Raw genomic sequence first — 113575 nt, 5'->3', positions numbered from 1 at the left:
TTGATGCAGGCCGACGCCGTGGTCTATGACCGGCTGATCAGCCCCGAGCTGCTGACGTTGATCCCCCTCACCTGCGCCCGGCATTACGTCGGCAAGGCCAGCGGCTGCCACAGCCTGCCCCAGCAACAGATCAACGAACTGCTTGCCGACCTCGCCGATCAAGGGCAGCGCGTGGTCCGGCTCAAGGGCGGCGACCCGTTTATCTTTGGCCGTGGCGCCGAGGAACTGGAGTACCTGCTACAACGCGGTGTTGACTGCCAGGTCGTGCCGGGCATTACCGCCGCTTCCGGCTGCAGCGCTTACGCGGGCATACCGTTGACCCACCGCGACCTGGTCAATTCCTGCCGATTCATTACCGGCCATTTGCAACGTGATGGTGAGTTATCACTGCCCTGGAGCAGCCTCGCCGACAGTAGCCAGACGTTGGTGTTTTACATGGGGTTGTCGAACCTGGGAATCATCGCTCAACGCTTGATCGAAGCCGGGATGTCGGCTGATACACCGGCGGCGCTGATCAGCAACGGCACGCGTCCCGACCAGCACGTCGCCCGTGGCAAGCTGCACCAATTGCCGACCCTTGCGCTGGATTGTCCACCGGGCATTCCGACACTGACGGTGATCGGCACAGTGGTCGATCTGTTTGCCGCAGAACAACTGGAATACCCGGCGCGGCTTTACCCGGCTCAAGCACTGCAACGCCACGCCAAGGTGGCGATATGAGGCGCAGGGTCCTTGCCCAGGTGTTATGGGTCAGTGTGGCCCATGCTGGCGCAGCGGTTCCACTCTCGGGCGCGGCACTTGAACAGGCCGCGCAAAACTATCAGCAGCATTGTCAGAGCTGTCACGGCATTAACCGTCTCGGCGGTGCGGGGCCGGCGTTGTTGCCGGAGAGTCTCAGCCGAATCAAACCGGATGAAATTCGCCGCGTGATTCAGAACGGCCGCCCCGCGAGCCAGATGGCCGGCTATGCCAACGTGTTCAGCCCCGCGCAGATCGACGCGCTGGTGGACTACCTTCAACAACCGCCCGCCACCCCGCCCACCTGGAGCAATGACGACATTCTCGGCAGTCACTCGATACTCGCGGATCTCAGCAAACTACCCGCCACGCCCCAGCATGGCGCCGACCCGCTGAACCTGTTCGTGGTGGTGGAAGCCGGCGACCATCACATCGACATCCTCGACGGTGACCGCTTTGAGGTGCTGGCGCGGTTTGCGTCGCACTTTGCCGTGCATGGCGGGCCAAAATTCTCGCCGGACGGGCGCTTCGTCTACTTCGCCTCCCGTGACGGCTGGATCAGCCTGTATGACTTGCACAACCTGAAACTGATCGCCGAGGTCCGCGCTGGGCTCAATACCCGCAACCTAGCGGTAAGCAAGGATGGACGCTGGGTGCTGGTGGGCAACTATTTGCCCGGCAACCTGGTGGTGCTCGATGCCCGCGATCTGTCGCTGGTCAAAACCATTCCCACGATCGGTCAGGACGGCACCGCGTCACGGGTCAGCGCGGTCTACTCCGCCCCGCCGCGCGAAAGCTTTATCGTGGCGCTCAAGGACGTGAAGGAAGTCTGGGAACTGTCCTGGGCCGGCACACCGGATTTCCAACCACGACGGATCCCTGCCGGGGATGTTCTCGACGATTTCTCCTTTTCACCGGACTACAGACAGCTGTTGGCCACCTCGCGCAAGGCCCAGGGCGGTCAGGTGATCGACCTCGACAGCGGCAAGGTAGTCACCGACATCCCGCTGCCGGGGATGCCGCATTTGGGGTCGGGGACCTATTGGAAACGTAACGGTGAGTGGGTGTTCGCCACGCCGAACATCAGCAAGGGGTTAATCTCGGTCATCGACTTCAAGACCTGGAAACTGATCAAGGAAATTCCGACCCTGGGGCCGGGTTTCTTCATGCGCAGTCACGTCAACTCACGGTATGCCTGGACCGACGTGTTCTTCGGGCCCGACAACGATGCGATCCACCTGATCGACAAACAGACCCTGGAGATCGCCCATACCTTGCGCCCGATGCCTGGCAAGACCGCCGCTCACGTCGAGTTCACTCGCGACGGTCGTTACCTGCTGCTGAGCATCTGGGCCACCGACGGTGCACTGATCGTTTACGACAGCAACACCCTCAAGGAGATCAAACGCATCCCGATGAACAAACCTTCTGGCAAGTACAACGTTGGCAACAAGATCGAGTTTGCCGAAGGTACTTCGCATTAGGCGTTGTGCCCTAGCGCTTGGGTCGACAGCGGGATATCGCGAGCAAGCTCGCTCTCACAGGAATCCAAGTGCCCCCTGTGAGAGCGAAACCAAACTCAGGCCAGGCTTTTGCTGACCACTTCAAACACATCGCTCGACAGCTGACCCGAAGCACGAATCCGCTCCAGCTCACCTTTCATCAACGCCTGACGCGCATCGTCATACTTGCGCCAGCGAGTCAGCGGCGCCAATTGGCGAGAGGCAATCTGCGGATTAAACCCGTTCAACTCGATCACCAGATCCGCCAGGAACCGATACCCGGACCCGTCAGCCGCATGGAAGTTGATCAGGTTCTGCCCGGCAAACGCACCGACCAGTGCCCGCACCTTATTCGGGTTCTTGATGTTGAACGCCGGATGCTGCATCAACGCCTTGACCCGCTCCAGACCACCGGGCAACACACTGCCCGCCTGAACACTGAACCACTGATCCATGACCAGCGGGTTGTCCTTGAAGTGCTCGGCAAAACTCGCCAGTGCAGTAGCCTTCTCTTCGTCGAACGACGAATTCACCAGCACCGCCAACGCCGTCAGGCGCTCGGTCATGTTGTCGCTCGTTTCGAATTGCTCCAGCGTCGCCGCCAACACTTCCGGTTTACCGCTGAGCATCAGGTACGACAGCGCGATATTCTGCAACGCGCGACGAGCGAAGTGTTCGGCCTCGGCCACATACGGGGTTTTCTTCGAGAGATCGCGATTGGCTTGATAACGCAGCCACAGCGCTTCGAACAATCCCTCAGCCAATTGTTTACGAGCAAACTCGCGAGCGATGTGGATGGCGTCAACGTCAGCCACGTCGCTAATCTCGGTCAGATACGCCTCGCCCGGCAGCGAGAGCATTTCCGCGACCATGGCCTGGTCCAGCGTCTGGTCAGACAGCACGGTGCGCAAGGCAGAAATCAAGCGCTGATCGAGCACCAGTTTTTCGCCCTTCTGCTGTTGGGCGATCAACTCTTGCAGGACCTGCACCGACAGTTGCTGGCCAGCATCCCAACGGTTGAAGCCGTCGCTGTCGTGCTGCATCAGGAACATCAGCTGATCGCGGTTGTAGGGGAAGCTCAGTTTCACCGGCGCCGAGAAGCCACGCAGCAACGAAGGCAATGGTGGTTCAGCGATGTCGATGAAGGTGAACGTCTGCTCGGCTTCAGTCACCGAAATAACCCGTGAGGTGCCCTGAGCGTTGGCTTCACCGGAAAGACGCAACGCAATGGGCGCGCCTTTCGAGTCAAGCAGGCCCAACTCAACCGGAATCACGAATGGCAGCTTTTCAACCTTGTCCGGGGTGGCCGGGCAGCTTTGACGGAAGGTCAGGCTGTAGGTTTTCGCCGCTGCGTCGTAGGACTCGCTGACCGCCAAGCGCGGTGTGCCGGCCTGGCTGTACCAGCGTTTAAACTGGGTCAAGTCGACACCGTTGGCCTCTTCCATGGCCTTGATGAAGTCGTCACAGGTCACGGCTTGGCCGTCATGGCGCTCGAAGTACAGGTCGCTGCCTTTACGGAAGCCTTCGGCGCCGAGCAAGGTGTGGATCATGCCGACCACTTCCGAACCCTTTTCGTACACGGTCAGGGTGTAGAAGTTGGAAATCTCGATGAAGCTGTCCGGGCGCACAGCGTGGGCCATGGGACCTGCGTCTTCGGCGAACTGGTGGGTCCGCAGGTACGCCACGTCCTGGATGCGTTTGACGGTGGCCGAGTTCATGTCGGCGGAGAAACCGGAATCGCGGAACACGGTGAAGCCTTCCTTGAGCGACAACTGAAACCAGTCGCGGCAGGTCACGCGGTTGCCCGACCAGTTATGGAAGTACTCGTGCGCAACGATCGCCTCGACCCGCTGGTGCGCGGCGTCGGTGGCGGTTTCGGCGCGGGCCAGCACGGCGCTGGAGTTGAAGATGTTGAGGCCCTTGTTCTCCATGGCGCCCATGTTGAAGTCGTTGACCGCGACAATCATAAAGATGTCCAGGTCGTACTCGCGACCGTAGACCTCTTCGTCCCAGCGCATGGACTTCTTCAGACTGTTCATGGCGTGCTGGCACTTGTCGATGTTTTCCGGCTCAACATAAATGCGCAGCGCCACGGAGCGATCAGTCATGGTGGTGAAGGTGTCTTCGACGCACCACAAATCACCGGCCACCAGCGCGAACAGGTAGGCAGGTTTCTTGAACGGATCTTCCCAGGTCGCCCAGTGCCGGCCGTCTTCGCCGGGACCTGAGGCAATCGGGTTGCCGTTGGACAGCAGCACTGGATAGCTGTGCTGCTCGGCGACGACCGTGGTGGTGAACGTGCTCATCACGTCCGGACGGTCGAGGTAATAGGTGATCTTGCGGAAGCCTTCAGCCTCGCACTGGGTGCAGAACATCGTGCCGGATTTGTACAGGCCTTCCAGCGCGGTGTTGGTTTCCGGGTGGATCTTGACGCTGGTGTCGACCGTGAAGGTGGTGCTGGTCGGGTGCAGGGTCAGATGGTTGTCCGTCAACTGATAGTCGGTGGCGGTCAACTCGCTGTCGGCCAGGGTGACCGACAGCAATTCAAGCTGCTGGCCATCCAGCACCAGTGGCGGCAGGCCCGGGCCACGTTCAGGATTGCGGCGCATCACCAGTTGCGCATGGACCAGGCTGTGGTCCTCGAACAACTCGAAGGTCAGGTGCGTCTCGTCGATCAGGTACTCAGGCGCCTGATAGTCTTTCAGGTAGATCATCTTCGGTTGTTCGGTGCGCATGCTGGAGTCCTTACTGATGCACGGCGAGCTGATAGGCCGTGTATTTACGAATGTTGATCACGCCGGTGTCGAAGATCAGGTATTGACCCTTGATCCCTAGCAGCGTGCCTTCGGCAATCGGGTTCTTGTCCAGGTTGAAGCTGACTATCTTCGCCGGGTATTGCTCGATCGGATAGCGGATCTCGAGCGTTTCTACATCGGCAATAGTCTGGATTGCCTGTAGGCCAAATCGTTCCTGCAAACCTTGCAGACCTTCGGCGCAGCTGTCGAACAGCTGATCGCGAACCTCGGCCAGATTCACCGACACCGCGTCGCCCTTGAGTAAAGCACGCCAGTTGGTTTTGTCTGCCACCTGACTGCGGAACAGATCTTCGACGAAGCCCGATTGCTGACGGGTCGAAACGCGCATGATCGGCAACGCCTGACGGGCGCCCTGATCGATCCAACGGGTAGGCAGTTGAGTGGCGCGGGTAATCCCGACCTTCACCCCCGAAGAGTTGGACAAATACACGATGTGATCGGTCATGCAGAACTTCTCGCCCCACTCCGGCTCTCGGCAGGTGCCAGCCTCATAGTGGCAGCGCTCCGGACTCATGATGCAGAGGTCGCACTGGGCCAGTTTGGTCATGCACGGGTAGCAATAACCCTGGCTGAAACTGGTTTTAGTCTTGCGTCCGCAATGGGAGCAGTGAATCGCCCCCAGGTATTCCAGACGCACCGTGGTGCCGATCAATGGATTGACCGGGACCTCGACGTCATCCAGACGAAACGCGTACTGCACGTTCGACCCGTCAAGGCGCGCCGACATTTTGCTGATTGCACCGCGGCCAATCTCGATCAATGGACGGCATCCGACTTGAACAGGATGTTCGGCACGGTGATCGACTTGGAACCGCACTCCTGCACGCCCATGTAACCGGTGCGCTGGTCTTCGGGCAGGTTCTGGATTTCCCAGGCGATCATCGCTTGCAGCGACAGTTCGCGTTGTTCGGCGGTGAGTTTGCCACCGTCGGACCATTTACCGATTTCCACCGCCAGTTTCAGGCTCTGGTAGATATCGGGTGTAATGTTTTGGATCATTTCGTTAAAAGAGGACATCAAGGGCTCCGCGCTTACATCACTAATTTAGGCGGCCAGTTTACGGCGGTTGTACAAACCGCCCAACAAACCGGTCAAGCATCCGACGAGCAACCCACCGACGTGGGCCGCATTGGCAATTTCACCAAAGCCGATCATCGAGACCAGCCCGGACAAGCACAGCAGCAGCCACACCAGCATCATCACCAGCACGCCGCGCGGCAGGCGATAAGCCAGGTTCGGCGACAACAGCTGGAAAATCCAGCAATGCCCGAGCAAGCCATACAGCACGCCGGACAACCCGCCGAACAAGGTCGGACCGCTGAAATAATACTGGGCGTAGTTGGAAACCAGGCTGAAGAGCAAGGTCAGGCCGATCAGGTTGATGCTGCCCTGACGCGACTCGATGCGTCGTCCCAGTTCCCAGTACCACATGCCGTTCATGGCCAGGTGCAGGATGCCGAAGTGAATCAGCATCGGCGTCACCAGACGCCACCACTGCCCCGACGCCAGGCTGTCGGCCAATGGCACAAAGTGGATGTATTCGCCGACAATGCGGAAATCGAGGAAGGTCAGCCAACGCATCGTGTCGAGGTTTTCGCCCAGCAGCGTCACCGCGCCGACGAGCAGGCTCAGCAGCAACATGAGCGCTGTCGCCTTGGCGTGGCGCAGTTGCTCGACGAAACTTGGGCGCTTCACGGTTTTCGCCACCGGAATGTCCAGCTGTTGATCGGGATCACCGGCCGGGAAGCGTTCGTACAACGAGCGCACGTCTTCGCTGATGTTGGCCGGCACCCACAGCACCTGCTCACCCGCCTCTTCGCTGACCCGATGCGGCACCTGCATGCGCTGCAACAGTTTGACGAACCCGCTCAAGTCCGCCGCCAGCGGCAGACGTAAAACGGCAACGGCACTCATCGCAGCACCTCCGGCCGCTCGACATCGACCCAGACAAATTTGTGCGGGTCGAGACGGGTTTCCTGGTCCAGACGGTAGGCGACCAGTTTGCCGTAGAGCACGGCGCTGTAATCCAGACAGGCCAGGTTCGGCCGGATCGGCACCGGTTTGCCACTGCGCCAGTAGTGGCCGACGAACAACAAAGGCTCATCGATGCCATAGCGCAGCAAGGTGTTTTTTTCGATAGACGAGAGCGGGGTCAGGGCCACGGGTTCGGGCAAGGCGTCAGGCTGGAACACAATGTCTCCGTAGGTTTGCGGGTCGTCTTCCCAGAACTTGGTGCGGAAAAAAGAACGCGTCAGGCCATCGCCGCTGGTCATGGTCTGACCATGAGGCAAGCGCATGTCGGTGCCGCGCAGCAAGCGATCGAACACGGTACAGGCGAAACTGCCCGGCACCGCGGAGGTCTGGAGGAAGTGCTCGTCGACGCAACCGTTGGGGAACAGTGCCCGTAGCGGTTCGATCAGTCCCGAGTCCCAGCAGGCATGCACCACCCGGAAACGCCCGGCATCGACGAACAATGGCATCTCATAGAACCATTGCAGGAAGTCATGCCAGTCAGCCGGATGGTCTTCGAACTGGGTCAGGGTTTCGTTCAGCAAGCGGGCATGGCGCGGGGTGTGTTCACGCACGAACTGCTTGCCGCTGCCCGGAGGCGCCGGTGTGCTCCAGCCGAGGGCGTTGAATTCATGGTTACCCATGATGCACAGCGCCTGGCCGGCTTCGACCATGTCGTGAACGATGTGCAGCGCTTCGCGAATCCGCGGTCCGCGGTCGATGATGTCACCGACGAACACCGCCATGCGCGACGGATGCCGCCAGACGCCACCGTGTTGGTGATAACCGAGCCGGTCGAGCAAGTGCTCAAGGGTCAGAGCGCAACCGTGCACGTCACCGATCAGGTCGTAGCTACGCGCGGGATCGAGCATCAATCGCCTCCACCACCCAACCGACTGCCCCAGCCGAGCTTGGTCCGGCAGACTTCATAATAGTTGTGGTCGAGGGGGTGAATCAGCCGCAGCTTCTGGGCCTTCTTGCTGATAGTGATGGTGTCACCCGGCGCGCAGGTGAAGTGGTTCTGCCCGTCACAGGAGACTTGCGGGTAGATCTGCATATCTTTGGACACGACGATTTTCAGCTCACTGTTGCCATCGACCACGATCGGCCTACCCGACAAGGTATGGGGGTACATCGGCACAATCACAATAGCGTCGAGTTTGGGATGCATGATCGGCCCGCCCGCCGACAGCGCGTAGGCCGTCGAACCGGTGGGCGTGGCGACGATCAGGCCGTCGGCCTTCTGGCTGCAGACGAACTGGCCGTCGATGTACAGCTCGAACTCGATCATCCGCGTCGATTTGCCGGGGTGCAGCACCACATCGTTCAGCGCATCGCCCTGGCCAATGGCCTCGGCGTGGCGGCGGACTTCGGCTTGCAGCAGAAAGCGGTTCTCGACCAGATAGTGGCCGTCGAGCACTTCGGCGACTTTGACTTCCAGCTCATCGGGGCGAATATCGGTCAGGAAGCCCAGGCTGCCACGGTTGATGCCAAGCACCGGAATATTGTGGCGGGCCAGCGCGCGGGCGGCGCCCAACAGACTGCCGTCACCACCGACCACAATCACCATGTCACACACTTCGCCGAGCATCTTGCGCGACGAGGTTTGCAAGCCATGACCCGGCAGCACTTCGGCGATGGTGTCTTCGAGGATCACGTGCAGGTGACGATCGAGCAGAAACCGTTTCAGTCGGCGGACGGTATCCAGCACCTGAGAACTGCCCAGGCGACCGATGATGCCGATATTGCGAAATTGCTCCATGGGGTTCCTGCGCGGCGGCGAAAAACACGATTATGGGCGAAAGCGCGGGATAGACAAAATCCTTTCAGCCACAAGGATGTACTCATGTTTAGGGCTATGCTCGCAATATGATCCTATTTCCAGATTTGCTGCAGTTGCCCCACCAGTTGCGCCACCCGGAAGTGCGCGATCTGGCGTGGGTCATCCTCGCTCCGCCGATGCTCGGGGAAACCTCGTGGCCGCAACGTCATCCACTGGCCGGAAGCGACTGGGTGCAGGCGCCGGAGCGACTGGAGCAATGGCTCAGGCAACTCGATCGCGACAGTTATGACTTGTTGCACTGGATGGCGCAGGCCAGAACCCGGCGATTGGGCTTGTACTACGAACGCCTCTGGCAATACGCCGTGCGGCACGCGCCGGGTATCGACCTGATTGCTGCCAACATGCCGATCCGCCGCGAAGGCCACACGCTGGGCGAGCTGGACATGCTGCTGCGCGATCGCGACGGCGTGCATCATCTGGAACTGGCGATCAAACTTTACCTTGGCCCGCAAAATGGCGACGGACACGACACCGCCCAGTGGCTCGGCCCCGGCTGCCACGATCGGCTGGACCGCAAACTGGCCCACCTGACTCAGCATCAGTTGCCGATTTCAGCGCGCCCGGAGAGTCGCGAAGTGTTGGCGGCGCTGGATATCCAGCAGTTCAGCGCGCATTTGTGGCTGGGGGGCTATTTGCTGTATCCGTGGCCGGGACCGGCCGAGCCACCGAACGGCGCACATCCACAGCATTTGCGCGGTAGCTGGTTGCATCAGAAGGACTGGACAGACTTTGTCGTGCAGCGTCCATTCGGTCGCTGGCAACCCCTGCCCCGCCACGCCTGGCTGGCACCCGCGCACTATCCGGTGGAGCAGACTTGGAACACTGAGCAGCTGAATGCCTGGCTCAGCGATCTGGAGCCACTGGCGCCTGCGCAGTTGCTGGTACGACTCACAGAAAACGCCAAGGGCGATTGGGAAGAAGCCGAGCGGCTGTTTCTGGTGGCGGATCTTTGGCCTAACGTTCCTGGCAGTGGCTGAGTTTTGTAGCGTCTGGGCTGGCCTCTTCGCGAGCAAGCCCGCTCTCACACTGGATCTCCTTTTGGCGAAGATCCCTGTGGGAGCGAGCTTGCTCGCGATAGGGATCTGTGGCCGGCTCCATGGCTAAATGAGCGTCATAGCTTCTTATGTTGCTCGACCCACTTACCATAAGCATCGATGAATTTTTGCAAAAACGGTCTGACCGTCTCGGACAGCTTGCCCGCTTCGTCGAACGCCGAGCCGGCACCGTTCAAGTAAGCTTCCGGCTGCTGCATGCACGGCACATCCAGAAACACCATGGACTGGCGCAGGTGATGGTTGGCACCAAAACCGCCGACAGCGCCCGGCGAAGCACTGATTACCGCTCCAGGCTTACCGCTCCAGGCACTCTTGCCATAGGGACGCGAACCCACATCGATCGCATTCTTCATCGGCGCTGGCACCGAACGGTTGTATTCGGGGGTCACGAACAGCACTGCGTCGGATGAACTGACTTGTTGCCGGAAAGTGCTGTAGGCTGCCGGCGGTGAAGCACCATCGATGTCTTCGTTGTAGAGCGGCAGATCGCCGATTTCGACGATAGTAAGCTTGAGATTGGCAGGCGCCAGGTCAGCCAGGGCCAGCGCCACCTTGCGATTGATCGATTCCTTTCTCAAGCTGCCGACCAGTACGGCGATCGTATAGACGTTGCTCATGGAAGATTCTCGACTGTCCGATGGAAAGAGCTTGTAGTTATAGATGACGATTCAACCAGTGGGCGACTGAAAACGCCGCCCCTGACTATTTTTTTTCCTGTAGGAAAACTTACCTCGCCCAACCACGGTCTACAGAGCCGCATATTAAGTGATTTATCTTCAGAGGTTCTAAGCAGATGGCAGCAGTACTTGTCGGTCAGTTCCATGCAAGAGACGCGGAAGGCCGTGTCTATTCCGTGCATGAGTTCCAGGAATCCACCCCGTCGGCAGACGGCCTTGCTGGCTCGGTGCCTGTCACCACCTACAAACTGGCCATTGGCGATCGCGTCAAAAAGCTCGATGACAACCAGTTTTTGTTGGTGCAATCGGACGTCACGATCGTTCGCGAACCCGATACCTATGTCGGAAGCTTGCCGGAAACCACCGTCGCCTCATAACCCCGTGTTATGAGCAGAAGTCATATGCGCGCACTTGGGTTAGGATTCAGCCACTGACTCCCTCACCTGCTGAACATGGACTTCACGCATGCGTTTACGTCATATCGAAGTGATCCAGGCGCTCTTGCAGACCGGTCACCTGGGCACCGCGGCCGAGTGGCTGCAGCTGCCTGTGGCCGAAGTAGAAGGCATTCTTCGCGACGCCGAGGATCAGTTGGGTTTCATGCTGTTTTCCAGCGTGCGAGGACGCCTGCAGGCCACGCGCGAGGCGCGGGAGTTGCAAGTTCAGATCGCCCACGTCTATGAAGCGCTTGAGCCGGTCCAGCGCCTTGCCAACAGCCTCAAGCAATATCAGGCTCCGCCCTTGCGGATCATCTGCACGCCGCCCCTGGCACAGCAGTTATTGCCCCAGAGCATTGCCGCCCTGCGCCGACGTCTCCCTGACGCGCCTTGCACGCTCCTGAGTCAACCCACCCGCGAAATCGTCAGAAGCCTGCTGCTGCGCGAAAGCGATCTGGGCCTGAGCTTGCATGATCCCGATCACGCCGACATTCATTGCCAGGTGATTGCCCAAGGCAAACTTCAGCTGCTGGCACCTCACGGCTGGTTGCAACCCAAACAAAAGTACATCTCGCTGCAGGACCTGGCCGGCCAATCAATGGTTGGCCTGGAGGGTCATGATCCGCTGAGTCCGACACTTGAAAACAAACTGCATGCCCTGCGCCCTGCCCCGGTCATTCAGACCCGCGTACAGACTCACCAGATGATGCGCAGCATGGTCGAGGCCGGTGAAGGCCTGGCCATCGTCGACCCTTTCACCGCCCTCGGCGCCAAATCGGCAGGGCTGGATGCCTGCCCGCTGGCGCCTGCTGTTCCGATCAGCCTTTACGCCTTGACCCTCAAGAACGGTGAGCCTTCACCGACGGTTCAGGCCTTACTGGGCATCATCACGGAACAAGCCGTGGCGATGTTGGCGATCTAGGTAGGGTTTCCAGCGGGTTATCGAACAATCGATACCAGAACAGCGCCACTTCGGCGGTGTTCGGATCGATTCCTCGATAGCGCAGATGATCGATTCCGCCCATGACGTAACCAATCCGCTCATAAAGCCGGCAGGCCCCCAGGTTGTTGTTCTGGGTTTCTAGCATGATGCCCGGCAGTTTCTTTTTGCGGCTCCAGAACTGCGCTACATCCAGCAACGCCTTGGCCACGCCATGGCGCCGCGCTGGCGCATGCACCGCCAACTCGTCGATATGGGCAAAGCCGTTCCAGTTGGTGCTGACCACCAGGTGACCCACGGGCTCATCATCGAGATAAGCCATGAAAATCGCGCTGTCCACGGCATCGCGGAAGCTGCTGAACTCTTCAGGGTCGATGCCGTAGCACTTGCGATAGGGTGTGATCGGTGTCACCGGCCACTGCTCCACCGTTTTGCCGATTTCGGCTGCGCCGTAGGCCGCGACTTCAAAACTGAAATCACTGCCCCAGATGTAAGCGGCGAAGCCGTCGTCGGCAACGCGCACCGACAGCCCTGGATATTTCGGATTCATGAGTGGTTGCATACTGGGAAAGGTCCTCATTCCTTGATGCAATCGACGGTGTAATGCCGTCCATTGCCCTCGTCTTCGTGTTGCAAGCCGTGCACATCAGCGACAAACCCCGGGAAACTGCTATCGAACGTGCGGGCGAATGCCAGGTAATCGATTATCGAGCGTGTCGACTCGGTAAAACGCTCGCCGGGCATGATCAACGGGATCCCCGGCGGGTACGGCACCAGCATCACCGCGGCGATCCGCCCATCCAGCGCATCGATCGACACCGCTTCAACTTCGCCACGCACCAATTGATCATAGGCGTCAGAGGGCTTCATGGCGATTTCCGGCAGCACCGTGTACATGCGTTTGAGGTGTTTGGCCGTGGCATTGCTGCGGTAGCAGGCGTGCAATTGATCGCACAGATCACGCAAACCCATGCCCCGATAGCGCGCGACATTCTCTTGTGCCACGCACGGCAGGCACGTCGCGAGGCTGACGTTGGCGTCGTAGCTGCGCTTGAATTCCAGCAACTCGGTCAGCAGCGTGCTCCATTTACCCTTGGTGATGCCCATGGAGAACAGCACCAGGAATGAATACAGCCCGGTCTTTTCAACAACCAGCCCACGCTCCCAAAGGAATTTGCTGACCACCGCTGCCGGAATCCCGCGCTCGCTGAGAGCGCCGCCAGCCGTCAGGCCCGGCATCACCAAAGTGACCTTGATCGGATCGAGCAGCACATAGTCGTCGGTCACGCCGCCAAAGCCGTGCCAGTCGGCGTCGGGTTGCAGCAGCCAGTCTTGCGTGACAACCCGGTCGATGCCTTCCACCGACGGCGGCTGCCAGATGGAAAACCACCAGTCGTCAGCGGCGATGTGTTGGCGCAGATTGGCCAGCGCCCGGCGGAAACTCAGCGCTTCGTCGAACATTTCCTGCAACAGCGAACGCCCGGCCGGCCCTTCCATCATGGCCGAAGCCACGTCCAGCGAAGCGATGATGCTGTACTGCGGCGAAGTGGAGATGTGCATCATGAACGCTTCATTGAAGCGATCCCGATCCAGTTGCCGCGCGCCGCCGTCCTGGACGTGAATCATCGACGCCTGGCTGAACGCCGCCAGCAGTTTGTGGGTGGAATGGGTGCTGAACACCAACGGGCCGTCTTCACTGCGGGAAGTGCCCATGCCATAACGCCCGGCGAAGAATTCGTGAAACGCCGCGTAGGCGTACCAGGCTTCATCGAAGTGCAAGACCTCGACGCTGTTGCCCAGTTGCTGCTTGATCAGCTCAGCGTTGTAGCAGAGGCCGTCGTACGTCGAATTGGTCACCACCGCCAGCTTGACCTTGGGCGCACGGCCCTTGGTCAGCGGGCTGGCGTCGATTTTGGCCTGAATCGATTCGCGGCTGAATTCGCTCAACGGAATCGGGCCGATGATCCCCAGTTCATTGCGCTCCGGGCATAGGTACAGCGGGATGGCGCCAGTCATGATGATCGAATGCAGCACCGACTTGTGGCAGTTGCGGTCCACCAGCACCAAGTCATCGCGAGCGACCATCGAATGCCAGACGATTTTGTTGGCGGTCGAGGTGCCATTGATCACGAAAAACGTGTGATCGGCACCGAAGTTGCGAGCAGCGCGGGCCTCCGCTTCTGCCAGCGGACCAGTGTGATCGAGCAAGGATCCGAGTTCCGGCACCGACACCGACAAATCCGAACGCAGCGTATTTTCCCCGAAGAACTGGTGAAACGCCTGACCCACTGGGCTCTTGTGGTACGCCACGCCGCCGCCATGACCGGGTGTGTGCCAGGAATAATTGGAGTCGGCAGTGTGCTGCACCAGCGCTTTGAAAAACGGCGGCAGCAGACCATCCAGGTATTTGCGCGCGGCTCGGGCCACCTGGCGGGCCAGGAATGGCACGGTGTCTTCGAACAGATAAAGAATGCCGCGCAGTTGATTGAGTTCAGCCATGGCGTCGGCGGGAGCATTCTCCAGGGTCACCTGCTCACCCAGAGCGAAGATCGGCAAGTCAGGCGCACGAACTCGCGCCAGGCCGATCAGCTCGGCCATGTTGTGTAACAGATGAGAGTGTGTGCTGGCGTCTTCGGCCGCAATCAACATGCAGGAAAGACCGTGATGGGTCGAGGCGACCAGGCGCCCTTCGGTGTAATCCACCGCCGAGACAATGCTGAAGCCTTCCTGCTCCAGTTCCCGGGCGATGCCACGCACGCGGTCACCGGCGACGGTGTCGGCCTTGATGTCGCGATGGACGATCAGGACCGGGAATTTCAGATCTTTATACATGGGGCTCAGTGTCCTGAGGCGGCAGACCGCGGTCCGCCAATCACCTCAGGGTAGAGGGTTCAAGCGCTTGTGGCGAGCGCGATGCCCTGATGTGGGTCAACGGATGCACCATCATGTGGCCAGCAAATCAAGCCTGAGCCTTGGCCTCGGCCAGTTGCTGCCAGAGCGACGGGGCGCCGGCGGATTTGGCAATGGCTTCCAGGCGTGCCACATGTTGGGCCAGGTCATCTTCGCTGGCGCGAACAATTCGCGTCGGTTGACGATCGACCGGCAGACGGCGGATTTCGGTGGCCGAGTTATCTGCCCCTTCACCGGAACCATTGCCATCGGAGGCATTACCGGCCAGGGACAGGCTGGTCTGGCCGCCCGTCATGGTCAGGTAAACGTCGGCGAGGATCTCGGAGTCGAGCAAGGCGCCGTGCAGTTCACGACCGGAGTTGTCGACGCCATAACGTTTGCACAAAGCGTCGAGACTGTTGCGCTGCCCAGGGTGACGTCCCCGGGCCATCATCAGGGTGTCGAGGATCGAGCAGTGCTGCGTGATGTCCGCACGATCGTGCTGGCCCATCAAGGCGAATTCGTTGTTGATAAAGCCAACGTCGAACGCCGCGTTATGAATGATCAGCTGCGCACCCTTGATGAATTCAAAGAACTCATCGGCCACTTCAGTAAAGTGCGGCTTGCCCACCAAAAATTCGTTGGTGATGCCGTGGACGCCGATGGCGCCTTCATCACTCTCGCGGTCTGGTTGCAGGTAAACGTGGAAATGCCGGCCCGTCAGGCGCCGACCGATCAACTCGACACAACCGATTTCGATAATCCGGTGGCCGTCGGTCACCGGCATGCCGGTGGTTTCGGTATCGAGTACAACGGATCTGGTGGCCATCAGTGCTCAGCTCTCAACGGGTCAATCGTGCAAAAGCGGCGATGTTAACACGCTCGCCGGGGTCTTTCAGGTGCACCGCGCCATCGTTCCTCGCGAGCAAGCTCGGCTCCCACAGGGGTCAAGCCTGCTTGTAACCGCGCACTTCATCCACGCCGCGGTTGGCCAATTGGTCGGCCCGTTCATTGCCGTGGTGACCGATGTGACCACGCACCCATTTCCAGGTGACGTTGTGGCGATTGACCTGCTCATCAAGCAGCTTCCACAAATCAGCATTTTTTACCGGCTCTTTCGCCGCCGTTTTCCAGCCGCGCTTCTTCCAGTTGTCCATCCACTCGTTGATGCCTTTCATCACATATTGCGAATCAGTCACGAGCAGTACGTCGCATGAGCGCTTGAGTTCTTCCAGGCCGCGGATCGCGCCCATCAGTTCCATGCGGTTGTTGGTGGTGTTGGCTTCGCCGCCCCACAGTTCTTTTTCAATGCCCTTGCACACCAGCAAAGCGCCCCAGCCGCCTGGGCCAGGATTGCCTTTACAGGCGCCGTCGGTGAAGAGTTCTACGCTATCGCTCATGCCAATCTATCCAGAAAATGCGGCGGCTCGCCGATCAGTGATCGACGATGCCCGAGGCCGGGGCGAACCCGGCCGGGAAAGTAAAAAATGTATTACGGATCGAGGCGGCGACGATTGACCTTGGCCATCGGCAATGGAATCAGCTTGCCCATCGGTTCGCGCCGCTCCTGACGGACGGGCCGCAGGCCCACCACGATCTTGCGCGCCACCAACAAATAGAAGCCGCCACCCGACAGTTGCCAGTCACCGGCCTTGCGCTCCCAACCGGCCAGACGAGCCTGCCAGGCGGGTGACGCAAGCGGCGGACGATAGCACCCGAAGCGGCGTTTCTCCAGCGCGAAACCCAGCAGATTGAGCCAGTCTCCAACCCGCGACGGGGAGATGCAGCGAGCCTTGCGCAAGGCGTCGTGGGCGAAAACATGGCGCAAGCCCCAGCTGCTCCAGGGATTGATCCCGACGATCAGCAGATGCCCACCCGGCCGCACGCTGCTCGCCGCTTCACGCAGCAAACCGTGGGGCGACAGGCAGAAATCCAGCCCGTGCTGCAACACCACCACGTCGGCGGCATGCTCGCTCAAAGGCCACGCCTGTTCTTCGCAGACGATCTCGACACCTGGCAACGGCGCGCCGAGCCGTACATTGCGCTGCACTTGCGGTGCCGACGGCGGTGTCTGGGCCGACGGGCCGTAATGCACCAGGTAGCCACCAAAGAAGCGCCCCAATTCGTCTTCGAGCATGCGACGTTCTTCGTCCAGCAGAAATTGCCCAATGGGGCCGGACAGCCATTCACGGGCCGCGCTGATCAATGTCAGCCACTCAGGATCAGCCTGAGCGAACGCTTTATCGGTCATTGCATTCTCCAACGCGCCAGGAAGCTCTAAGATGCACCATTGTTTTCCGCTTGGCGAATCCGACGATGATACAGATCAGTGCCCTGCCCGCCTTCACCGACAACTACATCTGGTTGTTACAAGACCAACGCACCCAGCGCTGCGCAGTGGTCGATCCGGGTGATGCCGCGCCCGTGCAGGCCTGGCTCGCAGCGCATCCGGGTTGGGTGTTGAGTGACATTCTGATCACCCACCATCATCATGACCACGTCGGCGGCGTCCAACAGCTTAAAAAAACGACAGACGCGAAAGTCTACGGTCCGGCGAGCGAAACCATCCCGGGCCGGGACGTGGCGCTCAAAGACAACGACCGCGTCAGCGTGCTGGGCTGTGACTTCGATATCTTTGCCGTTCCCGGCCACACCCTGGGGCATATTGCCTATTACCATCACCGCCTGCTGTTCTGCGGCGACACCCTCTTTGCCGCCGGCTGCGGGCGGCTGTTTGAAGGTACGCCGGAGCAAATGCACGCCTCGCTTACCCGCCTCGCCGCCCTGCCTGAAGATACGCTGATCTACTGCACCCATGAATACACCCTGAGCAACCTGAAATTTGCCGCAGCGGTCGAACCGGGCAATCCGGACACCGCCGCGCGTCTGGAAAAAGTCACCGCGCAACGTGAAGCCGGAATCATGACGCTGCCCTCTACTCTGGCGCTTGAAAAGCTTACTAACCCGTTTTTGCGTGTCGACGAAACATCCGTTAAAGAAAAAGTGGACGAACGGAACGGAACCGATAACCGGGCTTCGAGTGCGGTTTTTGCTGCTCTTCGTGCTTGGAAAGATAAGTTCTAAGTGGCCTGCCTCATGGTACAAAAATTCTGAATGGTTGACCGCAGGGGGTACGCTTTCTAGAATCGCCCGACATTTTTGCCCGGAACTTACTTCCAGCCAATGTCGTCATCTATTCGTAAAGCCATCAATTCAGACGCATTGACCCGCCTGGCTCAAGCCATTGCGGTGGCTGTGTCCGCCATATTGGCGGGCTGCTCAAGCCATGTGCCGCAGACCGAAGCGACACACACTCCGAATATCGCCGCCCGAGCCAAGCAGAAGCCTATCTGGCTCAGCGAAAAACCGACTCCACAAGTTCCACAAGATGTCTGGGAGCGCATGCGCCAGGGCTTCCAGTTGCAGGACAGCCTGGGCGTCAACCCGCGCATCGAGCAACAGCGCCTGTGGTTCGCCAGCAACCCGTCCTTCCTTGAAAATGCCGGCGAACGCGGCAGCCTCTACATTCATTACATCGTCGAACGCCTTGAAGAGCGCAACATGCCGCTGGAACTGGCGCTGTTGCCGGTGATTGAAAGCGCCTACAACCCAATGGCCTATTCTCGGGCCAACGCGGTTGGCTTGTGGCAATTCATCCCCTCCACCGGGCGTTACTTCAACCTGCGTCAAACCCGTTTCTATGATGGCCGTCGCGACATCACCGCCTCGACCACCGCGGCCATGGATTACCTGACCCGCCTGCACGACATGTTCAACGGCGACTGGCTGCTGGCCCTGGCGGCCTACAACGCTGGCGAAGGCACGGTCAGCCGGGCCATCGAGCGTAACGAAAAGCTCGGCTTGCCGACCGATTACTGGAACCTGCCTCTGCCGGCCGAAACCCAGGCCTACGTGCCGAAGCTTCTGGCCTTATCGCAAGTGGTGCTGGCACCCGAAGCCTACGGCGTGAACCTGAACCCGATCGCCAACGAACCGTACTTCCAGGTCGTTGAAATCAACCAGCGCATGGATCTGTCCAAGGTCGCCGCGGTGGCCAACATCGACGAAGACGAACTGTTTCAGCTCAACCCGGCCTTCAAGCAACGCACCACCATCGATGGCCCTCAGCATTTGTTGGTGCCAACGTCCAAGGCGCAACTGCTGACGGCCAGTCTCTCGACGATGCGTCCTGAGGAGCTGATCAGCAAGAAGCCGCTCAAGCCAGTATTCGAAGGCGCAGACGACTCCGAAATTGCCAGCCTCAAACGCGCTTACCGCGTTAAACGCGGCGACAACCTCGGCACCATCGCCAAGGCCAACAAAGTCGATATCAAGGACCTGCAGCGTTGGAACAAACTGACCGGCAAGAACCTCAAGGTCGGCCAGACGCTGGTCATGCAGGACACCACCAAGCGCAGCAGCGGTCGCGTCAACACCGTCGTGGCGGCGAACAGCAAGTCAGACAGCAAGAAGCAGCAACAGCAGACCCAATACAAGGTCAAGCAAGGCGACTCGCTGTACATGGTAGCCAAGCGCTTCAACGTTGAAATGCAGCACCTCAAGCGCTGGAACCCGCGGGTCGGTCAGGCGCTGAAGCCTGGGCAGATGCTGACGGTGGCTTCCCCACGCTGATTGATGTGAAACCAAAAAAGATCGCAGCCTTCGGCAGCTCCTACGAATGTAAGCACGTGTAGGAGCTGCCGCAGGCTGCGATCTTTTTTATGCCCCGACACCGCTTTCAGCACCCGTCTTTTTCCTGTCGATACAAGCTGTTACTGTACGGGCCACAAAGCCCAAGCCGCCTGGATCGGATCTCTGACTTGAAGCGTCCCCTCCTCCTGCTCCTGATCAACCTGGCCTTGAGCTGCCCCGCAAGCGCGACGATCAGCGAAAGCCATGGTTATGCGCAGTTCGGCACGCTCAAGTACCCGGCCAGATTTACCCACTTTGACTGGGTCAACCCGCAAGCGCCCAAGGGCGGTACGTTGCGGGTGATGGCGTTTGGCACCTTCGATACGCTCAATCCCTACACCTTCAAGGGTTCAAGCCCGGTTTCCACGCCGAATTTCCTGCAATACGGCATCAACGAGCTCAACGAACCCCTGATGGTCGGCACCGGGCAATACGCGCCGTCCGGCGATGAACCGACCTCCAGCTATGGCCTGATCGCTCAATCCGTGGAATACAGCGAGGACCGCAGCTGGGTAGTGTTCAACCTGCGCCCCGAAGCACGTTTCCACGATGGCACGCCGATTACCGCCTATGACGTGGCGTTCTCCTACCGTTTGCTGCTCAAGGAAGGCCATCCGCAATACCGCACCAACCTTCAGGAAGTGTCGCGGGTCGACATCCTCAACCCGCAGCGCATTCGTTTCGTCTTCAAGCGCGCCGGTAATCCGTTGCTGATCCTGCGCCTGGGCGAATTGCCGGTGCTGCCCCAGCATTACTGGAAAGGTCGTGACTTCAAGGCCACCACCTTCGAACCGCCACTGGGCAGTGGACCGTATCGCATCACGTCGGTAGAGCCTGGGCGCCAGATCGTTTTCCAACGGGTCAAGGATTACTGGGGCAAAGACCTGCCGGTCAATCGCGGCAAATATAACGTCGACCGCATGGAAGTCGAGTTCTACCGCGACAGCGACGTCGCCTTCGAAGCCTTCAAGGCGGGCGAATTTGACATCTATATCGAGCACCAGGCGAAGAACTGGAACAACGGTTACCACTTCCCGGCGGTACGACGCGGCGACGTCATCAAGGCGCAAATAGCACATCAGATCCCGACCCAGAGCCAGGGCCTGTTCATGAACACCCGGCGCTCGGCCTTCTCCGAAACCAAGGTTCGTGAAGCGCTGGGCCTGATGTTCGACTTCGAGTGGACCAATCGCACCCTGTTCAGCGGCGCTTACAAACGCGCCATGAGCTACTACCCCAACAGCGAGTTCTCCGCCACCGGCCTCCCGATCGGCCATGAATGGCTGATGCTCAAGCCGTATCGCGAGCAGTTGCCCGCCAAGCTGTTCACCGAGCCGTTCAGCCTGCCGCAGACCCAAGGGCGCGGCATCCCCCGGGAAACCATGCGCAAGGCCCTGGGCCTGCTCGCTGAGGCCGGTTGGAAGCTGAGTGGCCAACGCGTACAGAACGCTGCCGGCCAACCGTTGCGATTGGAGATTCTGCTGGTCAATCCGAACCTGGAACGCATCCTCCAGCCTTACGTCGAGAACCTCGCCAGCATCGGCATCGATGCCCGGTTGCGCACGGTTGATCGCGCCCAGTACAAGCAACGCCTCGATCAGTTCGATTTCGACATGATCCTGATGACCCTCAACCAGACGCTCAGTCCGGGCCTGGAACAATGGCAGTACTTCCATTCCAGCCAGGTCGGGGTCAAGGGCAGCAAAAACTACGCCGGTATTGCCAATCCGGTGGTCGACCATTTACTCGACCAATTGCTCGCCGCCCAGACCCGCGATGAACAGGTCGCCGCCGGCAAGGCCCTGGACCGGGTGTTGCTGTGGCAGCACTACATCATTCCCAACTGGTACCTCAATTATCACCGCCTGGCCTACCGCAACCGGTTCGCCTTCGTCACCACGCCGCCCTACACGTTGGGCCTGAGCGCGTGGTGGCTGAAATCTTCGGAGAAAGATCGATGAAACCCGTACGCGCCCTGCTCTTGCAGGCCAGCGGCTTGTTGTTCGCCGGGCTGGCCTGCGCCGCGCCGCAACATGCCCTGACCCTGTACAACGAGCCGCCGAAATACCCGGCCGACTTCAAACATTTCGATTACGTGAACCCCGATGCGCCCAAGGGCGGGGTCTTCCGTCAGGCCGGTTTCGGCGGCTTTGACAGCCTCAATCCCTTCATCAGCAAAGGGGTCGCGGCCGACGACATCAGCATGATCTACGACACTCTGGCCAAACAGGGCCTGGACGAACCTTTCACCGAATACGGTCTGGTCGCCGGCAAGATCGAAAAAGCCCCGGACAATAGCTGGGTGCGTTTCTACCTGCGCCCCGAAGCACGCTTCCACGACGGGCATCCGATGCGCGCCGAGGACGTGGTGTTCAGCTTCCAGACCCTGATCAAGGACGGCGCGCCGCTGTACCGCGGTTACTACAGCGATGTCGAGGAAGTGGTCGCTGAAAATCCGCTGACGGTGCTGTTCAAGTTCAAACACACCAACAACCGAGAGCTGCCGCTGATCCTCGGCCAGTTGCCGGTGTTGCCCAAGCATTGGTGGGCAACTCGCGATTTCAACAAGGGCAACCTGGAAATGCCGTTGGGCAGCGGCCCGTACAAGGTCAGCGAAGTGAAGGCCGGGCGTTCGGTGCGCTATGAGCGGGTCAAGGATTACTGGGGCAAGGACCTGCCGGCCAACCGCGGCTTCTACAACTTCGACGTCATGACCACCGACTACTACCGCGACAACACCGTGGCCCTGGAAGCGCTCAAGGCCGGGCAGTTCGATTACTGGCTGGAAATGGCCGCGAAGAACTGGGCGAATGCCTACAACATTCCGGCTGTCACCGAGGGCCGGCTGATCAAGGAACAGATCCCGAACAGCAACCCGACCGGCATGCAAGGCTTCGTATTCAACCTGCGCCGCCCGGTGTTCCACGACGTGCGCGTGCGTCAGGCCCTGACCCTGTTGCTAGACTTCGAATGGACTAACAAGCAACTGTTCAATGGCGCCTATGCGCGCACCCGCAGTTATTTCGAGAATTCGGAAATGGCTGCCAGCGGTCTGCCGGACGCCGATCAACTGGCGATCCTAGACCCGTTCCTCGGCAAGATTCCCGAGCAGGTGTTCAGCGAGGCGTTCCAGAACCCGATGACCGACGCCAGCGGCATGATCCGCACTCAGCAGCGTACAGCCTATCAACTGCTGCAGGAGGCGGGCTGGCGGATCGTCGATGACAAGATGGTCGACGCCAATGGCAAACCGGTGACCATCGAATTCCTGCTGGCCCAAACCGAATTCGAGCGGGTGCTGCTGCCATTCAAGCGCAACCTCAGCGACCTGGGCATCGACCTGGTGATCCGCCGGGTCGACGTCTCGCAGTACATCAACCGCGTACGCTCCCGGGACTTCGACATGATCGTCGGCAGCTTCCCGCAGTCCAATTCACCGGGCAACGAACAGCGTGAATTCTGGATGTCCGCTGCCGCCGACAAACCCGGCAGCCGCAACTCCATGGGCCTGAAAGACCCGGTGGTGGACCAATTGGTCGAGCAACTGATCAACGCCGATTCGCGTAAAAGCCTGGTGGCCCACGCCCGCGCGCTGGACCGCGTGCTGCAATGGGGCTATTACGTGATCCCCAACTGGCACATCAAGACCTGGCGCGTAGCTTATTGGAACCACATCGGTCACCCGAAAATCTCACCCAAGTACGACATCGGCATTAACACCTGGTGGGTCAAGCCTGACGCGAAACCTGCGGTAGAAGTCGAAACCAAACTGCAAGCCGACCCTGCGGGCACGGAGTAATCAGATGCTGGCGTATATTTTTCGGCGACTGTTGCTGATCATCCCGACCTTGCTCGGCATTTTGCTGATCAACTTTGTGATCATCCAGGCCGCTCCCGGCGGGCCGGTGGAGCAGATGATCGCCAAGCTCGAGGGCTTCGAAGGCGCCACCAGCCGCATCGCCGGCGGCGGTGCCGAAGTCTCGGTGGCCGGCTCCGCCTATCGCGGCGCCCAAGGCCTGGACCCGATGCTGGTCAAGGAAATCGAACACATGTACGGCTTTGATAAATCGGCGCCGGAACGTTTGTGGATCATGATCAAGAACTACGCGACCCTGGATTTCGGCGACAGCTTCTTCCGCGATGCCAAGGTCATCGACCTGATCAAGGAAAAGATGCCGGTGTCGATCTCCCTAGGGCTGTGGAGCACGCTGATCATGTACCTGGTGTCGATCCCGCTGGGGATCGCCAAGGCGACACGACACGGCAGCCACTTCGATGTCTGGACCAGCTCATTGATCATCGTCGGCTACGCGATCCCGGCATTTCTGTTTGCCATCCTGCTGATCGTGGTGTTCGCCGGTGGCAGCTATTTCGACTGGTTCCCGCTCAGAGGGCTGACCTCCAACAACTTCGACGAGTTGAGCATGGGCGGCAAGATTCTCGATTACTTCTGGCACCTCGCATTGCCAGTCACCGCACTGGTGATCGGCAACTTCGCGACCATGACGCTGCTGACCAAAAACAGCTTCCTCGATGAAATCAACAAACAGTACGTGATCACCGCCAAGGCCAAGGGCCTGACCAATCACCGCGTGCTCTACGGCCATGTGTTCCGCAACGCCATGCTGCTGGTGATCGCCGGGTTCCCGTCAGCGTTTATCGGCATCTTCTTCACCGGCTCGTTGCTGGTGGAAGTGATCTTCTCCCTCGACGGCCTGGGGCTGATGAGTTTTGAGGCCGCGATCAACCGCGATTACCCAGTGGTCTTTGGCACGCTGTTCATTTTTACCCTGCTGGGGCTGGTGGTGAAGCTTATCGGCGACCTCACGTACACCTTTGTCGATCCGCGCATCGACTTTGAAAGCCGGGAGCATTGAGATGAATCTCTCCCCTCTCAATCGCCGACGTTTCGAACTGTTCAAGGCCAACAAGCGTGGCTGGTGGTCGCTGTGGCTGTTTCTGCTGCTGTTTGGGCTGAGCCTCGGTGCCGAACTGATCGCCAACGACAAACCGCTGGTGGTGCACTACGACAATGGCTGGTACTTCCCTGCGCTCAAGCGTTACCCAGAAACCACCTTCGGCGGTGAATTCCCGCTGGAAGCCAACTACAAGAGCCCGTACATCCGCGAATTGCTCAAGGCCAAAGACGCCTGGGTGCTGTGGGCGCCGATCCCCTACAGTTACCAAAGCATTAACTACGACCTGAAAGTCCCGGCTCCGGCGCCCCCCTCCACCGACAACCTGCTAGGCACTGATGATCAGGGCCGCGATGTGTTGGCCCGGGTGATTTACGGCTTCCGGATTTCGGTGTTGTTTGCGCTGACGCTGACCATTCTCAGCTCGATCATCGGCGTCATTGCTGGGGCTTTGCAGGGGTTCTACGGCGGGTGGGTGGATCTGGCTGGGCAGCGTTTTCTGGAGATCTGGTCCGGGTTGCCAGTGCTGTACCTGCTGATCATTCTCGCCAGCTTCGTCCAGCCGAACTTCTGGTGGCTGCTGGGGATCATGCTGCTGTTCTCGTGGATGAGCCTGGTGGACGTGGTCCGTGCCGAGTTCCTGCGCGGGCGCAACCTCGAATACGTGCGCGCGGCCCGGGCGCTGGGGATGCAGAATGGCGCGATCATGTTCCGCCACATCTTGCCCAACGCTATGGTCTCGACCATGACCTTCATGCCGTTCATCCTGACCGGCGCCATCGGCACCCTGACCGCTCTCGACTTTCTGGGCTTCGGTCTGCCGCCTGGCGCGCCGTCACTCGGTGAACTGGTGGCTCAGGGTAAATCCAACTTGCAAGCGCCGTGGCTCGGTATGAGCGCGTTTGCGGTGCTGGCGTTGATGTTGAGTTTGCTGGTGTTCATCGGCGAGTCCGCTCGCGATGCCTTCGACCCGAGGAAGTGAAATGAATCAGGACAATCTGATCGAAGTGCGCGACCTGGCCGTCGAATTTGTCGTCGGTGATCGCGTCCAGCGGGTGGTCGAAGGCGTGAGCTTCGATATCAAGCGCGGGGAAACCCTGGCGCTGGTGGGCGAAAGTGGCTCCGGCAAATCGGTCACTGCTCACTCGATCCTGCGGTTGCTGCCCTACCCGCTCGCCCGGCATCCGTCCGGGACCATCGAGTACTCCGGGCAGAACCTGCTGAGCCTGAAAGAGAAAACCATCCGCCACATCCGTGGCAACCGGATCGCGATGATCTTCCAGGAACCGATGACCTCGCTCAATCCGCTGCACTCGATCGAGAAACAAATCAACGAGGTGTTGAGCACCCACAAGGGCCTGATCGGCAAAGTCGCGACCAAGCGCACGCTGGAGTTGCTGGAAATGGTCGGCATCCCGGAGCCCGAGAAGCGCCTCAAGGCCCTGCCCCACGAATTGTCTGGCGGCCAGCGTCAGCGGGTGATGATTGCCATGGCCCTGGCCAACGAGCCGGAACTGCTGATCGCCGACGAGCCGACCACCGCGCTGGACGTGACCGTCCAGCTGAAAATCCTCGAATTGCTCAAGGAATTACAAGCCCGATTGGGCATGGCACTGCTACTGATCAGTCACGATTTGAACCTTGTGCGAAGAATTGCGCATCGCGTATGTGTCATGCAGCGCGGTTGCATCGTCGAACAGGCATCGTGCGAAGAGTTGTTCCGCGCGCCACAGCATCCGTACACTCGGGAACTGCTGGCAGCGGAGCCCAGCGGAACGCCAGCAACCAACGTTATTGGCCCGCCATTGCTGCAAGTCGAGGACCTGAAAGTCTGGTTCCCGATCAAGAAAGGCTTTTTGAAAAAAACCGTCGACCACATCAAAGCGGTGGACGGAATCAATTTCAGCCTGCCTCAAGGCCAGACCTTGGGGATTGTGGGAGAAAGCGGTTCCGGCAAGTCGACACTGGGTTTGGCGATTTTACGGCTGATCGGCAGCAAAGGCGCCATCCGTTTTGAAGGCAAACAGCTAGACTGCCTGACGCAGCAACAGGTTCGGCCGCTGCGTCGAGAGATGCAGGTGGTGTTTCAAGACCCGTTCGGCAGCCTGAGCCCACGGATGTGCGTGAGCCAGATCGTCGGCGAAGGTCTGCGGATCCACAAGATGGGCACCGAGGCGGAACAGGAACAAGCGATTATTGCGGCACTCAAGGAGGTAGGTCTGGACCCGGAAACCCGGCACCGCTACCCCCACGAATTTTCCGGTGGGCAACGGCAAAGAATCGCCATTGCCCGGGCATTAGTGCTAAAACCGGCGTTGATTCTGCTGGACGAGCCGACTTCGGCCCTCGACCGGACCGTACAACGCCAGGTGGTGGAGCTACTGCGCTCACTGCAAACCAAGTACAACCTGACGTATCTGTTTATCAGCCATGACCTGGCTGTCGTCAAGGCGCTGAGCCACCAGCTGATGGTGGTCAAGCAAGGTCAAGTGGTCGAACAGGGAGACGCGCAAAGTATTTTTGCGGCCCCCAAACATCCGTATACACAGCAGTTGCTGGAAGCCGCTTTCCTGGTTCCAGCCACTGCGTAATAACCTGAAAGAGAGGAGCAACACATGGGTTTTCTCGCCGGTAAGCGCGTACTGATCGTCGGTGTCGCCAGCAAGCTGTCCATCGCATCCGGCATCGCTGCCGCCATGCATCGCGAGGGCGCTGAGCTTGCCTTCACTTATCAGAACGACAAACTCAAGGGTCGTGTCGAAGAGTTCGCACAAAGCTGGGGTTCCAACCCGGACCTGTGCTTCCCGTGCGACGTGGCCAGCGATGAAGAAATCGCCAAGGTCTTCGTTGAGCTGGGCAAGAAGTGGGACGGCCTGGATTGCATCGTGCACTCCGTCGGCTTCGCCCCGGGCGACCAACTGGACGGCGACTTCACCGAAGCCACCACCCGTGAAGGTTTCCGCATCGCTCACGACATCAGCGCCTACAGCTTCGTGGCTCTGGCCAAAGCTGGCCGCGAAATGATGAAAGGCCGCAACGGCAGCCTGCTGACCCTGTCGTACCTGGGCGCCGAGCGCACCATGCCGAACTACAACGTCATGGGCATGGCCAAGGCTTCCCTGGAAGCTGGCGTTCGTTACCTGGCCGGTTCCCTGGGCCCTGACGGCACCCGCGTCAACTGCGTATCGGCTGGCCCGATCCGCACCCTCGCCGCTTCCGGCATCAAGAACTTCCGCAAGATGCTGGCCGCCAACGAAGCGCAAACCCCGCTGCGTCGCAACGTCACCATCGACGAAGTCGGCAACGCCGGCGCCTTCCTGTGCTCGGACCTGGCGTCCGGCATCAGCGGTGAAATCATGTACGTAGACGGTGGTTTCAACACAACGGCCATGGGCAGCCTCGAAGAGTAATCTTCGGTCAGCCAACTAAAAAACCCGCCTCTTCAGGCGGGTTTTTTGTGCGTGCGATTTCAAGGCTGATTTGTGTTTAGTCATCGATCTGGGTCAGACACCGGGCAAACAACTGCTGGATCGGCTGTGTGCGCTGGCTATAACGCTGCAACACGACGATATCGCGGTAGAACGTCAACGCCCCCAAAGGGATGATCCGAACCTTCGACCCATGCTCAAGCCAAGGAATTGTCGGCGCAGGTCATTCGCCGGGAGCCGTTCGTGCTGATTGCGAATCTGCGCGCTGACGGGGTAAGGCCGATGTGCATCCCGGCTGCGGCAAAAGTGCCGTAGCGCGTCACGGCAATGAAGGTTTTCAGTTCCCGCAGCATAGCCTTCTCGATTAATCGAAATAATTTGAGCTCGATGTGAAAATTATCGTCTTTTAATCAAAAAGCACAGGGCTAAACTCAGTCTGAATCCAGACAGTCGAGGCACTTGCGATGCAACTCTCCCCTTTTCACTTGGCCATCCCGGTTTCCGACCTGACCGCCGCGCGGAATTTTTATGGCGAAGTCTTCGGCCTGGAAGAAGGTCGCTCAAGCGATCATTGGGTCGATTTCAATTTTTTCGGCCATCAGTTGGTCATTCACCTCGCGCCGAAAAACGCGTCTCAAGAAGCCGCGCACACCAATGCTGTCGACGGTCATGACGTGCCCGTGCCGCATTTCGGTGTGGTGTTGGGTATGGCGCAATGGGAAGCACTGGCCGAGCGGTTAAAATCCCTCGACACCCGATTCGTGATCGAACCGGGCATTCGCTTTCAGGGATTGGTGGGTGAGCAAGCGACGATGTTTCTCTTCGATCCGTGCGGCAACGCGCTTGAGTTCAAGGCATTCAAAGATGTGAGTCAGTTGTTTGCCAAGTGAACGCATCGGCCTGTGCCAGCAGTTCCTCGATCGACCCGGGATGCTGCGGGCTGCACTCGATTTGCCCGATGCTGAAGCGGATGTCATAACCGCGATGCACCGTGGCATTGCGCTCTTCGAGTATTTCTTCGAGTCGCGCCTTGATGGCGGGTATCTCCACAATGCTTGAGCCGGTCAGTAACGCGACAAATTTGTCGTTACCTAGTCGGCCGATCACATCGCTCTCGCGAAAGGCAATTCGAAGTACATCAGCGAATGTTTTCAGGGCTCTGTCGCCCTTGTCTCGACCATAGAGATAGTTGATGTGTTTGAAGTCATCAATATTGAAGAGCAGTAGCGTCGCTGGCTTTTCCAGCTGCTGGCAGGCATCCAGCCCTTGTTGGGCCAACGCTGTAAAACCGTGTCGATTGGAGAGCAGCGTCAATTCGTCCATGCTCGCCATCTGCACGCCCATCAGCTCCTCCTCGGCCTTGCGGGCCAGGTCACGCAGCAGTTCGCGCTCCTGTAGTGGAGTACGCAACGGGTCAGCGCACGCGCCTGGTTTTACCGGTTTCCCTGGGATCAGCATTACTCACTCCATTGGCGGGTATGTTTCTTAGAGTCGTCCATACCCGGTTTGACTCCCTGTAAACGGACCGCCGGTCAACTACCCAGTACCGGACACGGCCCTCCAGCGTCTGCCCAGATCTTGAACTGGGTGACGAAAATCTCGTGCGGCACCGGTACCGGCGCCCTTCCCTGACCCGGATTCCAGCCCCAAAGCACCAATTTGTCGTCGCTCACGTGCTTGATCAGCGCGGCGAAATCGCGGTCGCCGTTGCTGGAGCGATCCTTGATCATTGCGCACAACTTATCAGCCGGCAGACCGATCCAAGCCATTTTGTGCGCAGCGGGTGGCAGGCTCCAGTGCGGTGCTCCCGGTGGGGTGTTAGCGCCATAACTGGCCGGCGGATTACTGTCGGCGTGGCAAGTAGCGCAGGGCAAACCCGCCGCGCCCTTGCCGTCCATGCCCCGCACGACGTTCATTGCGTGGGGAATCCCGGCGTCGAATTGCAGTGGCGAATCGCCGGGAATATGGCAGTTCTGGCAACGCGGGCTCTGAAAGACCTTTTGCACCGTATCGAACGCCTTGATGGCTTCCTTATCGTCAGCGAACAGATCCTCGGCGTAACCGATCAGGCCGATCAACACCACCGCACCAAGAATCAGATGTCGTTTCATCTCACACCCCCGACAGTTGCAGCGGCAGTTCGCGCAAGCGCTGCCCGGTCAGGGCGAACACCGCGTTGGCCACTGCCGGCGCCGTGGGCGGCACACCGGCCTCGCCGATGCCGCCGGGTTTGTCGCTGCTGGGCACGATATGCACTTCGACCACCGGCATTTCGTTCAGCCGCAGCACCTGATAATCGTGGTAATTGGACTGCACCACTTGCCCGTTCTTGAAGGTCAGTTTGCTGTGCAAAGTAAATCCGAGGCCGAACGTGATGGCCGACTCCATTTGCGCCGCGATGCTCATCGGGTTGACCGCAATGCCGCAATCCACCGCACACACCACCCGATGCACGCGGATCGCCAGGTTGTCCTCGGACACCTCGGCTACCTGGGCAACGTAACTGCCGAAGGACTCATGCACCGCGACACCCAGCGCATGGCCATCCGGCAGCGACGCCTTCCAATCGGCTTTTTCGACGGCCAGGTTCAGCACGCCAAGGTGCCGTGGATGGTCCTTGAGCAAGATTCGGCGGTAGTCGACCGGATCCTTGCCGGCAGCCGTGGCCAGTTCGTCGATCAGCGACTCCATCACGAACGCGGTGTGGGTGTGCCCTACCGAACGTAGCCAGAGCACGCGGATGCCGGTTTGCGGAGAATGCAGTTCAACCTGGTGATTCGCCAACCCCTCAAGGTAAGGACTGTCGGCGACCCCTTCGACAGAGGTCTTGTCGATGCCATTCTTGACCATGGTCGCCTCAAATGACGTGCCCGCCATGATCGACTGCCCGACCATGACATGCTTCCAGGCGATCGGCATGCCGCCGGCATCGAGGCCAATGCGTGCCTGATGGAGGAACGCCGAGCGGTAGTACCCGCCGCGGATGTCGTCCTCCCGCGACCAGACGGTTTTCACCGGTGCGCCCGCAGCCTTGGCGACTTCCACGGCTTCAGCGACAAAGTCCGAGGTCGGATTGGCCCGGCGACCGAAACCGCCGCCCAGAAACTCGGTATGAATCTCCACCTGCTCGGGTTTGAGCCCGGTGATTTTCCCCGCGATCATTTGATCCAGCGTCTGGAATTGAGTGCCGGTCCAGATTTCGCATTTGTCCTGGGTGATTTTCACCGTGCAATTGAGCGGCTCCATCGGCGCGTGGGCCAGGTACGGCACGCTGTACTCGACATCGATGGTCTTCGCCGCTTTACCCAGACCAGCCGCGACATCACCGGCCTGACTGGCCGACATGCCAGGGGTAGCGGCGAGTTTGCGGAAGCTTTCCAGTAGCGTCTCACTGTCGAGTCCGGTGTTGGGCCCCAGATCCCAATCGACCTTCAACGCATCGCGCCCCAGCTTCGCCGCCCAGTAATGATCGGCAATCACCGCCACCCCGGTGGGCACCTGCACGACTTTGTGCACGCCCGGTATCGCCAGCGCTTCGGCGCCTTCGAAGGATTTGACGCTGCCGCCGAACACCGGTGAACGCGCGACCATGGCGGTCATCAGCCCGTCGAACTGCACGTCCATGCCGAACTTGGCGCGGCCGGTGATTTTCTCCGGCGTGTCCAGGCGCTTGGTCGGTTTGCCGATGAGTTTCCAGTCCTTGGACTCCTTGAGCTTGATCGACGCCGGATCCGGCACCGGTAGCTTGCCGGCGTCATCGGCCAGTTCGCCATAGGTGGCGCGTTTGTCGCCAGCGATGACTACACCCGATTCGGTGCGAATCTCGGAGGGTGCGACGTTGAAGCGTTTAGCGGCCGCGTCGATCAACATCAAACGCGCTGCTGCCCCGGCCTGACGGTAGCGGTCGAATTCCATCCGGGTCGAGGTCGAACCGCCGGTAATCTGCATTCCGCCAAAACCGGCCAGGCCATAATCGGCTGCCGAAGCAGGGGCATGTTCGACACGGATCTTCGACCAGTCGGCGTCCAGTTCTTCGGCGATCAGCATGGTCAGGCCGGTCCAGATGCCTTGGCCCATTTCTGAATGGCCGAGCAGTACGGTGACGCTGTTGTCATTGCCTATCCGTAAAAACGCATTGGGCGCGAAAACATTGCCTTGGTTCTCGGCGCTGATGGCAAAGCGATGGGCACCAGGGATAACAAATGCCACCACCAGACCACCGCCCAGCAACGCGCTGCCCTTGAGAAAACCACGGCGCGACAGAGGATTGAGGCTGTTCATTGCTCAGACTCCCTTCAACCAACGTGGCATCAACCGATCTCGGCGGCGCGTTTGACCGCTGCACGGATCCTTGGGTAGGTGCCGCAGCGGCAGATGTTGCCGGACAGCGCCTGATCAATGTCGCTGTCGGTGGGTTTGGGAATCTTCGCCAGCAAGGCCGCCGCCGACATGATCTGCCCGGACTGGCAGTAACCGCACTGGACCACATCGAGTTCGGCCCAGGCTTGTTGCACCGGGTGCGAACCGTCGGTGGACAAGCCCTCGATCGTGAGGATTTTTTGCCCATGGGCCACGGCCGTGGCGGGGGTGATACAGGAGCGCAGCGGCGCACCATCGACGTGCACGGTGCAGGCCCCGCATTGGGCCATGCCGCAACCGAATTTGGTGCCGGTCAGGTGCGCGACATCGCGCAGCACCCACAGTAGCGGCATGTCTGCGGGGACATCCAGCGCCTGGTCCTTGCCATTGATGTTGAGGGTCAGCATTGCGAATGTCCTCAGATTCACGGTGACGCCTTATTTTTTTGAGTCGGCGTTATCCTTTCAGCTAAGCGCAATTTGCCCCGCCGGACAGGTTCATCGACCACCGGTCACACAAAAGGGAGCGTTGGGCCGTCACTGATACCCGCCACAAGGTCATGTCGACATCGTTGATTCCGTCGACAACGGAACTCTTTTAACTTGTCGATCTACGGTACGGCTAGACGACCCGAGGCTGACTACGCTGAACAGTCCAACCTGAGTATCCGTAGAGGAGCTACGCCATGCACCGCGTTCAAAAACTGACCCCCTGCCTCTGGTTCGACGATCAGGCCGAAGAGGCGGCGAAGTTTTACTGTTCGGTCTTCGATCACTCGAAAATCACCGCCATCACTCATTACGGCAAAGCCGGTCAGGAGGTGCATGGCCAGCCTGAAGGCTCGGTGTTGACGGTCAGTTTCGAACTCGACGGACTGCCTTTCACGGGCCTCAATGGCGGCCCCGATTTCAAGTTCAGCGAAGCGATTTCATTCCAGGTCAACTGCCAGATCCAAGACGAAGTCGACCATTTCTGGGGGGCGCTGTCCGCCCATCCCCAGAACGAGCAGTGCGGTTGGCTCAAGGACAAATTCGGCTTATCCTGGCAGATCGTGCCTGTCGCAATGATGGACATGTTGAAAGACCCTGACACGACAAAATCCCAACGCGCCATGCAAGCCATGATGCAGATGAAAAAACTCGACATCGCCACCTTGCAGCGGGCCTTCAACGGCGAGAGCTAATACACTCCGGTTCTGATCTGCCGAGGACGCTGATAATGAAGCCCGCCGTTGCCAAAGACGCTGACAAAGCCCCGCGCTTCTGGCGCGACGACGCACTGCCCTTCATCGAGGCGCGGGCCATCGCCGACGGCCGCGAGGTCTGCTATTCACGGCATTCCCACGCGCACTTTTCCATCGGCGCGATCACGGCCGGTCGCAGCACCTATCTCCACGAGCAATCGCAATTGCAGGTCAGTGCCGGCACCGTGGTGCTGATGAATCCCGGTGATGTCCACGCCTGCAATCCCATCGATGACCAACCATGGTCGTACCTGATGCTGTACGTCGAGACACCTTGGTTGACCGATTTGCAGCATCAGCTCGGCATCAGCCAGGACTTGGCGTTTCGCCGTTTTTCCATCACCCACACTCACGACCGCGACCTGTTTGCCGACCTCAAAGGTTTGTACGAAGTGCTGGTCGATGCGCAGCAAGACGTGCTGCGCAAGCAAAGCGCGGCCGTGGAGTTTTTCACCGACCTACAGCAGCGGCTCAATCCGATCGATCAACCGCTGCGAGAGCCCAATTTCAAACTGGAACGGGCGGCCGATTACATCCGCGACAACTGCACGCAAATGCTCAAGCTCGAAGACATTTGCGAGGCTGCTCAGCTATCGCCGTCCTACCTGATCCGCGCGTTCAAGCAGCATTACGGCATGACGCCCCACGCGTTTCTGGTCAACCGGCGCATCCAGTTCGCCCGCGATCAACTGCGCAGCGGCAAGCTGATCGCCGATGTGGCGCTCGAAGCCGGGTTTGCCGATCAGGCGCATTTTCAGCGTGCGTTCAAACAGCATCTGGCGGCGACGCCGGGGCAGTACCGCGGGTGACTCAAGTACTCTAGGGCAACAACAGGTAAACCGCGCTCGCCGCCAGCAGCAACGCCATGCTTCGATTGAACAGGCGCATGCCCGCCGGGTTGTTCAAATAGCCACGCAAAAAGGTCCCGGCATACGCCCAGCAACCGACGGACAGGTAGCAGATCACCAGATACACCGCCGCAAACTGCCAGACCAGCCGCGCCTCGCCATCCGCTACAAAAGCGCCCATGCCTGCCACACAGGCCAACCAGGCTTTCGGGTTGAGCCACTGCATGACGGCGCCGTACAACATCGACGGCGCCCGGCCTGATTCCTTCGCATCGAGATGTCCCTTGTCGGTGGCCAACTTGAAGGCCATGTACAACAGGAACGCCACACCCGCCCATTGCACCACCTGCGTCAGCGCGGGCCATAACCGCAACAACTCATGCAGCCCTAACCCCATCAGCACCAACAACACAACAAAGCCCAGCGTCGCACCGGCCACATGCCGTTGACTGGCACGGAAACCAAACCGTGCCCCTGAACTCAGCGCGACAATATTCACCGGTCCCGGCGTTATCGAAGCAACCAATGCAAACGCCGCCATGGAGATAATCAGACTCATAACAGACCTTCTTCAATTCAGTTGAACGAGGCCTCACGCTAAAGAGCGGCGTGATAGCTGTATTGAAGAAAACACCCCTCACCTGTACCGCGACCGCCCAAGAAGCTCGCCTGACCAGCCTTCTGATGTAACGAAATAATTCACGGATATTTACCTATAGAGCAGATCCTTATACGATGAAGCCGCATCTAGTGCTCTCCATCAGGTCTGAGTAGGCTATCGTCACGCAAAGTTTTGCGCGGACAAATAAACGGAAGCTGTATACAGGTTCAATTATTTATAATTACAAACAACACAAATGAGCACCTGAACAATGAACAGCACTGGTTTTCCGGCTGAAAACGCTAAAGCCTTTAGCATAGTGATAGTAAATTACAAGACACCAGAAATTACCAAGATATGCTTAGACTTATTGCACCAGCATCTGGGCAGCCACAGCATACCCATATGGGTAGTTGACAACTATTCCGCCGATGAAAGCACTGAATATTTGCGCACACTTAACTGGATCAATTTAATCGAGCGTTCTGTTTCCGAGCCAGAACCAGGCCACATCGCACATGGCAAAGCACTTGACCTGGTGTTGGAGCGAGTTGAAACTGACTATTTATTCCTATTGCACACTGACACATTTATTTTCGACAAAAATGTTTTTCCAATGATGATGAATAAATGCATCAACAACCAAAAAATCGTAGCCGTCGGTTGTGTAGAGCAACTAAATCGTGGCGCCACGAGAACGCTTTGGCGCTTTAGCTCACGACTATTCAAACACCATTTCAGACGCCTGAAAATCTCCATGGGATTACGTTCCAGAGAACCAAAACCGTACAGAGAAGTCTATTTGAAGAGTTTCTGTACTTTGTGGAACTGCAAACTTATTAAACAGCACAACCTGCATTTCTCGATGGATGATCGTGTGCCTGGCTATACCCTCCAAGACCGCATGACCGAACTGGGGTACATCGTTGAATTGTTATCACCGCGTAAAATTTTCAGCTATCTGGATCATATTCAGTCCGGCACTGTCGCAGCGGCTGGCGGCTATGAAAAGACTCATAGGAGAACCAAAATGTACAACAACATTTTGAAGCGCCTGAACAATGACGACAGCAAAGTTTAAGCGACGAAGACACGCAACGAGCAGTGCGTTCGACGCTGTTTGAAGCCACCCATAAGTCTTTATATTAAGTTGTTGGAGCGGTAATGACACCCATCACTCAAGCACTGCCTATCACCCTCTCCCCGGAGCTTGATTTCGACCAGAACGCCGCCAGCGCCTTTGGTGACTCATTGGCCAATCACTATATTCAAGCTACGCCATTTCCGCACATAGTCATCGATAATTTCTTACACGAAGACCTGATTGCAAGTATCTGCTCGCACTTCCCAGTCGAACCGACTCACAACGAAATGCTGTACGAGCGCGGCTATAAAGGTCAACGAAAGCGTCAAATTAGTCCCAACGAATGCGCCCCTTATTTGAAGACTGTTTTCAACGCCTTTAACTCGGCCCCCATGCTGCAGTTTCTTGAAAAGCTCACAGGCATCGAAGGTTTGATACCCGACCCCTACTTTACCGGTGGCGGGCTGCATGAAACGAAAAGTGGTGGTTTCCTGGGGGTGCACTCGGACTTCAGGCTCAACAAAAAACTCAATGTTGAGCGCAGACTGAATGTCATCATTTATCTGAATGAAGGCTGGCAAGAGGAATTCGGCGGCAACCTGGAACTTTGGGATGTCGACATGAAAACCTGCCTTAAAAAAGTCCTGCCCATTTACAATCGCTGTGTCATTTTCAACACAGACAAAGACAGCAATCATGGGCACCCAGAGCCTTTAACGACTCCAGAAGACATCACGCGCAAATCTATAGCCCTTTATTACTACACCGCGGGAACCATGGTGATCGACCCCGCACAACGAAACAAAACCCACTACAAACCTAGGCCTAAAGATCGTTTCAGCCTCAAATACTACATGAGTAAACTAATCAAGAAGAAAAACTAAACTGTATAGCCAGACGAGGCGCGGCAAGCCCGTAGTTTATGCCGCCGTCTACATGGCCTACGAATTCTCTGTCGATTTTCCGGTGGAGGCGATAGCCGACGCGTCTTATGCTCATTCCATGAACCTACACAACGCTTTGCTTCCGCCCCACGCCGAGATGGTTCGCGCCATGCTCGAACGAGACACCGCCTACGAGGGGGTGTTTTTCACCGCGGTCAAAACCACCGGCATCTTTTGTCGCCCCAGCTGCACTGCGCGCAAGCCGAAGCCGGAGAACGTCGAATTCTTCGCCCATGCCGATGAGTGCATGTCGGCCGGCTACCGCGCCTGTCTGCGCTGCAAGCCGCTGGACGCGGCGGCCATCGCGCCGGACTGGGTGCAGCGGCTGCTCAAATCGGTAGACGCCGATCCCGACCAGCGCTGGACCGATGCCCAGTTGCGGGCCGGAGGCATCGAGCCGCTGAAGTTGCGACGCTGGTTCAAGCAGCATTTCGGCATGACCTTTCACGCTTGGCTGCGCACTCGACGCCTCGGCATGGCGTTGGGCGGGATCAAACAGGGCGACTCCATCGACAACGCGGCGTTTGACTCGGGCTACGAGTCCCTGAGCGGCTTTCGCGATGCGTTCCAAAAGTCCTTCCACACCACACCCGGCCGTGCCGCCAACAGTGAGCCACTGCTGTTCACTCGCCTGACCACACCGCTGGGGCCGATGATCGCCATGGCCGAACGACGCGGGCTGGTGCTGCTGGAGTTTCTTGATCGGCCAGCGCTGACCAAGGAAGTTGAAGAATTGCAAAATCGATACGGTTATGCGGTTGCGCCGGGACATAACGCGCATTTGCAGCAGATTGAAGCCGAGCTGACCCAGTACTTCGCCGGCAAACTGACTGACTTCACCGTTCCCCTGCACTTCCCCGGCAGCGATTTCGCCCGGCAGGTCTGGGCCGAATTGTCCAAGATCCCGTACGGCCAGACCAGCACCTATGGCGCTATCGCGGCGCTATTGGGCAAACCCGGCGCCAGTCGGGCCGTGGGACTGGCCAACGGCTATAACCGCCTTTCGATTGTCTTGCCCTGTCACCGGGTGATCGGTGCGGACGGCTCACTGACCGGCTATGGTGGAGGACAACAGCGCAAGGCGTTCTTGTTAAGGCTGGAAAAAGCGGCGGTGCAGATGACGCAACAAATCGCATTCTGATCACTCGCAGGTTTCTCAAAAAGTCATAAGGAAGGACATTCGATGGACACGCTCGACAAACAGTTTCACCAGTTGCACCAGGACGGCCTGCTGATTCTCACCAACGTCGCCGATGCCGCCGGCGCACGAATCGTAGAGCAACTGGGCAGCAAAGCCGTTGCCACCAGCAGTGCGGCGGTGGCCTGGGCTCACGGTTATCAGGATGGCAATGCCCTGCCCCTTGAGCGCCTGATATCAACGGTCGAGTCCATCGTTCGGGTGATCTCGGTGCCGTTGACGGTGGACATCGAGGCCGGTTATTCCGATGACCTGACACGGGTTGCCGAGATCATTGACGCGGTGATTGCCGCCGGGGCTGTCGGGATCAACATCGAGGACGGCGCTTCCCCGCCTGAGCTGCTGGCACGCAAGATTGAAATCGCTCGGCAGGTTGCCAGTCGCCGTAATGTGAAGCTGTTCATCAACGCCCGCACCGATGTGTACCTTAAAAGTCTGGTGCCTGCCGAAGATCGGGTTGCAGAGACGCTCAAGCGCGCCGCGTTGTATCAGGCGGCCGGTGCCGATGGCTTGTTCGCGGCAGGCGTCACGGCAGAGTACGAGATCGCTGCGTTGTGCCAAGGCACCTCGCTGCCGGTGAACGTGCTCGGGCTCCCCGACCTGCCGTCGCCTGAAGAGCTGAAAGCGCTCGGCGTACGCCGTTTGAGCGCAGGTTCGGGAATCGCCGAGTTTCTTTATGGTGCCATGGCATCCCTGGCCAAGCGCTTTCTGGAAACCGGCAAGCTCGACAGTAGCCACCTCAAGGCCTTCACCTACGGGGAAGTTAACGCCTTGTTGGCGCCGACCGGGAAAGCTTGACCTCCATGCCCGATACCTACCTGGCCGCCACTGAGTTCCTGGCGGCCATCGACGAAGATTGGCGTCGCCACATCGCCACCGTCGGCCCTTGCCTGCATCAGCCCCATGCGGCCCGCGATCCTTATGAGTCGCTGGTGCGGGCGATTGCCTACCAGCAACTGCATGCCAAGGCTGGGGATGCGATTGTCGGTCGGCTACTGGCGCTGTTTGGGGCGGGCGTGTTCCCGCGGCCTGAACAGATTGTCGCGACTGCGTTCGATCAACTGCGCGGTTGCGGCTTTTCCGCCAGCAAGATCGCGACCATTCAGGGCATTGCTCAAGCGGCGCTGGATGGCGTAGTGCCGGACTACGCTATGGCGCTGGCGATGGATGATGAGGCGCTGATTGAGCGGTTGATTACCTTGCGAGGGGTTGGGCGCTGGACGGTTGAGATGCTGCTGATTTACAGCCTGGAGCGGCCGGATATCTTGCCGGCCGATGATTTTGGCGTGCGTGAGGGGTACCGGCGGCTGAAGGGGTTGGAGGTGCAGCCGACGCGTAAGCAGATGGTTGAGATTGGGTTGGGGTGGAGTCCGTTTCGGACGGTGGCGGCGTGGTATTTGTGGCGTGTTCCAAAGCCGCCCGTCCCAGTCACAACCCCGACTTCAACCGACTGAACGCCCGAATCAAAGCCCGGTTAAACGCCTTCCCATTGTCATTCTTGCTGTACAACGAAGCCCTCACCTCAGCCGACGGATACGTCCCCGGATCATTGCGAATCGCCGGATCGATCAAGTCATCCGCCGCCGTGATCGCGTTGGCGTAATGGATGGTGTCGGTGATCGGCGCAATCACCTCCGGTGTCATCAGATAATCCATCAACGCCAGCCCGGCTTCGGGATGCGGCGCGTCCTTGGGAATGACCATGGCGTCGAACCAGATCAGAGTGCCCTCCTTCGGTATGCGGTAGGTCAAGGTGAACGGTTTTTTCGCGGCTTCTGCCTGGCCGGCGGCGATGGCCACGTTGCCGTTCCACGACATCGCCACACAGGTGTTGCCGTTGGCCAGGTCGCTGATATTCAGGTCATTGTCGAAGTAGCGGATGAACGGCCGGATTTTCGCCAATTGCTGCTCGGCGAGTTTCAGGTCATCGAGATTCTGGAGGTTGATGTCCAGCCCCATGTACTTCATGACCGCGGCGAAAACCTCATTGGGGTCGTTGAGCAGACTGACCCCGCAATCGGCAAATTTCGACACCACCGCCGGATCGAACAGCATCGCCCAGCTGTCCGTTGGCGCGTCGGGCAAACGCTTGATGATCGCCTCTTGCTGATAGCCGACGCCGGTGGTACCCCAAGCGTAAATCCCGGCGTACCGGTTGCCCGGATCGAATACGGCCATGTGCTGGCGAAACTCGTCACCAACACCGGCAAAATGTGGCAGCTGTTGCGGGTTTAGCGTTTGAATCGCACCGCTCTGGATCGCCCGGGACAAATGCTGACCCGCGGTCAGCACCAGGTCATAGCCGCTGCGACCCGTTAGCAGTTTGGTCTCGGCGGTTTCAAGGGAGTCGAAGTGATCAGCCACCACATGAATGCCGGTTTTCTTTTCGAAATTGGTCAGGGTGTCCGGGGCCAGGTACTCGCCCCAGATGTACAGATTGACCACCGGTTTCGCGGTGTCGGCGGCCTGCACACACAGGGGTGCGAGCACCAGCAGCAATGCTTGAGTCAGTTTGTGCAGGCCCATGATCAGACTCCCTTTTCGTTGCAGGCACTGCCAGCGTACTGCGGCATGGTGATGCATGCGACGTTACCGCCGCCGAGGAGGATTTCCCGAGAGTTTTCGATGCCGACGATTTTGTGCTGCGGGAACAATTCGGCTAGGGTCGCCTGTGCCGCCTGATCATGGCGGTCGCCAAACAGCGGCACGACAATCGAGGTGTTGCCGGCGTAGTAGTTGATGTACGACGCGCAGATTTTGGTCCCGGCCTGACGGACGTGAGTGCTGTCGAGTTGATCGAGGCCTTCGGCTTCTTCAGCGGTCCATTCCAGCACGTCCGGTTGCGGCAGCTTGTGCACGATCAACTCGCGGCCACGGCTGTCGCGGGTGCTGCGCAGAATGTCGTACGCCTCCTGGTAGATTTCCCATTGCGGGTCATCGCGATTGTCGGTCCATTGCAGCACCACTTCACCGGGACGCACGAAGCACGCGAGGTCGTCGACGTGGCCATCGGTTTCGTCGAACTTGCAGCCACGTGGCAGCCAGATGATTTGCTCGGCGCCGAGGTAATCGGTCAATCGCCGGGTGACTTCGTCCTTGCCCAGGTGCTGGTTACGGTTGCGGTTGAGCAAGCATTGTTCGGTGGTGAGAATGCTGCCCTGGCCGTCGCTCTGGATACCGCCCAGTTCGGCAATCAGCGGCGCGCGGTAGCGGTCGAAACGTTCGATTTCGAGGATTTTGCTGGCGATCTGGTCGTCCTTGTCCCACGGGTAGTAGAGGCCGCCATCGAGGCCGCCGTAAGCGTTGAACTCAAAGTCCACGCCGCGCACCTCACCGCTGTCCTCGTTGACCACAAAGCAGGGGCCACTGTCGCGGAACCAGGTGTCGTTGCAGGTCATTTCCACCACGCGCACTTGAGGCGGCAATTGGCGGCGAGCGGTGGCGAACTGCGCGGCGGAGGCGCACACGGTGACCGGTTCGCTCCGGGAGATGGCGGTGACGATCTGCACCCAGACTTTCTGCGCCGGCTTGGCGCCGTTGCGCCAGACGTCGGTGCGCTCCGGCCAGCCAAGCCAGCAACCAGACTTGGTTTCGAATTCGCCAGGCAAGCGGAAACCGTCGAGTTTGGGGGTGGAGTCGAGCAAACGTGCCATGGTCAAACCTCATCAACAGGGATTGGAATGACCACAGGCTAAGGTCGCCGGCGCCCTCCCCGCCAACGATGATTATTTCGGAATACTTGAATTCAACTCATCAATCGACCAGTTGATCGTTGAACCACTCCAGCATCTGCGCCACCGCCGGTCGCTCCAGCCTTACCCGCTCGCACACCAGTGCATATTGGCCGAGCGCAGTCATGCTTGAGGTGAAGGGCCTGACCAAGCGTCCGCTGAGCAAATCCTCCTGCGCAGTCAAGTTATCGCCCATGGCCACACCTTGGCCTTGAGCCGCTGCTTCCAGCGCCAAACCCGCGTGGGCGAAATACAGCTGCCGTTCGGGGCGCTGATCACCGGCATGGCTGGTGAGCCAGGCGGTCCAGGTCTTGCCGTCCTGATCGTCGTGCAGCAGGCAGTGACGTGCCAAATCCTTCGGGGTTTTCAACGTGCCCTGGTTGAACAGACCGGGGCTGCACACCGGGAAGAACTGCAACGCCGGCAAGGGCCGGACGAAGTACGCGCTGCTGTCCACCGGGCCGGTGCCGTAAGTGATCGCCAGGTCGATGTCTTCGCCCGGCGCCGTGGCGTCGATCGGTTGTTCGTAGAGGTGCAAGGTGATGTGCGGATAACGCGCGTAAAAATCAGTGAGGCGACTCATCAACCACTTTTGCGCCAACTCGGCAGTCACCGCCAGGCGCAACACCGCCAGCGATGACGGGTCACGCAGCTCATCGCAGGCCTCGCCGATCAGTTCGAAGGCCTGCTGCAAGCTTTGCATCAGGCGCCCGGCGGCCATCGTCGGGCGAATCTGCCGGCCTTCGCGGACGAACAGCGACACCCCCAATTGCTCTTCGAGCTGCCGAATCTGATGACTGACCGCGCTGTCGGTGACACACAACTCCGCCGCTGCCCGGCCGAAATGGGCGTGGCGGGCGGCGCATTCGAAGGTTCTGAGTGCGGCCAGAGAAGGCAGTCGTCGCATGAATTCAGCCTCAGTTATGAAGGCGCCCATGCTGCCTTGGCCATAGGTGGACGTCCAGCGGGACCGCGTTATCGTTCATCGCGAGCTTGCTCGCGATGAGGCCAGCACATTCACCACAAACCCAACTTCCCATCTCCATGCGACCGGCGATGCGATTCTGGTACCGGTCGAGGGGCGCTGAAGGTCTAGGCTGTCTTGGGTAAGTTCCAGACCTGTCGGAGGTTCCCATGCAGCTCGAAGGCTCCTGCCATTGCGGCGCGGTGTCGTTCAGTTTGACCAGCGCCCACCCCTACCCGTATCAACGTTGCTACTGCTCGATCTGTCGCAAGACCCAGGGCGGTGGCGGGTATGCGATCAACCTGGGCGGCGATGGTGTGAGCCTGAAGGTTCGCGGCCGCAAGCACATTACGATTTACCATGCGCGACTCAAGGACGAAGGCGATAAGCGTGCCCACAGCAGCACCGCCGAGCGGCATTTCTGTTCTCTCTGTGGTTCAGGTTTGTGGCTGTTCAGCCCGCAATGGCCGGAGCTGATTCACCCGTTTGCATCAGCCATCGACACTCCGCTGCCGGTGCCGCCGGAACACACGCATTTGCTGCTCGGTTCCAAAGCGCCGTGGGTGGAAGTCGAGGCTCATCCTCGGGATCAGCAGTTCGACGTTTATCCCGAAGAATCCATCGCCGAGTGGCATGAACGCCTGGGCTTGAGCCGCTAAGCCCGTTCACAGTCTTTGACAGTTTCCCGACAAAGCTGTCAAAGATTGCGGGGCGGCAACCCCCTAGCATAGGCGCATCCAAATTCCCTAGGGTGCTCCCATGTTACGTTCACTGTGTCTGTCGTTGACTTCGCTTTGCCTGCTCATTCCCGCCGACTCTTTACGCGCTGAAGAGTGGCAATACACCTTACGCGCCGGTGCCGCCAGCGTGCCGCGTTACAGCGGCAGTGACGAGCGCGTGGTCGCGCCGCTGCTGGGCGGCAAGGTTGTCAGCCCGTATGGAATCTTTCTGGACACTGAAAAGGGATTGGGCTGGGCGTTTGATGAAGACGACTTCGGTCTGAGCGTGTACATCGGCGCGAGCGATGTGCGCAAGGATCGCAAGACCGGCTTCAAAGGCTCGGATGAGCTGGACGGCATGGGCTCGATCAAGTCGCGGCCTGTGCTGGGTCTGGACGGGACCTACCACATGGGCCCGATCATTCTCGGTGCCAGTTTTGAGCATGCACTGGAAAAGGATGAAGACGATCACGACACCGGCTCAGCCTGGAATCGCTTGAAATTAAGCATCAGCGCGCCGTTTTATGAGGGTGACTACGGCAAGGCCGTGGGCAGTCTGAACAGTCAGTTTGGTGACAGCAATTACGTGCGCACCTGGTATGGCGTGAGTGCCACCCAGGCTTCGCGCAGTCAGTTCAGGACGCATGACACTCGCGGAGGGCTGGTGAGCCGTGGGGCGGATTTGACCTGGTCGTTGCCGATCAATGATCGATGGAGTGTTTCTACGGTGCTCGCCGTTCAATACCTGGCGAATGATGCGGCGGACAGTCCGATTGTCGAGCGGCGGATGCAGACTTCGGTGGGTGGACAGGTGGAGTACACCTTCTGACAATGCTTTGTTGCTGATGGCCTCTTCGCGGGCAAGCCTCGCTCCGACGAGATTTCAGTACGACTTCGGACCTGTGGAGCGAGCGGTGCGGCGATCCGACTTGCCCGTGAAGGCGTCCTCAAGAACAACACAAATCTAATCCAGATGTGCCCAAGTCATGCGAAACGACGCCCCGCCCCACGGCGAATCCGCCACTTCCACTTGCCCGCCATGGGATTGCGACACCCGCCGCACCAACGCCAGGCCCAGGCCGAAGCCCCCAGTGCGGCGGTCGCGGCTGGCGTCCAGGCGCGAGAACGGTTCGAAGATTTTCTCCCGCCCGTCCACCGGCACGCCGGGGCCGTCATCGTTGACCCGCACTTCGTAGTGATCACCGGTGCGCACCAACGACACTTCCACCCGCCCGTCGGCATAACGAATGGCATTGCGCAGCAGGTTGATTACCGCCCGGGCCATGAAACGCGGCTCGATACGGACCTCATCGACCTGACACTCGACAATCAGCAATTGCACACTGGCGGCTTCGGCTTCCAGCGCAACACTGCCGACCACGCTATCGAGCCAACTGCTGGCTTGAATGTTTTCCCGAGTGATCACCGTGGCACCGCGTTCGAGGCTGGCATAGGTGAGCAGTTCGGACACCATCTCTTCCAGCTCGCCGAGGTCGGCGTACATGTCGGCGATCAGTTCACGGTTCTGGGCCGGATCGGGTTGCTGCTTGAGCTGGTCGAGCTCGAACGACAGCCGGGCAATCGGCGTGCGCAACTCATGGGACACCGCGTTGGTCAGCTCGCGCTGATTGGCAATCAGGCCTTCGATGCGCGCCGCCATCAGGTTGAAGTGTTCGGACAGGTCGCGAATGTTCGAGCGCTTGGACAGCTGGATCCGCGACGACAGATCGTTATCACCAAAACGCTCGGCCGCCAGGCGCAGTTTTTCCAGATCGCGCCAGTGCGGCCGGACCCAGAAAAACAGCACGATGCCGATCAGCCCGGCCAGCATCAGGTACGCGGCGCAGATGTAGAACGGCATCAGGCTCGGCTCGGCCGGCAATTTGATGCTCAGCAGTTGAGAACCGCTGTCGATCGACGAAATGAACTGGGTGTACTTATCCCTGATCACCAGTTTCCCTTCGGCCAACAGGGCTTTCTCATGATCATTGAGGGCCAACTGATCGGACTCCGGCAGGCTCAGCCCCAAGCCATAATGCGGGCGCAGCGCTTCCAGTTGTTGCGCGCGCGCGGGGCCTTCGAGCCCGCGCAATTGCGCCACCAGCGACCAGGCCTGCCCCCGCACCGCTTCACGGTTATAGGCCTGCATCTGGCCGTCGAGCAGTGCATTAAACGTGTGCTCAACCGTCTGTAATGCCAGCACCAACCCCACAGCCAGCATCAGGTACAACCCAAAAAATAACCGCAGCATTTACAGCTCCCACGCAAACGGATTGAACAGGTAACCCTTGCCCCAGATGGTCTTGATGCACACCGGCTCGCGCGGGTTGTCCTTCAACTTGCCCCGCAGCTTGCTGATGTAGACGTCGACGCTGCGATTGAGGCCGTCGAAGGCAATACCGCGCATGCGGTTGAGGATGTCGTCACGGGACAGAATCTTGCCGGCGGCGCTGGCCAGCAACCACAGCAGTTCGAACTCCATGGTGGTGAGTTCGATGCCCTCACCCGCCAGCCGCACCTCGCGACAACTGCGGTCGATGTTTAGATGGCCGAACTCCAGAGCGCTGCACACGCCGCTGTCCGGCGTCTGGCGGCGTTGCAAGGCGCGTAGCCGGGCCAACAGCACCGGCGGCTTGATCGGTTTGATCACGTAGTCATCGGCGCCGGACTCCAGCCCGAGGATGTGATCAAGGTCGTCTTCCTTGGCGGTAAGAATGACGATCGGCGTGTCGGACACGCTGCGGATCTCGCGGCACACGTGCAGGCCGCTCTGGCCCGGCAGCATCAGGTCAAGCACGACGACTTTCGGTTTGAATTCGAGGAACGCGGCCAATGCAAGGTCGCCGCGGTGCACCTGCCGGACTTCAAAACCGTGTTGGGACAGGAAATGCGCGATCAGCCCGGCGAGCTTTTCGTCGTCTTCCACCAACAGTACTTTGCCAAAACCCAGATTATCCATAATGACCGTCTGCCAACCCTTGCGTGAAGTGGCCGGCATTATGGCGCCAATCGGTGAGCCGACGGATATCGCAGGCAGCCAAAACCGGCCTCGGGGGCCGGCTTTCAGTGATCTTTCATACTCTTAAGAGTTTTTAACAATTCAGACGCAGAAGATCGCAATTTGCGGGTGGTATTTATGCGGCGACCGGCACGCCACTGTGAAAGCGGAACTCCACATCCGGCGACTCGATCAGTTCCTGCTCGGCGGCGCGGACCCTGTCGATTACCTGAGCGATGTCTTTGGCGTCACCGTATTGGTAGGCCAGTTTCAGGTAACCCTGGAAATGCCGGGCCTCGCTTTTAAGCAGGCCGAAGTAGAATTTACCCAGTTCTTCGTCCAGATGCGGCACCAGCGCCTCGAAACGCTCACAGCTGCGCGCCTCGATAAACGCGCCGACCACCAGGGTGTCCACCAACTTGACCGGTTCATGGTTGCGCACCACTTTGCGCAAGCCCGAGGCGTAACGCCCGGCGGACAGCTGACGCAGCTCGATCTTGCGCTTTTTCATCAGGCGCATGACCTGTTCGTGGTGCACCAGTTCTTCCCGGGCCAGGCGCGACATCAGGTTGATCAGATCGACGTGGGAGTGATACTTGGCAATCAGGCTCAACGCCGTGCTGGCTGCCTTGAATTCGCAGTTTTTATGATCGATCAGCAGGGTTTCCTGATCGGCCAACGCGGCCTGAACCCAACCATCGGGGGTACGGCAGCCGAGGAACTCGTGAATTTCGGGAAGGATCATGGGGCTCACGGATAAGAGGTTCAAATCGAAGGGCGCCGATTATACCGGCCTGCCGGCAGACCACCAGTCGCGACCGTTGATATGCATCAAGTCCCGAAAGCGCGACCAGCAACTATAGTTGTCCAACGCAGTATTTTTTACTTCCTGGAGATCCCGATCATGCAAGCCATTCGCAGCATCCTGGTGGTCATCGAACCCGAGCACTCGGAAAGCCTGGCGCTTAAACGGGCCAAATTGATTGCTGGCGTGACCCAGGCGCATCTGCATCTGCTGGTCTGCGACCGCAAGCATGACCACAGCAGCATGTTGGGCGTGCTCAAGGCGGCCTTGGTCGAGGACGGCTACTGCGTCACCACCGAGCAGGCCTGGAACGAAAGCCTGCACGAAACCATCGTCAATGTGCAGCAAGCCGAAGGCTGTGGGCTGGTGGTCAAACAGCATTACCCCGACAGCCCACTGAAGAAAGCCCTTCTGACCCCGGCGGACTGGAAACTGCTGCGTTATTGCCCGACGCCTGTGCTGCTGGTCAAAACCTCGAAACCCTGGACTGGTGGGGTCATTCTAGCGGCGATCGATGTCGGTAATACCGAAGCCGAACACCGTACGCTGCACGCCGCCATCATCGATCACGGCTATGACATCGCCAGCCTGGCCAGGGCTCACCTGCACGTGATCAGCGCCCATCCATCACCGATGCTGTCGTCAGCCGACCCGACGTTGCAGCTCAGCGAAACCATCGAGGCCCGCTATCGCGAGCAGTGCAAGGCGTTTCAGGCAGAGTTCGACATCGACAACGACCACCTGCATATCGCAGAAGGCCCGGCGGATGTGTTGATTCCGTTCATGGTCCACAAGCTGCAGGCGTCGGTGATCGTGATCGGTACGGTCGCGCGGTCCGGGTTGTCGGGGGCGCTGATCGGCAATACGGCGGAAGTGGTGCTGGATTCGGTGGAGAGCGATGTGCTGGTGCTGAAACCGGATACGATCATGGATCATCTGGAGGAGATCGTGACTCAGCATTGAGATGTGCGGTGTCGGATAGATAGCCTTCGCGAGCAAGCCCGCTCCCACATAGGATCTGTGGCGCTCACAAATCCCCTGTGGGAGCGGGCCTGCTCGCGAAGCTTTTGAAATTAACCGCCGAACGCATCCTTGAGGAAGCCCGGGGCGATGTAGCGCTGGTAATGCGCCTCTGACAGCAAAAAGAACTCCCGATCAATGGCGTCCCGTAATTCCGGCAGGTTCCAGTCGCGAAACTCCGGCATCAGCACCATTCCGTAGGCTTCCAGATTGTTGATCACCCGCGCCCCCCGGGCGATCAACTGATACGCCCAGCAATATTCCGACTGATGCGGCACAAAGCGGATCTTGCGCTGCTCCAGCTGCAATCGCAGGCGCGGGGGATCGAAAACTTCTAGCTTGCTGGCCATCACCTGGGACAGCAATTGCTCAAGACGCAGCCACACCGCGCGCTTTTCTTCCTCGTTGTAACCATTCCAGTTGATCACTTCATGGTGGAAACGCTTGCAGCCACGGCACACCAAATCACCGTAAACAGTGGAGCAGAGGCCGACGCAGGGGGTCTTGATGGTCTGATTGGGCATAGTCAGGGAGAACACGGGAAAGCAGAACAGATCGGCATGTTAGCCCTTTGTCTAACATTCATCACCCCTCAAAGTTCAGGGTCTAACTTACCTTTAATTTTTTTTTGCCGTAGAATCAGCCAGCCTTTTAAGGCGCCAATGTCCGTTAGAAGCTGTTTTCAAAGCGTCACGAGCACAGTCGTTCCTTCAGAGCGGAGTTGGCGAAGGGTTTTTCCAGCGGGGAAAAGCTCTACGCCAACCCTCATCAGCTCCCCGTTCTGCAGGCGTAAAACTTTGAAAGCAGCTTCTGTAAGGAATTGTCGGTAATTCTGGCTAAGTGGCCCACAACGCCACGCAGCGCATGAGTACGGCAATTTCGGGATGAGCGTCCCGGACACCCATTTGGGACCACTGATGAGGGTAATAACTGTGCTTGAAGCCTACCGCAAACATATCGAAGAGCGTGCAGCACTGGGTATCGTTCCCCAGCCGCTTAGCGCCGAACAAACTGCAGGCCTGGTCGAGCTGCTGAAGAATCCCCCGGCTGGCGAAGAAGCTTTCCTCGTTGACCTGATCACCAATCGCGTTCCGCCAGGCGTGGACGAAGCGGCTTATGTAAAGGCCGGCTTCCTCTCTGCTATCGCCAAAGGCGAAGTCACCTCCCCTCTGATCGACAAGAAACGCGCGGTTGAACTGCTCGGCACCATGCTGGGCGGCTACAACATAGTCACGCTGGTCAACCTGCTGGACGACGCCGAACTGGCACCTGTCGCTGCCGAAGAGCTCAAGCACACCCTGCTAATGTTCGATGCCTTCCACGACGTCGCTGAAAAAGCCAAGAACGGTAACGTTCACGCCAAAGGCGTGCTGCAATCCTGGGCTGACGGCGAGTGGTTCAAGAACCGCCCGACCCTGGCCGACAAGATCAGCCTGCGCGTGTTCAAGGTCACCGGCGAAACCAACACCGACGACCTGTCCCCTGCTCCTGATGCCTGGTCCCGCCCGGACATCCCGATGCACGCCCTGGCCATGCTGAAAATGGCCCGTGAAGGCATCGTGCCTGACGTCCAAGGCGTCACCGGTCCGATGAAGCAGATCGAAGAAATGCGCGGTCAAGGCTTCCCTATCGCCTACGTCGGTGACGTGGTCGGTACTGGTTCTTCGCGTAAATCGGCGACCAACTCGGTGCTGTGGTTCTTCGGCGACGACGTCCCTTACGTGCCGAACAAGCGCGCCGGCGGCTTCTGCTTCGGCAACAAGATTGCTCCGATCTTCTACAACACCATGGAAGATGCCGGCGCACTGCCGATCGAATTCGACGTCAGCAACATGAACATGGGCGACGTGATCGACCTGTACCCGCATGCTGGCAAAGTCTGCAAGCACGGCACCGACGAAGTCCTGACCACCTTCGAAATGAAGACACCGGTCCTGTTGGACGAAGTCCGTGCCGGCGGTCGTATTCCGCTGATCATCGGCCGTGGTCTGACCGAGAAGGCGCGTGCCGAACTGGGTCTGCCAGCGTTCGACCTGTTCAAAAAACCGGATGCCCCGATTGAAAGCACCAAGGGTTTCACCCTGGCGCAGAAAATGGTCGGCAAGGCATGCGGCGTAGTCGGTGTGCGTCCAGGCACCTACTGCGAACCGAAGATGACCACTGTCGGTTCCCAGGACACCACCGGTCCGATGACCCGCGACGAATTGAAAGACCTGGCGTGCCTGGGCTTCTCGGCCGATCTGGTCATGCAGTCGTTCTGCCACACCGCGGCGTATCCAAAGCCGATCGACGTGACCACCCACCACACCCTGCCTGACTTCATCATGACCCGCGGCGGCGTTTCCCTGCGCCCGGGCGACGGCATCATCCACAGCTGGCTGAACCGCATGCTGCTGCCGGACACCGTCGGTACCGGTGGTGACTCCCACACCCGTTTCCCGATGGGCATTTCGTTCCCGGCCGGTTCCGGTCTGGTAGCGTTCGCTGCAGCCACCGGCGTCATGCCGCTGGACATGCCGGAATCGATCCTGGTGCGCTTCAAAGGCAAAATGCAACCGGGCGTTACCCTGCGTGACCTGGTTCACGCCATTCCTTACTTCGCGATTCAGGCTGGCCTGCTGACCGTCGAGAAGAAAGGCAAGAAGAACGCCTTCTCCGGCCGCATCCTGGAAATCGAAGGCCTGGACAACCTGAGCATCGAGCAAGCGTTCGAGCTGTCCGACGCTTCGGCCGAACGTTCGGCTGCCGGTTGCACCATCAAGCTGTCGAAAGAATCGATCACCGAGTACCTGAGCTCCAACATCACCCTGCTGCGCTGGATGATCGGCGAAGGCTACGGCGATGCGCGTACGCTGGAACGTCGTGCTCAAGCGATGGAAGCCTGGATTGCCAACCCTGAGTTGATGGTTGCCGATGCTGACGCCGAATACGCTGAAGTCATCGAAATCGACCTGGCCGACATCAAAGAGCCTGTGCTCTGTGCGCCAAACGATCCGGACGACGCCCGTCTGCTCTCCAGCGTTGCTGGCGAGAAGATCGACGAAGTGTTCATCGGTTCGTGCATGACCAACATTGGTCACTTCCGCGCTGCCGGTAAGTTGCTGGATCAGGTCAAAGGTCAGCTTCCAACCCGTCTGTGGCTGTCGCCACCGACCAAAATGGACGCTCACCAGCTAACCGAGGAAGGCTACTACGGCATCTACGGCAAGGCCGGCGCTCGCATGGAAATGCCAGGCTGCTCGCTGTGCATGGGTAACCAGGCACGTGTAGAGCCGAACGCCACTGTGGTGTCGACGTCGACCCGTAACTTCCCGAACCGTCTGGGTGACGGCGCGAACGTCTACCTGGCTTCGGCCGAGCTGGCGTCTGTGGCTTCCATCCTGGGTCGCTTGCCGACCGTCGAGGAATACATGGAATACGCTGGCAAGATCGACAGCATGGCGGCCGATGTTTACCGCTACCTGTCCTTCGACCAGATCGCCGAGTTCCGTGAAGCTGCTGCGAACGCCAACATCCCGGTCGTTCAAGCCTAACGTTACAACGCCATAAAAAGCGCCGCCCATCGTGAGATGTGCGGCGTTTTTTTATGCCTGCGAAAGGTGCCCGTTTGGCTGAAGCGCTTGTTGCACAGCGCCGTCGACGCTCAAGCCGCTGAGTATCAACTGCGCGAGTTCCTGCGGCGGCAACAGTGAGAGCACAGTTGGGAGACTCCTCCAGACTGAGAATAATCGTATGAATCGGTGGCTTTGCCTGTCGGGCCAGACGCAGTGCACCGCCCAGAATGCGCTCCAGAGCAACACCACCCCCGCCGCTACCGCACCGTCAGGTGCCGAGCTTTACGCCAGGCAAAAAAAAACGGCCGCACTGTGCGGTATGCACAGTGCGGCCGTTGTTTTGCCCACTCAGGCAGTCAGCGAATAGATCAACGCCGAAATCGCCACCAAACCAACCGCCGTCACGAAGACGTTGGAAGCCTGACCGCGATAACGCGCCATGGCCGGCACTTTGCGGATCGCGTACATCGGCATCAGGAACAGGATCGCGGCGATGATCGGGCCACCCAGGGTTTCGATCATCCCGAGAATGCTCGGGTTCAGCGTGGCGACGATCCAGCAGACCACCAGCATGAAGGCGGCAGTCATGCGGTCCAGGGTCTTCGGCGCCGGGCGCTTGCCTGTCTTCACGATCAGACCTTTAAGCCCTTCGCTGGCGCCGATGTAGTGGCCCAGGAACGACTTGGAAATGGCCACGAACGCAATCAACGGCGCCGCGAAGGCGATGGTCGGGTTGTCGAAGTGGTTGGCCAGGTACGACAGGATCGACAGGTTCTGCGCCTTGGCTTCCGCCAGTTGCGCCGGCGACAGGGTCAGCACGCAGCTAAAGACGAAGAACAGCACCATCACCACCATCAACGCATGAGCGCGGGACAGGATCTGCGAGCTGCGTTCTTCGGCGTGCTCGCCGTAACGGCGCTTCTGGTCGACCGCGAATGCCGAGATGATTGGCGAATGGTTGAACGAGAACACCATTACCGGAATCGCCAGCCACAGCGTGTGCAGCAGTGCCGATGGTTCTGGCAGCGTCGAAGCGGTGGCGAGGATGCCGCCGTTCCAGTGTGGAATCAGGAACACCGCGAGGAACAGCAGCGCAACAATGAACGGATAGACCATCAAACTCATGGCCTTGACGATCGCTTGCTCGCCGCAACGTACCACCGCCAACAGACCGAGGATCAGCACGAACGACAGCACGGCGCGCGGTGGCGGCATAATGTGCAGTTGATGCTCAAGGAAACTGCCCACGGTGTTGGTCAAGGCCACGCTGTAGATCAGCAGGATCGGGAAGATCGCGAAGAAGTACAGCAAGGTGATCAGCGCGCCGGCCTTGATCCCGAAGTGCTCTTCCACCACTTCTGTGATGTCCGCGCCTTCGCGTCCAGACAACACAAAGCGTGTCAGGCCACGGTGTGCGTAAAAAGTCATGGGGAACGCCAACACCGCCAGGACCAGCAACGGCCAGAAGCCGCCCAGACCCGCGTTGATCGGCAAAAACAGCGTGCCGGCCCCGATGGCCGTGCCAAACAGGCCCAGCATCCAGGTGGTGTCATGGCGATTCCAGCTCTCAAGCGTCGCTGGTGTTGCCGCTACATAGCGTTCGTCGACGCTATTGGCCTGATCATTCATCCGGTGGGATCTCCGCATTCCGGTCAGTTGCTACCCGGTCAGGACGAGTCGGAAAAACCCGACAGGCAGAGCCCTGGCCGAAACAGGGGCGCGATTGTCCGGGATTAATGAGCAGAAGCAAAGGCTTAGCTGAGGAGTGGTTGTGTGGAATAGATTCACTGACAGCCTTTATCAAATAGATGAACTCGCCTCGGACACGGCCGTTGACACGCCCGCGACGCCGACCGCATGATCGGCCTCATGAACATTCCTGCGCTCAACCTCACCCGCACCACGACGACCGCTTCCGGCGGGTCGTGCGGTGGCTGGCTGAGATGAACACAGCGCAGTGAACCCGAGGCCCCGCCAGCAATGGACGGGGCCTTGTTGTTTCTCCCGTCCGTTCGGCACTTTTCGTACGGCACCCAAGGAGAAACACCCATGTCATCAGCGCTGTTGATCATCGATATGCAGGTCGGTCTGTTCCACGGCCCGGAAAAACCCTACGACGGTGAACGGGTACTGGCGAACATCCAGCGACTTATTCGTCAGGCCAGGGAACGCAACATGCCGATCTTCGCGGTGCGCCATACCGGCCCCCAAGGTTCGCCCATTGAAGTCGGCAGCCCTTTCTGGCAGTTATTGCCCGCATTGGATCTGGATGCCAGCACCGACATTCTGTTCGACAAATCCACCCCCAACGCCTTTTACGCCACCGCGCTGGCGGAGCAATTGCGGGCTAGCGGGGTCAATGACCTGTTCATCGCCGGTATGAAAACCCAATATTGCATTGACAGCACGTGCCGAGCGGCGGCCGACCTGGGGTTTAAACCCATACTCGTGGCCGATGCGCATACCTGCATGGACACACCGGCGCTGCCAGCCCGGTCGATCATCGAACACCACAACGCGACGTTGAACGGTGCATTCGCAAAAGTGTTGAACACTGTTGATGTGTAAGAGCGGCCGAACGCTCCTACACTGAGGTCGCAGGCCACGAGCCTGTGACCTTTGGTGATTGCCAAACCGTTGCGCAATCAGCAATCTGAAGCGACGTTCGAGCCCCGATTTTCCGATGCCCACAGGAGCCCAGCATGCCCGCAACCGTTCTGGTACTGGTTGAAACCATCAATGATTACCTGCCGATCCTCGAACATCAGGGCTTTCACCTGATTCTGGCGCCCACGCCTGCCGAGCGCACCGAGGCCATCACACGGCATGGCGCCCAGATCGATGCAGTGCTGACTCGCGGTCCATTGGGCCTGTATGCCGATGAAATCGCTGCCCTGCCGAATCTGAAGATCATCTGCGTGATCGGCGCCGGCTATGAACACGTCGACTTGCAAGCCGCCGCCGACCGGGGCATCACGGTCACCAATGGCGCCGGGGTCAATGCCTCTTCGGTCGCCGACCATGCCATGGCGATGCTGTTCTCGTTGGTGCGTGACATTGCGCGTTGCGACGCCGCCGTGCGCCGAGGTGAGTGGCCAAAAATCATGCGCCCTTCCCTGGCCGGCAAGCGTCTGGGCATCCTGGGGCTCGGGGCGGTCGGCATGGCCATCGCCAAACGCGCCGCCAACGGCTTCGACATGACAGTCAGTTACCACAACCGCCAACATCGCAGCGACGTGCCGTACAGTTTCTGCTCGACGCCCACCGAACTGGCACGGGCCTCGGACTTTTTGATCATCGCCACCCCCGGTGGCCTGGGCACCAAACACCTGATCAACCGACAAGTACTCGACGCCCTTGGGCCCAACGGGTTCATCGTCAACATCGCCAGAGCCAGCGTGATCGTCACTGCAGACCTGATCAGCGCGCTTGAGCAGCGCAGGATTGCCGGCGCTGCGCTGGATGTCTTCGATGCCGAACCTCAGGTTCCGAATGCCCTCAAGGCGTTGGCCAATGTGATCCTCACCCCGCATGTCGCCGGTCTGTCCCCGGAAGCCACTCAAGGCACTGTGGAACTGGTAGGTCGCAACCTGGTGGCGTTTTTCTCCGGAGATCCGGTATTGACCCCGATTGCCCTGCCATCGTCGATGAGCGTGATTTGACGGCCATTCAAACAGATGTATCAAAAACAATGATTGCCCGGCAACACGCTCACCTATAAGGGCTGTTCGTGGTTGTGGGTGCCGGGTATGCGCATTAGATTAGCCAATAGTTTCTGGCCTCCAGAATAAGTAGAAGGGATAAGCATGGCGCTTACTGACCAGTCCACCCATATCCGCACCGGCGAAGAACTCGATGCCAGCCTGATCGATCCGTACCTCAAGGCCCACATTCCGGGACTGAGTGGCTTGCCGCAAATCAGCCAGTTCCCTGGCGGGGCCTCGAACCTCACCTACTTGCTGGAATACCCCGAACAGGAGTTCGTCCTGCGGCGGCCGCCGTTCGGGCACAAGGCCAAGTCCGCTCATGACATGGGCCGCGAATTTCGCATTCTCAATCAGCTCCGCGACGGTTTTCCGTACTGCCCCAAAGCCTACGTGCACTGCACCGATGAATCGGTGATCGGCGCCGAGTTCTATGTGATGGAACGGGTCAACGGGATCATCCTGCGCTCCGAACTTCCACCGGAACTGGGTCTTGATTCGGCGCAAACCGAAGCGCTGTGCAAAAGCTTCATCGACAAATTCGTTGAACTGCACCGGGTCGACTACAACGCCTATGGCCTGGGCGACCTTGGCAAACCCGAAGGCTATGTCGCGCGGCAAATAAAAGGCTGGAGCGATCGCTACGAAAACGCCCTGACCCCAGACGCGCCGAAGTGGGAGGCAGTCAAAGCCTGGCTCAACGACAAGATGCCGGCCGATCACCCGACGTCCAGCATCGTTCACAACGACTACCGCTTCGACAATGTGATCCTCGACCCGGACAACCCGATGCAGATCATCGGCGTGCTCGACTGGGAGCTGACAACCCTCGGCGACCCGCTGATGGACCTGGGAAACACCCTCGCCTACTGGATCGAGGCCGATGATCCGGCGCCGGTGCAACTGATGCGCCGCCAGCCGAGCCACGCGCCGGGCATGCTAACCCGCCGTGAATTCGTCGATTACTACGCCGAGCGCTCAGGCATCCAGATCGACAACTACGACTTCTACTACACCTACGGCCTGTTCCGCCTGGCGGGCATCGTGCAGCAGATCTACTACCGCTTCTTCCATGGTCAGACCCAGGACAAACGCTTCGCGCAGTTCATTCACATGAACAAACTGCTGGAGCAGATGAGCCTGCAAGTCATGTCGAAATCCAGCCTCTGATCGCGGCTCTGATCGCACCCCTGGCCTCCATAACAAGGAAAAACCATGTCCAAGACTCAGTTGTTCGACCTCGACGGCAAGATCGCTTTCGTCTCCGGCGCCAGCCGCGGCATCGGTGAAGCCATCGCCAAACTGCTGGCCCAGCAAGGCGCTCACGTGATCGTCTCGAGCCGCAAACTCGACGGCTGCCAGCACGTGGCCGACGCGATCATCGCTGCCGGCGGCAAAGCCACCGCCGTCGCATGCCACATCGGTGAAATGGAGCAGATCAGCCAGGTCTTCGCCGGCATCCGCGAACAGTTCGGGCGCCTGGACATCCTGGTCAATAACGCCGCGACCAACCCGCAGTTCTGCAACGTGCTGGACACCGACCTCGGCGCCTTCCAGAAAACCGTCGACGTGAACATCCGTGGTTACTTCTTCATGTCGGTGGAAGCCGGCAAGCTGATGCGCGAAAACGGCGGCGGCAGCATCATCAACGTTGCTTCGATCAACGGCATCTCGCCGGGGATTTTCCAGGGCATCTACTCGGTGACCAAGGCTGCCGTCATTAACATGACCAAAGTCTTCGCCAAGGAATGCGCGCAGTTCGGCATTCGCTGCAACGCCCTGCTGCCGGGCCTGACCGACACCAAGTTTGCTTCGGCGCTGGTAAAAAACGAGGCTATTTTGAACACCGCATTGCAGCAGATTCCGCTCAAGCGCGTGGCGGACCCGAGTGAAATGGCGGGAGCGGTGTTGTATCTGGCAAGTGATGCGTCGAGCTATACCACTGGGGTTTCGTTGAATGTGGATGGTGGTTTTCTGTCCTGATCTGTTTTCCGAATGAAAGAAAGGTAGCCCCTGGGCTGCCTTTTTTGTTTTCAGTACAGACCAGAGAATATTTATTCTACATATTGCGCATTAGGAATATTTATTCCATTAATAGCCCCTCCTGAAAATAAAATCCAAAAGGACCCCGGCTATGCGCGAACTCGGTATCGGACTCATCGGCACAGGTTTCATGGGCCGCGCCCATGCCATGGCGTTTCGCAACGTCAGCGCGGTTTTCGAATTGCCTCTCAAGCTTAAACTCGCGGCCCTGGCCGACGCCGATCCGCAGCGTGCCCGCCATTGCGCCGATGCCTGGGGTTTCGACACCGCTCATAGCGACTGGCAGCAACTGATCGATGACCCCAAGGTCAATCTCATCGCTATCACCACGCCCAATCACCTGCACTACCCCATGGCCATGGCCGCCCTCGCCGCCGGAAAACCGGTGTATTGCGAAAAGCCGTTGGCGGTGAATCTGGAACAGGCCGACGCCATGCGCCTGGCGGCCAAAGCGGCGGGTGTGGTGACGCGGGTGGGTTACAACTATCAACACAACCCGATGATCGGGCTCGCCCGGGAGCTGATTGAAAACGGCGACTTGGGCCAGATCATCAGTTTCCAGGGTGAATTCAGCGAAGACTTCATGGCCGATCTAGCATCACCCTGGTCCTGGCGTTGCGATGCCGATCATGCCGGCGGCGCACTGGCCGATCTGGGCAGTCACTTGTTGGCCATGGCCCGTTATCTGGTGGGCGATGTCGAGGCAGTGAGCGCCGACTCCCAGACCGTGCACCGACAACGTCCCGCCTCGGCTGGCAGCCCGGAACAACGCAGCATTGCTGTCGACGATCAGGTTCACGCCTTGTTGCGGTTTGCTAACGGCGCCCGCGGGACGTTCAGCAGCAGTTGGCTCAAGCACGGCTACAAAAATCACCTGAGTTTTGAAATCAGCGGCACCCGAGGGACGTTAGCGTTCGATCAGGAACGTCTGAATGAACTGCGTCTTTATCGCGCCGGGCAGGATGGCTTCCAACGCTTGCTGGCAGGGCCGAACCTGCCGGGGTATGCGGCATTCAGCCCGGCGGCTGGGCATCAGCTCGGCTACAACGAACTCAAGACACTGGAGGTCCATGATCTGGTGATGGCGTTGGCCGGGGTCGGCCAGGGTGGAACGGACTTCGAGCAGGCGTGGGAGGTCGAACGTCTGGCGACGGCGATTCGGTTGGCAGCGCGGGAGTCGCGGTGGGTCAGGATCGAGGAAGTCTGAGCCAAACGCGGGTGATAACCGCCAGCAGCACAGCGCCGCTGGCGGTACGACATGAGCAGATGGATGCTTACTGAGTGACGCAACGAGTCAGCGTCGTTTCCCGGGTCACCTGCCCCTCAGCCCTCATATCGCCTTGCACATCGGTGTCTTCGGTAGTCTGGCAAGTGCGTACAGGAGGTGGAGGCGGCGCGGCGGGAGGTGGCGGCGGAGGACTGGCACACCCCCCCAGAATCGCGACGCAGAGTGCAAACGACAGTGGAGCAAAAACGCGTTTCCCAAGACTGTTCATAGGTTAGCCCGCGGTAAGTGATCGAGATATTTCCGCGACCCAACACCCTCACCGCGAACACGCGGACCGGTCCCAGAAAAAATACTTTTGTATCTTTTAATACGACCGCCAGCAAAACCCGTCAGTTCCTAGGAAGTCCCGGTACGATGCAACGTGTTGCTCTCAAGCTCGTACCTCAGCTCTTCGATCAACGACGCCACCGCCTCCGGCGTTCTAAGGTTGCTTACGCTCAACCCACTGACCACCAGATCCACCTGCCCCGACACCGGATGATAGAGCTTCACCGTCAGTGAATTATCACCCGTAACACTGCAGTCACAGGCCAGCGGCGAAAAACTCCGCTCCAGCTGCATACGCAATTGCGCCACGTAATTCATCCTGCGGTTCCTGTAGCTGTTTTCGAAAGGGACGCGATACCCGAAGACCTGTATCGCACCCTTACAGCCTAAGAACTGCCGCACACGTCCAGAACATCCATTTGCACCCCTTCGAGTAGTGCATTTGCACCTAACGCTGGGCCTTGGGCCTCCACTCGCTGGAGAACAAACCGCGCTCGCGGGCCCAGACAATTGCCTCGCTGCGACTGTGAACATCGAGCTTGGAATACACCGTCGACACATGGTTGCGCACGGTGTTGGGCGCGAGCTTCAACCGCGCGGCGATTTCCTTGTCGGCCAGGCCTTCGCAGATCAGCCCCAGCACATCGCGTTCACGGGCCGTCAGGTCGGTGAAAGACGCGCTAGGCAACTGCGGCGAGTTGACGTTCTTGACGTTGGCGAGCTTCTCGATGAGCGTGCGGCTGAACCAGGAGGCGTCTTTCATCACCTCTTCGATCGCCGACACCAACTCAAGCTCCGTACGTTTACGCTCGCTGATGTCCATAAACACCAGCAGGTAGCAGGGGTTGTCCTGAATGTTCACAGTGTCGGCCGAGACCGCGCAATCGATCAGCTGGGCGCCTTTTTTGCGTACCCGAACATCGACACGATCCACACTTCCGGTTTTTTCCAGGGCCGCAAAAAGTCGCGTGCGGGCGCCTGTATCATCGATAAATTCGATCTGCGCCACAGTCTTGCCGAGCACTTCTTCACGGGGATACGCAAGCGTATCGAGGAAGGCTTCATTGACGTCCATCACCACCTGATCGCTGGCGTTGCATACCAGGATCGGCACCGGGGTCAGACGAAAAGCCTTGGCGAACCGTTCCTCGCTCTGGCGCAGGGCGACTTCGGCCTTATACCGGGGCTCGATGTCCACGAAGGAAAACAGCATGCAGGCCTCGTCGTTCAGCTCAAGGGGCTGGCCGGCGACGATCACCTGTTTGCTGCCACCTTCTGACAACTGCAGTTGGGCCTGCATTTGCGGAATAGTCGCTCCTTCGCGCAAACGTTGCTTGGCCAGGTCTTTGTTTGCGGCCCCTTCCAGTATGTCCAGTTCATAGGTTGAACTGCCGATCACCTGATCACGGGCATAGCCGGTCATCTCCAAGAAGCCCGGGTTGACCTTGATGTAGCGCAAATCGCTGAGGCGACAGATCACAGCCGGGGCCGGGTTGGCATTGAAGGTTTTTTCGAAACGCTGCTCGGCGCTGGCCCACTCTGTGACATCGTTCATGATCAGCACCAGCGACTCCGGCTTTCCGGAGCTGTCAGCCAACACCATGCTGCGCACGCTATGGACCCAGGTGCGCTCTTCATTGTCCGCGGGCGTCACCTCAACCAAGACATCACTGAAGGTCTCGCCTCGGGCGATTCGGCTGATCGGATAATTGTCGACCTGAACCGGATGATTATTGCGATAACGCAACGCGAAGCGCTTGGCGTATTCCTTGGCATTCGCCCCCAGCTCGCTGAGCTGCCCGACGCCGTGCATGGCCAGCGCGGCGTCATTGGCCCAGAGGAGGGTCTGGTCGAGCTCCACCAAAATCACCCCATCGGACAGGCCGGCGATAATCTGCTGCAACTGACGACGATTGGTTTCAGTGATCAGGACGTCTTGGCTCATTGGATCTCCACGCGTGCGGCGACGCATTCAGGCGCCGCCCTGTGAAGAGTACGACCGCAGGGGGGTGGGATAGTGCAGCAAACATCCCCGATCCGGCAGCGTGCACCTGTGGTAACAAAAAACGACCGGCAGGCCGTTTCTTGTGTTGAAGCACTGACACACTTAGCTGGTTAGTCCGCTGCGTTCTGCGGGTCAATATTGTCCAGTGCCCGATTCACTGCCAGCTCGCCCAGCATGATGATCTGCGCAATACCCAACAGGGAACTGCGACTCGGCCCTTCCATATGATCCGCCAGGTCCATGGTCATGACATTGGCCGATGCCAGCGACTCGCAAGCGTGGGCCAGTAGGGTTTCGGTATCGAGTTCCGGGTTGACGATGAACATGGTGCCGGGTGTGCGCCGGGTGGCTTTGATGTGGGCGGCCAGATTGAGGTAGTGATCGAGGGCGCGGTCGGCGGCTTCGTGGAGTTTTTTGGAGTCGAGGGAATCGTAGGGGGAAACGTTGTCGGTTTCCGGGGGATTGGGTGTGGCTTTGAACATGGTGAATCTCCTACATAAAGTGGAGCCACCATGACCTGTCGCTAAACAAGTAAGGGTGGCGGCTGAACGCAGGTTAGCGAACCGGTTGTAGGCACCCGGCAGACCCTAAGGTCTCCCGCGCACAGCCGCCATAACGCAAATTGCAGACATAAAAAGCATGCAATGCAGCTTGGAGCGTTTGTGCGTCTACATAGTCGAGTCGCTAAACCCGGTCACTGAACATTCAGCGACCCGGAGACGATATAGTCCAGGCACGTGGCGCACAAGCCGGCGGATTCTGGCGTAGTTGTAGGCAATGGCGCAAGGCGACGTAGCCTCACAGGGCGCGTGTAGGAACGGTCAATAGCAACAAGATTTTTCGATAATTGCGGCCCGAATTGTCAGGAGAACTGACCAAAACAATCCTTGGAAAGTGAGGCATGCCATTAGATCAAAAGATCGCAGCCTTCGGCAGCTCCTACAGGGATTGCGTAGACCCGTAAATTCCAAGGTCGTACGCGATCCCTGTAGGAGCTGCCGAAGGCTGCGATCTTATCGGCGTACTGGAAATATTACGAAAACGTTTTGGCCAACGACAGAAACACCATCAGCTAACGTTCGTTTGCCAACAAATTTCAAGGAGGGCAAGGAATGCCTGTCGCTGCAAACGGATGCCGCCTGCGCAAAGCTCGTTTTTCAGAATCCGGACGTATTTATTTGCTCACCGCTGTGGTTCATCAGCGGGAGCCGGTGTTCAACAATTGGCGGTTGGGACGGCTTCTGGTCGATCAGCTGCGCAGCACCGATGAAACGTGCACGGTGACATCAATGGCCTGGGTCGTGATGCCGGATCATCTGCATTGGTTGGTGGAGTTGCATCACGGCACCTTGGCCGAGCTTATGTGCCGCATCAAATCAAGAAGCAGCCGGTCGATCAATATTGCAAGGCAGAATCAGGGTCGATTATGGCAGCGAGGGTATTACGATCGCGCTTTGCGTCGTGATGAAGACATCAAGGATGCAGCACGTTACATCGTCATGAATCCGTTGCGTGCAGGATTGGTAAAACGGGTGGGCGATTATCCTTTGTGGGATGCCATTTGGATTTAATGGCGCAAGATCAAAAGATCGTCCGAACACGGCCCGAGCCTTCGGCAGCTCCTACAGGGTATTCCGCAATCGTTGTAGGAGCTGGCGAAGCTTTCGATCTTTTGATATTCAAGCCGTCAATTGACCACTGGCAATCGCCGCCGACGCCGCCAGCATTGCCCGCAACAACACCGCACACCCGGCCGCCAGATCATCCGGCGCAGCGTTTTCGATTTCGTTGTGGCTGATGCCGCCTTCGCACGGCACGAAGATCATCCCGGCCGGGCCGAGTTCGGCGAGGAAGATTGCGTCGTGCCCTGCTCCGCTGACGATGTCCATGTGCGACAAACCCAGCCCTTGGGCGGCGTCGCGTACCGCGTCCACACAGCCTTTATCGAAGTACAGCGGCGGGAAGTCGGCGGTGGGTGTGAGTTCGAAGGTCAGGCCGTGTTCCTCGCAGGTGGTTTCGATGACTTCGCGGACTTCGGCGATCATCGAATCCAGGCGCGCCGGTTCCAGATGACGGAAGTCCAGAGTCATGCGCACTTCGCCGGGGATGACGTTGCGTGAGCCGGGATAGGCTTGCAGGCAACCGACGGTGCCGCAGGCGTGCGGTTGATGACCGAGGGCCGCGCGATTGACCGCACCGACGATCACCGAAGCGCCGACCAGGGCGTCCTTGCGCAGGTGCATCGGCGTCGGGCCGGCGTGGGCTTCGACGCCGCGCAGTTTAAGGTCGAACCATTTCTGGCCAAGGGCGCCCATCACCACGCCGATGGTTTTGTGCTCGTCTTCGAGGATCGGGCCTTGTTCGATATGCGCCTCGAAATAGGCGCCGACGGCATGGCCACTGACGTTGCGCTCGCCGGCATAGCCGATGGCGTTCAAGGCTTCACCGACAGTGACGCCCTCGGCATCGACCTTGGCCAGGGTTTCTTCGAGGGTGAATTTTTCCGCGAACACACCGGAGCCCATCATGCAGGGGGCGAAGCGTGAGCCTTCCTCGTTGGTCCAGACCACCACTTCCAGTGGCGCTTCGGTTTCCACGCCCAGGTCATTGAGGGTGCGCAGCACTTCAACGCCGGCCAGCACACCGAAGCAGCCGTCGAACTTGCCGCCGGTGGGTTGGGTGTCGATGTGGCTGCCGGTCATCACCGGTGGCAGGTTCGGGTTGCGGCCCGGACGACGGGCGAAGATGTTGCCCACGGCGTCGATGCTGACGGTGCAACCGGCCTCCTCGCACCAGGTGACGAATATGTCCCGGGCCTGGCGGTCGAGGTCGGTCAGGGCCAGGCGACAGACGCCGCCCTTGACCGTGGCGCCGAGCTTGGCCAGGTCCATGAGCGACTGCCACAATCGGTCGCGGTTGATGTGCTGATGGGTGGACTGCAGAACGTCTACGGCAGCGTTCATGATGATCTCCTCTGTTCTTCTAGTTCCCACGGAGCGTGGGGACGATCAAACCGCGGACTTCGCGATTGACGGGCTGGGGCGCATCGAGCACAACCCGTAATAAATCAGTCCGCCAAGCGCTGAGCCGGTAAACCAGCCATAGCTGTAGAACCAGCTGAATGCGTCACTGCCGAGCGACAGCAGCGTCAGCGCCACCGGCACACCGAACGCGATAAAACCGAACCAGTTCCACGCTGGATAAACATCATCGCGATAGAGTCCAGCCAAATCCAGTTGCTGTTTCTTGATCAGGAAATAGTCCACCACCATGATCCCGGCGATCGGCCCCAGCAAACTGGAATAGCCCAGCAGCCAGTTGGAATACACCGTCTCCAGGCTTAAATCCGAGACGATCAACCCGAGCTTCTTCAACAGCTCATGGGCCATCAGCGCCAAGCCGACCAGGCCGGTGAGCAACACCGCTTTGGTGCGGTTGATGAACTTGGGCGCGACGTTCTGGAAATCGTTGGTCGGCGAAACAATGTTGGCCGCGGTGTTGGTCGACAGCGTGGCGATGATGATCAGCGCCATGGCCAACGCGACCCAGACCGGGCTCTGGATATGGCCGATCAGGGTGACCGGATCGGATACGGTGACGCCCACCAGTTTTACCGAGGCCGCCGTCATCACCACGCCAAGGGAAGCAAACAGGAACATGGTCAGCGGCAAGCCGATAATCTGCCCGACGATCTGATCCTTCTGGCTTTTCGCATAGCGGCTGAAATCCGGAATGTTCAAGGACAAGGTGGCCCAGAACCCGACCATGGCGGTCAGCCCGGCGGCAAAGTAACTGACCACGCTGGCGCCTTCCGGACGTTTGGCCGGGATCGCCAGCAACTCGGTCATCGACACGTTCGGCATGGCCCACACCAACAGCCCCACGCCCACCAGCACCAACAACGGCGCCGAGAGGGTTTCGAGCCATTTGATCGAGTCCGCACCGCGAATCACCACCCACAGGTTCAAGGCCCAGAACACCATGAAGCCGATCACTTCACCGATACCGCCAAGGGCTTTCCAATCCTCGAACACCGAGCCGAGAAACAGGTGAATGGCCAGTCCGCCGAACATCGTCTGAATGCCGAACCAGCCACACGCCACCAGCGCACGGATCAGGCACGGAATGTTTGAGCCGAGAATGCCGAAGGAAGAACGCAGTAACACCGGAAACGGAATGCCGTACTTGGTGCCGGGAAAAGCGTTCAGAGTCAGAGGGATCAGTACGATGATGTTAGCGAACAGAATCGCCAGCAGCGCTTCGCCGACGCTCAGGCCGAAATAGGCGGTGAGCACGCCTCCGAGGGTGTAGGTCGGCACGCAGATCGCCATGCCAACCCATAACGCGGTGATGTGCCATTTGTTCCAGGTTCGTTCGTGCACCTTGGTCGGTGCCATGTCGTGGTTGTAACGGGGGCTGTCGAGGACGTCACTGCCGGCTTCGAGCTCAAACAAGCCGTCGCGCTCGGTCACTTGCGATCTGATCTGTTGCATGGCCGCTCCACTGTTCTTTTGATTATTTTTGCTCATCAAGGGCTGGCGGCATCAATAAACGTGCCGGTTACCCCGTTTGCGCATCGGGCAGTTCCATAGAAACTTTGTAACCAACTGATGTTTATCAGTTTTATTTACAGACTCGATGAGCCAGCGGTGACTTGCTTGTTCACTCAGGCCGAATGCCAGGCAAGTTGTCCGAACAGTCAGGACTCAATCTGGTGCATACCACTTTTTTTCAACGTCGCGCATCAACCATAGACCATCCTCAACCGGCTGATTTCACATAAGAAATCTCGTCTATTTTTAGAACCTGTCAAGTGCGTCAAAATGGTGAGAGGCCTCACCATTTTGGTGATTTCACGATTTAAACTTTAAATATCAATACGTTAAAACAGATATAAGCTTATAAAAAATATTCTTGCTCAATCCTTAAACTCAGACTAGCTTTTATTCCTGACAGCGCTGACAGGAATACACCTGTTTGCGTCGGCTACATATAAAACATTTAGAACCGGCACAAGTCGGTCATTGCCTGCGAGGAACTCGGAATGTCTCTGTTGATCCGTGGCGCCACCGTTATTACCCACGATGAAAGTTATCGCGCCGACGTCTATTGCGCCGACGGCGTGATCAAAGCCATCGGTGAAAATCTTGATGTTCCAGCGGGTGCCGAAGTGCTCGACGGCAGCGGCCAATACCTGATGCCCGGCGGCATCGACCCGCACACGCACATGCAGCTGCCCTTCATGGGCACGGTGGCCAGTGAGGATTTTTTCAGTGGCACGGCGGCAGGTCTGGCCGGCGGTACCACGTCGATCATCGATTTTGTGATTCCCAATCCGCAGCAATCCTTGATGGAAGCTTTTCATCAGTGGCGCGGCTGGGCCGAGAAGTCAGCGTCGGATTACGGTTTCCATGTCGCGATCACCTGGTGGAGCGAACAGGTACGTGAGGACATGGCCGAGCTGGTCAATCATCACGGGGTCAACAGCTTCAAGCACTTCATGGCCTACAAGAACGCGATCATGGCCGCCGACGACACTTTGGTGGCGAGTTTCGAGCGCTGTCTGGAATTGGGCGCAGTGCCGACTGTGCATGCGGAGAACGGTGAGCTGGTCTATCACCTGCAACGCAAGTTGATGGCCCAGGGCATGACCGGCCCTGAAGCGCATCCGTTGTCCCGCCCTTCGCAGGTTGAAGGTGAAGCGGCCAGCCGGGCGATCCGCATCGCCGAAACGCTAGGCACGCCGTTGTACCTGGTGCATGTCTCGACCAAGGAAGCCCTCGACGAAATCACCTACGCCCGCAGCAAGGGTCAACAAGTCTACGGAGAAGTCCTGGCCGGGCATTTGCTGCTGGACGACAGCGTCTATCAACACCCGGACTGGCAGACCGCTGCCGGTTACGTGATGAGCCCGCCCTTCCGTCCTCGCGGCCATCAAGAGGCGCTTTGGCACGGCCTGCAATCGGGCAACCTGCACACCACCGCCACCGACCATTGCTGCTTCTGCGCCGAACAAAAAGCCGCCGGCCGTGACGATTTCAGCAAGATCCCGAATGGCACGGCAGGTATCGAAGACCGCATGGCGGTGCTGTGGGATGAAGGCGTGAACACCGGGCGTTTGTCGATGCAGCACTTCGTGGCGCTCACCTCCACCAACACCGCAAAGATCTTCAACCTCTACCCGCGCAAAGGGGCGATTCGCGTCGGTGCGGATGCGGACCTGGTGCTGTGGGATCCGGAAGGTACGCGCACGATCTCGGCGAAGACTCATCACCAGCAGGTCGATTTCAACATCTTTGAAGGCAAAACCGTGCGCGGTGTTCCGAGCCACACCGTCAGCCAGGGTCGGGTAGTTTGGGCGGATGGTGATTTGCGGGCTGAGCGTGGTGCGGGGCGGTACGTCGAACGGCCGGCGTATCCGGCGGTGTTTGATTTGCTGAGTAAGCGGGCTGAGATGAACAGGCCGACAGCTGTGAAACGCTGAAATCGAGGCCTGCTCGCGAAAGGGCCAGCCCAGGCAACACAAAAACCAATGCCCATCAGAGGCAGTACCTCAATAACCGTGAGGCCAACACCGTGATCAAGACCCTGAACCACCTCCCGCATCCCTATGAGAATGCGGCCGCCCTCGCCGGCCATTTCACCGATCTGGCACCGCCACTCAACGACCGCCAGGCCCATCTGGAAGCCTCGCGTTGCCTGTACTGCTACGACGCGCCGTGCGTGAACGCCTGCCCGAGCGAGATCGATATTCCGTCGTTCATTCGCAATATCCATCAGGAAAACGTTCAGGGCGCTGCGCAGAAAATCCTCTCGGCGAACATCCTCGGCGGCAGTTGCGCCCGTGTGTGCCCGACGGAAGTTCTATGCCAGCAAGCCTGCGTGCGCAACAACGACCATGAGTGCGCACCGGTGCTGATCGGCTTGTTGCAGCGTTACGCCGTAGACAACGCACACTTCAGCGAACACCCCTTCCCACGTGCGGCATCTACTGGCAAGCGCATCGCCGTGGTCGGTGCCGGACCGGCCGGTTTGTCCTGCGCTCACCGCAGTGCCATGCACGGTCATGAGGTGGTGATTTTCGAGGCTCGTGAAAAGGCTGGCGGCCTCAACGAGTACGGGATCGCCAAGTACAAACTGGTCGACGATTACGCGCAGAAGGAGCTTGAATTCCTATTGGAAATCGGCGGGATCGAAATCCGCCACGGGCAGAAACTCGGCGAAAACCTCACCCTTAGCGAACTGCATCAGCAGTTCGACGCGGTGTTCCTCGGCCTCGGTCTGGCCGCCAGCAAACAGCTGGGGCTTGCTCATGAAGATGCACCCGGCCTGCTGGCCGCCACCGATTACATCCGCGAACTGCGTCAGGCCGATGACCTGACCCAACTCCCCCTCGCTAACCGTTGTATCGTTTTGGGCGCCGGCAACACCGCCATCGACATGGCCGTGCAAATGGCACGTCTAGGGGCTCATGACGTCAACCTGGTGTACCGCCGCGGTGTCGAGGAAATGGGCGCCACCGGCCACGAACAGGACATCGCCAAAGCCAATCAAGTGCGTTTGCTGACTTGGGCACAACCCGAAGAAGTCCTGCTCGATGCTCAAGGCCAAGTACGCGGCATGCGCTTCGCCCGCACGCGGTCGGTAGACGGTCGCCTGCGAACCACCGGTGAAACTTTCGAACTGGCCGCCGACGCGATCTTCAAAGCCATCGGCCAAGCCTTCGACGCCAGCGCCCTCGCCGACCCGCTGGCCCGTGAACTCAAGCGTCAGGGTGAGCGGATTCAAGTGGACGAAAACCTGCGCACCAGCATCCCCGGCGTGTATTCCGGCGGCGACTGTACCAGTCTCGATCAGGACCTCACCGTGCAGGCCGTGCAGCACGGCAAACGGGCCGCCGAGGCCATCAACGCCCAACTCATGCTCAACGTGGAGGCTGCGTAAATGGCCGATCTTTCGATTGTCTTCGCTGGCATCAAAGCCCCCAATCCGTTCTGGCTGGCCTCCGCGCCACCGACCGACAAAGCCTACAACGTGGTCCGCGCCTTCGAGGCCGGCTGGGGTGGCGTGGTCTGGAAAACCCTGGGTGAAGACCCGGCGGCGGTCAACGTGTCGTCGCGCTACTCCGCGCTCTTCGGCGCTAACCGTGAAGTCATGGGTTTCAATAACATCGAACTGATCACCGATCGCTCGCTGGAAATCAATCTGCGGGAAATCACTCAGGTCAAAAGGGACTGGCCGGACCGCGCGCTGATCGTGTCGCTGATGGTGCCCTGCGTCGAGGAATCGTGGAAATTCATCCTGCCGCTGGTGGAAGCCACCGGTGCCGACGGTATCGAACTGAACTTCGGCTGCCCCCACGGCATGCCAGAGCGCGGCATGGGCGCGGCGGTCGGCCAGGTTCCGGAGTATGTCGAGCAGGTCACCCGTTGGTGCAAAACGTATTGCTCGCTGCCAGTGATCGTCAAGCTCACACCGAACATCACCGACATTCGCGTCGCCGCCCGCGCGGCCCATCGTGGTGGCGCGGATGCGGTGTCGTTGATCAACACGATCAACTCGATCACCAGCGTCAACCTGGAGCGCATGGTCGCCAATCCCGCCGTGGGCAGCCAAAGCACCCACGGTGGTTATTGCGGCTCTGCGGTGAAGCCGATTGCGCTGAACATGGTCGCCGAAATCGCCCGCGACCCACAGACGCAAGGCCTGCCGATTTCCGGCATTGGCGGCATCGGCAGTTGGCGCGACGCGGCGGAGTTCATTGCGCTGGGCAGCGGCTCGGTGCAGGTATGCACGGCGGCGATGCTGCATGGTTTCCGGATTGTCGAGGAGATGAAGGACGGGTTGTCACGCTGGATGGACAGTCAGGGTTACGCCAGCGTGTCGCAGTTTACCGGGCGTGCGGTGGGCAATACCACAGACTGGAAGTACCTGGACATTAACTATCAGGTGATAGCGAAGATCAATCAGGAAGCGTGCATTGGTTGCGGTCGCTGCCACATTGCTTGCGAAGACACTTCGCACCAAGCGGTTGCCAGCCTGAAGCAGGCGGACGGGACGCATAAATATGAAGTGATCGATGATGAGTGTGTGGGATGCAATCTGTGTCAGATCACCTGTCCGGTGCAGGATTGTATTGAGATGGTGCCGATGGATACGGGCAAGCCGTTTTTGGATTGGAATCATGATCCGAGGAATCCGTATCACGTCGCTGTTTGATCGTTGAATATCAAGGATCGCAGCCTCGTTTCACTCGACAGCTCCTACAAGGGATTGCGTAACCCTGTAGGAGCTGTCGAGTGAAACGAGGCTGCGATCTTTTGATTCACGGCTCCAACCCAATCCCGCGCAAGATCACACTCGTCACCGTCTGCACCGCCCGCTCAAACTGCATGTCCGACAGCGGCTGGTGGTCATTCAGAATATTCACCTGATGATCGAAGTCTGCGTAATGCTGAGTCGAGGCCCAGATCATGTACAGCAGGCTTGAAGGCTCTACCGGCAGGATGCGTTTGTCGTCCACCCACTGACGAATTTTCGCCTCTTTCATCTTCGCCCAGTCGTAGAGGCTGACGTCCAGTTTCTCCCCCAGCGTCGGCGCACCGTGGATGATTTCGTTGGCCCAGACTTTGGAGCCGTAAGGCCGGCTGCGGGAGTGGTTCATTTTGGCGCGGATGTAGCTGCTGAGCACCACGCGCGGATCGTCGAACATCTCGAAGCACAGGGCGTCCTGTTTCCACACTTCCAGCAAATCGAACAGCACAGCGCTGTACAGCTCACTCTTGGTGCTGAAGTAGTAATGCAGGTTGGAGCGCGGCAGTTGCACCTCGGCGGCGATGTCCGCCATGGCGGTGCTGCCGAAACCTTTTTCGGCGAAAACCTTTTCGGCCCCCAGAAGAATTTTCTCGACGTTACTGCGACGAATCTCGATCTTGTGCTTGCCCATGAGGGCTCCCTGACCACAGCGTTGGCCAAGACTAGCATCCGCTCTACACCGCGGCGACAAGGGAAAACGAAACTTCGTACACCCAGCTTCTCGCAGGTAAACTGGCGCCTCCTTGAACCTGCCTCAGAGGAATTCACGATGCTGCTCTGAAAAGCCTCGTCACCGAAGGCAGCGACATGAAAACCCTGATCGTCACCCCGGCTGCACCGCTGGCAGCGGGTGCCTACAATGTCGAATGGCACGCGGTGTCGGTCGATACGCACAAAAGCGAAGGCGCATACAGCTTCAAGGTTGACCAGTAGTTCATGACGAGCGCGATGGTGCTGTGCCGCTTTCTGCATTTCACCGTGGTGCTGATGCGCGGCTTGCTGCTGTTGGTGATGATCCTGCGGCAACCGGCAGAGCATCTGCGTTAAAGCGATATTGCAACGACTACTACCTGCTGTACTGCCAGGATTACGTCTATTGAAGCAAGGCGAGTCAGCCGAGCTCGGTTTTCCGGTGGTCGCCCCTGCAAGGCCGCCAGTGCGGAGAACTCATGTTGAAGCCTGGGTAGTTGGGTAAAAGCCCATCTTCACACGCGCCTGTTTGCGGTCGAACTGGTCGCCGGCACGGTCCACATCGCTGTTCACATAGAAGGCGTTAATGTAGCCATCGGTGGAAAACGTGGTCTGGTCCTTGTCGTACAGCATGATCTCGGCTTCGGCCATCAAGCTCAATCCACGGGTCGACAGGCTGGCGATGAAGGCAGGCAAGAAACCCGAAACTTAGGGTGTACGCCTGCAGAACGGACTGGCACCCACAATACTTGCTAGACGCCCGCTCTAAACAGCATGTAAGCGGCGACTACGACACAGATGCTGGCGAAGCCGATCTGTAATCCCCGGGCCGGTACTCGCGCGCAAAGCCTGCGGCCAATGATCATGCCAACGATGCTCGCGACGATAAATGCCACGCCAACACCGTCGATTCGCACCCCGGCCTGAAACGCGCCGATCACGCCGATAGCGGAAATAAGGCTGATCACCATCAAGGAGGTGGCGACGATTCCACGCATCTGCACATCGCTGAGCTGCTTGAACGCCGGAACGATCAGGAAGCCACCGCCCACCCCGAGCAGCCCGGAGACAACCCCGGTCACCGCGCCCAGTGCCGCGAGGGTCGCGGTGCATTTGGCGGTCCAGGAAAAGCGCCCGGTCTGCTGATCGAGCATGCAGTTCTTCTGGCCCCAGTTGGCGTGGCCGTGGTCGTTTGGACCTCCTTCCTGGCGCTCACGACGCAGCATCCGCCAGGCCACCATGACCATCAGCAGACTGAACAGAATCATCAGGATTTTTTCCGGCAACTGATGGGCGAAGTAGATACCGACCGGCGAAAAAATCGCCCCCAGCAAAGCGATCAGCATCGCCGCGCGATAGCGCACCAGACCATGGCGCAAACCATCGATGGCCCCGACAGCCGCTGCACTGCCCACCGCAAACAGAGCGACCGGCGCGGCCTGGGTCATGGTCAAACCCAACCCCAGCACCAGGGCCGGCACCGCAAGAATGCCGCCGCCAGCGCCGGTCAACCCCAAGACCAGCCCCATCACCACCCCAAAAAAACTTGCCAACAACATAAAACGCTCGTGATCCGCGGAATAAAGCCGGGAACGCCCGGTATCGATGACAGACAGGATAGAGCCCGCACAGCTTTTTTCCTTCTTTGAATTGACTGGGGGGTGGTCAGCGCAGGGAAAATGAAACTACCCTCATGGCTTATCCAGTAAGAAACGGCCACCATGCCCGCCTTGATTGAAGCTTTTCTAGACCCTGCCTCGTCGACCTACAGTTACGTAATCTACGAAGCCGATGGCGGGCACTGCGCGATCGTCGACCCGGTGCTCGATTACGACCCGGCCGCTGGGCGAACCGCCAACGTCCAGGCCGACAAGATCATCGCCTTCGTTCGCCAACATCAGCTGCACGTGCAATGGCTGCTCGAAACCCACGCCCATGCCGATCACCTGTCCGCCGCACCGTATCTGCGTCGGGAACTGGGGGGGAAGATTGCTATTGGTCAGTCGATCAGCAAGGTTCAGGGCGTGTTCAAAACCCTGTTCAACCTTGAGCCGGAGTTTCGCAGTGACGGTTCGCAATTCGACCATCTGTTCGCGCCGGACGAATCGTTCATGATCGGCAACCTCAAGGCCACGGCCCTGCATGTTCCCGGGCACACGCCAGCGGACATGGCCTATCTGATCGACAGCGATGTGATTCTGGTGGGCGATACGTTGTTCATGCCGGACGTGGGCACTGCTCGTTGTGATTTTCCCGGCGGCAACGCCAACCAGATGTTCGCCTCGATTCGCAAACTGCTGGCCTTCCCTGCCAGCGTGCAACTCTATGTCTGCCACGATTACCCGCCCGAGGGTCGCGAACCTCAATGCATGAGCACGGTGGGCGAGCAGCGTAAAAGCAACATTCACATCCATGACGGTATCGACGAAGCCGCATTCGTCGCCATGCGCACACAGCGTGATGCGGGGTTGGACATGCCGACGCTGTTGCTGCCCGCGATTCAGGTGAATGTGCGGGCGGGGAATTTGCCGCCGGCCGAGGACAATGGCGTGGTGTACCTGAAGATTCCGATCAACAAACTCTAAACCGACCACGTAAATCCCGTAGCAGGGGATTTGCATTTAGTTGGCGAGGGTTAACCCATTCGCCGGCAGCGGCAGCGCGGTCTTATAGCGCACCTGCTTGAGCGCAAAGCTCGAACGGATGTTCGCGACCCCGGGTACCTTGGTCAAAAAATCCATCATGAAGCGCTCAAGCGACTGAATGGTCGGCACCAGCACCCGAATCAAATAATCCGGGTCGCCGGCCATCAAATAGCACTCCATCACTTCCGGGCGATCCGAGATCGCCTCTTCAAAATGCTGCAGCGCCTCCTCCACCTGTTTCTCCAGGCTCACATGAATGAACACATTCACGTGCAGCCCCAACAGGTCGGCATCCAACAGCGTCACTTGCTCGCGAATCAACCCCAATTCTTCCATCGCCTTGACCCGGTTGAAGCACGGCGTCGGCGACAGATTGACCGAGCGTGCAAGGTCGGCGTTGGTGATGCGCGCGTTCTCCTGAAGGCTGTTCAAAATGCCGATATCGGTACGGTCTAGTTTGCGCATGAGACAAAACCACCTGTTTTTTATGTTTATGCAGATTTTTTATCCTCAAATGATCCGAAGCGCAACGAAACAGAGAGAAATATTCTTCTTGGCCGGGACTATGATTGTTGTAGGACAAGATTTCTTCCACAGAAGAATGACAGTCAGCTCACTACAAGAAATTCACAAGATCGAGCGTAGAAGCCATGAACCAAGCGTACGAACCGCTGCGTCTGCACGTTCCCGAACCTTCGGGCCGCCCCGGCTGCAAAACCGACTTCTCCTACCTGCGTCTCACCGACGCCGGCACGGTGCGCAAACCCCCAATCGACGTTGAACCGGCCGACACGGCCGACCTGGCCAAGGGCCTGATTCGCGTGCTCGATGACGAGGGCAATGCCCTCGGTCCATGGGCCGAAGGCGTACCGGTCGAGATCCTGCGTAAAGGCATGCGCGCCATGCTCAAGACGCGGATCTTCGACAACCGCATGGTGGTCGCCCAGCGCCAGAAAAAAATGTCGTTCTACATGCAAAGCCTTGGCGAAGAAGCCATCGGCAGCGCCCAGGCCCTGGCCTTGAACATCGACGACATGTGCTTCCCCACCTACCGTCAGCAAAGCATCTTGATGGCGCGTGAAGTGCCGCTGGTGGACCTGATCTGCCAATTGCTGTCCAACGAGCGCGATCCGCTCAAGGGCCGTCAGCTGCCAATCATGTACTCGGTTAAAGACGCCGGCTTCTTCACCATTTCCGGCAACCTCGCCACCCAATTCGTACAAGGCGTGGGCTGGGGCATGGCCTCGGCGATCAAGGGCGACACCAAAATCGCTTCGGCCTGGATCGGCGACGGCGCCACCGCTGAATCCGACTTCCACACCGCCCTCACCTTCGCCCACGTTTACCGTGCGCCGGTGATCCTCAATGTGGTCAACAACCAGTGGGCGATCTCCACGTTCCAGGCGATTGCCGGTGGTGAAGCCACCACGTTTGCCGGACGTGGCGTCGGTTGTGGCATTGCCTCCCTGCGGGTCGATGGCAACGATTTCGTCGCGGTCTACGCCGCCTCTGCCTGGGCCGCCGAACGCGCCCGCCGCAACCTCGGCCCGACCATGATCGAATGGGTCACCTACCGTGCCGGCCCTCACTCGACGTCCGATGATCCGTCCAAATACCGTCCTGCCGACGACTGGAGCTACTTCCCATTGGGCGACCCAATTACGCGCCTCAAGCAGCACCTGGTGAAAATCGGTCAGTGGTCCGAAGAGGAACACGTCGCCGTCAGCGCCGAGCTGGAAGCCGAAGTGATCGCCGCACAGAAAGAAGCCGAACAGTACGGCACCCTCGCCGGCGGCCAGATTCCGAGCGCCGCATCCATGTTTGAAGACGTCTACAAAGAGATGCCGGAGCACTTGAAGCGCCAGCGTCAAGAGTTGGGGATCTGACATGAACGATCACAACAATAAAATCGAGTTGGAAACCGCCATGACCACAACCACCATGACCATGATCCAGGCCCTGCGCTCGGCCATGGATGTGATGCTTGAGCGTGACGACAACGTCGTGGTGTTCGGCCAGGACGTCGGCTACTTCGGCGGTGTGTTTCGTTGCACCGAAGGCCTGCAGAACAAGTACGGCACCTCCCGGGTGTTCGATGCACCGATTTCCGAAAGCGGCATCGTCGGCGTCGCAGTGGGCATGGGCGCTTACGGTCTGCGACCAGTGGCCGAGATCCAGTTCGCCGATTACGTTTACCCGGCGTCGGACCAGATCATTTCAGAAGCCGCTCGCCTGCGTTATCGCTCGGCCGGCGAGTTCACCGCCCCGATGACCCTGCGCATGCCTTGCGGCGGCGGCATCTACGGCGGCCAGACCCACAGCCAGAGCATCGAGGCGATGTTCACCCAGGTCTGCGGTTTGCGTACGGTCATGCCATCCAACCCTTACGACGCCAAAGGCCTGCTGATCGCCTCCATCGAAAACGATGACCCGGTGATCTTCCTCGAGCCAAAACGCCTGTACAACGGCCCGTTCGACGGCCACCACGATCGCCCGGTAACCCCGTGGTCGAAACACCCTGCCGCACAAGTGCCGGACGGTTACTACACCGTGCCGCTGGACGTGGCTGCCATCGCGCGTCCCGGCAAGGACGTGACCATCCTGACTTACGGCACCACCGTTTATGTGTCGCAAGTCGCGGCTGAAGAAACCGGGATCGACGCTGAAGTCATCGACCTGCGCAGCCTGTGGCCGCTGGACCTGGAGACCATCGTCAAGTCGGTGAAGAAAACCGGCCGTTGCGTGATCGTTCACGAAGCGACCCGTACTTGCGGTTTCGGCGCCGAACTGGTCGCCCTGGTGCAAGAACACTGCTTCCACTACCTGGAAGCGCCTATCGAGCGCGTCACCGGTTGGGACACTCCCTACCCGCACGCACAAGAGTGGGCGTATTTCCCTGGCCCGACCCGAGTGGGCGCGGCTTTGCATCGGGTTATGGAGGTCTGAATGGGCACGCACGTTATTAAGATGCCGGACATTGGTGAAGGCATTGCAGAAGTTGAATTGTCGGTATGGCACGTCAAAGTCGGCGACATGGTCGTCGAAGATCAGGTACTGGCTGATGTCATGACTGACAAGGCGATGGTCGACATTCCGTCACCGGTTCACGGCAAGGTGATCGCGCTGGGCGGTGTGCCGGGTGAAGTGATGGCCGTCGGCAGCATTCTGATCAGCATCGAAGTCGAAGGCGCGGGCAACGTTAAAGAGTCCGCTCAACCGGCAGCCGCTGCCGTGAAAGAAGTGCCGGTTGCGGCATCGAAAGCTGAAGCTGCTGTAGTCAGCAAACCGGTTGCAGCGCCTCGGCCGGCTGCCGTGTGCCAAGGTCCGATGGTCGCTCGCGAGGCCGATGAGCGCCCGCTGGCCTCCCCGGCCGTGCGCAAACATGCGCTGGACCTCGGCATCCAGTTGCGTCTGGTGCGTGGCACCGGCCCTGCCGGGCGCGTTCTGCACGAAGACCTCGATGCCTATCTAGCCCAGGGTCAGCAACCGCAATCGACCGTTGCCGCCGCTTACGCCCAGCGTAACGACGAAGAACAAATCCCGGTCATCGGCATGCGCCGCAAGATCGCCCAGCGCATGCAGGACGCCACTCAGCGTGCCGCTCACTTCAGTTATGTCGAAGAAATCGACGTTACCTCCGTGGAAGAACTGCGTGCGCACCTGAACGAAAAACACGGCGCGACCCGTGGCAAGTTGACCTTGCTGCCGTTCCTGGTCCGCGCGCTGGTCGTCGCCTTGCGCGATTTCCCGCAAATCAACGCCCGTTACGACGACGAAGCCCAGGTCATCACCCGCCTCGGCGCGGTGCACGTGGGCATCGCCACGCAAGCCGACATCGGTTTGATGGTGCCGGTCGTACGTCACGCCGAAGCCCGCAGCTTGTGGGACAGCGCGACCGAAATCTCCCGTTTGGCCAGCGCTGCCCGAAATGGCAAGGCCAGCCGCGATGAACTGTCCGGCTCGAGCATCACCCTGACCAGCCTCGGCGCCTTGGGCGGGATCGTCAGCACGCCGGTGCTGAACCTGCCGGAAGTGGCGATCGTCGGCGTCAACAAAATCGTCGAACGCCCGATGGTGGTGAAAGGCCAGATTGTGATCCGCAAGATGATGAACCTCTCCAGCTCCTTCGATCACCGCGTGGTCGATGGCATGGACGCGGCGCAATTCATCCAGGCCATTCGCGGCTTGCTCGAACAACCCGCCACGCTGTTTGTGGAATAAGCATTTGTGGAGCAAGGCATGCAAACTCTGAACACCACGCTGCTGATCATCGGCGGCGGCCCTGGCGGTTATGTGACGGCGATTCGTGCCGGTCAACTGGGCATCTCGACCATTCTGGTGGAAGGCGAATCACTGGGCGGTACGTGCCTGAACATCGGCTGCATTCCGTCGAAGGCGTTGATTCACGTGGCTGAACAGTTCCACCAGACGCAGCACCACAGCCAGCATTCGGCGCTGGGCATCAGCGTATCGGCGCCGACGCTGGACATCGGCAAAAGCGTCGAGTGGAAGGACGGCATCGTTGATCGCCTGACCACCGGCGTTTCGGCGCTGATGAAGAAGCACAAGATCCAGGTCATAAAAGGCTGGGCGAAAGTCATCGACGGCAAGACCGTCGACGTTGGCGACACGCGCATTCAGTGCGAGCACCTGGTGCTGGCCACCGGGTCGAAAAGTGTGAACCTGCCGATGCTGCCGATTGGCGGTCCGATCATCTCCTCCACTGAAGCGCTGGCACCGACGTCCGTGCCAAAACGGCTGATCGTGGTCGGTGGCGGTTACATCGGTCTGGAGCTGGGGATTGCCTATCGCAAGCTCGGCGCCGAGGTCAGTGTGGTCGAGGCTCAGGACCGTATCCTGCCGGCCTACGACGCTGAACTCACGCAGCCTGTGCATGACGAACTGAAAAAACTTGGCATGAAGCTTTACTTGAAGCATAGCGTCCAAGGCTTTGATTCCATAAGTAATACACTGCAAGTGCTTGACCCGAATGACGACACCCTGAACCTGGAAACCGATCAGGTGCTGGTGGCCGTCGGTCGCAAACCGAACACTCAGGGCTGGAACCTCGAATCGCTGAACCTGGACATGAACGGCTCGGCGATCAAGATCGACAACCGCTGCCAGACGAGCATGCGCAACGTGTATGCCATCGGCGACCTGAGCGGCGAACCGATGCTCGCCCACCGGGTCATGGCTCAGGGCGAAATGGTTGCAGAACTGATCAGCGGTAAATCCCGCGAGTTCAACCCAACTGCGATTGCCGCCGTGTGCTTTACCGACCCGGAACTGGTGGTGGTCGGCAAGACCCCGGACGACGTCAAGGCTGCGGGTCTGGACTGCATCGTGTCGAGTTTCCCGTTCGCGGCCAATGGCCGGGCGATGACCCTGGAGTCCAAGAGCGGCTTCGTGCGGGTTGTGGCGCGGCGTGACAATCATGTAATTGTCGGCTGGCAGGCAGTCGGTGTAGGCGTGTCGGAATTGTCGACTGCGTTCGGTCAGAGCCTGGAAATGGGCGCTCGGCTGGAAGACATCGCCGGCACCATCCACGCGCATCCGACGCTCGGCGAGGCGGTGCAGGAAGCGGCGTTGCGTGCCTTGGGGCATGCACTCCACCTGTGATGATCGAATTCCAGGCTGCGATTTAGGCTCGGAATGAAGTATTGTTGTCCCCATCCAGAAAAACGTCAGAAGCCTTGAACCGTTTCGGCGGTTGTTAAGTGATAGAGGGTGTCATGGGTAACGAAAGCATCAATTGGGACAAGTTGGGTTTTGACTATATCAAGACAGACAAGCGCTATTTGTCGCACTGGCGTAATGGCGAGTGGGACACAGGCACCCTGACCGAAGACAATGTGCTGCACATCAGCGAAGGTTCCACTGCCCTTCACTATGGCCAGCAATGCTTCGAAGGCCTGAAGGCCTATCGTTGCAAGGACGGTTCTATCAACCTGTTCCGCCCGGATCAGAACGCCGCACGCATGCAACGCAGCTGCGCGCGCCTGCTGATGCCGTTCGTGGAAACCGAGCAGTTCGTCGAAGCGTGCAAGGAAGTGGTCCGCGCCAACGAGCGTTTCATCCCGCCTTACGGCACCGGCGGCGCGCTGTACCTGCGTCCGTTCGTGATCGGCGTGGGTGACAACATCGGCGTGCGTACCGCCCCCGAGTTCATCTTCTCGATCTTCGCCATCCCGGTCGGTGCCTACTTCAAGGGCGGCCTGACCCCGCACAAGTTCCTGATCTCCAGTTACGACCGCGCCGCCCCACAAGGCACCGGTGCGGCCAAGGTCGGTGGCAACTACGCGGCCAGCCTGATGCCAGGTTCCCAGGCCAAGAAAGCCCACTTTGCCGACTGCATCTACCTGGACCCGATGACCCACACGAAAATCGAAGAAGTCGGTTCGGCCAACTTCTTCGGGATCACCCACGACAACAAGTTCGTCACCCCGAACTCGCCGTCGGTCCTGCCGGGTATTACCCGTCTGTCGTTGATCGAGCTGGCAAAATCGCGTCTGGGCCTGGAAGTGATCGAAGGTGACGTGTTCATCGACAAGCTGTCTGACTTCAAAGAAGCCGGCGCTTGCGGTACTGCCGCGGTGATCACACCGATCGGCGGCATCAACTACAACGACAAACTGCACGTGTTCCACAGCGAAACCGAAGTCGGCCCGGTCACCCAGAAGCTCTACAAAGAGCTGACCGGTGTACAGACTGGCGACGTCGAGGCGCCAGCAGGGTGGATCGTCAAGGTTTGATCTGACATCCGCTGCAATGAAGCCCTCCATCGCATTGGCGATGGGGGGCTTTTTTATGAACCTTGGCTACGTTCGCCCACTCCCAGCGCAATGCGCTTGCCACCCCTGCCCTTGATGCCGCTGGCCTGACCGTCCTGTTGCTTGCCGCTCCGAGCCTGAGTGATCAACCCTGGAATCAGCACGCCTTCAGGCAGGTTTTTCCAGAACCGCGCCGGCAAATGCCCCTGCATGACTTTCGGGTTCAACCGCGCCGGATTAAAGATGTGGCTGTAGTAGGTCAACCACATGTCGCCGTGCGGGTCGTCGGCGTTTTGCGCCAGCTGCTGCCATTCAACCGGGCATTGCCGTTGGTGAATCAACTGCTCGCCATCGTAATACACCCCGTCCCGAGGCGTGGCGATCAGCCAACGGTGACGGCCCATTCGGCCGATGAAATGTTCACTGGCGCTGTGCAGGATGTCATGAGCCGGCTCATACCAGGCAACGTATTGCGGACCCTCGTTTTCAGGCATTGCGACAAACCGGACGAATGCATGTAAATGATGAGATTCACGCTGTATCTGTTTGATTCGTCTCTGAAATTCACTGCCGAGTTTGTCTCCCGCGAGCATTGCCGTGCGATCGCCGTGACTAACCCGCCACAGCACCTCGTACAACAGACTCCAGCGCTGATCGCCTCGATAACGGGCGGCGCGTTCAAGGGTGTCCAACAGCGCTCTGGGAACTCGTGCCTGATACGGCCCCTGCGTTTCGGGCGGTACATCGTCACTGGCGAACAGGTCTGCCACACCTTCACTGGCCCAGCCCACCAAACTAGGATCGACCTCATGACTGAGCAACCAACGCGCCTGCTGACGCCAGGTGTCGAACAGGTCGTCGCAATCCAGATTAATCATCCCCACAACCCCATTTGCTGCGGTTGCGGACGGTCGCGCAGTTGCTGATACAGCAGATGACTGGTGACCTCTGCCTGCTGCGGGTGGTAATCGCTGGTGATGAAGAACGGCTTGGCCTTGGCCAGCACACAGCGCATCCGTGCCAGATCCTCATAACGAATGCGTCGCTGCTGACGCAGTTCCACCAGACGCTCGGTGGTTCGTAGGCCGATGCCGGGAATACGGGCGATCAGCGACGCCTCGGCGCGATTGAGATCCAGCGGGAAGACCTCACGATTTTCCAGCGCCCAGGCCAGTTTTGGGTCGATGTCGAGCGCCAGATGTCCCGGCCCCTGGAACAATTCGCCCGCCGTGAAGCCGTAGCTGCGCAGTAAGAAGTCAGCTTGGTACAGACGGTGCTCGCGCATCAGCGGCGGCGCGGCCAGCGGCACGCTCTTCGGGCTATTGGGGATCGGACTGAACGCGGAGTAATAGACCCGACGCAAACGGAAGTTGCCGTACAGCGCCTGGGCACTGTGAAGAATGGTGCTGTCGTCGGTGTCATCGGCGCCAACGATCATTTGCGTGCTCTGTCCGGCCGGGGCGAATTTCGGCGCGCGCGGTTCGTTGAGCACCGTTTGCTCGCCGGTGTAGATCGTCTGCATCGCTTGCTTGATCGAGCCCAGGTGTTTTTCCGGGGCCAACGTTTGCAGACTTGCGTCGGTGGGCAACTCGATGTTGACGCTCAAGCGATCGGCATAACGCCCCGCTTCCTCGATCAGCGCAGGGTCGGCTTCGGGAATGGTCTTGAGGTGGATGTAACCGCGAAACTCATGGTCTTCGCGCAACAGCTTGGCCACGCGAATCAGCTGCTCCATGGTGTAATCCGCCGACCGAATGATCCCGGAGCTGAGAAACAACCCGCTGACGCAGTTGCGCCGGTAGAAATCCATGGTCAGCGTCACCACTTCTTCCGGCGTGAAGCGGGCGCGGGGCACGTCGCTGGAGCGTCTATTAACGCAGTATTGACAGTCGTAGAGGCAGAAGTTGGTCAGCAGAATCTTCAGCAACGAAACGCAACGTCCGTCCGGTGTGTAGCTGTGGCAGATGCCCATGCCATCGGTCGAACCCAACCCGCTCTTGCCCTCGGAGCTACGCTTCGGCGCGCCGCTGCTGGCGCATGAGGCGTCGTACTTGGCGGCGTCGGCGAGAATGCTGAGCTTGTCGATGAGTTCCATGGGGCACGCCTATACTGTTTGGATATACAGTACAGAGTCAACACCCCCTGTTCAAGTCACCATCGAACCCTTGGTCGGATCACAGCACTCGAGGCACTGGTGATCCTGGTGCATGGCAGCTATGCCTTGCTCGCCAATGCCGCCAAAGGCGCAGAACTGGCGATCGCGCGACGCCTGGTCTGGGTGGACGTGGGCTGTGCTGTCGATACCTGAATCGGCAGTTCAACGGCGAACCGGCTGCTGAGTTCCTTGCGCCCCGTCGCGGTCAACGCCAGCGCGCGGCTGTCCGGGTTTTGAGTCACCCATTTGCGCTTGATCGCCACTTGCAACAACGCCGCCCCCAACGAACCGCCCAGATGCGGCCGGCGCATGCTCCAGTCCAGGCATGGACAGGCGAAGCGGCGGCGCAGCGTATTCAGGTTCTTGACCTCGATACCCAATCCTTCGAACAACGCCTCACCGCTGTCGCTCAGTTGATAGACCTGTTCATCAGTTTCCAGCAACCACCCCGCTTCGATCATCCGGTCATGCAGCAGCACCGCCAACGTGCCGGCCATGTGGTCGTAGCAGGTGCGGGCGAATTGCAGGCGATCCGGGGTGCGCGGGTTGAAGGTCGGCGCGGCGTTCTGGCCGATCACCATCAACGCTTCCAGCGCCTGGGCGACGCGCTTGTCCGCCAAGCTGTAATAGCGATGGCGGCCCTGTACATGCAATCGCACCAGCGCCAGTTCCTTGAGTTTGGCCAGGTGCGCGCTGGCCGTGGAGGCACTGACTTCGGCAATCGCCGCCAACTCGGTGCTGGTGCGGGCGTGGCCGTCCATCAGCGAACAGAGGATTTTCGTCCGGGCCGGTTCCGCGATGGCCGCGGCCACTTGAGAGATGCCGCTGTCGTGCTGTTCTACGTTCATATTTCGCTCCCGGAGGAATCAAGGCCCTTTCGGGTCGCGGCGACATCTGACGACCCTGAAACGTTGATCGCCAACCTGATCGGCCTGTTCTCCCAGACCTACGAAGCCACCGCCGGGCTGATCGGCAATGCGCTGTTGGCGTTGATTCGAAATCCGTCGTTGCGGAGCGAATCGACATGCATTGACGACTTGATTGCTGAAGTTCAGCGCTTCGATCCGTCGGTGCAGAACACTCTCCGGTTTGTCGCTGCGCCTTGTGAAATCGAGGGGGTAAGCCTGAAAATTGGCGATGTGATTCTGGTGCTGCTGGCTTTGGCTAATCGTGATCCGCAGCTCAATGACCATCCCGAAGTCTTTCTTCTGGATCGTCCAGACCGGCGCAGTTTCACGTTCGGTGCCGGGCGGCATCAATGTCCGGGGCAGGTTCTGGCCCTGAGCATTGCCAGCGCTACATTGAAGGAAACTCTAGCGATGAAACCTGCTTTGGATCGCCTGACCTGGCGCTACCGGCCTTCGCTGAACGGGCGAATTGCGCTCTTTAGTGATTTGCCGTAGACCGTGTCATCTGATCGTTCCCACGCGCAGCAAAGGAATGCAGCCAGGGGCGCTCTGCGTCCCAAGAGCGGACGCAGAGCGTCCGGTGAGGCATTCCCACGCGCGTGGGAACGATCAAATAACCATGCCTTGTGAAGGGAGGAAACTGACAGCGTTATTAGATACATCAGGTTAAAGGAGTAATAACCGGCGATGCGTTTATTGCGAGGGACTTTCTCCATAGAGTCACTTTAATAACACGACAACGAGGCTCCATTGATGCAAACCCTACTGGACACATCACTGAGTTCTTTTACGCGGGCAAACCTTCTGCAAGGCCCTACGCCCATTCAGCGCGCCGAACGTCTCGAACAACTGCTGCGCTTGAAGTCGCAGGGATTCGGCCTGTTTCTCAAGCGCGACGATCACATGCTGATTGGCGGTGGCGGCAACAAATTGCGCAAACTCGAATTCCATCTCGGTGCGGCGTTGGCGGCCGGAGTCGACACCGTGATTATCATCGCTGGCCTTCAATCCAACCATGCGCGCCTGACTGCCGCGGCATGTGCTCGCCTGGGCCTTGCCTGCGAACTGATCCTGACCCGCTCTGTGCCCAAAGCCGATGTCGATTACGAACTCAACGGCAACGTTCTGCTCGACCAGCTGTTCGGTGCGCAAATGCAGGTGCTTGCCGGAGGCAGCGACTCACTCGCCGCCGCTGAGGTACGGGCCACGCAACTTCGGGATTCGGGACGCAACGTGCTGGTGATTCCTACGGGTGGGTCAACGCCGCTCGGCAGTCTCGGTTATGCGCGCTGCGCGGCGGAGATCGTGCAGCAGGAGACGGAACTGGGCCTCACCTTCAATCAGGTCGTGGTGCCCAACGGCAGCGCCAGCACCCACGCCGGGCTCGCGGTCGGCTTCCAGTTGCTGGGCCGAGGCACCTCGATCGTCAAGTCGTATTCGGTTTTATCCGACAGGGACACATCAGCAGCCAGAACCCGCCAATTGACTCAGGACGCACTGGCGCTATTGGGCAGCAACGCCGTCGTTCAGGTTGAAGACATTGCCACTGACGGCAGTCAGTTGGGCGACGGTTACGGTCTGCCGACGCAAGCCATGCAGGAAGCGGTACGCCTCATGGCCCGCGCCGAAGGCCTGTTGATCGACCCGGTGTACTCCGGCAAAGCGTTCGCCGGGCTGTTGGCCGATCTCAGGCAAGGACGCTACCGTTCCGGCGACAACGTGCTGTTCGTGATGACCGGCGGAACACCGGGTTTGTATGCCTACCGGGACACCTTTCAGGCCTAGCGGTTAATCATCGCGCGTCAGCACTTCCAGCATTCATAGAGTTTCAGACCCGTCCTACATCTATCAAATGCCCTTTGATATAGCGTCCGCATCGTTTTCAGAAGATGAAACAAGGACGCTCATGGCTCGCAAAACAGGCATACCAGAATCGTATGGGCTAGGAGAAATGCTGTCTAAACCAGCGACTTTTGAATTTGATGATCAAATGTATCTAGAAAATCGTGCATGCTGATTTCTCCGAGATCTACAGCTTTAGCGCCGCCGGCCGCAATAAAGGTGACATCAGTGATACCGAGGACGTTCAGGATCAGTTTCAAATATTGGGTCGCAATGTCACGGTCTCTAATCGGGGAGTCGTTGGTGTATACACCTCCCGAGGCGAGCAGCACCGTTGCCTTTTTACCGGTCACCAGCCCTTTACCATCAAAGCCCAAGGTCAGGCCTTTACGTACCACGTGATCCACCCACGCCTTGAGCGCCGCAGGGACGTTATAGTTGTAGACCGGCGTTGAAATAACCACGTGATCGGTTTCCAGCAACTCGGCCGCAAGCTCATCGGATAACTGCAACACGGCTTTCATTTCAGGCGAATGTTGGGTTTCTGGGGTGAAGTAAGCCTGTAACCAGGGGGCCGTCACGAACGTAAGCGGAGTGTCCGTTAGATCCCGTATTTTGATGGAGCCCCTAGGGTGTGCAGCTTCCCACGCGGACACAAATTGGCGAGTGAGCTGCCGGGAGATTGAAGCATCCCCACGTGAGCTGGTTTCAATGGTGAGAAGCCTGGACATGAAAGTAACTCCTGCGCGGTGACGCGGCGGTATGTTTTGCGTTGTCGCTTTAGGCGATGTGCGACACACTCTACCCAATGCGATCTCTATGCAGGAGTGATGTAAATATGATTGAGTCAATCTGTTTAAGTGATGGGTCATGATCGGAAATCTAAGCTTGGATCAGTTGCGAATCCTTGTAACCATTGCTGATACAGGCAGTTTCTCGGCAACGGGACGTCACCTGCGGCGTGCTCAATCTGCCATTAGCCAGTCGATTGCCACACTTGAGTCAGTTCAAGGTGTGAGGCTGTTTGATCGGAGCGGCCATCGTCCAACTCTCACTGAGGTAGGTAGAGTGCTAGTGGTTCAAGCGCGCGCAGTGCTGGCAAGCGCTGCCCAGTTTGAAGCAATGGCCGCAAGTACGGCAGCAGGGGTTGAACCGGAGTTGGCTCTCGCCATAGACCCTTTAGTCCCTAGCGCACCGCTCATCGAAAGCCTGCGCGCTATCCGTGAGGCTTTTCCGCATCTGGCAGTGAGTTTTTCTACAGAAGGCTTAGGCGGCGCAGAGCGTCGATTGCGCAACGGCGATGCGGCACTGGCGCTTTGCACATTGATTCCGACAGTGCCCGACGATGTCACCGCACTGCCGCTGCTCAGCGTCGACTTGAGGCCAGTAGTAGCCAGCGGGCATCCCCTGGCTATGTTAGGCCGTCGGGCAACAAGTGCAGACCTCAAGCCTTATGTGCAACTGGTACTTTCCGATCCGGTTTCTCCCGACGGCCCTAGCTATGGGGTGACGGGCAGTCACCAGTGGCGGTTTGTAGATTTGGCACGGCGGCTGGATTTTTTGCTCGCCGGGTTCGGTTGGTGCCGAATGCCAGAGCATCTGATTGCGGATCATCTGGCTTCAGGACGCCTCCTACCGCTTGAGTTAACCGCCGAACTTCAGCGCACACCAGACACACTTACGATCTACGCAGCGCACATGCAAAATCGCTCTTTAGGGAAAGCAGGCCGATGGCTTCTGAATGATCTGACCCGTCGTCTGTGCATGTGATGATACGAAGACGACTAACGTCAGCGGTTTGTTTATCCCGTTGGCCAAAGGGCTGATGCGGTTAATCGAACCGGTTGTGCAGGGACTGCCCGGGCCGTGATCGTCTGTGCGTATTTCGCAAGCCAAGGTGTGATGCCTGCCCGCTTAACATCAAAAGATTGCACGCTGCGATCTTTTGACTTTCAAACCCAAGACAGTAGTCAATCATCGCGCGTCAGCACTTCCAGCAATTCAATCTCAAAAATCAAATTCGAATGGGGGGGAATAGCCGCCATCGTCCGCTCGCCATAAGCCAAATGCGCAGGCACCAACAGCTTGCGCTTGCCGCCGACCTGCATGCCCATAATCCCCTGATCCCAACCCTTGATCACCCTTCCAGTTCCGATCACGCACTGAAAAGGCTTGCCACGGCTGTAAGAAGAATCGAACTCGGTGCCGTCTTCCAGCCATCCACGGTACTGCGTGGTGATCAGCGCGCCTTTGACGGCGGCTTTGCCGAAGCCCGGTTGGAGGTCGATTACCTGAAGCTCGTCATTCATTGCATGCACTCGTGTGTTCGTTTGCCCGAAAGGCTCCATGGGCGCCGTTTTCCCAGATTTGCAGCCGATTGGCAACCACTCCGATCGCCTGACGAGGGGTTTAAGCCTGTTTACCGCAGCGACCGTGAACTAAGATAAGCAACATCTACCCGCACGGTTCAATACGCAATGATGGCAATTCCTGAATGAATGGAGACTGGAACAGCGCAACCATCGGCTCATTGATGCTTGCCCTGATCATCGCGTTGATCTGTCGCGAGCGCTCGCTGCAAAAGCAGCTGGCCAAGTATCGCGTGCTGATCACCCGCCTGACTGACGGACAGAATATCCGTCAGGACGGCGACGCCGAACGCTTCAAGCGTAGCCAATACTTCGCCCGCATCGGTACCTGGGACTGGGATGTCGACACCGACAAGCTCTATTGGTCGGACGCGATCTACGCCATGTTCGGCTTCAAGATCGACGAAGTAACGCCCTCCTACGCGCTGTTTTGCTCGTGTGTCCACCCGGACGATCGGGCCAAGGTCCGAGCCGGGGAGTTGCGCTGCCTGGAAACCGGCGAAAACCATGACGAGGAATACCGAGTCATCTGGCCCGACGGCACCATTCGCTGGTTGCGCGAGACGGGCAATGTGGTCAAGAACGGCCACGATGCAACGATCAAGATGATGGGCGTGGTGCGCGATATCACCGAGGAAAAAGCCTCCGCCAGCTACCTGCAACACTTGGCCCACTTCGACCCGCTGACCGGTCTGCCCAATCGCCTGGTGCTCGAAGAGCGCCTGTCCGAAGCGCTGGAACAGGCTCGCATCAGCGCCACGAGGGTTGCGCTGGTGTTTGTCGACCTCAATGGTTTCAAGGCAATCAACGACCATTACGGCCATGCGGCTGGCGACCGGGTACTGATCACCACCGCCACCCGACTGAAGCGAATCTTGCGCTCAACCGATACCGTCGCCCGGATCGGTGGCGACGAATTTGTGGTCATCCTGCAAGGCCTGCCCCAGGGCAACAGCCTGCAGGACGAAGCCCGCAGCATCTGCCAGAAAATCTTCGTCGAACTGTCACCACCGGTGACCATCGGCAATGACCAACGACATATCGGCACCAGCCTGGGGGTCGCGGTGTTCCCGGACCATGCGCCGAGCATGGACCGGTTGATTCACATTGCGGATCTGGCGATGTATGAGGCGAAGCGCAGTGGGAACAATCAGTATCGGTTAGGCACTGAAAGCCCGGTGCGTGCTCACAGCGAATAGCCTTTCGGCGGTTTAACGCTCCACCGGCGTGATATCCACAATCGTCCCGTTGGTGATCATCACCATCATGTACTTGTCATTGATCTGCACCCACTGCGCCTGAGCCTTTGGCGCTTTCAGGCCTTTCTGCTTCCAGTTGACCAGGGCTTTTTCGCTGCGCTGGTAAACGTCCGGAGCGCGGTCGCCAACCACCAGCTGGCGGGTGTTGTCTACCCCGGGCTGGACGGTTTTTTGCGGGGGGTCATCCGCTTGAACGATCGGGCTGATACCGGCAATGCCTGCGACAATGGCGAGGCTGGCGATAAGGGTCTTGCTGTTCATCGGTGAACCTCCATTGATGTCGTGGTACCTGAAATCCGACTGCGCTGGCGCTGAATCATTCCTTATTGCTGCAATGATTGCGATTGCATTGGCTGACGCACGCTTCTCAAGCCTTTATCCTTACCGCCCCGCCGCACCGAGTCCCTGGAGTTTCGCCATGCCCCATGAAGGCAACCTGTTGCAAGCCGCTGTCGTGTTTCTGCTCGCGGCGGTGCTCACCGTTCCCTTGGCCAAGCGCCTGCAACTGGGGGCGGTGCTGGGTTATCTGTTTGCAGGGGTGATCATCGGACCATCGGTGCTGGGCTTGATTGGCAATCCGCAAAGTGTCAGCCACATTTCCGAACTGGGGGTGGTGTTGCTGCTATTCATCATTGGTCTTGAACTGTCGCCGCGACGTTTGTGGGTAATGCGCAGATCGGTGTTTGGCGTAGGTCTGGCGCAGGTGCTGCTGACGGGGTCGGTTATAGGTGTGCTGGCGTTGTTCGTGTTCGGCCAGCCGTTGAACAGCGCGATCGTATTGGGCTTGGGCCTGGCGCTGTCGTCCACCGCATTCGGTTTGCAAAGCCTGGCCGAACGCAAGGAACTGACCAGCCCTCACGGGCGGTTGGCATTCGCGATTCTGTTGTTCCAGGACATCGCCGCCATCCCGTTGATCGCGATGGTGCCGTTGCTGGCGGGCGGCGATCACACCACCAGTACTGCCGAAGACCTCAATCACGGTTTGCGCGTGCTGGGCAGCATCGCGGTGGTGGTGATCGGTGGGCGATATCTGCTGCGACCGGTGTTCCGGGTGGTGGCCAAGACCGGGTTGCCGGAAGTCTCCACCGCCACCGCGTTGCTGGTGGTGATCGGCACGGCGTGGTTGATGGACCTGGTCGGCGTGTCCATGGCGTTGGGGGCGTTCCTCGCCGGGTTGCTGCTGGCGGACTCCGAATACCGCCACGAACTGGAAGCGCAAATCGAGCCGTTCAAGGGATTGCTGCTGGGGCTGTTTTTCATCAGCGTCGGAATGGGCGCCAACCTGAGTCTGCTACTGAGCGCGCCGATCACCGTGCTGGGCCTGACCCTGTTGCTGATCGCAATCAAATTGCCGCTGCTGTTTGTCGTCGGTCGGCTGGCGGGTGGTCTGGGCAAGGTCAGTGCCATTCGCCTCGGCATCGTGCTGGCCGCCGGTGGTGAGTTTGCCTTTGTGGTGTTCAAGATCGGCCGCGACGAGGGGCTGTTCGAGCCGCACCTGTACGACTTGCTGGTGCTGACAATCACGTTGTCGATGGCGGTGACGCCGCTGCTATTGCTGGTGTGCGCGCGCCTGGTCAGCCCCAAGGTTCAACCCGTGGTGGTGCCGGAGAAATTCCGCGAGATCGATACCGATACGCCGCGCGTGGTGATCGCCGGCATGGGTCGTATGGGGCAGATCGTTGCGCGGATTTTGCGCGCGCAAAACATCAAGTTCGTCGCCCTCGATACCTCGGTGGAAACCATCGAACTGTCGCGCAGCTTCGGCGGCGTACCGGTGTTCTACGGCGACCCGATGCGCCCGGAGATCCTCAGTGCGGCCAAGGTCGAGCAGGCAGAATACTTTGTCATCGCCACCGACGACCCGGACACCAACATCAAGACCGCCGAGTTGGTGCGCAAACTCTATCCGCACATCAAAATCATCGCCCGGGCCCGTAACCGTCAGCATGTGCATCGGCTGGTGGACCTTGGCGCCCAGGCCATTCGGGAAACCTATTATTCGAGCCTGGAAATGAGCCGGCGCACGTTGGTTGGGTTGGGCCTGACCCAGGCTCAGGCGGATGCGCGAATCCAGCGTTTCAAGCATCACGACGAACAGGTGCTGGAAGCCCAGCATGCGATTTATGACGATGCGGCGAAGGTATTGCAGACGGCGCAGGAAGCGCGGGCGGAACTGGCGAGGTTGTTTGAGGCGGATCAGTTGGAAGAAGAATCAAGCAAGGCGTAACTGATCGTTAACTGACATAAGGAACTCACCATGGCTGACCAACCCGCCGCTACCCTCAAGGAAATCTTCAACGCCGAGCGCCTTAAACACATCGCCACCGAGATGACGGCGGTCTACCCCGAGTTCAACGCCAAAGCCTTCCTGAAAATGGCCAACGACGGGCTTGCGCAATTATCGATCATGCAGCGCATGGCCCGGGTCAGCGAGAGCCTGCACGCGGTACTGCCGTTGAGTTATGCAGAGACGCTTGAGGTGCTGCGCGCCCTCGCTCCGCGCCTGAACAGCGGCTTCGTCAGCATCTCGTTGCCGCATTACGTCGCGACGTATGGCGAACATGCATTCGAGTTGTCCATGGACGCCCTCAAGTACTTCACCGCGTTCGGCTCATCGGAGTTTGCGATCCGCTATTTCCTGCGAAGCGACATCAAACGCTCACTGGCGGTCATGCACGGTTGGTCACTGGACGAAAACGAACACGTCCGGCGCCTGGCCAGCGAAGGTAGCCGGCCGCGCCTGCCATGGTCGTTCCGACTGGAACTGGTGCAAGCCGACCCGACACTCGCCGCCACGATCCTCGACAACCTTAAGGCCGACGACAGCCTCTACGTGCGCAAGTCCGTGGCCAACCACCTCAACGACATCACCAAGGATCATCCAGAGTGGGTGCTGGACCTGATCGAAAGTTGGTCGCTAGACAACAAACACACCGCGTGGATCGCCAAACACGCCCTGCGCAACCTGATCAAACAGGGCAATCCGCGAGCGTTGGCGATCATCGGCGCGGGCGGCAAGCCTGAGGTCGAGATCATCAATGTGAAGGTGGAACCGGCGGTGATTCGCCTGGGTGAAAAAATCACCCTGTCCTTTGGCGTCAAATCCAGGGTCGAGGACAGCCAGCGACTGGTGATCGACTACGCCATCGATTACGTCAAAGCCAACGGCAGCACATCCGCGAAGGTGTTCAAGCTGAAGGCGCTGACGCTTCCCGGCAAGGCGACCGAGACCATTGCGCGAGGTCAGCACATCAAGGAACTCACCACGCGCCGGCATTACACAGGCAAACACGCCGTGCACATCCTGGTGAATGGGGAGCGCCTGGCCAGCACCTCATTCGACATCACCCCGTAACGGGGTTCGACCCCAACAATAACCCCTGCTCGCGCTCACACAACTCCACCACGTAATCCCACAACACGCGCAACCGCACGGATTTGTGGAGCTCGCGGCGGGTGCTGATCCAGTAGCTGCGCTGGATGCTTTCATCCGGCACCAACGGCACTAAATCGGGGTCAGCGCTGGCCATGTAGCACGGCAACACGGCGATGCCCAAACCTGAGCGCGCAGCCTGTTGCTGGGCGATGACGCTGGTGCTGTGGAAGACCACTTGCGGGTTGCGACAGAAGCTATTGAGGAACATCAACTCCTGGCTGAACAGCAAGTCATCGACGTAGCCGATCCAGGCGTGGCGACCGAGGTCCTCGCGGCTACGCAGTGGCGGCGAGCGGTCGAGGTAGTCCTGGCTGGCAAACAGCGCGAGGCGATAGTCAGTCAGTTTGCGGGTGACCAGCATGTCAGCGAACGGACGCTCCAGGTGGATGCTGATCTCGGCTTCGCGGTTAAGGATGCTGACAAACCGCGGCACCGCCACCAGTTCCACTTCCAGCCCCGGATAACGTTCGAACAGGCCGTTCATGCGACTGGCGAGGAACATGATGCCCAACCCCTCAGTCACCCCGACACGGATTTTGCCCAGTGGTGCGGTGGATTGGGTGATTTCCTCCTGAGCGAGCAGCGCGACGTTTTCCATCGCTTCGGCGTGTTTGAGCAGCGCTTCGCCGGCAGGGGTCAGCTCATAGCCCTGGGCATGCTGGACAAACAGCGCGGTGCCGAGGCTCTTTTCGATGGCCTCGATGTGCCGGGCCACGGTGGCGTGGGTGGTGTTCAAACGGCGGGCAGCGGTCAGCAGACGCCCGCTACGCTGCAACTCGAGAAAAAACCGCAGGTCATTCCAGTCGAACATGAGTCGTCCTTGAAGCGAGGTGTTTAAAAACGCACAGCGGCTGCGCAAAAACTAACATTCTTTTGACGAAAGCTAACAACTAGGATGACTGACAACAAGAACAACAACATAAGGTCACACATGCAGACTTCTCTGGATGAATACGACTACATCGTGGTCGGGGCCGGGCCGGCCGGTTGTTTGCTGGCCAATCGATTGTCGGCCAACCCGCAACATCGCGTGTTGCTGCTCGAAGCCGGCGGCCGCGACAACTACCCGTGGATTCACATCCCCGTGGGTTACCTGTTCTGCATCGGCAACCCGCGCACCGACTGGTGCTTCAAGACCGAAGCACAACCCGGCCTTCAAGGTCGGGCCCTGAGTTATCCGCGTGGCAAAGTGCTCGGCGGCTGTTCATCGATCAACGGCATGATCTACATGCGCGGCCAAGCGGGCGACTACGACGGCTGGGCCGCCCAAGGCAATCCCGGCTGGAGCTGGAACGACGTGCTGCCGTTGTTCAAAAAAAGCGAAAACCACTTTGCCGGCGACTCGGAATTTCACGGTGCTGCCGGGGAATGGCGGATCGAACGCCAGCGTCTGTCGTGGCCGATTCTGGATGCCTTCCGCAGCGCTGCCGAGCAAAGCGGCATCGCCAGCATCGATGACTTCAACCAGGGCGACAATGAAGGCTGCGGCTATTTTCAGGTCAATCAGAAAGCCGGTATTCGCTGGAACGCGGCCAAGGCGTTTCTCAAACCGATCCGCAACCGCCCCAATCTCACCGTGCTGACCGACGTCGAAGTGGATCGCGTGCTGCTGGAAAACAGCCGTGCGTCTGCGGTCAGCGCGTGTTGGCAAGGTCAGGCGAAAACCTTCAAGGCGCGTAAAGAAATCGTGCTGTGCGCCGGCTCCGTCGGTTCACCGAGCATCCTGCAACGTTCCGGGATCGGCCCTCGTCCGCTGCTGCAACGACTGGGGATCGGCGTTGCCCATGAACTGCCCGGCGTAGGTGGCAACCTGCAGGATCACCTGCAACTGCGCCTGATCTACACACTGGAAAACACCCGAACGCTGAATCAGATCGCCGGCAGCCTGTGGGGCAAAATGGGCATGGGCCTGCGTTACTTGTATGACCGCAGCGGCCCGCTGTCCATGGCACCCAGTCAACTCGGCGCCTTCGCTCGATCAGGACCGGAGCAGACGTCAGCGAATCTCGAGTACCACGTGCAGCCACTGTCGCTGGAGCGTTTCGGCGAGCCATTGCACGCCTTCCCGGCCTTCACGGCGTCGGTGTGCGATCTGCGCCCGCAAAGCCGTGGTCGCATAGAGATTCGCTCCACCGATCCGCAGGAAGCACCGCTGATTCAGCCCAATTACTTGAGCCATCCGGAGGACTTGCGGGTCGCAACGGATGCCATTCGCCTGACCCGCCGCATCGTCGACGCGCCGGCCCTGCAAGCGTTCAAACCGGTCGAGTACTTGCCCGGCGACAGCTTGCAGAGTGAAGAAGAATTGCACGAAGCCGCCGCCCGCATCGGCACAACGATTTTCCATCCCGTCGGCACCTGCCGCATGGGCAACGACGCGGACGCAGTGGTCGACGCCGAGCTGCGCGTCCATGGCATCCCCGGCCTGCGCATCGCCGACGCCTCGATCATGCCGCGCATCACCTCGGGCAACACGTGTTCGCCTACGCTGATGATTGCCGAAAAAGCCGCGCAGTTGATCCTGGACACATCCACAAGGAGTTTTGCACCCGACGAAAAAGCACTGACCACCGTCTCTTGAGCAAAGGAATAGCGGCGCCAACCCATAAGGCTGGCGCCGACAGTGGAACAAAAAAAACAATCACTGTGAGGGATACCGATATGTCAGAACATGTTCAGCCTCTGGAAGCCGTACGCAGCGCGGGCACCAGTCGCGAGACCCAGAAAGTTATCTTCGCGTCGTCGCTTGGGACAGTCTTCGAGTGGTACGACTTTTTCCTCTACGGCGCACTCGCGGCGGTGATCAGCAAACAGTTTTTCGCCGGGGTCAACGACACCACGGCGTTCATCTTTGCGCTGATGGCCTTCGCCGCGGGCTTCATCGTGCGACCGTTCGGCGCACTGGTGTTCGGACGGCTGGGGGACATGATCGGGCGTAAATACACCTTCCTCGCCACCATCATTCTCATGGGTGTAGCGACCTTCTGTGTCGGGCTGCTACCGACCTACGCGAGCATCGGCATCGCCGCGCCGATCATTCTTGTGGTGCTGCGCATGCTTCAGGGCCTCGCCCTGGGCGGTGAATACGGCGGCGCTGCCACTTACGTGGCCGAACATGCGCCGATGGGTAAACGCGGCTTCCACACCAGCTGGATTCAGTCCACCGCGACCCTCGGCTTGCTGCTGTCGCTGCTGGTGGTGCTCGGTTGCCGCTACTTCACCGGTGACCAGTTCGAAGTCTGGGGCTGGCGGATTCCGTTTCTGTTTTCGATCATTCTGCTGGGCATCTCGACCTGGATTCGCATGAGCCTGCACGAGTCGCCTGCGTTCGTGAAAATGAAAGAGGAAGGCAAGCTCTGCAAGTCGCCACTGCGCGATTCCTTCGGCAAATGGGAAAACCTTAAAGTCGTTCTGATCGCCCTGTTCAGCATCAACGCCGGGCAAGCCGTGACTTTCTACGCGGCGCAGTTCTACGTACTGTTCTTCCTCACCCAGTTCCTGAAAATGGACCCGGCCCTGGCCAACAGCCTGCTGATCGTCAGCGTGATCATCGGTGCCCCGTTCTTCATTTTCTTCGGCTGGCTGTCAGATAAAGTCGGACGCAAACCGGTGCTGATGATCGGCCTGCTGCTGGCCACCGCGCTGTACTTCCCGATCTTCAAGTCCATCGCCCACTACGCCAACCCGGCCATCGACCTGGCCAGCCGTCAGGCACCGATCACCGTCTTGGCTGACCCGGCCACCTGCACCTTCCAGTTCGACCCGGTGGGCAAGGCAAAATTTGATAGCCCTTGCGACAAGGTCAAAACCTTCCTTGTGAAACAGGGCCTTCCTTACAAGAGCGAAGCGCTACCTGCCGGCAGCGGTGTGCAGGTGAACGTCGGTGAAGTGATACTCGATGGTTACGATGAAGCGGCCCTGCGTGGCGCCGTTACCCTGGCTGGGTATCCGTCACAAGCCGACACCCAGTTGATCAACAAACCGATGATCGTGGCGCTGATCGTCGCGCTGATTATCATCTCGGCCATGTGCTACGGCCCGCTGGCAGCGCTGATGGTCGAACTGTTTCCAACCCGCATCCGCTACACCTCGATGTCCCTGCCGTACCACATTGGTAATGGTTGGTTCGGCGGTTTCCTGCCGACGGTGTCGTTTGCCTTGGTGGTGTACACCGGGGACATCTTCTACGGGCTGTGGTACCCGGTGGTGATTACCGGGGTGAGCCTGGTGGTGGGCATGATCTGTTTGCGTGAGACCAAGAACGTGGACCTTGAAACCAACTGACAGCACGGGCAAAAAAAAACGCCCCGCAATTCGGGGAATGCTGCTCACTTAAGGTTGGGGGGGCATATCCGTTTTTGCGGTCACGGCGGCTTAGGGGTCCACCCTTACGGCGGGTCACTTTGGAAAAGAACCCAAAGTAACCAAAGGGTTCTTGCCCCTTTCGTTCGGTGCCTCGCCTAGGCTCGGCATGCCCTCGCTCCGGTCCTGCTCCGTGGGCCCGCCGCCACTCGGCCTCTCGGGGGGGCGTGCACCGCAAACGCCAAAGCGAGGCGGCCTACCGGCCGGCCTGACTTCAAGTGAACGCATTTTCCTGTAGGAGCTGTCGAGCGAAGCGAGGCTGCGATCTTTTGATCTTGCCGTTGCTGTTGCTTAGCTTTGGCTCCAGATCTGCTGCCCCTTTTCCCAGAGGGCGAACGCAGGCGTTGCGCAGGGGGCACCGCGGCAAGGATGCCGCGGTAGCCGCCCCCGGCCATGGATGGCCGATGGCGGCGGGCCCCCGGAGCAATGCCGGAGTGAGGGCATGCCGAGCCTGGGCGAGGCACCGAATGGCGGGGCAAGAGCCCTTGGTTACTTGGGGTTGGGCGGCATTTCGTATTTCCAAGTGACTCGCTGTAAAAGCGAAACCGTAATCAGCCATCACCGCAGAAACGGATATGTCCCTCAACCTTAACTGAACAGCGTGGCGCCGACCCGTTCAGTGCCCGCGAATGTAATGCTCCAGTTGCCGAATCAAATCGGCCTGTTCGACGATGGCTTCCTTGACCAGATCCCCAATCGATAACAGGCCAATCAGTTCGCCGCTCTCCACCACCGGCAGGTGACGCAAATGGCTGTCGGTCATCACTGCCATGCAACGCTCGATGCTCTGCTGACTGTCGGCGGTCACCACGGGCGCGCTCATAATGTCGCGCACTGGCGTACCGACCGAAGAGCGCCCCTGCAGAACGACCTTGCGCGCATAGTCGCGCTCGCTGATCACGCCGACCACCTGCCCGGCCTCGATCACCGGAAGCGCGCCCACGTTCTTTTCGGCCATTATCCTCAGGGCTTCAAGCACCATTTCATCGGGCGCGATGCTATGCACCTGGCGGTTTTGCACGACCTTGAGTTTCAGCAATTGTGCGGCTGTTTTCATCAGTGCCTCCGATACCGTTGCGCGATTCTGTTGACCACCTTCAAGCCACCCCGACTTGCACCACGCCAGCGTTCAAGCGCACAGGCCAGACACGCAGACGCTGTTGCGGGTACTCCAGGCAGCTACCGTCCTCAAGACGGAAATGCTGTTTGTAAATCGGCGATGCAACGACCAGATCACCCTTGATGCTGCCGACCAACCCGCGACCGATGACATTCGCCCCGGATTGCGGGTCATGGTTGTCGATGGCGTAGAGGGTCCGACCCTCGGCACCCGGCAGGTAGAACAGCGCCACTTGCGCGCCGTCGAGCCAGACGACGACGCCGGAGTTGCTGACCAGATCCTGTTGCTCGCACACCGTTTTCCAGGCATCGGTGTTTTCCAGGGAATCGATGCGTTGGGTAGTGGACTGGCTCATCAGGCAATCTCCTCGGTGACAGGGATAAGGTTGAGTTCGGCGGCCATGATCGGGCGCCGCTGGCCACGCTCCTGGACAAAGTGGATGTCCGGGTCCGGGCGTTTGTCGTTGACGAAGGTACGGAAGCGCTTGAGTTTTTCCGGGTCTTTGAGGGCGTTGGCCCACTCGCATTCATAGCGGTTGACCACCCACTGCATCTGCGACTCGAGCTCTTCACCCAGCCCGAGGCTGTCGTTGATGATCACTTCTTTGAGGTAATCGAGGCCGCCCTCCAGGCTTTCGCGCCACACCGAAGTGCGCTGCAATTTGTCGGCGGTGCGGATGTAGAACATCAGGAAGCGGTCGATGTAGCGAATCAGGGTTGCATCGTCGAGGTCGGTAGCGAACAGCTCGGCGTGGCGCGGGCGCATGCCGCCGTTGCCGGCGATGTAAAGGTTCCAACCTTTCTCGGTGGCGATCACGCCAACGTCTTTGCTTTGGGCTTCGGCGCACTCGCGGGTGCAACCAGACACCGCAAACTTGAGCTTGTGCGGCGAGCGCAGGCCTTTGTAGCGGTCCTCGATGGTCAGGGCCATTTGCACGCTGTCCTGCACGCCATAACGGCACCAGGTACTGCCGACGCAGGACTTCACCGTGCGGGTGGATTTACCGTAGGCGTGACCGGTTTCAAAACCGGCTTCGATCAGCTCGGCCCAGATGTCCGGCAATTCATGCAACTGCGCGCCAAACAGGTCGATACGCTGGCCGCCGGTGATTTTGGTGTAGAGGTCGTATTTCTTCGCCACCACACCAATCGCGATCAGTTTGTCGGCGGTGATCTCGCCACCGGGGATGCGCGGCACCACCGAATAGGTGCCGTTTTTCTGCATGTTCGCCATGAAAGTGTCGTTGGTGTCCTGCAGCGGCACCAGCGACGCGTCCATGATCGGTTGATTCCAGCACGAAGCGAGGATCGAGCCCACCGCCGGTTTGCACACGTCGCAACCGGTGTGGCCACGGCCATGCTTGGCCAGCAGTTCTTCGAAGGTGATCACCCCTTCTACCCGCACCAACGCGTAGAGCTCCTGACGGGTATAGGCAAAGTGTTCGCACAGGCTTTTGTCGACGCTGACGCCACGGGCAACCAACTCATGCTCGAAGACCTGCTTGAGCAGCCCGGCACAACCACCGCAACCGGTGCAGGCTTTGGTCTGCGATTTGAGCAGGCCGAGGTCGGTGCAGCCACCGTCAATGGCCGAGCAAATGGAGCCCTTGGTGACGTTGTGGCACGAGCAGACCGTCGCCGATTCGGGCAAGGCGCCCGGGCCTAGGGTCGGCGCGCCTTCGGACGACGGCAGAATCAGGCTGGCGGGTTCCGCCGGCAGCGCAATCGCGTTCTGCATGTATTGCAGCAGCGTGTCGTAATAGCTGTTGTCACCGACCAGCACCGCGCCGAGTACGTGCTTGCCCGTAGCATCCACCACCAAGCGTCGATAACTGGCCGTGGTTTCGTCGATGAACTGATAACTGCGCGCGCCCGGCGTGCTGCCGTGCGCGTCGCCGATGGAGCCGACATCGACACCCAGCAGCTTGAGCTTGGTCGACATGTCCGCGCCCATGAACGGCTCGGCCGCTTCGTTGCACAACAGTGCAGCGACGCCGCGCGCCATCTGATAACCCGGGGCAACCAGACCAAAAATGCTGCCATTCCAGGCGGCACACTCGCCGATGGCATAAATGTTCGGATCGCTGCTCAGGCATTGGTCGTCAATCACGACGCCGCCGCGCGGACCGACTTCCAGCGAGCATTGACGGGCCAGCGCATCTTGCGCACGAATACCGGCGGAGAACACGATCAGGTCGGTTTCAAGAAATTCGTCATTGGCGAAATTCATCCGGTAGCGGTAGTCCTCGCCTGCGCTGATCGATTGCGTTCCGCGCGACAGATGCACACCAACGCCGAGCCGTTCGATCTGCGCCTTGAGCGCCAGGCCACCGTACTCATCCAGCTGCACCGGCATCAGGCGGGGGGCGAATTCCACAACATGAGCTTCCAGCCCCAGGGTTTTCAGGGCATTGGCCGCTTCCAGGCCCAGCAAGCCACCGCCGACGACCACACCGCGTCGGGCGTTGGCCGCCGCGGCACGGATGGCGTCGAGGTCTTCAAGGGTGCGATACACCAGGCACGAATCGCCCTCGGCGCCTTCGATCGGCGGCACAAACGGATAGGACCCGGTGGCCAGCACCAATTTGTCGTAGGTGACGCAGCCTTGCGCGGTGATCACCTGGCGACGGACGCGGTCGATTTCCAATACCGGCACACCCAAATGCAGGGTGACGCCCGGGGTCTGGTACAGCGAGGCTGCACCGAGGGCCAACGACTCGGCATCACGACCGGAAAAATATTCGGAAAGGTGCACGCGGTCGTAGGCACGCATCGGCTCCTCGCTGAAGACGTGCAGCTGATAGTGATCAAGGGCACCGCGTTCGATCAGCTGTTCGACACAATGATGTCCGACCATGCCATTGCCGATCACGATCAGCGTTTGCAGCTTGTTCAAAGTGGCAACATTGGAATTCATAAGAGACACCCGTCTATAGCTGTTCAAAAAGCAAAAAAAACGCCTGAAACCTTGCGGTTCCAGGCGTCTTTGCCTGTTCATTTACGGTGCTAAGTCAGGCATCTATGCCGGATCCACCGATGTTGCCCACGGCCTGTTCGGCCAATCGATCGTCGTTGACCGAGGGGGCTGCCCACTCGACTGCGTTCACAGTGGGCCTGGACAGTGTCTTGCAGACTTTGTGCCAGTCGGCGATTGGCAGTACTTGCGCAGGTAAATATGGACCACGGCGGCCCATGACAGTCCGAAATTTGCCTTCGCATAGTGCAGCGCAGTGTTGCGCGGCCTTATAAAAGTGCACGAAGGCGATCCCGATCCGGATCAGAATTTGCGCCGAAGCTGTGGGCACCGAGCTTGTAGGTCAACAGCAAACTCCAGGTGGTGTTGACGATGCGGCCGCACAAGACCTTGCCGATGTCCCGGGTTCGGTACAGATTGAGATCAAAGATCAGGTCCTGGCCTTCGGCCAATGGCTGGGAGTAGACAGCGCCCAAATAGTGCTGTCGCCAAGTGTCGACGTAGTCCGCGCTGAACAGACTGGCGTTGAGTCCTTTGCCTGCCGTGTTACGCACACCCACCAGCAGGCCGGCGCCCAGTTCGGCCGGGTCCATGTCCTTGCCGAACCACGGCCCGATCCCCCACCCGAGCAGGATCACGCCAATCCAGGGCAATACCGGGTAAGTGGTGCGGGCCTGGGTGAACTCGGTGATGTCGATGAACACCCGCTGATGCCGGATCGACCACGGCACGAAGAACGGCGACTCCGGCAAACGCAGGGGCAACGGTTTCCGCCCGACCTGCCAATCCTGAAGATAGTGTCATATCAGTCACTCATGTAATGGTCGAGGGGTAAGGCCTGTTTCTTGAGCCTGGCGACTTCCGATGCCTGCAACTGCGACGGCGCGCGCGGCAACGGCGTCTGGCCCCTGCATGGGAATGGGGGTTGGTTCAGTGACGCAGGAGTTTGCGCAGCGGCATGCCGTCCTTGAGCACCGGAGACTTGCTGACGATGAAGCTGAAGTACTTGGAGCGGCCTTTCGATCACTTCCTGATAATGCTGGATGGCCTGGCACAGCCAGACGACGGACTGAACAAGTTGCTCGGCGAAAACGTCAAAATGGATCTGTTCGATCGCCTGCAACTCAAAGCCGTAATCCACGTCACGCCAGACTAAAGCACAGCCGAATGATGCTGATCGTCTGCGCAAATACCTGGCGCGCTTCGCCCTCGACTGGAAGCAGGTGTCAGGTGTCAGGTGTCAGGTTGACGCCGCACCCACAGGCCATCGGACTCAAGCCCTGGCCATTTCAGAGCTTGGCGATCGAGACCTCGGTGGATTTGACGAAGGCAATCACCTCGCTCCCCACTTTCAATTCAAGATCGCGCACTGAACGGGTGGTAATCACCGAGGTGACGATGCCGGAGGCTGTTTGCACATCAATCTCAGAGACCACTTCGCCTGTCACAATTTCCTTGATGACGCCCTTGAACTGGTTGCGGACGTTGATCGCTTTGATGGTCATGATGAGGCTTCCTGTCTGAGGTCAGATACATCCGCACGGATGTGCAGGCCTTCAAAATGAACCTCTCGGAGCGACATTAAAAGGAATATATATTGATTTGCTTATTCCTGAATTGAATATAAAAACCGACAGCCGTACCCGTCCTGCACCACATAGGCGATATCAGTGTTGCGCTCCCATTCCTTGCCTTCGCCCGGCACAGTGCGTTGCACATTGTCGCCACAGATGTAGCGGGTCATGAAGGTCAACCCCGGAACACCAAGTGCGGCAAGCGAAGAAAAGAGCCACAAGCGCCAACGGAACCGACATGAACCTCAAATTCCTCGAAACCTTCGTCTGGGTCGCCCGCCTGCAAAGCTTCAGCCTGACTGCAGAGAAAATGTTCAGCACTCAGGCAGCGATCTCCAGCCGGATCGCCGCGCTGGAAGATGAGTTGGGCCTGCGCCTGTTCGTGCGTGATTCACGCGGGGTGTCGCTGACGCCCGAAGGTCTCAGGGCTATCTGGACATCGTTTTCCAGACTGATCTGATCCGCCATGAAAGCGTGCGCAACCTCGAGCTGGCGCACTACCCCATGCACTGGATCGCCGCCAGCAACTCGATCTATGCCCGGCCTTATGCCTCGCTGACCGAGATGGCCAGTGAGCGCATTATCACCTTCGTCAAACACTCACGACCCCATCAGCTGCCGTACACTTTCGCCGCTGGCACCGCCCGGACCAACAATTGCGCTACCGCCTCACCCACCTCGCCCGCCGTCCAACGCCCTTGCCTGTCCAGTTCCGGACCTCTACGCCAGCCGTCGGCAATCGACAACTTGCCGCCCTCGACTTCGAACATCTGCCCGTTGACCACACTGGACGCTTGCGAGCCGAGCCAGACCACCAACGGCGCAACGTTTTCCGGAGCGAAATAGTCGAAGCCCTCTTCGGGTTTTTTCATGGTATCGGCGAACACCTGCTCGGTCATGCCGGTGCGCGCGGCTGGGGCCAGGGCGTTAACGGTAATGCCATAGCGACCCAGTTCGGCCGCCTGCACCAGCGTCAACGCAGCGATACCGGCCTTGGCAGCGGCATAGTTGGACTGACCGATGGAGCCCTGCAAACCGGCCCCGGAACTGGTGTTGATGATCCGCGCACTCAGCTGCGCACCACCCTTGGCCTGCTCGCGCCAGTAACGCGCGGCGTGGCTGGCGATACAGAAATGGCCTTTGAGGTGCACGGCCACCACCGCATCCCAGTCGGCTTCGGTGAGGCTGGTGAACATGCGGTCGCGACAGATGCCGGCGTTATTGACCACCACGTCCAGGCTGCCGAAGGTTTCGATGGCTTGGCGCACGATCAACGCCGCATCGTCGTAGCGGGTAATGTCGTTGCTGTTAGCCACCGCCACACCGCCCTGTGCCTCAATCTCGGCGACCACGGCCAGTGCTGCTTCTCGGTTGATATCGTTGACGACCACTTTGGCGCCCTCGGCGGCGAAGGCCACCGCGTAGGCCCGGCCCAATCCACCACCGGCACCGGTGATGATCACCACGCGATTCTCACAGATTTTCATGTTCCTGCTCCCTTCAATTACATCGCTTACAAGCGTTCGATAATCGTCACGTTAGCCTGGCCGCCGCCTTCGCACATGGTCTGCAAGCCGAAGCGACCACCGCTGCGTTCCAGCTCATGCAGCAGGCTGCACATCAACCGAGTGCCGGTGGCGCCCAATGGATGGCCGAGGGCAATTGCGCCGCCGTTGACGTTGGTCTGTTCGTGGGGATAACCGGTCTCTTTGAGCCAGGCCATCGCGACCGAGGCGAAGGCTTCGTTGATCTCCACCCGATCAATGTCTTCAAGCTTCATCCCGGCTCGCTCGAGTGCATAAGCGGTGGCCGGGATGGGTGCGGTGAGCATCCAGATCGGGTCTTCGGCTCGCACGCTGAGGTGGTGGATACGCGCGCGCGGTGTCAGCCCGTAGCGCTTGAGTGCCGCTTCAGAAACGATCAGCATCGCGCTGGCCGCGTCGCAGGTCTGGCTGGACACTGCCGCGGTCACCCGGTCGCAGCCAAACAGAACGTCCAGTTCGGCCATTTTCGCCAGGCTGGTCTGGCGCGGCGTTTCGTCGTGCACGACTCCGGCCAGTGGCACGATCTCTCGGTTGAACCGCCCTTGCTCGATCGCCCGCAATGCCCGCTGATGGGACTCCAATGAATAGGCTTCCAGCTGTTCGCGGGACAGCCCCCACTTCTCGGCAATCATCTGCGCCGAACGGAATTGAGTCGGCGGTTGTGCGCCATAACGCCGGACCCAACCTTCGGAGCCGCTTCAGTTATGCCTTGCAAGCCGAGGGTGACGCGACACGCATCACCACCCAAATGAGCTACAGCCTGCGCGGTGGCAGGCTGATGGAATGGTTGCTGGCCAAGGCATTCAACAACGTCGTGCGACAGATCGCCGAGAACCTCAAGGCGTACTACGAAAGCGGGCAGACGCAGAATCGCGACTTCCTCGACGCCACACCTCAGGAACGCGCCCTGTAGCAGCTGCCGAGCCTGCGAGGCTGCGTTCGACTGCGCAGCAGTCGTAAATCCTGGGCACGCGGTTTACCTGGAAGACCGAGGTGCCTGATTTCACGACTGCTACGCAGTCGAACGCAGCCTCGCAGGCTCGGCAGCTGCTACAACGTTTATGCGTGGCTTGGGGCGGTCAGATTGACCTCGCTCCAATAGGCTTTCATCGAGCGGATCTTGCCGTCCGCATCGAACTCCATCACATCGATCACATGAAGCGAACACGGTTGCCCGGCCCATTCCATATCGACTCGAAACGGCATCGCCCCACAACCATTTAGCGTTGCCCGCACCGGGCCGGTCAGGACCGCCGAGACCTTGCTCACGCCCAGCCCTTCGCGATAGAAACGTTCGATGGCGACAAGGCCCTGAATCGGCGGTTGACCGACGGGGTCTTTGAATGAGCCCCATGAAAGACAGGACACCGTTTCCCCCTTACGATAAGGGATAGGCAAACGGTTATGTTTATGACTAATAGCAACGATAAGAGTGGTGAGCTTTTGGGCCAGGAGCGGCGGCGCCGCTGGAGCCCAGAGCAAAAACTGGCCATGGTTCGCGAGAGCCTTGAGCCAGGACAAAGCGTTTCGGTGGTGGCTCGGCGTAACGGCATCAATGCCAACCAACTGTTCCTGTGGCGCAAGCTTTACCAGGACGGCAGTTTGTCGGCGGTCAGTGCCGGTGAAGCCGTGGTGCCTGCCTCCGAGCTGAGCGATGCGCTCAAGCAGATCCGTGAGCTGCAACGGATGCTGGGCAAGAAAACGATGGAAGCAGAAATCCTCAAAGAGGCCGTGGAGATCGCCCGGTCGCGAAAATGGATTGCGCACTCACCCTTGTTGCCGGGGGACGACCAGTGAAGCTGGTCAGCAAATGTCTCGGTGTAGCGCGCTCGCAATTAACGGTTCGAATCAAACAATCGGTATCGCCCAAAGTACGGCGAAGCAGGCCTGTGGACGACGCTGATCTGGTGGTTGAAATCCAGCAACAGGTCAGCGAGCTGCCCAGCTATGGCTACCGTCGGGTCTGGGGATTGCTGCGTCGCTCCCGTGAAACCCAGTCGCTACCGGCAATCAATGTGAAGCGGGTTTACCGGGTCATGCGTGATCATAACTTGCTGCTTGAACGCAGAATCAAACAGCCGGGCGTGCCGCGTCGGCACGAAGGCCGTATTGCGGTGAAAACCAGCGATACGCGTTGGTGCTCGGACGGCTTTGAGTTCCGCTGCGAGGACGGCGCGAAACTGAGCGTGACCTTCGCCCTGGATTGCTGTGATCGCGAAGCTATTGGCTGGGTCGCGAGCCCGACCGGGTATAGCGGCGATGACATCCGCGACTTGATGCTGGAAAGCGTGGAAAAGCGCTTTGGCGACCAACTGCCCACAACACCGGTGCAATGGCTAAGCGATAACGGCTCGGCCTACACCGCCGAACAGACGCGCCTGTTTGCTCGACAGATCGGTTTGCAGCCGGTGACCACCCCGGTACGCAGCCCGCAGAGCAACGGCATGGCCGAGAGCTTCGTGAAGACGATCAAGCGTGATTACGTGGCGCACATGCCCAAACCGGATCGGGAAACGGCGTTGCGCAACCTGGCAATTGCCTTCGAGCACTACAACGAGCAGCATCCGCACAGCGCCTTGAACTATCGCTCGCCGAGGGAGTTCAGGCGCTTGGCAGCGGCATCAAATTAACAGGGAGTTGGTGTCCGGTTTTGTAGGGGCAAATCCAGTCTTCGACCATCGCGTCCTGACCATACAGCGCTATGATCCCGTTGATGTCACCGGCGCCCACCAATTCCACATAACGCGCCATGGTCGCTTGAATCTGTTGTGCACTGACCATTCAGACCACCTCGAAGAGTGCTGCGGCGCCCATGCCACCGCCGATGCACATACTCACCACCACGTAACGCAAACCGCGGCGCTGCCCCTCGACCAACGCGTGACCGACCATCCGCGCACCGGACATACCGAAAGGATGGCCCACAGAAATCGCCCCGCCGTTGACGTTCATGCGTTCAGCGGGAATGCCCAGGGTGTCGCGGCAATACAGCACCTGACAGGCGAACGCCTCGTTCAACTCCCAGAGGCCAATGTGGTCCACCGTCAGTCCATGGCGCTTGAGCAGTTTCGGGATGGCGTAGACCGGGCCGATGCCCATCTCATCGGAGTTGCAGCCGGCGACCGCCATCCCGCGATAAATCCCCAGCGGCTCCAGGCCACGCTTCTCGGCCAATTTGGCACTCATTAACACTGAGGCCGAAGCACCATCGGACAGTTGCGAGGCATTGCCGGCCGTGATGAAACGGCCCTTTTCACTCCACTGACCGCCCGGCCACACCGGTTCCAGCGCATTCAGGCTTTCGCGGGTGGTGTCGATGCGGTTGCACTCGTCGCGAAGCAAGGTGACGGCCTCAAAGCGGGTTTCGCCACTGGCCTTGTCGAAGATCGCCTTGCGGCTGGTCAGCGGCGCGAGTTCACGGTCGAACAATCCATTACGCTGGGCCAGCGCGGTTCGCACCTGGCTCTGATAGCTGTATTCGTCCTGTTCCTCGCGGGAAATGCCGTAACGCGCGGAGACGATCTCGGCGGTTTCGATCATCGGAATGTAGGCACGGGAATCGAGATCGATCACGGCGCCGGACTGGTTGCGATAAAGGTTCTTGTGCTTGTTCTGCACCAGCGAAATCGACTCCAGGCCACCGGCCACGGCGATGTCGATTTCATCGCACATGATCCCTTTGGCAGCCATGGCAATGCTCATCAGCCCCGATGAACACTGGCGCTCGACCGCCATCCCGGCGACCGAGGTCGGCAAGCCACCGGCAATCGCGCAGAGGCGCCCGAGGTTATAGGACTGCGTGCCCTGCTGCGCCGCCGTGCCGATGATCACATCGTCCACTTCGCCCGGCTCGATGCCGGCGCGACGCACGGCTTCGCGCACCACATGGCCGCCGAGCTGCGGGGGCGTCGGTGTCATTGAATGCACCGCGAAAGGCTTTGCCGATCGGGGTACGGGCGGTCGAAACGATGACGGCTTCTTTCATGCTGGATTCCTCGAATGTTCTGCTAAAGGGTTCACGCGGGGTAGTAACGGCTGATGGTGTCGACCACACAGCCGGGACGTTCCTCGCCGTCGATTTCGACGCTGACGCGAATGGTCGCCTGAACGCCGCCCTTGACCTCCTCGACCGCCATCAATTGCGCACGGCCGCGCACCCGCGAGCCAACACGTACCACCGTGGGAAAGCGCACTCGCTCGCAACCATAATTGACGCCCATGGCAATACCGCGCACCTCGACGATCTGCGGTAAAAACAGATTGACCAACGCCAGGCTCAGATAGCCATGGGCGATGCAGGCGCCGAAGGGACCGCTGGCTGCTTTGAGCGGATCGACGTGAATCCACTGGTGATCACCGGTCGCCTCGGCGAACCGGTCGATGCGATCCTGCGCAAGAACCAGCCAGTCGCTAACACCCAGCACCTCTCCCACGGCGTCGTGCAAGGCGAGAGGCGTGTCGAAAATACGTGGCATGTTCAAGCCCTCTGACTGGAAACCGACAACACTTCGCCGGTCATGTAGGAGCTGTAGTCGCTGGCCAGAAACATCATCACGTTGGCCACTTCCCAGACCTCGGCGGCACGGCCAAACGCTTCGTTGGCGGCGAGCTGATCGAGCACCGCCTGAGGGGCGGACTTACGCAGGAAATCGTGCAACGCAATGCTTGGGCTCACCGCGTTGATGCGGATTCCGTAGTCGGCGGCCTCGACCGCGGCGCAACGGGTCAACGCCATGACCCCGGCCTTGGCCGCGGCATAGTGCGACTGCTCTTTCTGCGCCCGCCAGCCCAGCACCGAAGCGTTGTTGACAATGACCCCGGCACGCCGATCGATCATCTTCGGCAACATGGCGCGGGTCATGCGCATGGTGCCGGTGAGCGTCACATCGAGGACCCGGCTCCACTCCTCATCCGTCATGTCCACCAGCAGCCGTGAACCACCAAGACCGGCGTTGTTGATCAGCACATCGACACCCTGCAGATCACGTTCGGCGCAGGCAATCAGCTGTTGAACCTGAGCTTCGTCAGCGACATTGCAGACCTGACCGAAGACCTGTTGCAGGCCGGTAGTTTCGCGGATTTTCAACACCGCTTCTGCAAGCCGGCCTTCATGGATATCGCTGATCATCAGGGCGCGGCAACCCTCCTCGGCGGCACGCACCGCGGCGGAAAAACCGATACCGGCCCCGGCCGCGGCCGTGATCAGCACCGACTTGTCACGCAACAGGCCGTGACCTGCAACATAGTGAGGAACAGACATGGAAAACTCCTTGGTCAGGTAGGCAGGCGCGGTTCTTTGGGCATTCCCAGGGCGCGCTCGGCGATGATGTTGCGCTGGATCTCGTTGCTGCCGCCGTAGAGGGTGTCGGCGCGACTGAACAGGTACAGCGATTGCAAACGGGTGAGTTGGTAAGGCGCCGCCTCCAGCACTTCGGCCTCGGCACCGAGGACGTCCATCGCCAGCTTGCCGAGGCTGGCGTGCCAGGTGGACCAGAACAGTTTGTAGATGGTCGCTTCCTTGCGCAGCGAACCGTCCTGCGCACCAGACAGCATGCGCAGCGAGTTGTAGCGCATGATCCGCAACCCGCTCCAGGCTTCGGCCAGGCGCTGGCGCAGGATCGGATCACGCGCGGCGCCATTGGCCCGGGCGATGGCGATGATTTCATTCAGTTCATTGTGGAATTGCATCTGCTGGCCCAAGGTCGAAACGCCGCGCTCGAAACCTAGCAACGCCATGGCGATCTTCCAGCCCTCGCCCGGCAAGCCGACGATATTCGCAGCCTCTGTTCGGGCGCTGTCGAAGAACACTTCATTGAACTCCGAGGTGCCGGTCAGTTGCTCGATCGGGCGCACGCTAATCCCGGCCTGCGCCATCGGCACCAGCAGAAACGACAAACCGCGATGACCGACACTGCCAGGCTCGGTGCGGGCGATCACAAAACACCAGTCCGACTCATGGGCCAGCGAGGTCCAGACCTTCTGCCCATTGATGACCCAGCTGCCGCCATCTTCATCCAGCACCGCCCGAGTCTTGACGTTGGCCAGGTCAGACCCCGCACCCGGCTCTGAATAACCCTGGCACCAGAACGCCGTGCCACTGACGATTCCCGGTAAGAAGCGCTGCTGCTGGTCGGCGTTACCGAAGGCGGCGATAGTCGGCCCGGCCAGCCCTTCGCCGATATGCCCCATACGCCCAGGGCCGCCAGCACGAGCGTATTCTTCGTGGAAGATCACCTGCCGGGTGATCGTCAGACCGCGCCCGCCGTGTTCCGGCGCCCAGCCGACACAGGTCCAGCCACCCTCGGCGAGTTTGCGTTCCCAGGCTTTGCGTTCCTCGGGAAACATATGCTCATCACCCGGGCCACCCCGAAAACGCAGGTGCTCGAATTCACCGCACAGGTTCGCGCTCAACCAGTCGGCCACTTCCTGACGGAAGCACTCGTCCTGCTCACTGAAACTGATTTTCATGGCTGCTCTCCAAGAATCACTGCGGCAATCCGCTCGCGATGCCAGGCAGGTAGCCCGAGAAAGCTTTCGCTGGCACGGGCGCGCTTGAAGTAGAGGTGCGGGTCGTATTCCCAAGTGAAACCGACGCCGCCGTGCAACTGGATCGACTCGGACGCGCAATGGAAATAGGTTTCAGAGCAATGCGCCTTGGCCAGCGCCGCCGCTAGCGGCAGCTCGGCGGCCACCTGCGGGTCGCCTTCAGGATCGAGGACTTCCTGGGCCACGCAGGCCGCGTAATAACTGGCCGAACGTGCGCATTCCACCTGCAGCATCATGTCGGCGGCACGGTGTTTGAGCGCCTGGAAACTGGCAATGGCCCGACCAAATTGCTGGCGTTCCTGCATATAGGCAACGCTCAGGTCGAGCACCTGCTGCGCGCCACCGGTCTGTTCGGCAGCCAAGCCGATGCAAGCCAGTTGCAGGACTCGCTCCAGGTGCAGCCAGCCCGCGCTGAACTCACCGAGCAGGCAGTCAGCGCTGAGGTACAGACCCTTGAGCTGAACCCGTGCCTGACGACGAGTCTGGTCCATGGTCGGCAACATTTGACGCTCGATCCCTGCCCGGTCCGCGTCCACGGCGAACAGGCTGATGCCCGCCTCGCCAGTCGATCCGGGAACCCGTGCGGCGATGATCAAGAGGTCAACGCTGTGCCCGTCGAGCACATGATCAAGGGTTCCGTTAAGCACAAAACCCTCGCCCTCGGTCACCACCGTGGCCTGAACATCCTTGGCCACCCAGCCGTTGGCGCTACTGAAGGCCAGCGTAGCGGTGAGGCTGCCGTCGGCGATCAAGGGCAGCCAGCGTTGTTTTTGTTGTTCGTTAGCGGCCAGCAACAGCGCGGGTGTGGCCATGCAGGCCGTGGCGAAGAACGGCGAACACAGCAAGCGCCGGCCCATCTGTTCCAGCAAAATCGACAGTTCGACAAAGCCCAGACCCAGGCCGACGTACGCTTCGGGAATATGAATCGCCGGCCAGTACATTTCGCGACACAGGCGCTGCCAGAGCGCCTCGTCAAAACCTCGCTCGCTGATCATCGCCGCTCGCACGGCGGTAGAATCCGAGACATCGGCGAGAAAGCCCTCGGCCGATGCGCGGATCATTTCCTGTTCGTCGCTGAATGCAAACTCCATCGCGGCGCCTTCTGCTCGTTTGGCGGGGCACGCATGAAGCGACACCCCTCTGGCCTTCGAGTTTGGTGTCAGCGGCACACGACAGAATCGTCAGCCCTGCCTAGTCCGAATGGGCGATGTCGTTCACGCAAGACGATGAAGCTCACGCTCTGTGCCAAAAGCGGTCACTGGACAGCTCTGCCATCAGTCACTAGCCTCAGCCACCGCTGACATTCAGGCGTCGCACAATGTTGGCTGGCCCACCGAAATCGCGGGCAAGCCACCCTCCTAAGGGTTTGTGCCGTTATCAGGCATCTACGGCAACGGGCCGGCTCAGCGGATACAGCTGCTCATCGAACTGCGACAGCCTCGGAAACTCCAGCGGTTGCTCGTCGACCAGGTGTTGCAGACGCTGGTCATAGTCAATCAGGAATTGTTGCCGTGCCTCGTCGCTGATGTACGGCACATGCCAGGCGACGAAAGGTTCCAGCACCTCGAACCCAACATAGGCCAGGGTACCGCGCAGTATCGGCCGTAGCATGTCCTCCAGCGGACCGTGAATCGCGTCGTCGCCGAACATGTGCTCACGGCCGCCCAGAGTCACCGTCACCAACGCCTTCTTGCCGCTCAGGCCGCCCTGATCGTAGAAGCGCTTGCCGCCGTAGCAGACGCCCGACACCAGCACCCGGTCGATCCAGCCCTTGAGCATGGCCGGGGCGGAGAACCAGAAGATCGGGAAGTTGAGAATCAGCAGGTCGGCCCACAACAGTTTGTCTAGTTCCGCGTGGATATCCGCCGCCAACGATTGGCTTTTCACGCCTAAACGTTGCTCAAGCGCATACACCAGGTACTCGGGATTTTCTCGCGACGAGAAGTCGTCGGCGCTAGCCACCGGGTTCCAGTTCATCTTGTACAGGTCACTGACCTGCACCTCGTGGCCCTGGGTTTCAAGGGTGGCGACAGCCTGATCACTCAGGGCCGCGGTGAAGGATTTTGGCTCGGGATGAGCGTGGACGATCAGTACTTTCATGGCGATTCCTTAGACTTTTTCCAGCGTGTACGATTATTTCCAGCAGTTTGGCGACACACGCCCGTATGGCCTTGCCCTTGAGCCGGTCACACCTGAATCGCTTTCACTTCGACGAACTCGTTGAGCCCCTCTTCTCCCCACTCACGGCCATTACCGGAGTGTTTGTAGCCCCCGAACGGCGCCTGATAGTTGAACGCCGCACCATTGAGAAAACACTGGCCCGCCCGCAATTGCCGCCCCAGTTGCAAGGCACGCTCGGTGTTGCCGGCCCAGACGCCGCTGGACAGGCCGAACGGCGAGTCATTGGCGATCTGGATCGCCTGCGCCTCATCGGCATAGGGGATCAGGCACAGCACCGGGCCGAAGATTTCTTCCTGGGCGATGCGCATGCTGTTGTCGACGTCGGCGAACAGCGTCGGGCTGACGTAGTAACCACGCTCCAAGCCCGGCGTCGAATCGCCCCCGCACAACAGACGCGCGCCTTCCTCCTGACCGACCTTGATGTAATCGAGCACGGTGCGCCGTTGCCCCGCCGAACACATCGGGCCAAGGAAGCTCTGCGGATCGAGCGGATCGCCCATGCGCAGGCTCAGGGTTTCCTCCAACGCAATTTCAACCGCTTCGGCATAACGGCTGGCGGGCAGCA

Annotated in this window: 102 protein-coding genes and 12 pseudogenes (2 of these 114 only partly in view); 53 read left to right on the top strand and 61 right to left on the bottom strand. The window is 59.4% G+C overall.

Annotated features, from left to right (window positions below; all coding sequences use genetic code 11):
• Window positions 1-720, top strand: partial view of a uroporphyrinogen-III C-methyltransferase gene (cobA, locus tag ACYZTU_RS13835; RefSeq protein ID WP_461970898.1) — the 3' portion only. Its footprint begins 120 nt before the window's first position; the window shows 720 of its 840 coding nt (coding positions 121-840); the start codon falls outside the window, past its left edge; it ends in the stop codon at window positions 718-720.
• Window positions 717-2222, top strand: a complete 1506-nt coding sequence (locus ACYZTU_RS13830) for a cytochrome D1 domain-containing protein (RefSeq protein WP_461970896.1) — start codon at window positions 717-719, stop codon at window positions 2220-2222. Before cobA ends, ACYZTU_RS13830 begins: the two co-directional genes overlap by 4 nt.
• A gap of 95 nt (window positions 2223-2317) precedes the next feature.
• On the opposite strand, the gene pepN is transcribed toward ACYZTU_RS13830, so the two are convergent.
• Genes pepN through ACYZTU_RS13800 form a run of 6 tightly spaced genes read right to left on the bottom strand, consistent with a single transcriptional unit; the run spans window position 2318 to window position 8828 of the window.
• Window positions 2318-4975 (bottom strand): aminopeptidase N, encoded by a 2658-nt coding sequence (gene pepN / locus ACYZTU_RS13825; protein ID WP_461970894.1) that lies wholly within the window; start codon window positions 4973-4975, stop codon window positions 2318-2320.
• Between the two features lie 10 nt (window positions 4976-4985).
• Complete coding sequence (locus tag ACYZTU_RS13820) at window positions 4986-5816, bottom strand: DUF2797 domain-containing protein (RefSeq protein ID WP_461970892.1); 831 nt, start codon at window positions 5814-5816, stop codon at window positions 4986-4988.
• A complete protein-coding gene (locus ACYZTU_RS13815) occupies window positions 5813-6073 on the bottom strand; it encodes a YeaC family protein (RefSeq protein WP_449644620.1) in 261 nt (86 codons plus the stop codon). The genes ACYZTU_RS13820 and ACYZTU_RS13815 overlap by 4 nt, the downstream gene beginning before the upstream one ends.
• A 27-nt stretch (window positions 6074-6100) precedes the next feature.
• Entirely contained in the window at window positions 6101-6970 is an 870-nt protein-coding gene (locus ACYZTU_RS13810) for a rhomboid family intramembrane serine protease (protein ID WP_461970890.1), read from the bottom strand.
• Window positions 6967-7941, bottom strand: a complete 975-nt coding sequence (locus ACYZTU_RS13805; protein ID WP_461970888.1) for a metallophosphoesterase — start codon at window positions 7939-7941, stop codon at window positions 6967-6969. Before ACYZTU_RS13805 ends, ACYZTU_RS13810 begins: the two co-directional genes overlap by 4 nt.
• Window positions 7938-8828, bottom strand: a complete 891-nt coding sequence (locus ACYZTU_RS13800; protein ID WP_010459816.1) for an NAD(+) kinase — start codon at window positions 8826-8828, stop codon at window positions 7938-7940. The genes ACYZTU_RS13805 and ACYZTU_RS13800 overlap by 4 nt, the downstream gene beginning before the upstream one ends.
• A gap of 107 nt (window positions 8829-8935) precedes the next feature.
• On the opposite strand from ACYZTU_RS13800, the gene ACYZTU_RS13795 reads away from it, so the two are divergent.
• Window positions 8936-9886 (top strand): DUF1853 family protein, encoded by a 951-nt coding sequence (locus ACYZTU_RS13795; RefSeq protein WP_461970886.1) that lies wholly within the window; start codon window positions 8936-8938, stop codon window positions 9884-9886.
• Window positions 9887-10020: 134 nt separating this feature from the next.
• Here the strand turns inward: ACYZTU_RS13795 and ACYZTU_RS13790 are convergent, their stop codons facing one another.
• The gene (locus tag ACYZTU_RS13790) at window positions 10021-10581 is read right to left on the bottom strand and encodes an NADPH-dependent FMN reductase (RefSeq protein WP_449644616.1); all 561 of its coding nucleotides are present in this window, start codon (window positions 10579-10581) and stop codon (window positions 10021-10023) included.
• Between the two features lie 176 nt (window positions 10582-10757).
• Here ACYZTU_RS13790 and ACYZTU_RS13785 point away from each other — a divergent pair, with 176 nt between their 5' ends.
• Together ACYZTU_RS13785 and ACYZTU_RS13780 are read left to right on the top strand one after the other, a co-directional pair.
• Window positions 10758-11018 (top strand): hypothetical protein, encoded by a 261-nt coding sequence (locus ACYZTU_RS13785; RefSeq protein ID WP_449644615.1) that lies wholly within the window; start codon window positions 10758-10760, stop codon window positions 11016-11018.
• Window positions 11019-11106: 88 nt separating this feature from the next.
• Window positions 11107-12000 carry a LysR family transcriptional regulator gene (locus ACYZTU_RS13780; RefSeq protein ID WP_461970884.1) on the top strand — a complete coding sequence of 298 codons (894 nt, stop codon included), beginning with the start codon at window positions 11107-11109 and terminating at the stop codon, window positions 11998-12000.
• On the opposite strand, the gene ACYZTU_RS13775 is transcribed toward ACYZTU_RS13780, so the two are convergent.
• The 5 genes from ACYZTU_RS13775 to ACYZTU_RS13755 form a co-directional block, all read right to left on the bottom strand.
• A complete protein-coding gene (locus ACYZTU_RS13775; protein ID WP_461970882.1) occupies window positions 11966-12580 on the bottom strand; it encodes a GNAT family N-acetyltransferase in 615 nt (204 codons plus the stop codon). The genes ACYZTU_RS13780 and ACYZTU_RS13775 overlap by 35 nt on opposite strands.
• A 14-nt stretch (window positions 12581-12594) precedes the next feature.
• On the bottom strand, window positions 12595-14850 hold the full coding sequence (locus ACYZTU_RS13770; protein WP_461970880.1) for an Orn/Lys/Arg family decarboxylase: 2256 nt from the start codon (window positions 14848-14850) through the stop codon (window positions 12595-12597).
• 127 nt (window positions 14851-14977) lie between these two features.
• On the bottom strand, window positions 14978-15736 hold the full coding sequence (dnaQ, locus tag ACYZTU_RS13765) for a DNA polymerase III subunit epsilon (RefSeq protein WP_461970878.1): 759 nt from the start codon (window positions 15734-15736) through the stop codon (window positions 14978-14980).
• A 118-nt stretch (window positions 15737-15854) separates the two neighbouring features.
• Entirely contained in the window at window positions 15855-16307 is a 453-nt protein-coding gene (gene rnhA / locus ACYZTU_RS13760; RefSeq protein ID WP_008152099.1) for a ribonuclease HI, read from the bottom strand.
• Between the two features lie 92 nt (window positions 16308-16399).
• Window positions 16400-17158 carry a methyltransferase domain-containing protein gene (locus tag ACYZTU_RS13755; protein WP_282380240.1) on the bottom strand — a complete coding sequence of 253 codons (759 nt, stop codon included), beginning with the start codon at window positions 17156-17158 and terminating at the stop codon, window positions 16400-16402.
• A 65-nt stretch (window positions 17159-17223) separates the two neighbouring features.
• Here ACYZTU_RS13755 and gloB point away from each other — a divergent pair, with 65 nt between their 5' ends.
• From gloB to fabI, 8 genes are all read left to right on the top strand, one after another.
• Window positions 17224-17991 (top strand): hydroxyacylglutathione hydrolase, encoded by a 768-nt coding sequence (gene gloB / locus ACYZTU_RS13750; protein WP_461970876.1) that lies wholly within the window; start codon window positions 17224-17226, stop codon window positions 17989-17991.
• A gap of 99 nt (window positions 17992-18090) precedes the next feature.
• Window positions 18091-19539, top strand: coding sequence for a transglycosylase SLT domain-containing protein (locus ACYZTU_RS13745; protein WP_461970874.1), 1449 nt, complete (start codon window positions 18091-18093; stop codon window positions 19537-19539).
• 188 nt (window positions 19540-19727) lie between these two features.
• Window positions 19728-21560 carry an extracellular solute-binding protein gene (locus tag ACYZTU_RS13740; RefSeq protein ID WP_461970872.1) on the top strand — a complete coding sequence of 611 codons (1833 nt, stop codon included), beginning with the start codon at window positions 19728-19730 and terminating at the stop codon, window positions 21558-21560.
• Window positions 21557-23398, top strand: coding sequence for an extracellular solute-binding protein (locus ACYZTU_RS13735; RefSeq protein ID WP_461970870.1), 1842 nt, complete (start codon window positions 21557-21559; stop codon window positions 23396-23398). Before ACYZTU_RS13740 ends, ACYZTU_RS13735 begins: the two co-directional genes overlap by 4 nt.
• Before the next feature lie 4 nt (window positions 23399-23402).
• Entirely contained in the window at window positions 23403-24476 is a 1074-nt protein-coding gene (locus tag ACYZTU_RS13730; protein ID WP_461970868.1) for a microcin C ABC transporter permease YejB, read from the top strand.
• A 1-nt stretch (window position 24477) separates the two neighbouring features.
• Complete coding sequence (locus ACYZTU_RS13725; protein ID WP_123364351.1) at window positions 24478-25497, top strand: ABC transporter permease; 1020 nt, start codon at window positions 24478-24480, stop codon at window positions 25495-25497.
• Window position 25498: 1 nt separating this feature from the next.
• Window positions 25499-27106: an ABC transporter ATP-binding protein gene (locus tag ACYZTU_RS13720; RefSeq protein WP_461970866.1), complete on the top strand. Its 1608-nt coding sequence runs from the start codon at window positions 25499-25501 to the stop codon at window positions 27104-27106.
• A 24-nt stretch (window positions 27107-27130) separates the two neighbouring features.
• Window positions 27131-27925 carry an enoyl-ACP reductase FabI gene (fabI, locus tag ACYZTU_RS13715; RefSeq protein ID WP_008152082.1) on the top strand — a complete coding sequence of 265 codons (795 nt, stop codon included), beginning with the start codon at window positions 27131-27133 and terminating at the stop codon, window positions 27923-27925.
• Window positions 27926-28001: 76 nt separating this feature from the next.
• Here fabI and ACYZTU_RS13710 read toward each other — a convergent pair.
• Window positions 28002-28148, bottom strand: a pseudogene (locus ACYZTU_RS13710) (LysR family transcriptional regulator); the annotation flags it as partial.
• Between the two features lie 58 nt (window positions 28149-28206).
• A pseudogene (locus tag ACYZTU_RS13705) lies at window positions 28207-28296 on the bottom strand (LysR family transcriptional regulator); the annotation flags it as partial.
• A 111-nt stretch (window positions 28297-28407) separates the two neighbouring features.
• Here ACYZTU_RS13705 and ACYZTU_RS13700 point away from each other — a divergent pair.
• On the top strand, window positions 28408-28833 hold the full coding sequence (locus tag ACYZTU_RS13700) for a VOC family protein (protein ID WP_461970864.1): 426 nt from the start codon (window positions 28408-28410) through the stop codon (window positions 28831-28833).
• Here ACYZTU_RS13700 and ACYZTU_RS13695 read toward each other — a convergent pair.
• The 4 genes from ACYZTU_RS13695 to ACYZTU_RS13680 form a co-directional block, all read right to left on the bottom strand.
• Window positions 28802-29401, bottom strand: a complete 600-nt coding sequence (locus ACYZTU_RS13695) for a GGDEF domain-containing protein (RefSeq protein WP_461970862.1) — start codon at window positions 29399-29401, stop codon at window positions 28802-28804. The genes ACYZTU_RS13700 and ACYZTU_RS13695 overlap by 32 nt on opposite strands.
• A gap of 74 nt (window positions 29402-29475) precedes the next feature.
• Entirely contained in the window at window positions 29476-30054 is a 579-nt protein-coding gene (locus ACYZTU_RS13690; protein WP_449644599.1) for a hypothetical protein, read from the bottom strand.
• 1 nt (window position 30055) lies between these two features.
• Window positions 30056-32224: a xanthine dehydrogenase family protein molybdopterin-binding subunit gene (locus ACYZTU_RS13685; RefSeq protein WP_461970860.1), complete on the bottom strand. Its 2169-nt coding sequence runs from the start codon at window positions 32222-32224 to the stop codon at window positions 30056-30058.
• Window positions 32225-32253: 29 nt separating this feature from the next.
• Window positions 32254-32709, bottom strand: a complete 456-nt coding sequence (locus ACYZTU_RS13680; RefSeq protein ID WP_054615082.1) for a (2Fe-2S)-binding protein — start codon at window positions 32707-32709, stop codon at window positions 32254-32256.
• A gap of 278 nt (window positions 32710-32987) precedes the next feature.
• Between ACYZTU_RS13680 and ACYZTU_RS13675 the strand changes: the two genes are divergently transcribed.
• Both ACYZTU_RS13675 and ACYZTU_RS13670 read left to right on the top strand, forming a co-directional pair.
• Window positions 32988-33485, top strand: a complete 498-nt coding sequence (locus tag ACYZTU_RS13675) for a VOC family protein (protein ID WP_461970858.1) — start codon at window positions 32988-32990, stop codon at window positions 33483-33485.
• A gap of 35 nt (window positions 33486-33520) precedes the next feature.
• A complete protein-coding gene (locus ACYZTU_RS13670; protein WP_461970856.1) occupies window positions 33521-34354 on the top strand; it encodes a helix-turn-helix domain-containing protein in 834 nt (277 codons plus the stop codon).
• Window positions 34355-34364: 10 nt separating this feature from the next.
• Here the strand turns inward: ACYZTU_RS13670 and ACYZTU_RS13665 are convergent, their stop codons facing one another.
• Complete coding sequence (locus ACYZTU_RS13665; RefSeq protein ID WP_461970854.1) at window positions 34365-34952, bottom strand: LysE family translocator; 588 nt, start codon at window positions 34950-34952, stop codon at window positions 34365-34367.
• Between the two features lie 313 nt (window positions 34953-35265).
• Between ACYZTU_RS13665 and ACYZTU_RS13660 the strand changes: the two genes are divergently transcribed.
• The 5 genes from ACYZTU_RS13660 to ACYZTU_RS13640 all read left to right on the top strand — a co-directional run bounded on the left by ACYZTU_RS13660 (window position 35266) and on the right by ACYZTU_RS13640 (window position 39674).
• Window positions 35266-36075: a glycosyltransferase gene (locus ACYZTU_RS13660; protein ID WP_461970852.1), complete on the top strand. Its 810-nt coding sequence runs from the start codon at window positions 35266-35268 to the stop codon at window positions 36073-36075.
• 83 nt (window positions 36076-36158) lie between these two features.
• Complete coding sequence (locus tag ACYZTU_RS13655; protein ID WP_461970850.1) at window positions 36159-36962, top strand: 2OG-Fe(II) oxygenase; 804 nt, start codon at window positions 36159-36161, stop codon at window positions 36960-36962.
• Window positions 36963-37080: 118 nt separating this feature from the next.
• Window positions 37081-38163 (top strand): bifunctional transcriptional activator/DNA repair enzyme AdaA, encoded by a 1083-nt coding sequence (locus ACYZTU_RS13650; RefSeq protein WP_461970848.1) that lies wholly within the window; start codon window positions 37081-37083, stop codon window positions 38161-38163.
• Between the two features lie 42 nt (window positions 38164-38205).
• A complete protein-coding gene (locus ACYZTU_RS13645; protein ID WP_461970846.1) occupies window positions 38206-39018 on the top strand; it encodes an isocitrate lyase/PEP mutase family protein in 813 nt (270 codons plus the stop codon).
• A 5-nt stretch (window positions 39019-39023) separates the two neighbouring features.
• Window positions 39024-39674: a DNA-3-methyladenine glycosylase family protein gene (locus tag ACYZTU_RS13640; RefSeq protein ID WP_461970844.1), complete on the top strand. Its 651-nt coding sequence runs from the start codon at window positions 39024-39026 to the stop codon at window positions 39672-39674.
• On the opposite strand, the gene ACYZTU_RS13635 is transcribed toward ACYZTU_RS13640, so the two are convergent.
• From ACYZTU_RS13635 to ACYZTU_RS13625, 3 genes are all read right to left on the bottom strand, one after another.
• Window positions 39649-40746, bottom strand: coding sequence for an extracellular solute-binding protein (locus tag ACYZTU_RS13635; protein WP_461970842.1), 1098 nt, complete (start codon window positions 40744-40746; stop codon window positions 39649-39651). The genes ACYZTU_RS13640 and ACYZTU_RS13635 overlap by 26 nt on opposite strands.
• A 2-nt stretch (window positions 40747-40748) precedes the next feature.
• Entirely contained in the window at window positions 40749-41873 is a 1125-nt protein-coding gene (gene aguA / locus ACYZTU_RS13630) for an agmatine deiminase (protein WP_461970840.1), read from the bottom strand.
• A gap of 100 nt (window positions 41874-41973) precedes the next feature.
• A complete protein-coding gene (locus ACYZTU_RS13625) occupies window positions 41974-42858 on the bottom strand; it encodes a LysR substrate-binding domain-containing protein (protein WP_461970838.1) in 885 nt (294 codons plus the stop codon).
• Between the two features lie 227 nt (window positions 42859-43085).
• On the opposite strand from ACYZTU_RS13625, the gene ACYZTU_RS13620 reads away from it, so the two are divergent.
• On the top strand, window positions 43086-43574 hold the full coding sequence (locus tag ACYZTU_RS13620) for a GFA family protein (protein ID WP_449644585.1): 489 nt from the start codon (window positions 43086-43088) through the stop codon (window positions 43572-43574).
• A gap of 100 nt (window positions 43575-43674) precedes the next feature.
• Window positions 43675-44463: a MipA/OmpV family protein gene (locus ACYZTU_RS13615; protein ID WP_461970836.1), complete on the top strand. Its 789-nt coding sequence runs from the start codon at window positions 43675-43677 to the stop codon at window positions 44461-44463.
• Between the two features lie 135 nt (window positions 44464-44598).
• Here the strand turns inward: ACYZTU_RS13615 and ACYZTU_RS13610 are convergent, their stop codons facing one another.
• The 3 genes from ACYZTU_RS13610 to ACYZTU_RS13600 all read right to left on the bottom strand — a co-directional run bounded on the left by ACYZTU_RS13610 (window position 44599) and on the right by ACYZTU_RS13600 (window position 47377).
• Window positions 44599-45885 (bottom strand): ATP-binding protein, encoded by a 1287-nt coding sequence (locus ACYZTU_RS13610; protein ID WP_461970834.1) that lies wholly within the window; start codon window positions 45883-45885, stop codon window positions 44599-44601.
• The gene (locus ACYZTU_RS13605; protein ID WP_449644645.1) at window positions 45886-46593 is read right to left on the bottom strand and encodes a winged helix-turn-helix domain-containing protein; all 708 of its coding nucleotides are present in this window, start codon (window positions 46591-46593) and stop codon (window positions 45886-45888) included.
• 175 nt (window positions 46594-46768) lie between these two features.
• Window positions 46769-47377 (bottom strand): MiaE family protein, encoded by a 609-nt coding sequence (locus ACYZTU_RS13600; protein ID WP_461970833.1) that lies wholly within the window; start codon window positions 47375-47377, stop codon window positions 46769-46771.
• Window positions 47378-47536: 159 nt separating this feature from the next.
• Between ACYZTU_RS13600 and ACYZTU_RS13595 the strand changes: the two genes are divergently transcribed.
• Entirely contained in the window at window positions 47537-48400 is an 864-nt protein-coding gene (locus ACYZTU_RS13595) for a universal stress protein (protein ID WP_461970831.1), read from the top strand.
• A 110-nt stretch (window positions 48401-48510) separates the two neighbouring features.
• Here the strand turns inward: ACYZTU_RS13595 and ACYZTU_RS13590 are convergent, their stop codons facing one another.
• Window positions 48511-48981, bottom strand: coding sequence for a DUF1289 domain-containing protein (locus ACYZTU_RS13590; RefSeq protein ID WP_449644581.1), 471 nt, complete (start codon window positions 48979-48981; stop codon window positions 48511-48513).
• A gap of 408 nt (window positions 48982-49389) precedes the next feature.
• Here ACYZTU_RS13590 and acnB point away from each other — a divergent pair, with 408 nt between their 5' ends.
• The gene (gene acnB, locus ACYZTU_RS13585) at window positions 49390-51990 is read left to right on the top strand and encodes a bifunctional aconitate hydratase 2/2-methylisocitrate dehydratase (RefSeq protein ID WP_461971031.1); all 2601 of its coding nucleotides are present in this window, start codon (window positions 49390-49392) and stop codon (window positions 51988-51990) included.
• 369 nt (window positions 51991-52359) lie between these two features.
• Here acnB and ACYZTU_RS13580 read toward each other — a convergent pair whose 3' ends face one another.
• Window positions 52360-53640, bottom strand: coding sequence for an HAAAP family serine/threonine permease (locus ACYZTU_RS13580; protein ID WP_461970829.1), 1281 nt, complete (start codon window positions 53638-53640; stop codon window positions 52360-52362).
• A gap of 420 nt (window positions 53641-54060) precedes the next feature.
• Between ACYZTU_RS13580 and ACYZTU_RS13575 the strand changes: the two genes are divergently transcribed.
• The 5 genes from ACYZTU_RS13575 (at window position 54061) to ACYZTU_RS13555 (ending at window position 58965) form a co-directional block, all read left to right on the top strand.
• Window positions 54061-54579 (top strand): cysteine hydrolase family protein, encoded by a 519-nt coding sequence (locus ACYZTU_RS13575; RefSeq protein ID WP_461970827.1) that lies wholly within the window; start codon window positions 54061-54063, stop codon window positions 54577-54579.
• Between the two features lie 134 nt (window positions 54580-54713).
• The gene (locus tag ACYZTU_RS13570) at window positions 54714-55673 is read left to right on the top strand and encodes a 2-hydroxyacid dehydrogenase (RefSeq protein ID WP_461970825.1); all 960 of its coding nucleotides are present in this window, start codon (window positions 54714-54716) and stop codon (window positions 55671-55673) included.
• A gap of 144 nt (window positions 55674-55817) precedes the next feature.
• Entirely contained in the window at window positions 55818-56885 is a 1068-nt protein-coding gene (locus ACYZTU_RS13565; protein WP_461970823.1) for a phosphotransferase family protein, read from the top strand.
• A gap of 45 nt (window positions 56886-56930) precedes the next feature.
• Window positions 56931-57698 (top strand): SDR family oxidoreductase, encoded by a 768-nt coding sequence (locus ACYZTU_RS13560; RefSeq protein WP_436273999.1) that lies wholly within the window; start codon window positions 56931-56933, stop codon window positions 57696-57698.
• Between the two features lie 151 nt (window positions 57699-57849).
• Window positions 57850-58965: a Gfo/Idh/MocA family protein gene (locus ACYZTU_RS13555; RefSeq protein ID WP_461970821.1), complete on the top strand. Its 1116-nt coding sequence runs from the start codon at window positions 57850-57852 to the stop codon at window positions 58963-58965.
• 417 nt (window positions 58966-59382) lie between these two features.
• On the opposite strand, the gene ACYZTU_RS13550 is transcribed toward ACYZTU_RS13555, so the two are convergent.
• The 3 genes from ACYZTU_RS13550 to ACYZTU_RS13540 form a co-directional block, all read right to left on the bottom strand.
• Entirely contained in the window at window positions 59383-59631 is a 249-nt protein-coding gene (locus tag ACYZTU_RS13550; protein WP_461970819.1) for a DUF1652 domain-containing protein, read from the bottom strand.
• A 130-nt stretch (window positions 59632-59761) separates the two neighbouring features.
• Window positions 59762-61258 (bottom strand): helix-turn-helix transcriptional regulator, encoded by a 1497-nt coding sequence (locus ACYZTU_RS13545; RefSeq protein WP_461970818.1) that lies wholly within the window; start codon window positions 61256-61258, stop codon window positions 59762-59764.
• 170 nt (window positions 61259-61428) lie between these two features.
• Window positions 61429-61800, bottom strand: coding sequence for a DUF6124 family protein (locus tag ACYZTU_RS13540; RefSeq protein ID WP_461970816.1), 372 nt, complete (start codon window positions 61798-61800; stop codon window positions 61429-61431).
• Between the two features lie 630 nt (window positions 61801-62430).
• On the opposite strand from ACYZTU_RS13540, the gene ACYZTU_RS13535 reads away from it, so the two are divergent.
• Window positions 62431-62889 carry an REP-associated tyrosine transposase gene (locus ACYZTU_RS13535; RefSeq protein WP_461970814.1) on the top strand — a complete coding sequence of 153 codons (459 nt, stop codon included), beginning with the start codon at window positions 62431-62433 and terminating at the stop codon, window positions 62887-62889.
• Between the two features lie 108 nt (window positions 62890-62997).
• Here the strand turns inward: ACYZTU_RS13535 and ACYZTU_RS13530 are convergent, their stop codons facing one another.
• A complete protein-coding gene (locus ACYZTU_RS13530) occupies window positions 62998-64281 on the bottom strand; it encodes a Zn-dependent hydrolase (RefSeq protein WP_461970812.1) in 1284 nt (427 codons plus the stop codon).
• Between the two features lie 45 nt (window positions 64282-64326).
• Window positions 64327-65811 (bottom strand): NCS1 family nucleobase:cation symporter-1, encoded by a 1485-nt coding sequence (locus ACYZTU_RS13525; RefSeq protein ID WP_461970810.1) that lies wholly within the window; start codon window positions 65809-65811, stop codon window positions 64327-64329.
• Between the two features lie 551 nt (window positions 65812-66362).
• On the opposite strand from ACYZTU_RS13525, the gene hydA reads away from it, so the two are divergent.
• From hydA to preA, 3 genes are all read left to right on the top strand, one after another.
• Window positions 66363-67802 (top strand): dihydropyrimidinase, encoded by a 1440-nt coding sequence (gene hydA / locus ACYZTU_RS13520; RefSeq protein ID WP_449644568.1) that lies wholly within the window; start codon window positions 66363-66365, stop codon window positions 67800-67802.
• Window positions 67803-67894: 92 nt separating this feature from the next.
• Window positions 67895-69262 carry an NAD(P)-dependent oxidoreductase gene (locus ACYZTU_RS13515; protein WP_461970808.1) on the top strand — a complete coding sequence of 456 codons (1368 nt, stop codon included), beginning with the start codon at window positions 67895-67897 and terminating at the stop codon, window positions 69260-69262.
• A complete protein-coding gene (gene preA / locus ACYZTU_RS13510) occupies window positions 69263-70537 on the top strand; it encodes an NAD-dependent dihydropyrimidine dehydrogenase subunit PreA (RefSeq protein ID WP_461970806.1) in 1275 nt (424 codons plus the stop codon).
• Window positions 70538-70643: 106 nt separating this feature from the next.
• Here the strand turns inward: preA and ACYZTU_RS13505 are convergent, their stop codons facing one another.
• A complete protein-coding gene (locus ACYZTU_RS13505; protein WP_449644565.1) occupies window positions 70644-71264 on the bottom strand; it encodes a TetR/AcrR family transcriptional regulator in 621 nt (206 codons plus the stop codon).
• Window positions 71265-71407: 143 nt separating this feature from the next.
• On the opposite strand from ACYZTU_RS13505, the pseudogene ACYZTU_RS13500 reads away from it, so the two are divergent.
• A pseudogene (locus tag ACYZTU_RS13500) lies at window positions 71408-71566 on the top strand (copper resistance protein CopC); the annotation flags it as partial.
• Between the two features lie 235 nt (window positions 71567-71801).
• Here the strand turns inward: ACYZTU_RS13500 and ACYZTU_RS13495 are convergent.
• Window positions 71802-72019: pseudogene (locus ACYZTU_RS13495) on the bottom strand (porin); the annotation flags it as partial.
• 56 nt (window positions 72020-72075) lie between these two features.
• Window positions 72076-72882 carry a sulfite exporter TauE/SafE family protein gene (locus ACYZTU_RS13490; RefSeq protein ID WP_461970805.1) on the bottom strand — a complete coding sequence of 269 codons (807 nt, stop codon included), beginning with the start codon at window positions 72880-72882 and terminating at the stop codon, window positions 72076-72078.
• Window positions 72883-73044: 162 nt separating this feature from the next.
• On the opposite strand from ACYZTU_RS13490, the gene ACYZTU_RS13485 reads away from it, so the two are divergent.
• Entirely contained in the window at window positions 73045-73908 is an 864-nt protein-coding gene (locus ACYZTU_RS13485) for an MBL fold metallo-hydrolase (protein WP_461970803.1), read from the top strand.
• 36 nt (window positions 73909-73944) lie between these two features.
• Here ACYZTU_RS13485 and bkdR read toward each other — a convergent pair whose 3' ends face one another.
• The gene (gene bkdR / locus ACYZTU_RS13480) at window positions 73945-74433 is read right to left on the bottom strand and encodes a Bkd operon transcriptional regulator BkdR (RefSeq protein WP_017339472.1); all 489 of its coding nucleotides are present in this window, start codon (window positions 74431-74433) and stop codon (window positions 73945-73947) included.
• 185 nt (window positions 74434-74618) lie between these two features.
• Here bkdR and ACYZTU_RS13475 point away from each other — a divergent pair, with 185 nt between their 5' ends.
• The 5 genes from ACYZTU_RS13475 (at window position 74619) to ACYZTU_RS13455 (ending at window position 80723) form a co-directional block, all read left to right on the top strand.
• Window positions 74619-75854 (top strand): thiamine pyrophosphate-dependent enzyme, encoded by a 1236-nt coding sequence (locus ACYZTU_RS13475; protein ID WP_461970801.1) that lies wholly within the window; start codon window positions 74619-74621, stop codon window positions 75852-75854.
• A 1-nt stretch (window position 75855) separates the two neighbouring features.
• The gene (locus ACYZTU_RS13470; RefSeq protein ID WP_461970800.1) at window positions 75856-76914 is read left to right on the top strand and encodes an alpha-ketoacid dehydrogenase subunit beta; all 1059 of its coding nucleotides are present in this window, start codon (window positions 75856-75858) and stop codon (window positions 76912-76914) included.
• Entirely contained in the window at window positions 76915-78189 is a 1275-nt protein-coding gene (locus tag ACYZTU_RS13465) for a dihydrolipoamide acetyltransferase family protein (RefSeq protein ID WP_461970798.1), read from the top strand.
• Window positions 78190-78207: 18 nt separating this feature from the next.
• Window positions 78208-79590, top strand: coding sequence for a dihydrolipoyl dehydrogenase (gene lpdA, locus ACYZTU_RS13460; protein WP_461970796.1), 1383 nt, complete (start codon window positions 78208-78210; stop codon window positions 79588-79590).
• Window positions 79591-79703: 113 nt separating this feature from the next.
• Window positions 79704-80723, top strand: a complete 1020-nt coding sequence (locus ACYZTU_RS13455; RefSeq protein ID WP_461970794.1) for a branched-chain amino acid aminotransferase — start codon at window positions 79704-79706, stop codon at window positions 80721-80723.
• 53 nt (window positions 80724-80776) lie between these two features.
• On the opposite strand, the gene ACYZTU_RS13450 is transcribed toward ACYZTU_RS13455, so the two are convergent.
• The 3 genes from ACYZTU_RS13450 to ACYZTU_RS13440 all read right to left on the bottom strand — a co-directional run bounded on the left by ACYZTU_RS13450 (window position 80777) and on the right by ACYZTU_RS13440 (window position 83744).
• Window positions 80777-81619, bottom strand: a complete 843-nt coding sequence (locus tag ACYZTU_RS13450) for a TIGR03915 family putative DNA repair protein (protein WP_461970792.1) — start codon at window positions 81617-81619, stop codon at window positions 80777-80779.
• Window positions 81616-82836 carry a putative DNA modification/repair radical SAM protein gene (locus ACYZTU_RS13445; RefSeq protein ID WP_461970790.1) on the bottom strand — a complete coding sequence of 407 codons (1221 nt, stop codon included), beginning with the start codon at window positions 82834-82836 and terminating at the stop codon, window positions 81616-81618. The genes ACYZTU_RS13450 and ACYZTU_RS13445 overlap by 4 nt, the downstream gene beginning before the upstream one ends.
• A gap of 119 nt (window positions 82837-82955) precedes the next feature.
• The gene (locus tag ACYZTU_RS13440) at window positions 82956-83744 is read right to left on the bottom strand and encodes an ArsR/SmtB family transcription factor (RefSeq protein WP_461970787.1); all 789 of its coding nucleotides are present in this window, start codon (window positions 83742-83744) and stop codon (window positions 82956-82958) included.
• A gap of 39 nt (window positions 83745-83783) precedes the next feature.
• On the opposite strand from ACYZTU_RS13440, the pseudogene ACYZTU_RS13435 reads away from it, so the two are divergent.
• Together ACYZTU_RS13435 and ACYZTU_RS13430 are read left to right on the top strand one after the other, a co-directional pair.
• Window positions 83784-84299: pseudogene (locus ACYZTU_RS13435) on the top strand (cytochrome P450); the annotation flags it as partial.
• A 258-nt stretch (window positions 84300-84557) separates the two neighbouring features.
• Complete coding sequence (locus tag ACYZTU_RS13430; protein ID WP_461970786.1) at window positions 84558-85589, top strand: D-cysteine desulfhydrase family protein; 1032 nt, start codon at window positions 84558-84560, stop codon at window positions 85587-85589.
• Between the two features lie 173 nt (window positions 85590-85762).
• Here the strand turns inward: ACYZTU_RS13430 and ACYZTU_RS13425 are convergent, their stop codons facing one another.
• Window positions 85763-86377, bottom strand: a complete 615-nt coding sequence (locus ACYZTU_RS13425; protein WP_461970785.1) for an FMN-dependent NADH-azoreductase — start codon at window positions 86375-86377, stop codon at window positions 85763-85765.
• A gap of 157 nt (window positions 86378-86534) precedes the next feature.
• On the opposite strand from ACYZTU_RS13425, the gene ACYZTU_RS13420 reads away from it, so the two are divergent.
• Window positions 86535-87416 carry a LysR family transcriptional regulator gene (locus tag ACYZTU_RS13420; protein ID WP_461970784.1) on the top strand — a complete coding sequence of 294 codons (882 nt, stop codon included), beginning with the start codon at window positions 86535-86537 and terminating at the stop codon, window positions 87414-87416.
• A gap of 200 nt (window positions 87417-87616) precedes the next feature.
• On the opposite strand, the gene ACYZTU_RS13415 is transcribed toward ACYZTU_RS13420, so the two are convergent.
• Complete coding sequence (locus ACYZTU_RS13415) at window positions 87617-87955, bottom strand: FKBP-type peptidyl-prolyl cis-trans isomerase (protein ID WP_461970782.1); 339 nt, start codon at window positions 87953-87955, stop codon at window positions 87617-87619.
• Window positions 87956-88140: 185 nt separating this feature from the next.
• Here ACYZTU_RS13415 and ACYZTU_RS13410 point away from each other — a divergent pair, with 185 nt between their 5' ends.
• Window positions 88141-89214 (top strand): diguanylate cyclase domain-containing protein, encoded by a 1074-nt coding sequence (locus tag ACYZTU_RS13410; protein ID WP_461970780.1) that lies wholly within the window; start codon window positions 88141-88143, stop codon window positions 89212-89214.
• 12 nt (window positions 89215-89226) lie between these two features.
• Here the strand turns inward: ACYZTU_RS13410 and ACYZTU_RS13405 are convergent, their stop codons facing one another.
• The gene (locus ACYZTU_RS13405; RefSeq protein WP_461970778.1) at window positions 89227-89535 is read right to left on the bottom strand and encodes an RcnB family protein; all 309 of its coding nucleotides are present in this window, start codon (window positions 89533-89535) and stop codon (window positions 89227-89229) included.
• Window positions 89536-89692: 157 nt separating this feature from the next.
• On the opposite strand from ACYZTU_RS13405, the gene ACYZTU_RS13400 reads away from it, so the two are divergent.
• Together ACYZTU_RS13400 and ACYZTU_RS13395 are read left to right on the top strand one after the other, a co-directional pair.
• The gene (locus ACYZTU_RS13400; RefSeq protein ID WP_461970776.1) at window positions 89693-91501 is read left to right on the top strand and encodes a monovalent cation:proton antiporter-2 (CPA2) family protein; all 1809 of its coding nucleotides are present in this window, start codon (window positions 89693-89695) and stop codon (window positions 91499-91501) included.
• Window positions 91502-91531: 30 nt separating this feature from the next.
• Entirely contained in the window at window positions 91532-92629 is a 1098-nt protein-coding gene (locus tag ACYZTU_RS13395) for a DNA alkylation repair protein (protein WP_461970774.1), read from the top strand.
• Here ACYZTU_RS13395 and ACYZTU_RS13390 read toward each other — a convergent pair.
• Window positions 92619-93521 carry a LysR family transcriptional regulator gene (locus ACYZTU_RS13390; RefSeq protein ID WP_461970772.1) on the bottom strand — a complete coding sequence of 301 codons (903 nt, stop codon included), beginning with the start codon at window positions 93519-93521 and terminating at the stop codon, window positions 92619-92621. The two genes, ACYZTU_RS13395 and ACYZTU_RS13390, sit on opposite strands and share 11 nt — an antisense overlap.
• Window positions 93522-93641: 120 nt before the next feature.
• Between ACYZTU_RS13390 and ACYZTU_RS13385 the strand changes: the two genes are divergently transcribed.
• Complete coding sequence (locus ACYZTU_RS13385; protein ID WP_461970770.1) at window positions 93642-95291, top strand: GMC family oxidoreductase; 1650 nt, start codon at window positions 93642-93644, stop codon at window positions 95289-95291.
• 80 nt (window positions 95292-95371) lie between these two features.
• On the top strand, window positions 95372-96994 hold the full coding sequence (locus tag ACYZTU_RS13380; protein WP_461970768.1) for an MFS transporter: 1623 nt from the start codon (window positions 95372-95374) through the stop codon (window positions 96992-96994).
• Between the two features lie 694 nt (window positions 96995-97688).
• Here ACYZTU_RS13380 and ACYZTU_RS13375 read toward each other — a convergent pair.
• From ACYZTU_RS13375 to ACYZTU_RS13355, 5 genes and pseudogenes are all read right to left on the bottom strand, one after another.
• The gene (locus tag ACYZTU_RS13375) at window positions 97689-98129 is read right to left on the bottom strand and encodes a CBS domain-containing protein (protein ID WP_461970766.1); all 441 of its coding nucleotides are present in this window, start codon (window positions 98127-98129) and stop codon (window positions 97689-97691) included.
• 40 nt (window positions 98130-98169) lie between these two features.
• On the bottom strand, window positions 98170-98547 hold the full coding sequence (gene nirD, locus ACYZTU_RS13370; protein ID WP_461970765.1) for a nitrite reductase small subunit NirD: 378 nt from the start codon (window positions 98545-98547) through the stop codon (window positions 98170-98172).
• Window positions 98547-101108: a nitrite reductase large subunit NirB gene (nirB, locus tag ACYZTU_RS13365; protein WP_461970763.1), complete on the bottom strand. Its 2562-nt coding sequence runs from the start codon at window positions 101106-101108 to the stop codon at window positions 98547-98549. The genes nirD and nirB overlap by 1 nt, the downstream gene beginning before the upstream one ends.
• Window positions 101109-101479: 371 nt before the next feature.
• Window positions 101480-101914 (bottom strand): annotated as a pseudogene (locus tag ACYZTU_RS13360) (OprD family outer membrane porin); the annotation flags it as partial.
• A gap of 181 nt (window positions 101915-102095) precedes the next feature.
• Window positions 102096-102213 (bottom strand): annotated as a pseudogene (locus ACYZTU_RS13355) (Lrp/AsnC family transcriptional regulator); the annotation flags it as partial.
• Between ACYZTU_RS13355 and ACYZTU_RS13350 the strand changes: the two are divergent.
• Window positions 102211-102391 (top strand): annotated as a pseudogene (locus ACYZTU_RS13350) (sigma 54-dependent transcriptional regulator); the annotation flags it as partial. The pseudogenes ACYZTU_RS13355 and ACYZTU_RS13350 overlap by 3 nt on opposite strands.
• A 63-nt stretch (window positions 102392-102454) precedes the next feature.
• On the opposite strand, the gene ACYZTU_RS13345 reads toward ACYZTU_RS13350, so the two are convergent.
• Both ACYZTU_RS13345 and ACYZTU_RS13340 read right to left on the bottom strand, forming a co-directional pair.
• The gene (locus ACYZTU_RS13345; protein WP_008145745.1) at window positions 102455-102670 is read right to left on the bottom strand and encodes a TOBE domain-containing protein; all 216 of its coding nucleotides are present in this window, start codon (window positions 102668-102670) and stop codon (window positions 102455-102457) included.
• A gap of 137 nt (window positions 102671-102807) precedes the next feature.
• Window positions 102808-102942: pseudogene (locus ACYZTU_RS13340) on the bottom strand (OprD family outer membrane porin); the annotation flags it as partial.
• 35 nt (window positions 102943-102977) lie between these two features.
• On the opposite strand from ACYZTU_RS13340, the pseudogene ACYZTU_RS13335 reads away from it, so the two are divergent.
• Window positions 102978-103354: pseudogene (locus ACYZTU_RS13335) on the top strand (LysR family transcriptional regulator); the annotation flags it as partial.
• Here ACYZTU_RS13335 and ACYZTU_RS13330 read toward each other — a convergent pair.
• Both ACYZTU_RS13330 and ACYZTU_RS13325 read right to left on the bottom strand, forming a co-directional pair.
• Complete coding sequence (locus ACYZTU_RS13330) at window positions 103351-104226, bottom strand: SDR family oxidoreductase (protein WP_461970762.1); 876 nt, start codon at window positions 104224-104226, stop codon at window positions 103351-103353. The pseudogene ACYZTU_RS13335 and the gene ACYZTU_RS13330 sit on opposite strands and share 4 nt — an antisense overlap.
• Before the next feature lie 26 nt (window positions 104227-104252).
• Window positions 104253-104981, bottom strand: a pseudogene (locus tag ACYZTU_RS13325) (acetyl-CoA C-acyltransferase); the annotation flags it as partial.
• On the opposite strand from ACYZTU_RS13325, the gene ACYZTU_RS13320 reads away from it, so the two are divergent.
• On the top strand, window positions 104945-105196 hold the full coding sequence (locus tag ACYZTU_RS13320; protein WP_461970760.1) for a hypothetical protein: 252 nt from the start codon (window positions 104945-104947) through the stop codon (window positions 105194-105196). The pseudogene ACYZTU_RS13325 and the gene ACYZTU_RS13320 sit on opposite strands and share 37 nt — an antisense overlap.
• 146 nt (window positions 105197-105342) lie before the next feature.
• Here ACYZTU_RS13320 and ACYZTU_RS13315 read toward each other — a convergent pair whose 3' ends face one another.
• On the bottom strand, window positions 105343-105651 hold the full coding sequence (locus ACYZTU_RS13315) for a nuclear transport factor 2 family protein (protein WP_461970758.1): 309 nt from the start codon (window positions 105649-105651) through the stop codon (window positions 105343-105345).
• 42 nt (window positions 105652-105693) lie between these two features.
• On the opposite strand from ACYZTU_RS13315, the gene ACYZTU_RS13310 reads away from it, so the two are divergent.
• A protein-coding gene (locus tag ACYZTU_RS13310; protein WP_461970756.1) for an IS3 family transposase occupies window positions 105694-106913 on the top strand; the annotation gives its coding sequence in 2 pieces (ribosomal slippage) (window positions 105694-106039 and window positions 106039-106913; 1221 coding nt in all).
• On the opposite strand, the gene ACYZTU_RS13305 is transcribed toward ACYZTU_RS13310, so the two are convergent.
• The 8 genes and pseudogenes from ACYZTU_RS13305 to ACYZTU_RS13270 all read right to left on the bottom strand — a co-directional run.
• Window positions 106885-107064 carry a hypothetical protein gene (locus ACYZTU_RS13305; RefSeq protein WP_461970754.1) on the bottom strand — a complete coding sequence of 60 codons (180 nt, stop codon included), beginning with the start codon at window positions 107062-107064 and terminating at the stop codon, window positions 106885-106887. The genes ACYZTU_RS13310 and ACYZTU_RS13305 overlap by 29 nt on opposite strands.
• Window positions 107065-108268: pseudogene (locus ACYZTU_RS13300) on the bottom strand (acetyl-CoA C-acyltransferase). It lies immediately after the preceding gene.
• 31 nt (window positions 108269-108299) lie between these two features.
• A complete protein-coding gene (locus ACYZTU_RS13295; RefSeq protein ID WP_461970752.1) occupies window positions 108300-108758 on the bottom strand; it encodes a MaoC family dehydratase in 459 nt (152 codons plus the stop codon).
• Between the two features lie 2 nt (window positions 108759-108760).
• Entirely contained in the window at window positions 108761-109543 is a 783-nt protein-coding gene (locus ACYZTU_RS13290; RefSeq protein ID WP_461970750.1) for an SDR family oxidoreductase, read from the bottom strand.
• A gap of 14 nt (window positions 109544-109557) precedes the next feature.
• Window positions 109558-110751: an acyl-CoA dehydrogenase family protein gene (locus ACYZTU_RS13285; RefSeq protein WP_461970748.1), complete on the bottom strand. Its 1194-nt coding sequence runs from the start codon at window positions 110749-110751 to the stop codon at window positions 109558-109560.
• Entirely contained in the window at window positions 110748-111920 is a 1173-nt protein-coding gene (locus tag ACYZTU_RS13280; protein WP_461970746.1) for an acyl-CoA dehydrogenase family protein, read from the bottom strand. The genes ACYZTU_RS13285 and ACYZTU_RS13280 overlap by 4 nt, the downstream gene beginning before the upstream one ends.
• A 286-nt stretch (window positions 111921-112206) precedes the next feature.
• Entirely contained in the window at window positions 112207-112929 is a 723-nt protein-coding gene (locus ACYZTU_RS13275; protein WP_461970744.1) for an NAD(P)H-dependent oxidoreductase, read from the bottom strand.
• Window positions 112930-113015: 86 nt separating this feature from the next.
• Window positions 113016-113575, bottom strand: partial view of an aldehyde dehydrogenase family protein gene (locus ACYZTU_RS13270; protein WP_461970742.1) — the final stretch only. The gene runs 856 nt beyond the window's last position; 560 of the gene's 1416 nt are visible here — the last part of the coding sequence; its start codon lies off the right edge, out of view; the stop codon is at window positions 113016-113018.

This window comes from Pseudomonas sp. HLT2-19-2 (assembly GCF_054898005.1).
Note: the sequence above shows the minus strand (reverse complement) of the source record. Positions and strands in the feature narration are given on the sequence as shown.

Bases quoted from the DNA above. Each gene is read 5' to 3' on its own strand.
- ACYZTU_RS13405 (WP_461970778.1), bottom strand. From the start codon at position 89,535: ATGAACAGCAAGACCCTTATCGCCAGCCTCGCCATTGTCGCAGGCATT.
- ACYZTU_RS13455 (WP_461970794.1), top strand. From the start codon at position 79,704: ATGGGTAACGAAAGCATCAATTGGGACAAGTTGGGTTTTGACTATATC.
- aguA (WP_461970840.1), bottom strand. From the start codon at position 41,873: ATGGCACGTTTGCTCGACTCCACCCCCAAACTCGACGGTTTCCGCTTG.
- ACYZTU_RS13815 (WP_449644620.1), bottom strand. From the start codon at position 6,073: ATGTCCTCTTTTAACGAAATGATCCAAAACATTACACCCGATATCTAC.
- ACYZTU_RS13430 (WP_461970786.1), top strand. From the start codon at position 84,558: ATGCAAACCCTACTGGACACATCACTGAGTTCTTTTACGCGGGCAAAC.
- ACYZTU_RS13610 (WP_461970834.1), bottom strand. From the start codon at position 45,885: ATGCTGCGGTTATTTTTTGGGTTGTACCTGATGCTGGCTGTGGGGTTG.
- ACYZTU_RS13380 (WP_461970768.1), top strand. From the start codon at position 95,372: ATGTCAGAACATGTTCAGCCTCTGGAAGCCGTACGCAGCGCGGGCACC.
- ACYZTU_RS13685 (WP_461970860.1), bottom strand. From the start codon at position 32,224: ATGAACAGCCTCAATCCTCTGTCGCGCCGTGGTTTTCTCAAGGGCAGC.
- ACYZTU_RS13505 (WP_449644565.1), bottom strand. From the start codon at position 71,264: ATGGGCAAGCACAAGATCGAGATTCGTCGCAGTAACGTCGAGAAAATT.
- ACYZTU_RS13445 (WP_461970790.1), bottom strand. From the start codon at position 82,836: ATGGAACTCATCGACAAGCTCAGCATTCTCGCCGACGCCGCCAAGTAC.
- bkdR (WP_017339472.1), bottom strand. From the start codon at position 74,433: ATGCGCAAACTAGACCGTACCGATATCGGCATTTTGAACAGCCTTCAG.
- nirD (WP_461970765.1), bottom strand. From the start codon at position 98,547: ATGAGCCAGTCCACTACCCAACGCATCGATTCCCTGGAAAACACCGAT.
- ACYZTU_RS13555 (WP_461970821.1), top strand. From the start codon at position 57,850: ATGCGCGAACTCGGTATCGGACTCATCGGCACAGGTTTCATGGGCCGC.
- ACYZTU_RS13700 (WP_461970864.1), top strand. From the start codon at position 28,408: ATGCAACTCTCCCCTTTTCACTTGGCCATCCCGGTTTCCGACCTGACC.
- ACYZTU_RS13285 (WP_461970748.1), bottom strand. From the start codon at position 110,751: ATGAAAATCAGTTTCAGTGAGCAGGACGAGTGCTTCCGTCAGGAAGTG.
- ACYZTU_RS13550 (WP_461970819.1), bottom strand. From the start codon at position 59,631: ATGAATTACGTGGCGCAATTGCGTATGCAGCTGGAGCGGAGTTTTTCG.
- ACYZTU_RS13680 (WP_054615082.1), bottom strand. From the start codon at position 32,709: ATGCTGACCCTCAACATCAATGGCAAGGACCAGGCGCTGGATGTCCCC.
- ACYZTU_RS13745 (WP_461970874.1), top strand. From the start codon at position 18,091: ATGTCGTCATCTATTCGTAAAGCCATCAATTCAGACGCATTGACCCGC.
- ACYZTU_RS13620 (WP_449644585.1), top strand. From the start codon at position 43,086: ATGCAGCTCGAAGGCTCCTGCCATTGCGGCGCGGTGTCGTTCAGTTTG.
- ACYZTU_RS13565 (WP_461970823.1), top strand. From the start codon at position 55,818: ATGGCGCTTACTGACCAGTCCACCCATATCCGCACCGGCGAAGAACTC.
- preA (WP_461970806.1), top strand. From the start codon at position 69,263: ATGGCCGATCTTTCGATTGTCTTCGCTGGCATCAAAGCCCCCAATCCG.
- ACYZTU_RS13580 (WP_461970829.1), bottom strand. From the start codon at position 53,640: ATGAATGATCAGGCCAATAGCGTCGACGAACGCTATGTAGCGGCAACA.
- ACYZTU_RS13450 (WP_461970792.1), bottom strand. From the start codon at position 81,619: ATGATTAATCTGGATTGCGACGACCTGTTCGACACCTGGCGTCAGCAG.
- lpdA (WP_461970796.1), top strand. From the start codon at position 78,208: ATGCAAACTCTGAACACCACGCTGCTGATCATCGGCGGCGGCCCTGGC.
- ACYZTU_RS13540 (WP_461970816.1), bottom strand. From the start codon at position 61,800: ATGTTCAAAGCCACACCCAATCCCCCGGAAACCGACAACGTTTCCCCC.
- ACYZTU_RS13330 (WP_461970762.1), bottom strand. From the start codon at position 104,226: ATGAAAATCTGTGAGAATCGCGTGGTGATCATCACCGGTGCCGGTGGT.
- pepN (WP_461970894.1), bottom strand. From the start codon at position 4,975: ATGCGCACCGAACAACCGAAGATGATCTACCTGAAAGACTATCAGGCG.
- ACYZTU_RS13415 (WP_461970782.1), bottom strand. From the start codon at position 87,955: ATGAATGACGAGCTTCAGGTAATCGACCTCCAACCGGGCTTCGGCAAA.
- ACYZTU_RS13790 (WP_449644616.1), bottom strand. From the start codon at position 10,581: ATGAGCAACGTCTATACGATCGCCGTACTGGTCGGCAGCTTGAGAAAG.
- ACYZTU_RS13615 (WP_461970836.1), top strand. From the start codon at position 43,675: ATGTTACGTTCACTGTGTCTGTCGTTGACTTCGCTTTGCCTGCTCATT.
- ACYZTU_RS13470 (WP_461970800.1), top strand. From the start codon at position 75,856: ATGAACGATCACAACAATAAAATCGAGTTGGAAACCGCCATGACCACA.
- nirB (WP_461970763.1), bottom strand. From the start codon at position 101,108: ATGAATTCCAATGTTGCCACTTTGAACAAGCTGCAAACGCTGATCGTG.
- ACYZTU_RS13535 (WP_461970814.1), top strand. From the start codon at position 62,431: ATGCCTGTCGCTGCAAACGGATGCCGCCTGCGCAAAGCTCGTTTTTCA.
- ACYZTU_RS13785 (WP_449644615.1), top strand. From the start codon at position 10,758: ATGGCAGCAGTACTTGTCGGTCAGTTCCATGCAAGAGACGCGGAAGGC.
- ACYZTU_RS13345 (WP_008145745.1), bottom strand. From the start codon at position 102,670: ATGACCATCAAAGCGATCAACGTCCGCAACCAGTTCAAGGGCGTCATC.
- ACYZTU_RS13440 (WP_461970787.1), bottom strand. From the start codon at position 83,744: ATGAACGTAGAACAGCACGACAGCGGCATCTCTCAAGTGGCCGCGGCC.
- ACYZTU_RS13400 (WP_461970776.1), top strand. From the start codon at position 89,693: ATGCCCCATGAAGGCAACCTGTTGCAAGCCGCTGTCGTGTTTCTGCTC.
- ACYZTU_RS13385 (WP_461970770.1), top strand. From the start codon at position 93,642: ATGCAGACTTCTCTGGATGAATACGACTACATCGTGGTCGGGGCCGGG.
- ACYZTU_RS13675 (WP_461970858.1), top strand. From the start codon at position 32,988: ATGCACCGCGTTCAAAAACTGACCCCCTGCCTCTGGTTCGACGATCAG.
- ACYZTU_RS13735 (WP_461970870.1), top strand. From the start codon at position 21,557: ATGAAACCCGTACGCGCCCTGCTCTTGCAGGCCAGCGGCTTGTTGTTC.
- hydA (WP_449644568.1), top strand. From the start codon at position 66,363: ATGTCTCTGTTGATCCGTGGCGCCACCGTTATTACCCACGATGAAAGT.
- ACYZTU_RS13290 (WP_461970750.1), bottom strand. From the start codon at position 109,543: ATGTCTGTTCCTCACTATGTTGCAGGTCACGGCCTGTTGCGTGACAAG.
- ACYZTU_RS13375 (WP_461970766.1), bottom strand. From the start codon at position 98,129: ATGAAAACAGCCGCACAATTGCTGAAACTCAAGGTCGTGCAAAACCGC.
- ACYZTU_RS13600 (WP_461970833.1), bottom strand. From the start codon at position 47,377: ATGATCCTTCCCGAAATTCACGAGTTCCTCGGCTGCCGTACCCCCGAT.
- ACYZTU_RS13670 (WP_461970856.1), top strand. From the start codon at position 33,521: ATGAAGCCCGCCGTTGCCAAAGACGCTGACAAAGCCCCGCGCTTCTGG.
- ACYZTU_RS13525 (WP_461970810.1), bottom strand. From the start codon at position 65,811: ATGCAACAGATCAGATCGCAAGTGACCGAGCGCGACGGCTTGTTTGAG.
- ACYZTU_RS13425 (WP_461970785.1), bottom strand. From the start codon at position 86,377: ATGTCCAGGCTTCTCACCATTGAAACCAGCTCACGTGGGGATGCTTCA.
- rnhA (WP_008152099.1), bottom strand. From the start codon at position 16,307: ATGAGCGATAGCGTAGAACTCTTCACCGACGGCGCCTGTAAAGGCAAT.
- ACYZTU_RS13800 (WP_010459816.1), bottom strand. From the start codon at position 8,828: ATGGAGCAATTTCGCAATATCGGCATCATCGGTCGCCTGGGCAGTTCT.
- ACYZTU_RS13485 (WP_461970803.1), top strand. From the start codon at position 73,045: ATGCCCGCCTTGATTGAAGCTTTTCTAGACCCTGCCTCGTCGACCTAC.
- dnaQ (WP_461970878.1), bottom strand. From the start codon at position 15,736: ATGGCCACCAGATCCGTTGTACTCGATACCGAAACCACCGGCATGCCG.
- ACYZTU_RS13605 (WP_449644645.1), bottom strand. From the start codon at position 46,593: ATGGATAATCTGGGTTTTGGCAAAGTACTGTTGGTGGAAGACGACGAA.
- ACYZTU_RS13650 (WP_461970848.1), top strand. From the start codon at position 37,081: ATGAACCTACACAACGCTTTGCTTCCGCCCCACGCCGAGATGGTTCGC.
- ACYZTU_RS13490 (WP_461970805.1), bottom strand. From the start codon at position 72,882: ATGTTGTTGGCAAGTTTTTTTGGGGTGGTGATGGGGCTGGTCTTGGGG.
- ACYZTU_RS13665 (WP_461970854.1), bottom strand. From the start codon at position 34,952: ATGAGTCTGATTATCTCCATGGCGGCGTTTGCATTGGTTGCTTCGATA.
- gloB (WP_461970876.1), top strand. From the start codon at position 17,224: ATGATACAGATCAGTGCCCTGCCCGCCTTCACCGACAACTACATCTGG.
- ACYZTU_RS13830 (WP_461970896.1), top strand. From the start codon at position 717: ATGAGGCGCAGGGTCCTTGCCCAGGTGTTATGGGTCAGTGTGGCCCAT.
- ACYZTU_RS13660 (WP_461970852.1), top strand. From the start codon at position 35,266: ATGAACAGCACTGGTTTTCCGGCTGAAAACGCTAAAGCCTTTAGCATA.
- ACYZTU_RS13395 (WP_461970774.1), top strand. From the start codon at position 91,532: ATGGCTGACCAACCCGCCGCTACCCTCAAGGAAATCTTCAACGCCGAG.
- ACYZTU_RS13570 (WP_461970825.1), top strand. From the start codon at position 54,714: ATGCCCGCAACCGTTCTGGTACTGGTTGAAACCATCAATGATTACCTG.
- ACYZTU_RS13635 (WP_461970842.1), bottom strand. From the start codon at position 40,746: ATGGGCCTGCACAAACTGACTCAAGCATTGCTGCTGGTGCTCGCACCC.
- ACYZTU_RS13305 (WP_461970754.1), bottom strand. From the start codon at position 107,064: ATGGTCAGTGCACAACAGATTCAAGCGACCATGGCGCGTTATGTGGAA.
- ACYZTU_RS13810 (WP_461970890.1), bottom strand. From the start codon at position 6,970: ATGAGTGCCGTTGCCGTTTTACGTCTGCCGCTGGCGGCGGACTTGAGC.
- fabI (WP_008152082.1), top strand. From the start codon at position 27,131: ATGGGTTTTCTCGCCGGTAAGCGCGTACTGATCGTCGGTGTCGCCAGC.
- ACYZTU_RS13640 (WP_461970844.1), top strand. From the start codon at position 39,024: ATGCCCGATACCTACCTGGCCGCCACTGAGTTCCTGGCGGCCATCGAC.
- ACYZTU_RS13295 (WP_461970752.1), bottom strand. From the start codon at position 108,758: ATGCCACGTATTTTCGACACGCCTCTCGCCTTGCACGACGCCGTGGGA.
- ACYZTU_RS13770 (WP_461970880.1), bottom strand. From the start codon at position 14,850: ATGTATAAAGATCTGAAATTCCCGGTCCTGATCGTCCATCGCGACATC.
- ACYZTU_RS13275 (WP_461970744.1), bottom strand. From the start codon at position 112,929: ATGAAAGTACTGATCGTCCACGCTCATCCCGAGCCAAAATCCTTCACC.
- ACYZTU_RS13475 (WP_461970801.1), top strand. From the start codon at position 74,619: ATGAACCAAGCGTACGAACCGCTGCGTCTGCACGTTCCCGAACCTTCG.
- ACYZTU_RS13625 (WP_461970838.1), bottom strand. From the start codon at position 42,858: ATGCGACGACTGCCTTCTCTGGCCGCACTCAGAACCTTCGAATGCGCC.
- ACYZTU_RS13590 (WP_449644581.1), bottom strand. From the start codon at position 48,981: ATGCCCAATCAGACCATCAAGACCCCCTGCGTCGGCCTCTGCTCCACT.
- ACYZTU_RS13575 (WP_461970827.1), top strand. From the start codon at position 54,061: ATGTCATCAGCGCTGTTGATCATCGATATGCAGGTCGGTCTGTTCCAC.
- ACYZTU_RS13730 (WP_461970868.1), top strand. From the start codon at position 23,403: ATGCTGGCGTATATTTTTCGGCGACTGTTGCTGATCATCCCGACCTTG.
- ACYZTU_RS13720 (WP_461970866.1), top strand. From the start codon at position 25,499: ATGAATCAGGACAATCTGATCGAAGTGCGCGACCTGGCCGTCGAATTT.
- ACYZTU_RS13560 (WP_436273999.1), top strand. From the start codon at position 56,931: ATGTCCAAGACTCAGTTGTTCGACCTCGACGGCAAGATCGCTTTCGTC.
- ACYZTU_RS13530 (WP_461970812.1), bottom strand. From the start codon at position 64,281: ATGAACGCTGCCGTAGACGTTCTGCAGTCCACCCATCAGCACATCAAC.
- ACYZTU_RS13725 (WP_123364351.1), top strand. From the start codon at position 24,478: ATGAATCTCTCCCCTCTCAATCGCCGACGTTTCGAACTGTTCAAGGCC.
- ACYZTU_RS13690 (WP_449644599.1), bottom strand. From the start codon at position 30,054: ATGAAACGACATCTGATTCTTGGTGCGGTGGTGTTGATCGGCCTGATC.
- ACYZTU_RS13595 (WP_461970831.1), top strand. From the start codon at position 47,537: ATGCAAGCCATTCGCAGCATCCTGGTGGTCATCGAACCCGAGCACTCG.
- ACYZTU_RS13695 (WP_461970862.1), bottom strand. From the start codon at position 29,401: ATGCTGATCCCAGGGAAACCGGTAAAACCAGGCGCGTGCGCTGACCCG.
- ACYZTU_RS13795 (WP_461970886.1), top strand. From the start codon at position 8,936: ATGATCCTATTTCCAGATTTGCTGCAGTTGCCCCACCAGTTGCGCCAC.
- ACYZTU_RS13645 (WP_461970846.1), top strand. From the start codon at position 38,206: ATGGACACGCTCGACAAACAGTTTCACCAGTTGCACCAGGACGGCCTG.
- ACYZTU_RS13465 (WP_461970798.1), top strand. From the start codon at position 76,915: ATGGGCACGCACGTTATTAAGATGCCGGACATTGGTGAAGGCATTGCA.
- ACYZTU_RS13410 (WP_461970780.1), top strand. From the start codon at position 88,141: ATGAATGGAGACTGGAACAGCGCAACCATCGGCTCATTGATGCTTGCC.
- ACYZTU_RS13545 (WP_461970818.1), bottom strand. From the start codon at position 61,258: ATGAGCCAAGACGTCCTGATCACTGAAACCAATCGTCGTCAGTTGCAG.
- ACYZTU_RS13655 (WP_461970850.1), top strand. From the start codon at position 36,159: ATGACACCCATCACTCAAGCACTGCCTATCACCCTCTCCCCGGAGCTT.
- ACYZTU_RS13775 (WP_461970882.1), bottom strand. From the start codon at position 12,580: ATGCAACCACTCATGAATCCGAAATATCCAGGGCTGTCGGTGCGCGTT.
- ACYZTU_RS13755 (WP_282380240.1), bottom strand. From the start codon at position 17,158: ATGACCGATAAAGCGTTCGCTCAGGCTGATCCTGAGTGGCTGACATTG.
- ACYZTU_RS13780 (WP_461970884.1), top strand. From the start codon at position 11,107: ATGCGTTTACGTCATATCGAAGTGATCCAGGCGCTCTTGCAGACCGGT.
- ACYZTU_RS13390 (WP_461970772.1), bottom strand. From the start codon at position 93,521: ATGTTCGACTGGAATGACCTGCGGTTTTTTCTCGAGTTGCAGCGTAGC.
- ACYZTU_RS13280 (WP_461970746.1), bottom strand. From the start codon at position 111,920: ATGGAGTTTGCATTCAGCGACGAACAGGAAATGATCCGCGCATCGGCC.